At 60.5% G+C, this 115,343-nt stretch carries 89 protein-coding genes (1 of these 89 only partly in view); 44 read left to right on the plus strand and 45 right to left on the minus strand.

What is annotated here, in order from left to right:
- Positions 1-46: 46 nt before the first annotated feature.
- On the minus strand, positions 47-1,849 hold the full coding sequence (gene lepA, locus HB393_RS12455; protein ID WP_213805506.1) for a translation elongation factor 4: 1,803 nt from the start codon (positions 1,847-1,849) through the stop codon (positions 47-49).
- 125 nt (positions 1,850-1,974) lie between these two features.
- Between lepA and HB393_RS12460 the strand changes: the two genes are divergently transcribed.
- The 3 genes from HB393_RS12460 (at position 1,975) to HB393_RS12470 (ending at position 8,441) form a co-directional block, all read left to right on the plus strand.
- A complete protein-coding gene (locus tag HB393_RS12460; protein WP_213805507.1) occupies positions 1,975-5,268 on the plus strand; it encodes a TonB-dependent receptor in 3,294 nt (1,097 codons plus the stop codon).
- Between the two features lie 265 nt (positions 5,269-5,533).
- On the plus strand, positions 5,534-7,381 hold the full coding sequence (locus HB393_RS12465; protein WP_255551039.1) for a lytic transglycosylase domain-containing protein: 1,848 nt from the start codon (positions 5,534-5,536) through the stop codon (positions 7,379-7,381).
- A gap of 154 nt (positions 7,382-7,535) precedes the next feature.
- Positions 7,536-8,441 (plus strand): hypothetical protein, encoded by a 906-nt coding sequence (locus HB393_RS12470; protein WP_213805509.1) that lies wholly within the window; start codon positions 7,536-7,538, stop codon positions 8,439-8,441.
- A gap of 87 nt (positions 8,442-8,528) precedes the next feature.
- On the opposite strand, the gene HB393_RS12475 is transcribed toward HB393_RS12470, so the two are convergent.
- The 12 genes from HB393_RS12475 to HB393_RS12530 form a co-directional block, all read right to left on the minus strand.
- Entirely contained in the window at positions 8,529-9,068 is a 540-nt protein-coding gene (locus HB393_RS12475; protein WP_213805510.1) for a peroxiredoxin, read from the minus strand.
- 160 nt (positions 9,069-9,228) lie between these two features.
- Positions 9,229-10,077 carry a UDP-2,3-diacylglucosamine diphosphatase LpxI gene (gene lpxI, locus HB393_RS12480; RefSeq protein ID WP_213805511.1) on the minus strand — a complete coding sequence of 283 codons (849 nt, stop codon included), beginning with the start codon at positions 10,075-10,077 and terminating at the stop codon, positions 9,229-9,231.
- A gap of 27 nt (positions 10,078-10,104) precedes the next feature.
- Positions 10,105-11,700, minus strand: a complete 1,596-nt coding sequence (locus HB393_RS12485) for a carboxylesterase/lipase family protein (protein ID WP_213805512.1) — start codon at positions 11,698-11,700, stop codon at positions 10,105-10,107.
- The gene (locus tag HB393_RS12490; RefSeq protein WP_213805513.1) at positions 11,690-12,829 is read right to left on the minus strand and encodes a Gfo/Idh/MocA family oxidoreductase; all 1,140 of its coding nucleotides are present in this window, start codon (positions 12,827-12,829) and stop codon (positions 11,690-11,692) included. The genes HB393_RS12485 and HB393_RS12490 overlap by 11 nt, the downstream gene beginning before the upstream one ends.
- Before the next feature lie 53 nt (positions 12,830-12,882).
- A complete protein-coding gene (gene lpxA, locus HB393_RS12495) occupies positions 12,883-13,668 on the minus strand; it encodes an acyl-ACP--UDP-N-acetylglucosamine O-acyltransferase (protein ID WP_213805514.1) in 786 nt (261 codons plus the stop codon).
- Positions 13,665-14,189: a 3-hydroxyacyl-ACP dehydratase FabZ gene (fabZ, locus tag HB393_RS12500; RefSeq protein ID WP_213805515.1), complete on the minus strand. Its 525-nt coding sequence runs from the start codon at positions 14,187-14,189 to the stop codon at positions 13,665-13,667. Before fabZ ends, lpxA begins: the two co-directional genes overlap by 4 nt.
- 131 nt (positions 14,190-14,320) lie before the next feature.
- A complete protein-coding gene (locus HB393_RS12505; protein WP_213805516.1) occupies positions 14,321-15,370 on the minus strand; it encodes a PLP-dependent cysteine synthase family protein in 1,050 nt (349 codons plus the stop codon).
- A 150-nt stretch (positions 15,371-15,520) separates the two neighbouring features.
- Positions 15,521-16,765, minus strand: a complete 1,245-nt coding sequence (locus HB393_RS12510) for a glycosyltransferase (RefSeq protein WP_213805517.1) — start codon at positions 16,763-16,765, stop codon at positions 15,521-15,523.
- A 653-nt stretch (positions 16,766-17,418) separates the two neighbouring features.
- Entirely contained in the window at positions 17,419-18,360 is a 942-nt protein-coding gene (locus HB393_RS12515; RefSeq protein WP_213805518.1) for a glycosyltransferase, read from the minus strand.
- A gap of 398 nt (positions 18,361-18,758) precedes the next feature.
- Positions 18,759-20,060 carry a hypothetical protein gene (locus tag HB393_RS12520; protein WP_213805519.1) on the minus strand — a complete coding sequence of 434 codons (1,302 nt, stop codon included), beginning with the start codon at positions 20,058-20,060 and terminating at the stop codon, positions 18,759-18,761.
- Positions 20,057-20,590 carry a DapH/DapD/GlmU-related protein gene (locus HB393_RS12525; protein WP_213805520.1) on the minus strand — a complete coding sequence of 178 codons (534 nt, stop codon included), beginning with the start codon at positions 20,588-20,590 and terminating at the stop codon, positions 20,057-20,059. The genes HB393_RS12520 and HB393_RS12525 overlap by 4 nt, the downstream gene beginning before the upstream one ends.
- A 143-nt stretch (positions 20,591-20,733) precedes the next feature.
- Positions 20,734-21,270, minus strand: coding sequence for a DUF3455 domain-containing protein (locus tag HB393_RS12530; protein ID WP_255551042.1), 537 nt, complete (start codon positions 21,268-21,270; stop codon positions 20,734-20,736).
- 193 nt (positions 21,271-21,463) lie between these two features.
- Between HB393_RS12530 and HB393_RS12535 the strand changes: the two genes are divergently transcribed.
- Entirely contained in the window at positions 21,464-22,735 is a 1,272-nt protein-coding gene (locus HB393_RS12535; RefSeq protein WP_213805521.1) for an HDOD domain-containing protein, read from the plus strand.
- Between the two features lie 12 nt (positions 22,736-22,747).
- Here the strand turns inward: HB393_RS12535 and HB393_RS12540 are convergent, their stop codons facing one another.
- The 6 genes from HB393_RS12540 to HB393_RS12565 form a co-directional block, all read right to left on the minus strand.
- Entirely contained in the window at positions 22,748-24,403 is a 1,656-nt protein-coding gene (locus HB393_RS12540; protein WP_213805522.1) for an EAL domain-containing protein, read from the minus strand.
- A gap of 120 nt (positions 24,404-24,523) precedes the next feature.
- Positions 24,524-25,732: a hypothetical protein gene (locus HB393_RS12545; RefSeq protein ID WP_213805523.1), complete on the minus strand. Its 1,209-nt coding sequence runs from the start codon at positions 25,730-25,732 to the stop codon at positions 24,524-24,526.
- A gap of 321 nt (positions 25,733-26,053) precedes the next feature.
- Positions 26,054-27,097, minus strand: coding sequence for an ACP S-malonyltransferase (locus tag HB393_RS12550; RefSeq protein ID WP_213805524.1), 1,044 nt, complete (start codon positions 27,095-27,097; stop codon positions 26,054-26,056).
- A gap of 53 nt (positions 27,098-27,150) precedes the next feature.
- Positions 27,151-27,996 (minus strand): FkbM family methyltransferase, encoded by an 846-nt coding sequence (locus tag HB393_RS12555; RefSeq protein ID WP_213805525.1) that lies wholly within the window; start codon positions 27,994-27,996, stop codon positions 27,151-27,153.
- Positions 27,997-28,156: 160 nt separating this feature from the next.
- Positions 28,157-28,441 carry a hypothetical protein gene (locus tag HB393_RS12560; protein WP_255551043.1) on the minus strand — a complete coding sequence of 95 codons (285 nt, stop codon included), beginning with the start codon at positions 28,439-28,441 and terminating at the stop codon, positions 28,157-28,159.
- 183 nt (positions 28,442-28,624) lie between these two features.
- Positions 28,625-29,281: a DUF4230 domain-containing protein gene (locus HB393_RS12565; RefSeq protein WP_213805526.1), complete on the minus strand. Its 657-nt coding sequence runs from the start codon at positions 29,279-29,281 to the stop codon at positions 28,625-28,627.
- Between the two features lie 152 nt (positions 29,282-29,433).
- On the opposite strand from HB393_RS12565, the gene HB393_RS12570 reads away from it, so the two are divergent.
- Both HB393_RS12570 and HB393_RS12575 read left to right on the plus strand, forming a co-directional pair.
- Positions 29,434-31,263: a mechanosensitive ion channel family protein gene (locus HB393_RS12570; protein WP_213805527.1), complete on the plus strand. Its 1,830-nt coding sequence runs from the start codon at positions 29,434-29,436 to the stop codon at positions 31,261-31,263.
- Positions 31,264-31,291: 28 nt separating this feature from the next.
- Positions 31,292-32,425: a glycosyltransferase gene (locus HB393_RS12575; RefSeq protein ID WP_213805528.1), complete on the plus strand. Its 1,134-nt coding sequence runs from the start codon at positions 31,292-31,294 to the stop codon at positions 32,423-32,425.
- A 125-nt stretch (positions 32,426-32,550) separates the two neighbouring features.
- Here HB393_RS12575 and HB393_RS12580 read toward each other — a convergent pair whose 3' ends face one another.
- Both HB393_RS12580 and HB393_RS12585 read right to left on the minus strand, forming a co-directional pair.
- Entirely contained in the window at positions 32,551-33,462 is a 912-nt protein-coding gene (locus HB393_RS12580) for an NAD(P)-dependent oxidoreductase (protein WP_213805529.1), read from the minus strand.
- 154 nt (positions 33,463-33,616) lie between these two features.
- A complete protein-coding gene (locus HB393_RS12585; RefSeq protein WP_213805530.1) occupies positions 33,617-34,591 on the minus strand; it encodes a family 16 glycoside hydrolase in 975 nt (324 codons plus the stop codon).
- A gap of 311 nt (positions 34,592-34,902) precedes the next feature.
- Here HB393_RS12585 and HB393_RS12590 point away from each other — a divergent pair, with 311 nt between their 5' ends.
- Complete coding sequence (locus tag HB393_RS12590) at positions 34,903-36,375, plus strand: hypothetical protein (protein ID WP_213805531.1); 1,473 nt, start codon at positions 34,903-34,905, stop codon at positions 36,373-36,375.
- Between the two features lie 91 nt (positions 36,376-36,466).
- On the opposite strand, the gene HB393_RS12595 is transcribed toward HB393_RS12590, so the two are convergent.
- Positions 36,467-38,140, minus strand: a complete 1,674-nt coding sequence (locus HB393_RS12595; protein WP_213805532.1) for a CTP synthase — start codon at positions 38,138-38,140, stop codon at positions 36,467-36,469.
- 308 nt (positions 38,141-38,448) lie between these two features.
- On the opposite strand from HB393_RS12595, the gene HB393_RS12600 reads away from it, so the two are divergent.
- From HB393_RS12600 to HB393_RS12615, 4 genes are all read left to right on the plus strand, one after another.
- Positions 38,449-40,146 (plus strand): diguanylate cyclase, encoded by a 1,698-nt coding sequence (locus HB393_RS12600; protein WP_213805533.1) that lies wholly within the window; start codon positions 38,449-38,451, stop codon positions 40,144-40,146.
- Between the two features lie 163 nt (positions 40,147-40,309).
- A complete protein-coding gene (locus HB393_RS12605) occupies positions 40,310-40,777 on the plus strand; it encodes a YraN family protein (RefSeq protein ID WP_345945176.1) in 468 nt (155 codons plus the stop codon).
- Positions 40,768-41,259, plus strand: a complete 492-nt coding sequence (locus tag HB393_RS12610) for a DinB family protein (protein ID WP_213805535.1) — start codon at positions 40,768-40,770, stop codon at positions 41,257-41,259. Before HB393_RS12605 ends, HB393_RS12610 begins: the two co-directional genes overlap by 10 nt.
- A 63-nt stretch (positions 41,260-41,322) precedes the next feature.
- A complete protein-coding gene (locus tag HB393_RS12615) occupies positions 41,323-41,811 on the plus strand; it encodes a hypothetical protein (RefSeq protein WP_213805536.1) in 489 nt (162 codons plus the stop codon).
- 193 nt (positions 41,812-42,004) lie between these two features.
- On the opposite strand, the gene HB393_RS12620 is transcribed toward HB393_RS12615, so the two are convergent.
- Together HB393_RS12620 and HB393_RS12625 are read right to left on the minus strand one after the other, a co-directional pair.
- Positions 42,005-43,279, minus strand: coding sequence for an MFS transporter (locus HB393_RS12620; protein ID WP_213805537.1), 1,275 nt, complete (start codon positions 43,277-43,279; stop codon positions 42,005-42,007).
- Positions 43,276-44,091 carry a GntR family transcriptional regulator gene (locus HB393_RS12625; RefSeq protein ID WP_255551044.1) on the minus strand — a complete coding sequence of 272 codons (816 nt, stop codon included), beginning with the start codon at positions 44,089-44,091 and terminating at the stop codon, positions 43,276-43,278. The genes HB393_RS12620 and HB393_RS12625 overlap by 4 nt, the downstream gene beginning before the upstream one ends.
- A 158-nt stretch (positions 44,092-44,249) precedes the next feature.
- Between HB393_RS12625 and HB393_RS12630 the strand changes: the two genes are divergently transcribed.
- From HB393_RS12630 to HB393_RS12645, 4 genes are all read left to right on the plus strand, one after another.
- Positions 44,250-45,374, plus strand: coding sequence for a sialidase family protein (locus tag HB393_RS12630; protein WP_255551045.1), 1,125 nt, complete (start codon positions 44,250-44,252; stop codon positions 45,372-45,374).
- A 28-nt stretch (positions 45,375-45,402) separates the two neighbouring features.
- Entirely contained in the window at positions 45,403-46,323 is a 921-nt protein-coding gene (locus HB393_RS12635; RefSeq protein ID WP_213805538.1) for a dihydrodipicolinate synthase family protein, read from the plus strand.
- A gap of 23 nt (positions 46,324-46,346) precedes the next feature.
- Entirely contained in the window at positions 46,347-47,978 is a 1,632-nt protein-coding gene (locus tag HB393_RS12640) for a fucose isomerase (protein WP_213805539.1), read from the plus strand.
- Positions 47,979-48,075: 97 nt separating this feature from the next.
- Entirely contained in the window at positions 48,076-49,671 is a 1,596-nt protein-coding gene (locus HB393_RS12645; RefSeq protein WP_213805696.1) for a ribulokinase, read from the plus strand.
- A 3-nt stretch (positions 49,672-49,674) separates the two neighbouring features.
- Here HB393_RS12645 and HB393_RS12650 read toward each other — a convergent pair whose 3' ends face one another.
- Both HB393_RS12650 and HB393_RS12655 read right to left on the minus strand, forming a co-directional pair.
- Positions 49,675-50,445 carry an FkbM family methyltransferase gene (locus tag HB393_RS12650; RefSeq protein ID WP_213805540.1) on the minus strand — a complete coding sequence of 257 codons (771 nt, stop codon included), beginning with the start codon at positions 50,443-50,445 and terminating at the stop codon, positions 49,675-49,677.
- A 127-nt stretch (positions 50,446-50,572) separates the two neighbouring features.
- On the minus strand, positions 50,573-50,815 hold the full coding sequence (locus HB393_RS12655) for a hypothetical protein (protein ID WP_213805541.1): 243 nt from the start codon (positions 50,813-50,815) through the stop codon (positions 50,573-50,575).
- Positions 50,816-51,197: 382 nt separating this feature from the next.
- Here HB393_RS12655 and rfbB point away from each other — a divergent pair, with 382 nt between their 5' ends.
- Genes rfbB through rfbD form a run of 3 tightly spaced genes read left to right on the plus strand, consistent with a single transcriptional unit; the run spans position 51,198 to position 54,099 of the window.
- Positions 51,198-52,298, plus strand: a complete 1,101-nt coding sequence (gene rfbB, locus HB393_RS12660) for a dTDP-glucose 4,6-dehydratase (RefSeq protein WP_213805697.1) — start codon at positions 51,198-51,200, stop codon at positions 52,296-52,298.
- Positions 52,295-53,170, plus strand: a complete 876-nt coding sequence (gene rfbA / locus HB393_RS12665; protein WP_213805542.1) for a glucose-1-phosphate thymidylyltransferase RfbA — start codon at positions 52,295-52,297, stop codon at positions 53,168-53,170. The genes rfbB and rfbA overlap by 4 nt, the downstream gene beginning before the upstream one ends.
- A complete protein-coding gene (rfbD, locus tag HB393_RS12670; protein WP_213805543.1) occupies positions 53,170-54,099 on the plus strand; it encodes a dTDP-4-dehydrorhamnose reductase in 930 nt (309 codons plus the stop codon). Before rfbA ends, rfbD begins: the two co-directional genes overlap by 1 nt.
- Before the next feature lie 54 nt (positions 54,100-54,153).
- On the opposite strand, the gene rfbC is transcribed toward rfbD, so the two are convergent.
- Positions 54,154-54,717, minus strand: a complete 564-nt coding sequence (gene rfbC / locus HB393_RS12675) for a dTDP-4-dehydrorhamnose 3,5-epimerase (RefSeq protein ID WP_213805544.1) — start codon at positions 54,715-54,717, stop codon at positions 54,154-54,156.
- 585 nt (positions 54,718-55,302) lie between these two features.
- Here rfbC and HB393_RS12680 point away from each other — a divergent pair.
- Entirely contained in the window at positions 55,303-55,905 is a 603-nt protein-coding gene (locus HB393_RS12680; protein ID WP_345945177.1) for a sugar transferase, read from the plus strand.
- A 72-nt stretch (positions 55,906-55,977) separates the two neighbouring features.
- On the opposite strand, the gene gatA is transcribed toward HB393_RS12680, so the two are convergent.
- The 4 genes from gatA to HB393_RS12700 form a co-directional block, all read right to left on the minus strand.
- Positions 55,978-57,450 carry an Asp-tRNA(Asn)/Glu-tRNA(Gln) amidotransferase subunit GatA gene (gatA, locus tag HB393_RS12685; protein WP_213805546.1) on the minus strand — a complete coding sequence of 491 codons (1,473 nt, stop codon included), beginning with the start codon at positions 57,448-57,450 and terminating at the stop codon, positions 55,978-55,980.
- A gap of 33 nt (positions 57,451-57,483) precedes the next feature.
- Positions 57,484-57,807: an Asp-tRNA(Asn)/Glu-tRNA(Gln) amidotransferase subunit GatC gene (gatC, locus tag HB393_RS12690; protein WP_213805547.1), complete on the minus strand. Its 324-nt coding sequence runs from the start codon at positions 57,805-57,807 to the stop codon at positions 57,484-57,486.
- A 36-nt stretch (positions 57,808-57,843) separates the two neighbouring features.
- Positions 57,844-58,155 (minus strand): DciA family protein, encoded by a 312-nt coding sequence (locus HB393_RS12695; RefSeq protein ID WP_255551049.1) that lies wholly within the window; start codon positions 58,153-58,155, stop codon positions 57,844-57,846.
- Between the two features lie 1,313 nt (positions 58,156-59,468).
- On the minus strand, positions 59,469-60,476 hold the full coding sequence (locus tag HB393_RS12700; protein WP_255551050.1) for an outer membrane lipoprotein-sorting protein: 1,008 nt from the start codon (positions 60,474-60,476) through the stop codon (positions 59,469-59,471).
- A 127-nt stretch (positions 60,477-60,603) separates the two neighbouring features.
- Here HB393_RS12700 and HB393_RS12705 point away from each other — a divergent pair, with 127 nt between their 5' ends.
- The 6 genes from HB393_RS12705 (at position 60,604) to HB393_RS12730 (ending at position 68,568) form a co-directional block, all read left to right on the plus strand.
- Positions 60,604-62,079, plus strand: a complete 1,476-nt coding sequence (locus tag HB393_RS12705; RefSeq protein ID WP_213805549.1) for a HAMP domain-containing sensor histidine kinase — start codon at positions 60,604-60,606, stop codon at positions 62,077-62,079.
- An 83-nt stretch (positions 62,080-62,162) separates the two neighbouring features.
- Complete coding sequence (locus HB393_RS12710; protein WP_213805550.1) at positions 62,163-64,523, plus strand: S9 family peptidase; 2,361 nt, start codon at positions 62,163-62,165, stop codon at positions 64,521-64,523.
- Positions 64,524-64,525: 2 nt separating this feature from the next.
- Positions 64,526-65,110 carry a RecX family transcriptional regulator gene (locus HB393_RS12715; RefSeq protein ID WP_213805551.1) on the plus strand — a complete coding sequence of 195 codons (585 nt, stop codon included), beginning with the start codon at positions 64,526-64,528 and terminating at the stop codon, positions 65,108-65,110.
- Between the two features lie 360 nt (positions 65,111-65,470).
- A complete protein-coding gene (locus HB393_RS12720; protein WP_213805552.1) occupies positions 65,471-65,575 on the plus strand; it encodes a translocated intimin receptor Tir in 105 nt (34 codons plus the stop codon).
- Between the two features lie 75 nt (positions 65,576-65,650).
- Positions 65,651-66,964, plus strand: coding sequence for a GRP family sugar transporter (locus tag HB393_RS12725; protein ID WP_213805553.1), 1,314 nt, complete (start codon positions 65,651-65,653; stop codon positions 66,962-66,964).
- A gap of 380 nt (positions 66,965-67,344) precedes the next feature.
- Positions 67,345-68,568 (plus strand): acyltransferase, encoded by a 1,224-nt coding sequence (locus HB393_RS12730; RefSeq protein WP_255551053.1) that lies wholly within the window; start codon positions 67,345-67,347, stop codon positions 68,566-68,568.
- Positions 68,569-68,821: 253 nt separating this feature from the next.
- Here the strand turns inward: HB393_RS12730 and HB393_RS12735 are convergent, their stop codons facing one another.
- Complete coding sequence (locus HB393_RS12735; RefSeq protein WP_213805555.1) at positions 68,822-70,114, minus strand: mandelate racemase/muconate lactonizing enzyme family protein; 1,293 nt, start codon at positions 70,112-70,114, stop codon at positions 68,822-68,824.
- A 220-nt stretch (positions 70,115-70,334) separates the two neighbouring features.
- On the opposite strand from HB393_RS12735, the gene HB393_RS12740 reads away from it, so the two are divergent.
- From HB393_RS12740 to HB393_RS12775, 8 genes are all read left to right on the plus strand, one after another.
- Complete coding sequence (locus HB393_RS12740; protein ID WP_213805556.1) at positions 70,335-71,342, plus strand: LacI family DNA-binding transcriptional regulator; 1,008 nt, start codon at positions 70,335-70,337, stop codon at positions 71,340-71,342.
- A 138-nt stretch (positions 71,343-71,480) separates the two neighbouring features.
- Complete coding sequence (locus tag HB393_RS12745; protein ID WP_255551054.1) at positions 71,481-72,335, plus strand: inositol oxygenase; 855 nt, start codon at positions 71,481-71,483, stop codon at positions 72,333-72,335.
- A 394-nt stretch (positions 72,336-72,729) separates the two neighbouring features.
- Positions 72,730-76,269: a TonB-dependent receptor gene (locus HB393_RS12750; protein WP_213805557.1), complete on the plus strand. Its 3,540-nt coding sequence runs from the start codon at positions 72,730-72,732 to the stop codon at positions 76,267-76,269.
- A 103-nt stretch (positions 76,270-76,372) separates the two neighbouring features.
- The gene (locus tag HB393_RS12755; RefSeq protein WP_345945178.1) at positions 76,373-77,320 is read left to right on the plus strand and encodes a metallophosphoesterase; all 948 of its coding nucleotides are present in this window, start codon (positions 76,373-76,375) and stop codon (positions 77,318-77,320) included.
- Between the two features lie 92 nt (positions 77,321-77,412).
- A complete protein-coding gene (locus HB393_RS12760; RefSeq protein WP_213805558.1) occupies positions 77,413-79,743 on the plus strand; it encodes a GH92 family glycosyl hydrolase in 2,331 nt (776 codons plus the stop codon).
- Between the two features lie 22 nt (positions 79,744-79,765).
- Positions 79,766-81,262 carry a glycerol kinase GlpK gene (gene glpK / locus HB393_RS12765; RefSeq protein ID WP_213805559.1) on the plus strand — a complete coding sequence of 499 codons (1,497 nt, stop codon included), beginning with the start codon at positions 79,766-79,768 and terminating at the stop codon, positions 81,260-81,262.
- Complete coding sequence (locus HB393_RS12770) at positions 81,262-82,830, plus strand: glycerol-3-phosphate dehydrogenase/oxidase (RefSeq protein WP_213805700.1); 1,569 nt, start codon at positions 81,262-81,264, stop codon at positions 82,828-82,830. The genes glpK and HB393_RS12770 overlap by 1 nt, the downstream gene beginning before the upstream one ends.
- Before the next feature lie 6 nt (positions 82,831-82,836).
- Positions 82,837-83,586 carry an MIP/aquaporin family protein gene (locus HB393_RS12775; RefSeq protein WP_213805560.1) on the plus strand — a complete coding sequence of 250 codons (750 nt, stop codon included), beginning with the start codon at positions 82,837-82,839 and terminating at the stop codon, positions 83,584-83,586.
- Between the two features lie 575 nt (positions 83,587-84,161).
- On the opposite strand, the gene HB393_RS12780 is transcribed toward HB393_RS12775, so the two are convergent.
- Positions 84,162-84,722 (minus strand): TetR/AcrR family transcriptional regulator, encoded by a 561-nt coding sequence (locus HB393_RS12780; RefSeq protein WP_213805561.1) that lies wholly within the window; start codon positions 84,720-84,722, stop codon positions 84,162-84,164.
- Positions 84,723-84,877: 155 nt separating this feature from the next.
- Between HB393_RS12780 and HB393_RS12785 the strand changes: the two genes are divergently transcribed.
- A complete protein-coding gene (locus tag HB393_RS12785; protein ID WP_213805562.1) occupies positions 84,878-85,423 on the plus strand; it encodes a carboxymuconolactone decarboxylase family protein in 546 nt (181 codons plus the stop codon).
- A gap of 608 nt (positions 85,424-86,031) precedes the next feature.
- Here the strand turns inward: HB393_RS12785 and HB393_RS12790 are convergent.
- Genes HB393_RS12790 through HB393_RS12800 form a run of 3 tightly spaced genes read right to left on the minus strand, consistent with a single transcriptional unit; the run spans position 86,032 to position 91,939 of the window.
- Positions 86,032-87,510, minus strand: coding sequence for an efflux transporter outer membrane subunit (locus HB393_RS12790; RefSeq protein ID WP_213805563.1), 1,479 nt, complete (start codon positions 87,508-87,510; stop codon positions 86,032-86,034).
- On the minus strand, positions 87,510-88,733 hold the full coding sequence (locus tag HB393_RS12795; protein ID WP_255551055.1) for an efflux RND transporter periplasmic adaptor subunit: 1,224 nt from the start codon (positions 88,731-88,733) through the stop codon (positions 87,510-87,512). The genes HB393_RS12790 and HB393_RS12795 overlap by 1 nt, the downstream gene beginning before the upstream one ends.
- Before the next feature lie 17 nt (positions 88,734-88,750).
- The gene (locus tag HB393_RS12800) at positions 88,751-91,939 is read right to left on the minus strand and encodes an efflux RND transporter permease subunit (protein WP_213805565.1); all 3,189 of its coding nucleotides are present in this window, start codon (positions 91,937-91,939) and stop codon (positions 88,751-88,753) included.
- A 157-nt stretch (positions 91,940-92,096) separates the two neighbouring features.
- Between HB393_RS12800 and HB393_RS12805 the strand changes: the two genes are divergently transcribed.
- Positions 92,097-92,987, plus strand: coding sequence for a LysR substrate-binding domain-containing protein (locus HB393_RS12805; RefSeq protein WP_213805566.1), 891 nt, complete (start codon positions 92,097-92,099; stop codon positions 92,985-92,987).
- Between the two features lie 182 nt (positions 92,988-93,169).
- The gene (locus HB393_RS12810; protein ID WP_213805567.1) at positions 93,170-96,250 is read left to right on the plus strand and encodes a DPP IV N-terminal domain-containing protein; all 3,081 of its coding nucleotides are present in this window, start codon (positions 93,170-93,172) and stop codon (positions 96,248-96,250) included.
- Between the two features lie 10 nt (positions 96,251-96,260).
- On the opposite strand, the gene HB393_RS25205 is transcribed toward HB393_RS12810, so the two are convergent.
- The 3 genes from HB393_RS25205 to HB393_RS12820 form a co-directional block, all read right to left on the minus strand.
- Entirely contained in the window at positions 96,261-96,389 is a 129-nt protein-coding gene (locus HB393_RS25205; RefSeq protein WP_255551056.1) for a hypothetical protein, read from the minus strand.
- 65 nt (positions 96,390-96,454) lie between these two features.
- Entirely contained in the window at positions 96,455-96,853 is a 399-nt protein-coding gene (locus tag HB393_RS12815) for a hypothetical protein (RefSeq protein ID WP_213805568.1), read from the minus strand.
- Between the two features lie 3 nt (positions 96,854-96,856).
- A complete protein-coding gene (locus tag HB393_RS12820) occupies positions 96,857-98,575 on the minus strand; it encodes an NAD(P)/FAD-dependent oxidoreductase (protein ID WP_213805569.1) in 1,719 nt (572 codons plus the stop codon).
- A gap of 193 nt (positions 98,576-98,768) precedes the next feature.
- Between HB393_RS12820 and HB393_RS12825 the strand changes: the two genes are divergently transcribed.
- Positions 98,769-99,839 carry an NAD(P)-dependent oxidoreductase gene (locus HB393_RS12825; protein ID WP_213805570.1) on the plus strand — a complete coding sequence of 357 codons (1,071 nt, stop codon included), beginning with the start codon at positions 98,769-98,771 and terminating at the stop codon, positions 99,837-99,839.
- A gap of 66 nt (positions 99,840-99,905) precedes the next feature.
- On the opposite strand, the gene clpB is transcribed toward HB393_RS12825, so the two are convergent.
- The 3 genes from clpB to HB393_RS12840 all read right to left on the minus strand — a co-directional run bounded on the left by clpB (position 99,906) and on the right by HB393_RS12840 (position 104,211).
- Positions 99,906-102,563, minus strand: a complete 2,658-nt coding sequence (gene clpB / locus HB393_RS12830; RefSeq protein WP_213805571.1) for an ATP-dependent chaperone ClpB — start codon at positions 102,561-102,563, stop codon at positions 99,906-99,908.
- A 157-nt stretch (positions 102,564-102,720) separates the two neighbouring features.
- On the minus strand, positions 102,721-103,227 hold the full coding sequence (locus tag HB393_RS12835; RefSeq protein ID WP_213805572.1) for an Hsp20/alpha crystallin family protein: 507 nt from the start codon (positions 103,225-103,227) through the stop codon (positions 102,721-102,723).
- Between the two features lie 288 nt (positions 103,228-103,515).
- The gene (locus tag HB393_RS12840; protein WP_213805573.1) at positions 103,516-104,211 is read right to left on the minus strand and encodes a PEP-CTERM sorting domain-containing protein; all 696 of its coding nucleotides are present in this window, start codon (positions 104,209-104,211) and stop codon (positions 103,516-103,518) included.
- Positions 104,212-104,902: 691 nt separating this feature from the next.
- Between HB393_RS12840 and HB393_RS12845 the strand changes: the two genes are divergently transcribed.
- The 4 genes from HB393_RS12845 (at position 104,903) to HB393_RS12860 (ending at position 108,852) form a co-directional block, all read left to right on the plus strand.
- Positions 104,903-105,967, plus strand: a complete 1,065-nt coding sequence (locus tag HB393_RS12845; protein WP_213805574.1) for a 3-oxoacyl-[acyl-carrier-protein] synthase III C-terminal domain-containing protein — start codon at positions 104,903-104,905, stop codon at positions 105,965-105,967.
- 20 nt (positions 105,968-105,987) lie between these two features.
- The gene (locus tag HB393_RS12850) at positions 105,988-107,178 is read left to right on the plus strand and encodes an NAD(P)/FAD-dependent oxidoreductase (protein ID WP_213805575.1); all 1,191 of its coding nucleotides are present in this window, start codon (positions 105,988-105,990) and stop codon (positions 107,176-107,178) included.
- 92 nt (positions 107,179-107,270) lie between these two features.
- Positions 107,271-107,558: an acyl carrier protein gene (locus tag HB393_RS12855; protein ID WP_213805576.1), complete on the plus strand. Its 288-nt coding sequence runs from the start codon at positions 107,271-107,273 to the stop codon at positions 107,556-107,558.
- Between the two features lie 40 nt (positions 107,559-107,598).
- Positions 107,599-108,852, plus strand: coding sequence for a beta-ketoacyl-[acyl-carrier-protein] synthase family protein (locus HB393_RS12860; RefSeq protein WP_213805577.1), 1,254 nt, complete (start codon positions 107,599-107,601; stop codon positions 108,850-108,852).
- 27 nt (positions 108,853-108,879) lie between these two features.
- Here HB393_RS12860 and HB393_RS12865 read toward each other — a convergent pair whose 3' ends face one another.
- Complete coding sequence (locus tag HB393_RS12865; RefSeq protein WP_213805578.1) at positions 108,880-109,818, minus strand: NAD(P)H-binding protein; 939 nt, start codon at positions 109,816-109,818, stop codon at positions 108,880-108,882.
- Between the two features lie 26 nt (positions 109,819-109,844).
- Here HB393_RS12865 and HB393_RS12870 point away from each other — a divergent pair, with 26 nt between their 5' ends.
- A complete protein-coding gene (locus HB393_RS12870) occupies positions 109,845-110,465 on the plus strand; it encodes a TetR/AcrR family transcriptional regulator (protein WP_213805579.1) in 621 nt (206 codons plus the stop codon).
- A 148-nt stretch (positions 110,466-110,613) separates the two neighbouring features.
- Complete coding sequence (locus HB393_RS12875) at positions 110,614-111,762, plus strand: acyltransferase (RefSeq protein ID WP_213805580.1); 1,149 nt, start codon at positions 110,614-110,616, stop codon at positions 111,760-111,762.
- 9 nt (positions 111,763-111,771) lie between these two features.
- Here HB393_RS12875 and HB393_RS12880 read toward each other — a convergent pair whose 3' ends face one another.
- Positions 111,772-113,325 (minus strand): MFS transporter, encoded by a 1,554-nt coding sequence (locus tag HB393_RS12880; protein WP_213805581.1) that lies wholly within the window; start codon positions 113,323-113,325, stop codon positions 111,772-111,774.
- Between the two features lie 159 nt (positions 113,326-113,484).
- Here HB393_RS12880 and HB393_RS12885 point away from each other — a divergent pair, with 159 nt between their 5' ends.
- Entirely contained in the window at positions 113,485-113,991 is a 507-nt protein-coding gene (locus HB393_RS12885; protein ID WP_213805582.1) for a hypothetical protein, read from the plus strand.
- A 61-nt stretch (positions 113,992-114,052) separates the two neighbouring features.
- Here the strand turns inward: HB393_RS12885 and HB393_RS12890 are convergent, their stop codons facing one another.
- On the minus strand, positions 114,053-115,343 hold the 3' portion of the coding sequence (locus HB393_RS12890; protein WP_213805583.1) for a M20/M25/M40 family metallo-hydrolase. 251 nt of this gene lie beyond the right edge of the window; 1,291 of the gene's 1,542 nt are visible here — the last part of the coding sequence; its start codon lies off the right edge, out of view — the gene reads right to left on this strand; it ends in the stop codon at positions 114,053-114,055.

The raw sequence follows: 115,343 nt of genomic DNA on the forward strand, positions 1-115,343 counted from the left end.
CAGCGAATCGCCTGGGAGCTTTCTTTTTTAACGAAAGATTGTTGGGTTACTCTTCTCCGACTTTGAGGACGGCGAGGAAGGCTTCCTGTGGAATGTCTACTTTACCGATGCGCTTCATGCGCTTTTTGCCCTCTTTTTGCTTGTCGAGGAGCTTTTTCTTGCGGCTAATGTCTCCGCCGTAACATTTTGCGATTACGTTTTTGCGAATGGCGGTAACGGTCTCGCGGGCGATGACCTTGGAGCCGATGGCCGCCTGGATCGCGACCTCGAACATCTGGCGGGGGATGAGTTCGCGCATCTTGGAGACGAGGGCGCGGCCACGCTGCTGGGCGAAGTCCTTATGAATGATGATGGAGAGGGCATCGACGGGGTCGCCGCCGATGAGGATATCCATCTTGACCATTGGGGAGATCCAGGTGCCGGAGAGGACGTAGTCGAGCGAGGCGTATCCGCGGGAGACGGTCTTGAGGCGGTCGTAGAAGTCGAGGACGATCTCGTTGAGCGGCAGTTCGTAGGTGATCATGACGCGGGTGTCGGAGACGTACTCCATGTTTTGCTGGCGGCCGCGCTTTTCTTCGACGAGTTTCAGGATTCCGCCGACGTACTCCTCGTTGGTGAGGATCTTGGCGATGATGACGGGCTCTTCGATCTGCTCGATGTTGGAGGGATCGGGCCAGCGGGAGGGGTTGTCGACCTCGATGAGCGAGCCGTCGGTGAGGGTGATCTTGTAGCGGACGCCGGGTGCGGTGGTGATGAGGTCGAGGTCGTACTCGCGTTCGAGGCGCTCCTGAATGATCTCGAGGTGGAGGAGGCCGAGGAAGCCGCAGCGGAAGCCGAAGCCGAGGGCGACGGAGGACTCGGGCTCGAAGGAGAAGGAGGCGTCGTTGAGGCGGAGCTTTTCGAGAGCGTCGCGGAGCATGGCGTGCTCGTGGGAGTCGACGGTGTAGAGACCGGCGAAGACCATGGACTTGATGTCTTCGAAGCCGGGCAGGGCTTCGGCGCAGGGGCGGTCGACCTCGGTGATGGTGTCGCCGACCTTGGTGTCGGCTACGTTCTTGATGGTGGCGACGAAGAAGCCGACTTCGCCGGCGGAGAGCTCGAGGATCTCGACGGGCTTAGGGGTCATGACGCCCATGGACTCGACCTCGAAGCGGCGGTCGTTGGACATCACCTTGATCTTCATGCCCTTGCGGAGCTTGCCGTTGATGATGCGGGCGAGGACGATGACGCCTTTGTAGGGGTCGAACCAGCTATCGAATATGAGGGCCTGAAGCGGGGCGTCGGCCTCGCCTTTGGGGGGCGGAAGCAGGGTGACGACGGCTTCGAGGATGGAGGCTACGTTGAGGCCGGTCTTAGCGGAGACGGCGATGGCGTCGTCGGCGGGCAGGCCTACGGATTTCTCGATCATCTCCTTGGTGCGCTCGATGTCGGCGCTGGGGAGGTCGATCTTGTTGATGATAGGGATGATCTCGAGCCCGTTGGAGATGGCGAGATAGGCGTTGGCGAGAGTCTGGGCCTCTACGCCCTGGCTGGCGTCGACGACGAGGAGGGCGCCTTCGCAGGAGGCGAGGGAGCGGGAGACCTCGTAGGAGAAGTCGACGTGGCCGGGAGTGTCGATGAGGTTGAGCTGGTAGGTCTCGCCGTCGGCGGCCTGGTACATCATGCGGACGGTGTGGGCCTTGATGGTGATGCCGCGCTCGCGTTCAAGGTCCATGGCGTCAAGGACCTGCGCCTGCATCTCACGCGCGGTGAGGGAGCCGGTGAGCTCGAGGAGCCTGTCGGAGAGGGTGGACTTGCCGTGGTCGATGTGCGCGATGATCGCGAAGTTGCGGATGTGGCTTGGATCCATTGGAAGCGGGGTTCTCAGTAGCTATCTTAACACTGCGGCTGGATAGGCCCGAGCGTGCCCTATTGATTAGCTATTTATCGAAATGTCACAGTATTGAAACATCACCCGCCGAAACTCCGGGTTATATGAAAATCTTAAATGTGGTTTGCAGGGTTGCCCTGCTGTCGAGCGTCGGCGTGTGCTCGTTGTGGGCGCAGATAACTACGACTCGTTTGACTGGAACGGTGACGGACGCCTCGGGAGCTTCGCTGGCGAAGGCGCAGGTGACGATCACGAATGAGCGCACGGGCGCACAACGGGTCGTGATGACGAATGAGGATGGGTCTTTTATCGCGGTCTCGCTTCCACCTTCTGAGTATGACGTAAAGGTTGTTGCCGATGGATTTGCCGGGACCGAGGTTAAGGACCTGGTGCTTGGCGTCGGACAAGCGGCGACGCATGATTTCTCACTGGCGGTTGCGGGAAGCGAGTCCAAGGTAACGGTGGATGCGGGCGAGATGGTGGCTCTGGACACCTCCTCGGCGAAGATCGGCGGGAATGTGGCGAGCCGAGAGATCGCGAATCTGCCGATCAACGGACGGCAGATCTCGCAGCTTTATCTGCTGGTGCCGGGTGCGACGAACGCGGGGACGGGGACGTTCGACAATATTCGGTTCTCGGGGCGGGCGGTGGAGCAGAACATTATCCGGCTGGATGGGATCGAGGCGACTTCGATCATCGATACCTCTCCGGGTAACTTGAACGGCGAGCTGACCTCGTTGTTCCGGCTGCAGCAGTCGCTGGAGGCGGTGCAGGAGTTCCGGGTCGACTCTTCGAGCTATCCGGCGGAGATGGGGACCGGGACGGGCGGGCAGATCAGCTTCATTACGAAGTCGGGAAGCAACCGGGCGCATGGATCGGTGTTCGAGTATGGCCGGAATGACTTTTTCGATGCGCGGAACACTTTCAATCGACGGAATACCACCGGGAACTCGCCGAAGTTTCGGCTGAATCAGTTTGGTGGGTCGTTTGGCGGGCCGATTGTGAAGGACAAGCTGTTCGGGTTTGCGAACTATGAAGGGCTGCGGCAGATATGGGCTGCGCCTTACTCGCAGGCGACGCTGAGCAACTATGCGAAGTCGCAGATCTCGGCTTCGAGTCCGGTGTTTCCGGTGCTGGCGGCGTTTCCGACCGATCCTTTCAGCCTCGCGAGCGAGCAGGCCGCCGGTACGTTGCAGCAGACGGTGACGGTTGTGGGGAAGAACAAGATCAACGAGGACTTTGGCGCGATCCGGTTCGACTATCACATCAACGACCGCTTCAGCATGTATGCGCGGTACAACCGCGATCAGGGAACCTCGGTGCAGGTGCAGGATGCTTCGCTGAGCCAGTTCGGCCAGGTGGCGGTTCCGCAGAACGGCGTGTTGGCGCTGAACCAAGTATGGTCGCCGCGGATCTTCAACGAGACCAAGTTCGGCTACAACGGCATCAAGGAGCGGGTGCTGGGCATCGCGGGGCCGAGTCCGTCGGCGGATCTGAGCCGCGCGCGTATCGCTATCGCGGGCTTGACGAACGTTGGATCGCTGATCAGTCTTTCGAGCTCGTTCAATGGCGTGGGCGCGCCCTATACCGGCCAGACCTTCTCGTATATCGACAATCTGTCCGTCGTGCGGGGCAGGCATAGTTTGAAGTTCGGGGTGGAGGTTCGTCCGATCTCGCTCTATAACAACCAGATCGGCGGAACGACCTATACCTACAACTCCATTGGGACGTTTATCACCAATGCTCCGAGCCAGATTCAGTTCTTCGGCGACCTGAGTGACCTTAGCCCGTTCACCGGGTTGAGCGGCAATGCGCAGGTGAAGCAGAGCTACTACATCGGCTACGCGCAGGATGAGTGGAAGCTGCGGCCGAATCTTACCTTGAGCTTTGGGCTGCGGTATGAGTACTTCTCTCCGCTGCATGAGGTTCGGAACAAGAACGTGGTCTTCGACATGACGCAGGGGACGATCCTTCCGAAGTTCGCGGGCGATTGGTACAAGAGCTCGAAGGCGAACCTTGGGCCGCGTCTGGCGTTGACGTGGGCTCCGCGGGCGTTGAACAACGAGACGGTGATCCGGATTGGTGGCGGCGTGTTCTACGGACCGGGTCAGACGGAGGACCAGATTCAGCCGGAGGCGAATGACCGGGTGAGCCGGACGTTTACCTCGGGCAAGGTGTATCCGATCAATCCGGCGTCAGATGTGTATGCCGGGTATGACATCAACAGCCCAACGCTGGGCTTCCAGCCCCGTGCGTATGCACCGGGATACAGGGTGCCGGAGCGGGTGACGACGTATACGGCTTCGGTGCAGCAGCAGTTGCCGGGACAGATGCAGTTCATGGTGGCGTATGTCGGATCGACGGGGCGAAATTTATTCCTGCGGTCGATTACGAACCTGATCACGAGCGTGACGACGAATTCTGCGACCGGTGTCGGTACGGCGGTGCGGCAGTTCGGCGGGAGGTTCGCGGAGATCGACTACAAGACGTCGGGCGGCACGGACCAGTACCACTCTCTGCAGTCGACCTTGCAGCGGCGTTTTGCGCGTGGCCTTTCGATGGGCGCGCAGTACACCTGGGCGAAGGAGCTGGGGACGTCGAGCGGATCGAACGAGGCGACGACCTCGCAGAGTCCGTACAACTTCCTGCTGGACTATGGACGCGGAACGTTCGACATACGACATACGCTCAACGCGACGGTGCTGTACGACCTGCCGTTCGGACATGGCAGAGCGCACTCGTTCTCGGGGCCGATGGATGTGGTCGCGGGAGGCTGGCAGGTGGGCGGGATTGTGAACTTCCGCAGCGGCGTGCCGATCGATGTGCTGATCACGCGGCCGGACCTGTCGTATGTAGGCAAGCCGGGAACGTCGGTTGCAGGACAGACCTTCGCCTCGCCGGTGTTGATCGGCGGCGTGGTGCAGACGACGGCGGTGGCAAACGTTCCAGGTGGCGGCAACTCGCGGAATATTCGCCGGCCGGATGTGGTGCCGGGTGTGAATCCATACCTGAAGTCGGGCAAGCAGTTCCTGAATCCGGCGGCGTTTACGACTCCGGCTGCGGGATCTTTCGGCAATGCGCGGAGAAACGACTATACGGGGCCGGTGTTGTCGCAGTTGGATATGACGCTGAGCAAGTCGGTGCGGGTGTATGAGGGATATAGCCTCGACTTCCACGCGGACGCTTACAACGTGCTGAACAAGCCGAACTATGCGAATCCGGGAACGGTACGTCTGAACCAGACGCTGGCGACCGCGCCGGGGAATGGAGCGCAGCCGGGAACGCCGTTCACGCTGAGCAATGCAGGATCGTTCGGACAACTGACGTCTACTGTGGGCAATCAGGTAGGCATCGGAGCGAACCGGCAGATCCAGTTGTCGCTGCGGCTCTTGTTCTAAAGACACTGGTAAGAAGCAAGCAGAAGGGCATTCACGCGAGTTGCGTGGGTGCCCTTTGTTGCGTTGGGTAGGTGCGTTCGATTTACGCAGTGGAGTTTGTCTCGCATGAGATTGCGTCGCGATGATGGCGATGCGGACGTCGCGATGCAAGAGTTGGAGGTTGAGCTGATCGAGTTTGCGTGTTCCTTTATGGCTTAGGGACGCATTTGTCGGCTGCGCGTCTTACAATGAGCAAGGACGAATGGCGCGGACAAGTTTAGAAGAGATGATGCGACGGGTAATGTTGGTGGCGGCTTGTGTGCCTTTGGCGCTGCTGACGGGATGTCCGCAGAAGGATGCCGCCACTTCCGGGAAGATGCCCGCGCAGGCTACGGCGCCCACCGCAACGCAGAACAACGGAGCAGCCGCGGGTGGAGCGGCGGCAACGACGACGACGGGGCAGTCAGTCGACAACGCCGCGAAGGCCTACAAGGCACAGCAGATTATCAATCAGGCGGAGCAGGCGTATCGCAGCGGCGTGGAGAACTATCGCGCGGGACGGCTGGATGCGGCGCGGCTGGACTTCGACACCGCGGTAGATGGATTGCTGACCAGCGGGATGGATCTGAAGGGCGATGAACAGCTCTCGGACGAGTTTACGCATCTGCTGGACGCGGTGAACTCGCTGGAGATGTCGGCGCTGAAGCAGGGGAATGGATTTTCGCCGACGCTGGAGGAGGCGCCGCTCGATGCCGCGAACGAGGTGACGTTTGCGCCGAACGCGGAGCTGACGGCGAAGCTGGCGGCAGAGTTGAAGACGACGCAGTCGGACTTTCCGCTGGTGGTGAACAACTATGTGGCGGGCTTCATCAGCTACTTCACCAACTCACAGGGCGGTCATGCGCATCTGCTGCGGTCGCTGGAGCGGGCGGGGAAGTACAAGGAGATGATCTCGAAGAACCTGCTGGAGCAAGGCGTTCCGCAGGACCTCATCTACCTGGCGGTAGCGGAGTCGGGCTTCCAGCCGCAGGCGCTGAATGCGCGGTCGGGTGCGGGTGGGATGTGGCAGTTCATGCCAACGGGTGCGTACGGACTGGCGCGCAACGGGTGGTTCGATGAGCGCTTCGATCCGGAGAAGTCTTCGGTGGCGTACGCGAAGTATATGAAGATGCTGTACAACCAGTTCGGCGACTGGTACCTGGCGATGGCGGCGTACAACTGGGGGCCGGGCAATGTGCAGCGCGCGGTGATGAAGACCGGATACGCCGACTTCTGGGAGCTGTACCGGCGCAACGTGCTGCCAGCCGAGACGAAGAACTATGTGCCGGGTATCATCGCGGCGATCATCATGGCGAAGAATCCAGAGCAGTACCGGCTGGACAAGATGGTGCCAGAGGCGGCGGTGATCTCCGATACGGTGAGCGTGGACTATGCCATCGACCTGCGATTGGTTGCGGATGTGACGGATGCCTCGCTGCCGGAGATCGTGGCGCTGAATCCCAGCCTGCTGCGCATGACGACGCCGCGGGACATGATGTTTGACCTGCATCTGCCGATAGGGACGAAGGACACGTTCGCCGAGCGCATCAAAGATATTCCCGAAGACAAGCGGACGAGCTGGCGGTTCCATGTGATGAAGAACGGGGAGACGCTGGATGGAGTCGCGACGGCGCTGCACGGGAGGGCGAGCGAGATCGCAGCCGTCAATGGAGTCGACGCGGGACTGACCGTGGCTCCGGGAGACGAGCTGGTCGTGCCAGTGGCGACGGTCGCGAGCACCGCGCGGACGCAGCGCTACACGGTTCGGCGGAGCGATACGCTGGTGACGGTGGCGGATCGATTTAATATTTCGGTCGACGAGCTACGGAGTTGGAATCATCTGCGCTCGAGTACGTTAAGTGCAGGGCAGAGTTTAAATGTCGCGGCTCCGGTTCGGCTTGGTCCGGTGACGCGAGTACGCGCGAAACGCGCGCGTGGCGCGGCTGGATCGTCGAGGTCGAAAGGCGTTGAAGCGAAGGGATCTGCAGTGAAGAAAGGCGGTGGAGCGAAGAGTAGCTCGAAGTCTGCATCTAAGAATTCGAGTGGAAAGGCAGCGAGTGCGTCGACAAAAAAGAGGTCGAAAGCTGCACGATAAGACACCTCAATAAAAAGAGTGCTTGCCTTCGGTAGCGGACGGATGCACTCTATTGCTAGAATCGTGCGCGACGTGGAGCACAATTCCGTTGCATGCAGGACCGATGTGGCGGAGAGATGAAGCGAGCAATCAGAGAAGACCAGGGGATTAGAGAATGATGTTCGATGAACCGATCAAGCTGTATGCATCCGCTGCCGATGAGGATCACGACCTCGGCGACGACATGGATGACGATCGCCACCACTTCGATGATGACGACGAAGAAGAGGAGGTCACGATGACCTCCGACGACGACGATGACGACGAACTGGATGAGGACGACGACGAAGAGGATGACAAACTCTTCTCGGGCGAGCATGCGGAAGACGCAAAGGTCTTCGCTCCTCCCTCAAGCCCGGTCGGCAACTACACGCCCGCGGAGACGGAGTCTGTGCTGCCGGTGACGAGCGAGACGGAAGCTCCGGTGGCAGTGAAGTCCACGAAGAGCGTGAAGGCCGCGGCGAAGAAAGCTGCGGCAAAGAAGGCCGTTCCCGCCAAGACGGTTGCCGCGGTGACTAAGGCTGTCCCGGCGAAGTCTGCACCGTTGAAGAAAGCTGTCCCTGCCAAGAAGACTGTCGCTGCCAAAAAGACCGCACCTGCGAAGAAGGCCGTCGTGAAGGCTGTAGCGAAGAAGACCGTCGCGAAGAAGGCTGTAGCGAAAAAGGCGGTAGCCAAGAAGGTGGTAGCCAAGAAGGCTCCGGCCAAGAAGAGTGTGACGAAGAAAGCCGCCACCAAAACGATATTGAGATCTGCCGCGAAGAAGTCCAGTGCTCTACGCGGCGGTAAGGTCGCCTCTAAAAAGGCGGCCGGCACCAAGAGCACTGCCAGCAGTAAAAAATCAATGAAGAGAGGTATTACCTTGGCAACCAAGAAAGCAGCAGCAAAGAAGTCTCCCGCAAAGAAGGCCGTAGCAAAGAAGGCTCCTGCAAAGAAGGCCGTAGCGAAGAAGGCCCCGGCAAAGAAGGCAGCAGCAAAGAAGTCCCCCGCAAAGAAGGCAGCAAAGAAGTCCGCAAAGAAGTAACTCGTAGCTAAGGCAAGCAAAAAGGCCCGGTCTGCTCATTGAGCGCCCGGGCCTTTTTGCGTCTGGAGATAAGTTTGGAAGCGACGGTTACTTCTTGGCAGCTTCGATCTCGGCGATGACCTCTGTGCTGTGCGTGTTGGGGTCGACCTTGGGCCAGTACTTTACGACCTTGCCGTTGGGGGAGATGAGATAGGTTTGGCGCGAGGCCATCTTCATATCGCCGTGGACGTTGACGGGAACTCCGTACTGATCGACGACCTTGTGGTCGGGGTCGGCGAGGAGCTTGAAGGAGAAGGTGTCCTTGGAGCACCAGGTCTTGTGGCCTTCGACGGTATCGAGGCTGATGCCAAGCACAACGGCGTTGAGCGAGTTGTACTTAGGCTGGTCGCGCTGGAAGTTGTGGGCTTCGATGGTGCATCCGGTGGTCTGGTCCTTGGGGTAGAAGTAGACGACAACCCACTTGCCTTTGTAGTCGCTAAGGCTAACAGGCTTGTCTTCCTGCGAGGGAAGGGTGAAGTTGGGGGCGGTTGTGCCGATGGCGATAGCGTCGGCGGCGTAGGCGCGGAGGCCGAGGTTGCCGGCGGTGGCGATTGCCAGAATTGCTACGAGAGAGAGTGCCTTGCGCATGATCGATCCTCTTGAGACGGGGTGAGTGCAGGTAATAGTTGGACGGGGCCGTGGCAGCGCAGGTTTCAATCACCACGGTCGCTAGCGGCGATTCTACGCTGCGGAAGAGAGCGTTGGCTCCGAAGCGAAGGCCATTTTCTGTCTGAATTTTGTCTGATTTTCAGTCTGCTGAAACGGTAATTCCAGCCGCATTGGCTGCCGAGACGATGGCGGATTCGTCAAAGAGAAGAGTCCTGCCGGCCTCGATCGCCAGGCAGGTGGCTCCGGCTGCTTGCATGGCCTGGATGGTTGGAACCCCAATGACTGGGACGTCGAAGCGCATGTCCTGATTCGGTTTGGCGACTTTGACCACCGTAAGGGAGCGGCGGAGCGTTGTTTCGTCGCCGGACACTTCGGAGTTGAGGAGGGCTCCGGCACGGGCGATAGTGGCGTCGGTGCCTTCCATGGCCTCGACGGCGATGCAGGCCTGTGCGGCGATGACGACGGTCTGGCCGAGGTCGTATCCGGCGATGGCCCGGGCCACGGTGCGGCCGTAGGCGATGTCTTTCAGCTCGTCTTCGGTGGGGTGGCGAGCGGTGAGCACGCCGGCCTTGGCGAGGAGCGGCTCGAGGTACTGGGTGGAGGAGACGAGCTCGATGCCTTCATCGGCGAGGACCTTGGCGATCGCGCCCAGAAGCATATCGGTGTTGCGGGTGCGAAGGTTGAGCAGGAGTTTGGCGAGGCGCCAGTCGGGGCGGATGGAGGAGAAGATCTGCTTATGCTTGACCTGTCCCGCCATGGTGGCGCGTGTGACGCCCTCGCGCTGGAAGACTTCGATGAGGCGAGAGAGCTCGCCGAGCGAGAGCCAGTGGAGATGGATCAAGGGGTCGGCTGCGGCGCGGGCCTCGATCTCGGGATCGGTCTCTTCCTTCAGGGCGGCGACGACGACGGTGAGGCCGTGGGCGCGGGCGGCGTCGAGGAGAAGAAAGGGAAAGCGGCCGTTGCCGGCGATGAGGCCGAGTTTATTCATGCGCTGGTCTCAGTTTAGCGTGGGCGTTCAGCGGAATTCGTCCCACAGCTGGAGCTCGGCGTCGAAGGGCTTCTCTTCGACGTGGCTGTCCGGAGCGAGGATCATAGTGGAGCGAGTGGTCGGGTCGTATTGCGGCCATTGGGGAAGACCGCGAGCCGCTGGTGCATTGCCTCGAATGAAGGCGACCCAGGCCTGGTGGATCTGCTTCGACAGCGGTGCGGCGGTGGGATCGGCTACTTCGATCTGATCTAGTTGTTGCCAGACGAGGCTGAGGTCGATGGAGTGGAATGCCTCGCCCATCTGTCTGCCGGTGGGTTTGGTGTAGTCGAGGCGATACATCCAGGTAGACCCTCCGGTGCGAGAGTGCGCGTCGGCCAGGCGAATGCTGGGCACCCAATACTCCTCCGCTGTGACGGCGCGGACGCGGAGCTGGTCCTCGGGCATGTCGGGGTAGACGGTCTTGTATTTGGCGAAGACCTCGTTGAAGTGGGGGAGGTCCAGGTTGCCGAGATCGCGGCTGGTGGGATCGGACGTAGGATGCGGGCCGAGGAAGAGGGCGCTCTCGTCGCGGTTAGTCCCGATGAGGAGGCGCTTGCCCGTAGAGGAGGCGGCTGAGATGAGGTCGACGGGGCGTTGAGGAAGGAAGCTATCCCCGGTCTCGGAGCGAAAGCGAAAGTGGCGGTCAGAGGTCGATATCAGCCGAGCCTCGGTGGCGATGAGCGAGACCGGCGACGCGGTGCGGAGGTCTTCGAAGCCAGGATTGGGTGAGGGATGGGCGGTGCGCCAGAGATTGCCGTAGTCGCTGGCAACCTTGGCGGCCTGGTCCAGGCTCAGGACGCGTTCGCCTCCGCCGCTCTGGGAGATTGCGGACTGGAAGAGATTGCGAGATTGAGGCAGCGCCATCAGGGCGGCGGTGGCCTTGGCTCCGGCGGACTCTCCGCCCACGGTGACGCGGTCAGGATCGCCGCCAAAGGCTCCGATGTTGTCGTGAACCCACTGCAGCGAAGCGACGAGGTCGTGGAGCGCGTTGTTGCCGCTGCCGGCATAGGAAGGGCCGAGGAGCGGGCCGAGATCCATGAAGCCGAAGACGCCGAGACGATAGGCGACGCTGACGAGAACGATGTTTTCGAGGGCGAAGTTCGTGCCGTCGAAGAGTGAGGCGAACGAGTGGCCGCCGGTGAAGCCTCCACCATGGATCCAGACGAAGACCGGGAAGGGGCCGCGACCCGGGGGAGCCCAGATGTTCAGGTAGAGGCAGTCCTCGCTTTGAGGCAGAAAGGGCTCGTAGGGCTGCATCGCGGCAGGAGCGAAGGTCGTAGCATCCCTGATGTCCTTCCAGGGCTTGAGAGGGGCTGTGGGGCGGAAGCGGAGCGAGCCTACAGGAGGTTGAGCGAAGGGGACTCCGCGGAAGATGCGGATGCCCTTCGACGATTCGCCGCGAAGCTTTCCGCTGGGAGTTGAGACGACGACCGTGGAGAGGGTCGGATCGGCGAGGAGAGCGCTGGGGCTGAGGGCGAGCGCGGCGAGGGTCGCGCTGCTCTGCTGCAGAAAACGGCGGCGAGAGAGGGCTCCAGAACCGTTCTGGTTCGAGCCCTCGCTGCCGCCGTGTCTGCTATTTGCCATTGCGCACTTCTTCGGAGAGGTGGATGGTGCGGTTTGTCTTTGCGGAACGGCGCGCGGCGTCGAGGATGCGGACTACGGCGATGTTGGTATCGAGTGAGGTAAGGTCCTGCCGGGGTTGCAGTGTGTTGTTCAGGACCGCCACCAGATAGTTGAGCGAATTGTCCTGCGGGGCAGGCAGCGCGGGAGCGGTCTGCAGATGTTCCGCTGCCTCTCCGGGGAGCCGAACCCGCATCTGGTCGGTGCGCTTCGTGTCGAGGTACACGGTATCGACGTAGCCCTTGGCCCCGTAGACCTCCATGTCCTTACGGTCGAAGGGCCAGTTCCAGGAGCCTTGCACGATGACCTGCGCGTGGGGATAGGTCAGGACGATGGTGCTGTCGTCGTCGACGTTGGGATAGATCGAGGGCTTGATGTGAAGGGTGACGGCGGAGACGGTAAGCGGAAGCTCGCCGTGCATGAACCAGGTGGCGAGATCGACGCCGTAGCAGCCAAAGTCGAAGAGAGCTCCTGCGCCGTTCTGTACCGGGTCGGTCAGCCAGGAGAGGAACTCGGGTCCGACGCCGATCTCCTGCGGGCCGCGGTGGCCGTCGTGGACGACGAGCTTCCGCAGATCGCCTATCGCGCCGTCCTGGAGCATGGTGTGAGCGGCGGTGTTGTTGGCGTACCAGGTGGTCTCGTAGTTGGTCAGGACGGGGACGTTGTACTTCGTCGAGAACTGCTGGATGGCCAGGGCGTCTTCGACGGTGGTGGCGAGAGGTTTCTCGACCATGGCGGCGATGTGGAGCTGGGCAGCCTGTTCGATGGCAGCGCGGTGGCCGGCGATGGAGGTGTAGACCAGGATGGCCTGCGGATGGGTGCTCTGCAGCATGGCCGCTTCCGTGGGGAAGAAGAGGTTCGCCGGGAGATGGGTGCGGGCGATGTATCGTTCGCGCAGGGCGGCGTCAGGCTCGGCGATGCCGACTAGCTGGACTTCGGGGTGCGAGGGAAGGCTGCCCAGGAAGCCCTGGACGTGTCCGTGGACGAGGCCGACGATGGCCACGCGGATGGGTTGTTGCTGGGCAGAGGCGGTGTTGGGTCGCAGCGAGGTGAGGAGGAGAGCGGCAAGGAAGAATAAGCGCGGAGAGGTCATAGACAAATGGGCACCGGTTTACCTGTGTTGCTCAGAGTTGCGCTCTGATGCTGTTACTTGATGATGCCTCGTTCACTGCTGGCGATGAAGTCGGCTAGGTATTGGACGTGTTCGGCCTCGGGAGCTTCCGTGAGAGTAGCGCGAATCGCGGCGAGGGCGTCTGAGGTGTTGAGCTTGCTCGCCTGCAGCAGGCGATAGGCGACACGGAGCTGTTTGATCTGGATCGGGGTGAAGCCTCGGCGCTCCAGACCTACCTTGTTGAGTCCGTAGGCGTGGTTGTTGCGTTCGATGCTGGTGAGGGAGTACGGAAGAACATCCTGCGTGATGGTCGTTCCGCCACCGATGTAGGAGTACTTGCCGATGCGGCAGAACTGGTGAACGGGGCAGAGAGCTCCTACGACGGCATAGTCCTCTACGATGACGTGGCCGGCGAGCGTGGCGGAGTTGGCCAGGATGCAGCCGTTGCCGATGTGGGAGTCGTGGCCGATGTGAGTGTAGGCCATGATGAGGCATCCTGATCCTACGGAGGTTAGACCTCCTCCACCAGCGGTTCCGCGGGAGATCGTGACGTACTCGCGGATGGAGTTGTCGTCGCCGAAGGTGAGACGAGTGGGCTCGCCGTTGTACTTGAGGTCCTGCGGGGCGATGCCGAGACAGGCGAAGGAGTAGATCTTGTTGCGGGAGCCGAAGGTCACATGACCGTCGAGGACGACGTGGGAGACGAGTTCGCAGTCCTCGCCGAGGATGACGTTCTCGCCGAGGATGCAGTAAGGTCCGACGGTGCAGCTGGCGGGAACTTGCGCGCCTGGAGCTACGATCGCGGTGGGATGGATGCTCACTCGGTGGGAGCCTCGGGCGTTGGAGTCTCTGCTGGGGTCTTCTTGGGGCGTGCGACGAGCTGGCACATGATCGTCGCTTCGCAGGCGACCTTGCCCTCGACGGTGGCGATGCCGAGCATCCTGACCGCGCGGCTGCGCCATTGGAGGATGGTGATCTCGAAGCGGAGTTGATCGCCAGGAACGACAGGACGGCGGAAGCGGGCGTGTTCGATGCCGGTGAAGAGCATCAGGCGATCCTCGCGGTCCGGGAACTCGGTGAGGAGAAGCGCTCCGCCAGTTTGGGCGATGGCTTCGACCATGAGAACGCCTGGCATGATCGGAAAGCCGGGAAAGTGTCCTTGGAAGAAGGGTTCGTTGATGGTTACGTTCTTGATGGCGACGATTCGCTTTTTTCGTTCGATCTCAAGGACGCGATCGATGAGGAGAAAGGGATAGCGGTGGGGCAGGATGGCCATGATCTCGTTGATGTCCATCGTCTGCTGGGTCTGCGAGGTTGCTTCTATGTTCGACTCTTCACTCATGGCAGTGTTGAGTATAAATGTCTTGCTGCCTGGACATCGATGTTCTGCCAGCATTTGCTGCAGCAGATCTGCAGTGAAGGCGCTCAAGAGGAAGCTGTGAGCGCCTTTCACTGCGTGATTGTTGAAAGAGCCTAGGCGGCGGGTGCGACGTGGCCGCTGGGAGTAGAGAGGGAGATTTCCAGCTCTTCCGGGGTCATATCGATGGAGACGTCGGCGAAGAGGGGAGTGCTGAGGTAGCGCTCGCCGGTGTCGGGCAACATGCAGAGGATGGTCGAGCCTTTGGGGGCTTCGGCGGCTACCTGGAGGGCTCCGGCGAAGGTGGCTCCGGAGCTGATGCCGACGAAGATGCCTTCCTGAGTGGCTAGTTCGCGGCTCCAGCGCATGGCCGCAGCGTTGTCGATGCGGAGGACCTGATCGACGTTGTGGGCGTCGACGGCGTCCTGGGTGAGCTTCGAGATGAAGTCCGGGCTCCAGCCCTGCTGGGGGTGCGATGCCCAGGCGGGATGGCTGGCGGAGGGAGAGCCATCGGGGTTGTGGGGCTGCTCGATGCCGCTGGAGAGCATGGGAGCGGCGTCGGGCTCGCAGACGACGATCTTGGTCTCGGGGCGCTTCTCGGCGAGGACGCGTGCGACGCCTTTGAGCGTGCCTCCGGTGCCGAAGCCGGTGACCCAGTAGTCGAGCGGACCGCCTTCGAAGTCGCGGAGGATCTCCTGGGCTGTGGTCTTCGAGTGCATGTCGGCGTTGGCTTCGTTGCTGAACTGCTCGGTGCGGAACCAGCCGTTCTTCTCGGCGAGCTCATCGACCTTCTTGACCATGCCTGTGCCGCGCAGTCCGGCAGGAGTGAGGATGACCTTGGCTCCGAGGAAGCGCATGAGCTTGCGGCGCTCGATGGAGAAGGACTCGGCCATGGTGACGACGAGCGGATAGCCCTTCTGGGCGCAGACCATGGCGAGGCCGATGCCGGTGTTGCCGCTGGTGGCTTCGATGACGGTCTGGCCGGGCTTGAGTGCGCCGCTGCGTTCGGCGGCCTCGATGACTCCGAGGGCGAGGCGGTCCTTGACCGATCCGAGAGGGTTGAAGGCCTCTACTTTGACGTATAGCTCAATGCCTGCGGGGGCGAGTTTGTTGATACGGATAACCGGTGTATTGCCCACGGTGCCGAGGATGTTATCGAACTTCATGAAGTGAATCTCCTTTTCTGGGCAAAGCCAGCTACGCACTCAAACAGCATCGCATCGAGCTCGCATCGCTCAAGGACATCATCTGGGTTTGTCGCGGCGGACGCAAGGTTCGGTGGGCCGTGGATTGGTTGGTTTTCTGTAGCTTCGGGCCTAAGTGCCGTGGTCGAATGAGGTTCGCAGCGCGGTCTGGTAGGCGTCGTAGACGCGGTGGAAGACGGCGTCCCAACTGCAGGTGAGGGCGTAGGCGCGGGCGTTTTCTCGCATTCGGTGGAGGAGGGAAGGGTCTTTTGCGAGAGTGGCGATGGCGGAGGTGAAGCCCTCGTCGGGGGCGATGAAGCCGGTTTCGCCTTGCTGGACGATGTACTTTGGACCGCCTCCTGGGGTGACGATGGCGGGAACGCCGCTGGCGAGGGCTTCGAGGACGACGTTGCCGAAGGTGTCGGTGTGGGATGGGAAGACGAGGAGGTCCATGTTGGCGTAGGCGGTGGAGAGGGCTTCGCCGCGAAGGACGCCGGCGAACTCCGCTTTGGCGGCGGGAAGCGCGGCGCGGAGGGAGGCTTCTTCGCTGCCGTGGCCGATGATGAGGAACTGGACGTCGTGGATGCCGAGGTCGGCGAGTTGCCGCTCGAGGAGGGGCAGGAGAGCGACGTTTTTCTCGATGGAGAGGCGGCCTACGTAGCCCAGGACTAGCTTTCCCGAGGAGGTGGGACGGGTGCGGCGGGCGGGGGAGAAGAGGGCGGTGTCTACGCCGCGCTGCATGAGGTGGCAGGGACGATGCGTGGCGTGTTCGAGGAGGTCGCAGAGCTCGCGGTTGGGGGCGAAGAGGACCTTGGCGAGGCGGTAGAGATGGGCGGTGGTCCAGAGGGTTGCGGATTCGACGCGGGCTTCGGCGAGGGAGGCCTGGCGGGCGGGAAGGCGGGAGGTGAGCCAACTCAGGCGGCGCGCGGCGTACTCGTGGACGTTGGTGTGCCAGGAGGCGGCGAGGGGAACGCCAAGCTCGGAGGCGAACCAGGCTCCGAGGAGGCCGAGCTCGCTGGGTCCGGTGATGTGGATGATGTCGGGCTTGAAGCGGATGAGCTCGCGTTCGACGCGAGTGAGGTGGCGGCCGAAGAGGGGGTCGAAGGCGAGGTCTTTTTCGATGCCGACGGAGGCGAAGCCGCGGGGGAGCTCGAGGGTCTGGACGGTGCTGGCGGGGTCGGGTTGGGGGTTGGTCTTGCCGGCGCGGACGCAGAGGAAGGGGAGGCGGTGGCGCTGGGCGTAGGCGACGAAGTTGCGGCTGGTGTGGGCTACGCCGTTGACCTCGTGGAAGGAGTCGGGGAAGTAGGCTACGCGGGGCGGACGCGCGGGGGCGCGGCGGGTGAGTTCCGGCTCCGGGTTGGTGGTCCCCTCCTGCAATGCTCTTCCTTTCTGGGGGGTGCCCCCCCTTGCCTGTATCCAACCCGTTTGGTTTGAGCGAGATAGCGGCTTGGTGGGCCGCTAAGTTCGTCCAAACAAATGGGTTACGTCCAAATATGCGCAAGCAAATGGCTTGTCTTAGCAAACAACTTGCCTTAGCAAACGGCTTGTCTTAGAAAACAACTTAGGCCCGGCTGATTGGGCCGGGCCTGCTGCTTTGTTGCTGAGACGTGCTCGGTTTGGGCATGTCTTTTCGACTCTTCTATGTTTCTTATCCTGTAGTTCTATTGTATGGGATCGACCAAAACTAAAGTGCCACTTTCGCTGAAGTTTTATGTGGATCTAAGTGGTTCATAGGGAATGAGTTGTTGGATGGGGGCGAATTATTTTCGGCGAAGAGGGCTTGACAAGAAATTCATGAGAATTTGAGTGTTGGCCTTGCCGAGCGTTGGCTCTCTCCAGGAAGTTCGTCGTTGGGGTGGAGGCGGCGATAGGCCGAGCCTTTGGCCCTCTATTTCTTGGATCCCTCCTGATCGGGGTTTCGCACCCAGGCTGGTATGGAGCGGACCTTCGGCCCTTTCCGTCATGAGCACTCTCTGACACCGGGAATTTGCTTCTGTCGTAAATACTCTCTTGCGTCGGGGGAGTTTGTTCTAGCGGCGAACTTCGGCGACGACGGGTACGGGGGCCTGGCGCAAGGTGGTGAGCATGGCTTCGCATCCTGCGCAGCAGGGTTTAGCTCTTGCGATGTACCAACGACCCAGAGCTGGAAATTGACCGAAGAGTGCCAGACGCCAGTCGTTTGCTATGCCTAGTAGAAGTTGCGAGACCCCTCGGAAGCGATAGACGTTCCAGGACAGGATGCCGTTATAGAGGATCTCTCGTACACGCGTCTTGATGAAGTAGGAGAGTTTCAGGCTCCCCTTTACAGGATGTAACTGAGCGAAGAACATTTTCGAGAACAGATAGTGCCTTATCCGCTTCCATCCCGTACGAATCTCCCAGGCGTGAAAGACCTGAGCATCGGGGACGAATTTGATAAGGGTCTTTCGCTCCATGAGGCGTTCTCTGAAGTCGACGTCTTCCATGGCTGGGAAGCGGAATCTCTCCTCAAAGCCGCCGAGGCTCATGAAGGTACTGCGCAGAATGGCGAGGTTGCAGGACCAAAGGTATCCTCCGGTCTCGTTGACCGGGCATTCTTCCGCATGGGATGTCCTGGTGCCGATGGCTGTGATTCTGCCCTCGAATACGGAGACGTTGGGGTTCTCGTTCCACTCCCTAACGTAAGAACTGAGAAGAGTTGGAGAGGCGATGCAGTCGTCGTCGAGGAAGAGGAGCAGGTCTCCGGTTGTCGACCTGGCTCCGTTGTTCCTGTTGGAGGAGGGTCCTCTCTGCGGGCCACGGAGGTACCGTACCCAAGGATAGAGTTGCTGGATCTGCGCGGTGTCATCCCGCTTACCGTCATCCGAGGTGACTACGTCGATTTCGTAGAGGGGGGATTCTTTCTGTAGCGCCAAGCTATCCAGTAATGGAAAGAGGGTGTTCAGACGATTGCACGTTGGGATGATGATAGAGATGGTCGAACGCTGCGTCACGCGGAATCTCCCTTACGACAACTTCTACAATCTTTCAGATTTAAGGGTTTGTATAAGTGAGAGTTATTCGCAGTTATAAAAATGTTTCTAATAGGAAGTCTCTCGTTTCAGCGAGGCCTACTCCCCCTAAATGGGAGAGTAACTAGTCCTTAAGGCTAACTTATCCAACTTTATAAGTAAAGGTTTATCGCGAGGTGAATTTACTCCTATTTTTCAGGATGGTCGTAGTTATTTCATTGTTCTGAATGGCCTATGTATTTGGATCCAAATCGACTGCAAGAGAGCGTCTACGGTCCTTTCGACAGTTATAAGGGAATAGGAACTAGATAAGGGATCACACGTTTGTGTGATGCAACTTAAATTTCTCAATGATAATTTTGTAAGTTCGTGAGTTAGGGTCAGACCTTGAGGACGTTCTGTTCGACGGTTTGCTCTGCTTTGCGCTCTCTACGGAATCCCTCAAAGGTGATGACCGATTGCACGAGCAACGCAGCCGTATTGACCCAGATCCCCATGGCTAACACGCCTGCCGAAGTCGAGAGCGGCAAGAAGAAGATGCAGCTCAACTGAGTTCCGAAGACCACGACTACCTGTATTGTTCCTGTCCACCAGAAGACCCATTTGCGCGCTGAGTTCATGGACCACATTGCGCCTGAGACGTAGCCGATGGAGGAGGACAGGACGACGTATAGAACTTCGAGTCTCAGGCCGTGGTATTTAGGCCCCAGGACGAAGAGATACATCTCGGGGAAGAGTTTGGCAGAGATGCTCAGTACGAATGCGACCGATGTCACGAGGAACAGCGCGAAGAAGTATCGCTTGCGAAGGGTTCTAGATGGACTCTTGGCTATCTGAGGCGCTAGCAGGATGGAGTTGGCGATGTTCAATAAGAGGAAGAGTTGTCCTAGCCTTCCTAGTGCGGCTACTTCGGCTACTTCCTTCAGGTGTCCATAGGCCGCGATCAGGAAGAGCGATATCTGCGCTTGAAAGGCCATGTAGATGGTCGCGGGGAGGAGAGGCAGGAGATACTTTGCCATCTCAAGCACCGTGTCGGTGGGCTTGTCCACCGGCAAGGTAATCAGCTCGCGCGACTTATAGCGGTAGTTGATGCCAATGAGGATGATGCTGATGGTGCTGACCCAGACGGCGGTAACTGCGGAGAGTAAGTGGAAGTAGAAGAGCCCCAGGGAGATACAGAGTCGAAAGACCGCACCTAGAAGCTGCGGGAGGTAGTAGTCCTTGAGCTTGCCGTGCAGGAGTAAGGGGGCGTCGAAGTAAGCTGTCCAGCCCTGGAACTGCAAGGCTACAAGGATGGCTGCCGCTAAGAGAACCAGCTCGGGTACGGGGAGTCCGCGTAGTTTGTTGCTGTAGAAGATGAGGAGGAGGCCACCTAGAGTTACGACGATGAGGAGGCGCTTCCGGATGAGGCTGGCTGCGGCGATGTACCGGCCCAGGATCTCGCGGTCTCCGAAGCGGGTTCCGGTGAGGGCGATGACCGCCCCTCCGAAGCCGAGGTCGGTGAACATTCCCATGGTCGACTGAATGCCGAAGGCGAGGGAGTAGGCGGCGTAGTCCGAGGTGGGCATCAGCCGCAGGAGGAGCAGGCCTGTGGCGGCGTTGAGAACCTGGATCGCTGCCTGGCCGCCGAGAAACTGAGTGAGCAGCTTGAAGACTCTTCTAAGTCTTGAGTCGGAGCTCACTGCGGCTCCTTGGTTGGTGAAGGTATTTTCAGGGTCGGTAGTTCTGTCTCGTCCGCGGGTACTGTGCCGATGGGTCTGGCTGGGTTTCCGACGACGATGGTGCGTGGGGCTACATTTTTGGTCACTACGGCTCCGGCTCCTATGATTGCGCCCTCTCCTATTGAGATGCCGGGGAGGACGATCGCGCCGGTTCCCAACCAGACGTCCGCGCCGATATTAATGGGGATGTTGATCATGCGGCTGCGAGCGGAGACGGCCTGGGAGTGGGTGGTGGAGGTGAGGGAGCAGGAGGCGGAGATCATGGTTCGAGGACCGATGGTGATGTTTCCTCCGGCGAAGAGGTGGCAGAGGTTGTTGATCTCGACGTCGTCGCCGAGATGAAGCCCACTTTTGCCGAGGATCACGACGGTAGGTGCGATGGAGACGCGCTGCCCGCAGGAGCCGAGCTGGCTTTTCAGGTACTTATCCTGCCGGTTCCAGTACTCGCGTATAAGACGATTGGCGACCCGGGCGATAAGGTGGTGGCTCAATGCGGATTCCTCAACAAGCTGGCGATGGCCGTCTGCTGGATAGGAGCGGCGATCTGCGAGCGTTGTGATGGCATTTCATGCCAAAGGGTTAAGAAAGTGGACAGACCCTTAAGCTATCACGCTGACTCCCGCGTGGGGCTGGGTCAGGACTTTGGGGAGTAGAAGGTGTAGATGGCGGAGTAAGGAATGCGGGAGGTTGCGTTGGCGTGCTGGGCGTCGCAGCCGCTGGTGGGAGCCGCTCCGCCGTGCGTGTAGGAGCGGCGGATGAATTCGACGTTTGACATGAGTCCGTCTCCCTGGTGGGAGGCGGCTTTGAGGAGGAGCCAGGGGATGGCGTTGGGCTCGTCGGAGGGGAACTGTGTGACGAGCTGGCCGGTGACGGAGCTGGCGTCCTGGTATCGCCAGGTGGGGCCGTTGCCGTGGGTGCCTTCCTCTTTTTCCGCGGCGTCGGCGTCGTAGAGGCGGGCATCGGGAGCTACGAACTGCCATTGCCAGTGGCCTTCTACCTGGTGGCAGGCGTAGATCTGCGTTCCTTTGCCGAGCAGGGTGAGGACGGAGTGCTCGTTGGGTGGGGGAGAGGTGGCTTCCTCCGCGGTTACGGCGGATGCTGGATGGGGGGAGGCGAAGCTTAGGAGGGTTGCGATGATGATTGGAAGAACGGGGCGCCACATGATCCGCATGGTAGCGGACTTAACGGAATGCGAGATGAATTATTCCTTTCGGAGAGGATTTTTTGAGATTTATTTTGGCGGGAGGGTGCGGGTGGAGCGAAGTCGCTGAATCTACGTACCTCCCGTTATAGAAGGGGTACTCCCGGTGGTTTGTGTTGATCCAGTGGAGGTTTCGCGCCGATAAGCCTTACCAAGGATACCTATGCCGGTCGAAGCGATTGTCTCTCCTGTTGTGTCTGCCGATTCGTCTTTGTATTCCTCTACGCGATTTGTCGGGCGTCAGCCGATTCTGGACCTGCAACAGGCGGTGCATGGGTATGAGCTGCTGTTTCGGACGAGTCTGGAGAACAGCTTTTCGGGGGACTCGGATAACGCGACGCGGCAGATGATCGACAATGTGCTGTTGTTGGGGATGGATACGATCGCGCCGGGGAGCCGGGCGTTTGTGAACTGTACGCGTGAGGCGATTACGGAGGAGCTGATTACGTTTCTGCCGCCGGAGGTGACGGTGGTGGAGGTGCTGGAGACGGTGGAGGTGGACGAGGAGCTGGTGGGCGCCTGCGTCAAGCTGAAGAAGATGGGCTACCAGATCGCTCTGGACGACTATGTGCCGGGGGGTGGGAGCGACCGGCTGATCGAGCTGGCGAACTACGTCAAGCTGGATTACAGGGCTTGCGGGCCAGAGCAACTGCGGCAGATTCAACGCTATCTGGAGGGCGCGGAGGTGGCGCTGGTGGCGGAGAAGGTGGAGACGGCGGAGGAGTTCGAGCGGGCGCGGGATGCGGGGTATCTGTACTTCCAAGGGTATTTTTTTGCGCGGCCGACGATTTTGCATAGCCGCGAGATTCCGCCGAACCTGGTGATTTATATGCAGCTCCTGAGTGCGATCAGCCGGCCGCAGATGGATCTGCGGGAGATCGAACGGCTGGTGATGGCGGAGACTTCGCTCTGCTACAGGGTGCTGCGGGTGGTGAATTCGGTGGCGGTGGGGCTGCGCTATGAGGTGACTTCGGTGCGGCAGGCGCTGCTGCTGCTGGGGGAGGATCCGCTGCGGAGGCTGCTCTCGATTGCGACGGCTACGAGTCTGTGGAAGCGGTACAACGTGTCGTCGGAGCTGATTCTGCTGGCGCTGCAGCGGGCGCGGTTTTGCGAGCTGCTGGCTCCGCTGTGCGGGCAGCCGGGAGGGGAGCAGTATCTGATTGGGTTGATCTCGGTGGTGGATGCGATTTTGCAGGTTCCGATGGAGCAGGTGTTGAAGATGCTGCCGCTACGGGGAGAGGCGGCGGGGGTGTTGTTGGGGCAGGATGGTCCGGCGGGGGCGTCTTTGAAGCTCATCCAGGCGTATGAGCGGCAGGATTGGAGGAGCTGCGGGTTGATCTGCAGGAGGCTGCATCTGTCGGAGGCGGAGCTTATGAGGATGTACGTGGTCGCGCTGCAGTGGGCGACGAAGGAGATTCGCGACGCAGGGCTTTAGAGGCTGGCTTGGCTATTGGGTCGCCTGGCTTCGAGTGGCTTGGCGAGTTGTGCCGATGGAGGTGGATGGGGTTCGTTCGATCTCGGCGGGGTGTTTTCCGTTTCGCTCGCGCGGATCGAGCTCTTCGACGCTGCCGTACCAGCGGATGATCTCGCCGGAGGGACCGAAGCGCGGGGAGCCGCGGGAGCGCATCCAACGCCACTCGCCGTCGATGGTGAGGGCGCGGTACTCGATGTCGATGGGCTTGCCGGTGCGGAGGGCATCGCTGAGGGTAGCCATGACTTTGTCGTGGTCGTCGGCGTGGAGGGGCTCGAGCCAGCCGAGGTTGCGGACGGGGTTTTCGGTGAGGCTGGCGGAGGCGACCCAGCGCGTGCCTCCGTGGAGGCTGTTGCCGTCGGCGTCCATGATCCAGGGGACGAGGTCGCGGAACTCGACGGATTGGAGCTGGCGCTCGTCGCTCTCGCGGAGGGAGGCCTCGGTGCGCTTGATGTCGGTGACGTCGGCTACGGCGACGGAGATGCCGATGACCTCATTGGCCTCGTCGAGGACGGGCTGGTAGGAGAGCTGGGCGGTCCAGTCGAGCTTTCCGAGGGTTGAGGCTCTTCGCTGGACTTCGATTTTGAGGAATGCCTCTCCGGCTAGGGCGCGACGGAGGTAGGGCTCGACGGTGGGGAAGAGCTCGGGCATCATCTGCTGGGCGGTTCTGCCCATGTGGGCGGCGACGGAGGCTCCGTTCATCTCAGCGAGGCGCTTGTTGATGCTGACGTAGCGGAGGCCGCAGTCGAGGAAGCAGAGGCCGACGGGTGCGCCGTCGTAGATGGCCTGGAGCTGCGCGAGGCGCTGCACGGGGAGGGCTTCGAGGCTGGAGGGGGTCCAGCCGTCGACGGGCGCGGGCAAGGTTGCGGCGGTGGCGCGGTCGGGTGCGGCGACGATAACGGCGAGCTGGCTGGCGGGGGAGGGTCTGCCGTAGAGCCATCCCTGGCCGAGCTCGCATCCGAGCCAGAGGAGCATGTCGGCTTGCTCTTCGGTCTCGATGCCTTCGGCGATGGTGGTGAGGCCGAGGCTGTGTCCGAGGCCGACGGTAGAGGCGACGATCTTGCGGCTCTCGCGGGTATCGGTCATGGAGCTGATGAAGGTGCGATCGATCTTGAGCTCATCGAAGGGAAGGGCCTGGAGGTGGGAGAGGCTGGAGTAGCCGGTTCCGAAGTCGTCGAGGGAGAGGCGGCAGCCCATGGCTTTGAACTCCAAGGCGATGATCCGGGCGCAGTCGATGTTGTGGAGGAGGGCGGTCTCGGTGACCTCTATCTTGAGGCGTGCGAGGGGGAAGCCGGCTGCCTCTGCCGCGAGGCGCACCTGGGTGGGGAGTTCGAGGTTCTGGAGCTGCGAGGGGGAGACGTTGAAGGAGAGGGTGAGGGGCGCGGGCAGAAGCGATGCGGAGAGAAAGGCCTGCCTGAGGACCTGGTGCATCAGGAGCTCGATGAGTCCGTTGTTCTCGGCGAGGCTGATGAAGTTGGGAGGAAGGACGGGGCCGATCTGGGGATGATTCCAACGTGCGAGGATCTCGAAGCCGGATAGCCGACCGGTGCGGAGCTCGACGATGGGCTGGAAACAAGGGACTAGCTTTTCGGTTTCCAGTACACGACGTACATCGGCCAACTCGACGAGCATGTGGTCAATGTATGGCGAAACACAGAATGTGTCTATGTAATAACAGTTTTATGAGCGTCGTAGGAGCTAGAATCCGCAGCCTTTTCCGGAACGAGGACGGATGCCGGGTGTTGGTGTGAATCAGGCGTCTAGTTTAGCGAGGGTGGCGCGCATGTCGGCGGAGTCGTTCCAGGCGATGCGGAGGCCGCCGGAGACAGGGGCTTCGCCGAGGAGACGAACGACGGCGAGGATGGCGGAGATCATGACCGGGGCTTTGGAGACCTCGTTCTTATCTTTGGTCCAGAGGCCGGATAGCTGGCGAATGTTGCCGTCGGTGTCGGGGTGGAAGACGCGCTCGTCCCAGCGCCGGGAGCCTTCAGGGAAGGCGGGATAGTTGCGAATGGCGTCGAGGGTGGACTGGAGAATGCGGTGCTTCCAGGGCTGAGCGTACTGCGGCATGAAGAGGACGTGGCTGCGGCGCTCGCGGCGAATCTCATGGACGAAGCCGGTGAAGGTATCGGCGTGGGTGAGGTTGAGGTTGGCGTTGGGCTCGATGCCGTGGCGGTCGCCGCCGGAGATGATGAGCTGGTTCCACTTGCCGGCGAGGACGGCTACCTCGTGGTTCTCTTTCCAGTTGCGCAGGCCGTTGAGCTCGAGGGCGTGGATGTATTGTCCGTTGACGGCGAGGAAGTCGTTGACGAGGACGTCGTGGAGATCTTTGCCGATGCGATAGAGATCCCAGAGGGGGTGGTTGAAGATGAGGAGGACGCCGGGGATCTCGTCGAGCTCACAGAGCATCTCGGTGAGGAGCTTGGGGGCGCGATCCTTGTAGGGGATGGCGGTGAAGGCCTCGAGGCGATCCATCCACTCCTGCCCGGTGGCGCTGGGAAGGTTGTGGATGCCGAGGTGGAAGGCGGTGGAGCCGAAGGGGACGCTCCACTCGACCGAGACGGGAATGTGGCGTGCCGACGGGACGGAGCGGAGGAGCAGGGGCGCCTGGATGGAGTCGTGGTCGGTGATGGAGACCATGCCGGGGAGCTGGAGGCCGTTCTCGATCTGCTCGCGCTCGAGGTCGAAGGCGAGGCGGGGGGTGAGGGGCGGGGTCCAGAAGCTGCGAGCGTAGTCGGGCTTGATGCCGCTGAAGCGGACGGAGCGCCGCTCGCACCAGCGGATGATGGGCTGGAGGAGGGGGATGTCGGTGGAGAGCTCGGCGATGAAGTCGAGGGTCTCTTTGGATTGCGAGGTGTGGGAGTGGAGGGAGACGCCGGTGGTGAAGCCTTTGGGGGCGTTCGGTTCGCGCCAAAGGTAGGAGATGCTGGTCTGGTTGGTGGCGATGGTTTGGCGGGTCATGCTTTTTCCCTCCGGTTCCCTAATGTAAAGAGTCTGGGGTGGGAAGGTTACGGAGGGGTGACTGCACAGAGAATGGTGCTTGAATTTGAAGGATTTGATTACTGTTTTGGTGCTGGAATGGGAATGGATGGTGTCACGGTGATCCTTGATGGAAGGCGTAACGGTGATTCTTGGGATAAAGGCTGATAAGAGCTGACGGTTGTTTGTGGTGCTTGTTGGTGCTTGTTGGTGCTTGTTGATTGCTGGTTTGGCTCGGGGTTGTTGTTGGTGCTTGGGCGGTGTTTTGGGTTGGTCTTCTTTTTCTTTTTTCTTTTTTTCTGGTTAGGCTTGGGCCAGGGCGGCGAGGGTTTTTTCCATCGTGGTGGGGTTGTCTACGTGGAGGGTGTGGAGGGTGGAGTCGTGGTGGAGGATCTTGGGGTTGAGGCCGGAGAGGACTTTGCCGGGGCCTACTTCGATGAAGAAGGTGGGGGCTTGGGTGAGGAGGAGCTCGATGCACTCGACCCAGCGGACAGGGGCGGTGACCTGGCGGATGAGGGTGTCGCGGGCGTCTGAGTCGCGCGAGACGAAGCGGGCATCGGCGTTGGAGGCTACAGGGATCCGCGGATCGGCGAAGCGGACGCCTTCGAGCTCGACCATGAGGGACTTTTGGGCGGGGGCCATCAAGGCGCAGTGGAAGGGCGCGGAGACGGCGAGCAGGATCGCTTTCCGGGCGCCGGCGGCTTTGCAGAGATCGATGGCGCGGTGGACGGCGGGATCGGAGCCGGAGATGACGGTCTGCGAGGGGGAGTTGAGGTTGGCGGGGGAGACGGTGGATTGGTTGATGATGTCGCGGTGAAGGCGGGAGTCGATCTCGGCGAGGGAGATGGCGTCGGGCGGGGTGGACTCGACGAGCTCAAGCTCGAGGCGAAGCTCGTCGGAGGCGCGGGCGCAGAGCTCGGTGACTTGTTCGGGGGGAAGACCGAGGATGGCTGCCATGGCTCCCTGACCGGCGGGGACGGCTTCCTGCATGAAGCGGCCACGGGCGCGGACGGTGCGGACGGCGTCGGCGAAGGTGAGGGTTCCGGCTACGACGTGGGCGGAGTACTCGCCGAGGGAGTGGCCGGCGGCCATGGCGGGGGTGAGACCGTGTTCGGCGAGGACGCGAGCGGCGGCGATGGAGACGGTGAGGATCGCGGGCTGGGTGTGCTCGGTGAGCTTGAGGAGGTCGTCGGGGCCGTCGAAGATGATTTTGGAGAGTGCGAAGCCGAGGGCTTCGTCGGCTTCGTCAAAGATGGCCTTGGCGGTAGGGAAGGCGTCGTAGAAGGCGCGGCCCATGCCGACGGACTGTGAACCCTGGCCCGGAAAGAGGAAAGCTACTTTATTCATTGTCTCTATCGTAAATGACGGGGTTGCAGAAATAAGCCTCTGCGGTCCTAACGCTAGGTACGGATGGAGTTGAGGTGAGTAAGGAGGGCGATGGAGGCGACGTTTTCGTGGTTCATGCAGAACTCGCGGCGGGCTTCGGCGTGGAACTTGAAGAAGGGGAGAGAGGAGAGTTTGCCGGGAAACATCCAGTCGTGAGGCTCGAGGATGATGAGGGGGAACTGGCTGCAGGCGGTGAGATCGCCGGAGAAGAGGGACTCTTCCGCGCCCTCGATATCGACCTTGAGGAGGAAGGGGGTGTAGCGGGAGGAGGGCTTGCCGGCGAGGATGGTGGCGAGGGAGAGCATCTGGATGGCGATGCCTTCTTCGCGGTCGGTGGTGCGGTAGCCCATGTCGCTGCCGCAGGGTTTGAGGAAGGCGTGGCCGTCGTGGGGGCCGATTCCGGCTTCGCGGATGTCGACGTCGAGACCTACGGCGTTCTCGCGAAGGATGACGACGTTGTCCGGTGAGGGCTCGATGGCGACGATATGAGATTCAGGGTAGCGCGCGGAGAACCAGGCGACGCTGGTGCCAATGTTGGCTCCGCAGTCGACGATCAGGGGCTGACGTCCGGAGGCGACGATGTCCTGATAGAGGCGATCGATGTTGGCTCCGTGGACTCCGGTGGGCATGTCGTACTGGCGCTGGACGAAGCACTGCTGGATGGCCAGGGCGTCGGCCTCGCTCCAACGGCGGTATCGGATGGAGAGGCGACGGTCTCCGCAACGAACTTTGGCTACGCGGCGGGTGGTGGGGATTCCAGGATTGGCGGTGCGACGCAGGAGAGTGACGAAGGGCCGGGCCAAAAGATATGCGGTTCGACCAAATGGATTCGCGACGACGCGATTGACGTCTATGGGCATGCAGAGCCTCATCGAGTAGATTCAACTCGATCTTGAAACTTTCCTGCCAAACGCAAGAATATGACTGCTCTGTATGGCAGCCATTAAAGCACAAGAGAGCCTCGCGAGGCGTGAATCTCGTGAAGGAGCGTGATTTAGGCGGGTGGGATTTGAGGCTGGGCTAGATGCCGAGGCCGAAGTCTACGTCCTGCTCGTCGCCGGAGTGGGCGTAGAAGTCGTAGGGGGTGCGGCGATTGAATTTATAGCGGAGGCGAAGTTCGCGGCCCACGAAGAGTCCTAGAGCCACGGCTCCTAGGCCTGCCGAGATCCAGCCCACGGTCTTGAAGAGGGTGGACTCTTCGTCCGTAAGGGGGGCTTCGGCCTGGGGGGATTCTTCCTTTGCAGCGGAGCCGAAGATTCGGGATGTGGAGCGAAACTTCATGGTTGGATGATAGCTCAGGTTCATGTTGAAGGTCACATCCCCCGTTCGGGGTAGAGACCGGACTTCGTGGTGATACGAGGCCAGTTGCCTGCCTTCTTGGTGGGTTGGATGCAGTCTTTGGGGAAAAGGGAGCGTACTTAATTTCATTCCTAAAAAGGTGCCTAAAGCTGCAATGGATGGTCTGGTGAGGTGTTCGGTTAAAGGTGTTTAGGTGACGTCGACGTTTTGGAATCCGAGGCTGTAGAGGAGGGTGGTGACGGTGGCGCGGGCGTTTTTGCGGGCGACGTCGAGGATTCCGTCGGCGAGGGCGGCCTGCTGGAGCTGCTGCTGGGCGCGGAGGCGGGTGTCGGACTCGAGGTTCTGGTCGACGGGGACGAGGAGGCCGGTGGAGCGCGCGTAGACGCGGGTGTGCTGGTTGTCGAGGGTGGTGACGAAGAGCTGGGAGGTGGGCAGGGTGACGTGGATGGAGCGGGAGCCGTTGGAGTCGGAGATGCGGACGTCCTCGGGCTTGAGCTGGGAGAGGTCGATTCCAGCGATGGACTGGCCGTGGACGACGAGGAGGAGGCGGTCTCCGGCGAGCAGGTCGGGGAGGATGGGGCTGGATTTGCTGCCCTCGACGACGGTGTCGAGGGAGTAGACGACGGTCTCGAGGCGGTTGAGGCGCTGGATCTTTTGGACGACGGCGGGGACGGAGGTGTCGAAGGTGACGGGCCGGCCTGTGATGACGGCGGCGACGCGGGCGAGGATGCCGCTGGTCGCCTGGCGCACGAAGACGCCCATGGCGGCTGCTCCGAGGAGGAGGGCGAGCAGGAAGGCGACGAAGGTTCCGGAGGAGGAGCGGCCGGAGGAGTATTGGGTGGTCATGTGTGGCGTTCCCTCGCTGATGGCTCTTAGCTTGCTGCAAGTGTATGCCGTGATTGGGGTATTGAGACGGCGTGGCGTCTAATAGGATGCAGGTGGCTCCTCTGGAGTCCGGGTAGTGGGTGTGGAACGCGACGAAATGAGGAGTTGCCAGGATGAATCAGGTTCGCAAGGTATCGATTACGGTGACGTTGGTGGTGTTGGTTCTGTGCTTGATCGGGAGCTTTATGACCCGGGGCGTGATGGAGCATATGCCCTTCCTGCATGGGCGGAGCAGTGCGACGGTCTCGCATGGAATTGTGGACCAGAGACCGTGGCAGACGGCGCAGACGCTGGCGTCGCTGGCGGTGTCGGCGGAGGAACGGGAGTTTGCGCGGGAGGCCGAGCGGCTGGCGGATCATGAGGTGGACCAGACGTTCGCGCAGTCGCTGCGGCAGGCGAGCGCGGAGACACGGCAGTTGAAGGGCGAGGCGCTGGCGTTGCAGCAGAGGGTCAACGATCTTCAGGAGACGGTGAAGGAAGATCAGGCGCGGGTGACGGCGCTGACGGCGAAGGCGAGTGCGGTGGCGGGTCCGGCGGGCGCACAGGCGGCGGCGAGCGCGGTGGGGGACGATCTGGATGTAGCGAAGGCGCAGTTGGGGCTGGACCAGAATGAACTGTCGGACTCGATGGAGGATCTGGCCCGGAAGAGTGGAGACCAGCGTGGGAAGATTCAGGAGGAGCTGTCGGCGCGCGAGGCGGCGATGAAGAAGTACGACGCGCAGACGGCGGCGGGGGATGGGCAGACGGCGGTGGTCTCGGCGGGGAAGTATAGGACGTTGGCGGGGCAGATCGCGGCGTGGTGGGCTCAGCGTAGCCGGATGGATCTGATCGATCAGGCGGAGCAGTTGGCGCGGGCGGATGTCGCTGCGCTTACGGCGGATCATGCGAGGCTCGAGGACGCAGCGAAGGCGGCGGAGGATACTGCCAGTGCGGCGAATGCGGCGGGGGAGTCGAAGTCGTCGCGGGTGAAGGAGCTGCAGGGGCTGGCGTCGCAACGGAACATTCTGAGCATTCTGGATGACAGGCTTGGGGCGCAGCAGCAGTTGGCGGCGCTGTACCTGCGGTGGGGCGATCAGGTGGAGCTGCAGCACAAGATTGTGGTTCACCTGATGTTGCAGGCTTTGACGACCATTGCGGTGATTGTGCTGCTGACGATCCTGGCTGGGTGGGGTCTGCAGGTGGCTTTGGATCGCGTCTCGCGGGACCGGCGGCAGAAGGCGACGCTGCGGACGATTCTGAATCTGGGGACGCAGTTGATCGGGCTGCTGCTGGTGCTGCTGGTGGTCTTCGGAAGTCCGGAGCAGATGCCGACGATCTTGGGGTTGGCTACGGCGGGGTTGACGGTGGTATTTCAGGACTTCATTCTGGCGTTCTGCGGGTGGTTTGTGTTGATGGGAAAGAATGGGATTCGGGTAGGAGACTGGGTGGAGATCGATGGGGTCGGGGGTGAGGTGGTGGAGGTTGGGTTGTTCCGGACGTGGCTGCTGGAGACGGGGAACTGGACGGCGAATGGGCATCCGACGGGGCGGCGAGTCTCGTTTCTGAATGGGTTTGGAATCAAGGGCAAGTACTTCAACTTCTCTACGGCTGGGCAGTGGATGTGGGATGAGATCAAGATGAATATTCCTCCGGGGGAGCAGACGTATCCGTTGATCGAGAAGATCCGCGAGGCGACCATCAAGGCGACGGAGGAGGATGCGAAGATGGCGGAGCAGGAGTGGAAGCGGGTGACGCACGAGGAGGGATCGCCGCAGTTCAGCGCGACTCCTTCGGTGGATATGCGGCCGGCGGGCTCGGGCGTGGATATTGTGGTGCGGTATGTGACTCGGGCTGGAGTGCGGCTGGAGACCCGGAACAAGCTGTATGGGGCGGTGGTGAAGCTGATGCAGGACCCGTCTGGAGTGGTCGAGGCTGGGAATGCTCCTGCGCCTGCTGCCTCGTAGTATTTTTTGAGCGGCGATAATGTGAGGGATGATCTTCGCGTTCGCAGTGGTGAGTTTTGGGATTTGGTTGTGGCTTCTGGCCGGGCATGGTGGTTTCTGGAGGTCTGGCCCGGTGCTTGGGGTGGCGACGCCAGTGGTGCGGCGGTTGAAGGTGACGGCGGTGGTTCCGGCGCGGAATGAGGCCGAACATGTAGTGGAGATGCTGCGGTCTCTGCTGGCGCAGAGGTTCGATGGCGATCTGCGGGTGGTGTTGGTGGACGACAACAGCACCGATGGGACTGGGGAGCTGGCGCGTGAGTTGGCGGCAGGGGATGCGCGGCTGCGGGTTGTGTCCGGAGAGCCGCTGAAGGCTGGATGGTCGGGGAAGATGTGGACTGTGTCGCAGGGGTTGCGGCAGGCGGAGGCGCTGGAGGCGGATTACGTGCTGCTGGCAGATGCGGACATTGTGCATGGCCCCGGGCATGTGGAGCTGCTGCTGTCGAAGGCCGAGCGGGAGGGGCTGGGGCTGGTGTCGGAGATGGTGCGGCTGCGGTGCGAGGGCTTTGCGGAGCGGGCGACGATTCCGGCGTTCGTGTTCTTCTTCCAGATGCTTTATCCGTTTCGCTGGGTGAACGATAAGAGTCGAGCTACGGCTGCGGCGGCGGGAGGTACGATGCTGGTCTCGCGGGAGGCGCTGGATCGGGTGGGAGGTGTGGATAGGATTCGGGGGGCGTTGATCGACGATGTGGCGCTGGCGCGGGAGATCAAGCGGGAGGGCTATGGGATCTGGCTGGGACATGCGGAGGAGACGTGGAGCGGGCGGCGGTATGCGGACTTCGGAGAGGTGTGGGAGATGATTGCGCGGACGGCGTATGTGCAGCTTGGGTATTCGCCGTGGATGCTGCTGGGGACTTGCGTGGGGATGATGGTGATCTATGTGGAGCCGGTGTTGGCGAGCTTGTTTAGATCGGGGGCGGTGCGGGGGCTTGGAGTGATCTGCTGGATGATGATGGCGGCTGCGTTTCAACCTACACTGCGACGGTATCGGCGGTCTCCGCTTTGGGGTTTGGCGCTTCCGGCGATTGCGTTGTTTTATACGGCGGCGACTGTGGGGTCGGCGGTGCGGTCTTACCGGGGGCAGGGTGGGCGGTGGAAGGATCGGGTCTATCCGGCTGGGATTTGAACGCTATCGAGGCTCAGACTGCGATTGAGCTACGAACAGTTCTCTTGTTGCTACGCAGTGATGAAGGAAGCAGAGAGGGCAACTTCCCGAGCGCTGATCCTGTCGGCACTCGGGAGGTTGTTCGCTTACGTCGCCAGCCATTCCAAACGCCGGGGCTTCCACCCGAGGACTCGCTTCGCCTTCGTATTTGAGGCTCCACTTAGCTTCGTCGCGTAGTAGACCGCATCTTCCCCTGCGATTGCTGTCATCTCTGCTTCGCTAAGATGCGTGGGCTGTGGAGCACCCAGAAACTTTGCAAACGCAGGCAGCCATACGCTCTGCGGCAACGGGTCATCATCTACGAGGTTGTAGATGCCGGGCTCCGCTGTCAGCGCCGCGACTGTTACGACTGCTGCATCGTTGATATGCACAAACGACCACACGCCCTCGCCTTGACCCACCACCGGATTCTGTTGCCGCATGACCATGTTGGCTGCCGCTTCGCCGGGGTGGTACCAGGTCTTCGGTCCATAAAAAAATCCATACCGTAGAGCCACACCCTCAATTGCACTGGAGCTGAACAGCCGCGTCTCCAGCTCGGTATAGGTCCGAGCATTGGCCGCTACACTCGGACTCGCATTTATATCCAATGGAGACGATTCATCCGCTAGTGTTCCTTTTGCCGGCTTCAAAAAGAATCCGCTCGACTGCTGCAGATAGCGCCGCACACCACTGGCGATTGCCGCACGAAGCAAATTTACTCCGCCCTCAAGCCTTAGCCGTGTGTCGCGCTCCGCGTACTTTGGCATATCGCTCTGCTCCTTTGGGAGCGAGGTCAATTCATCTATCAAGACCTCCGCCTTTGCCTGCCGTAGAGCAGCCTCCACTGCTGCTGCATCGAGCGCGTCCGCGATGATTGCGGTGGCTCCCTGGCTCTCCAGGTTCTTCGCCCGCGTCTCGCTGGTTGTCATTCCCACTACGGAGTGTCCCTGCTTCAACAGTTCCGCGATGAGCGGTTCTCCGATCGCTCCACTTGCCCCTGCAACAAATACACGCATTGCCCTCTCCTCTTCAACGCATCGATTCCTAACCGAATGTTCCTAGGAACATGATACGAGCGTCAGCAGGCTGAGTAGGCTGCAATCCGAATTGCCAATCTTCGGATCTGACAAAGATTGGCTAGCGGACGTTGAGTCGTCGACTGCGCGTCGTTTACTTTTTCGGAACGGAGATGGTGATGTTGCGGTAGGCGATGACGCCGTGGTGATCTCCCTGCAGATAGAACGGTCCGGGCTCGGCCTCATTGCTGTCGAGAGCACCTCCGGTCGGGCCGGGAATCTCGACGTTGTCGTGGTAGACCTTGCCGTCGCGCAAGACTGTCACATGTCTGCCGACCAGGGTGACGTCGAAGGTGGTCCATCTTCCGAGACCGAGCTCTGAGCCCGCTGGCGGCGGATAGTGGCTATAGATCGCGCCCATCTCATGCGATGGGATCTTGCCGCCTTCGGTGCCCACCTGCAACTCGTAGCGGCCACGCAGATAGATGCCGCTGTTGCCACCCTCCGGACAGTTCACTTCGATATGTAGTTTGAAGTCCTGGAACTTTTCCGTGGTCATGATGTTGGCAGCGCCGTGGCCTCGTTGTCCGGGGACTTCGGGATTGTCATTCACCAGCTCGCCGTTGCGGGCGACCCATTTGTTGTTGTCGACGTTTCCTATCGGCTCCCAACCTTTGAGATCCTTGCCGTCGAAGAGGGGTGAGGGTTTGGTCCACTTGGTCGGCGTTGGCCGATCGAGCGAAGGCGCTTTCACGCCAGTGAGCATCGGGCCTCCGGCGTCACCGTGTATCTCGACGCCGGTTAGCTTGCCTGGGCTGGGGGAGGTGAGCTCCCAGTTCGTTGCTGAGTTGGTTCCTGAACCGGGGGCGGCCTCCGCCACAGTCACGATCAGTTTGCCCGACTCCATGTGGGCGCCTGTGATCGGATGCCATGCGCCGCCCCTGGGCTGAACGCGGCCTTCAATCTTGCCGCCGTTCTCCGTGAGCTCTATCCATTGCGGATACGGTTTGCCGGTGGCGGGAGTAACCGTTATGTCCCAACGACCGAGGAACTCCTTGGTGTCTTGCGCGGAGGCTGTAGAGGCGAGCGCGGCCGCCAGGATAGAGGCAAACAGAGTCTTAATTTTCACGGGTTTGAGTGTAACGTCTTTCGGCCTACCCATGTCACCTATTCTTCGCGGACTCGTCACGCTGACGGTCATTGCTCTTTGCTCTCTTATCAGAGAGACATGGCTATTCCACTTTATGTGTCAATCTGCAGTTCTTCCTGGGAAGAAACAACCGTAGGTTTGAAGCTTTCGTAGGAGAGTTGTTCTAGTCTCCTGGCGGCTTCGATGTCGGTGGGAATTTCGTTAACAAATTTTCGGAAAATATGAGTAAGGAGGAGCGCACCTTTGCGCCGGAGATATATCCATGTTTGGTGCTTAAGGAGCACTAAAACATGCGTGAATCAAGAAGTGTTTGGCGAGTTCTCCGGACTTTAACCTCATCCTGCATTCCAACGCTGTTCTTTCTGCTCTTTGTGTTGGCATCGTCATCGACGATGGCATCCGCACAGACGGGGTATACGGGAGTCTTTGTTGGCGGACCGCTTTATAAGCATCTGCAGAATAGCGTTACGGAGATACAAAACTCCGGGTTTACAGAGGTGATTGTCTGGAGCGTTGAGGTCGACTCCAAAGGAGATCTCAACTTCAACGGCGAGTTCCCATTAACTTCGAATGGAGTTTATGTGGGAGGCCAAACCTTTCCAAGTTTTGTATCCGATCTGGCGACCTTGAAACAAGGCACCGTGCAGAGAATCACTTTCAGCATTGGCTCCTCTAACGTAGGGGACTGGCAGGATGTGGAGGCTTTGGTTCGCGCACAAGGGACTGGCTCGAGCAGTATTTTGTACCGTGATTTTCAAGCTCTGAAAGCTGCGATTCCTTCGCTGGATGCTGTGGACTTCGACGATGAAAACAACCAGGACCCAGCTTCTACCGTTGCCTTTGCTGTCATGCTGGGTAAGCTTGGCTATCATGTGATGCCGGACCCTTTTGACAACAGTAGCTATTGGACGTCGGTGGTCTCGCAGATCAACAGTCAACTGCCCGGGACGGTGGATGGAGTTCATCTGCAGACCTATGCGGGTGGCTCGGGCAATAGTCCGTGCTCGAACTGGGACTTCGGAGGTGTTCCTGTATTTCCGGGGCTCTGGGATCAGAACGACAGTCCGAGCCAGGTGCAGAGCACGATGACCGCATGGAATCGTCAGTGTGGGATCACGGGTGGGTTTCTATGGCTTTATGACGACATCGTAGGCAAGAACGAGGCGTCGCAATATGCCAGCGCAATGAATACTGCGGTGGGTGGAGGCGGTGCAATTGGAATTGGCACTCCTGTCGATTTAGGGTCTGCGTTCAACAGGATTGGGATCTATACCGATGGAAGCGTGTTCGCGAGCAACGGAGGGTTGGATGGGGTTGGCTTTGCTTACTCCTTCGACCAACTGGGCTCGTCGCAGGTGTGGAACGAAACTACTTTTACATTGGGCCAGCCCAACTTGCCCAATGACGTGAGTGCCAACGGTCAAACCATTGCTTTGCCTGCGGGCAATTTTTCCGCTCTGCGGATGTTGGCTACAGGGGTAGAAGGCAACCAGTCTCAGCAGACTTTCACGGTGACCTACTCGGATGGAACGAGAAAGGCATTCCGTCAAAGCGTAAGCGATTGGGCTACTCCGCAGAATTTTTCGGGAGAATCAGTCGCTGTGAGCATGCCCGCACGCTTGGCAGCCTTTGGATCCGTGCAATCTGGCACGTTTGACTTGTATGGCTATTCTTTTTCTTTGGATAGCTCGAGGACTGTGTCCACCATTACGCTGCCCATTAATTCGAACGTAGAAGTTCTGGCGATTACAGTGGTGCCTTGATTCTTGCTGTGTTGTTAAAAATTTATGCCTGCAATCTCGAACTTCGCGAGAGATTGCAGGCATGAATTTTTTGTTTGTTGGCGGTGCTGCGTTAGGGATGGATGCGGATTTCTTCCTCGCTGGAGGAGGTGCTCTCCTGTGTCGTCAGGCGGTTCTGGTAGCTGGCGGCGATGAAGGCGTGGAAGAGTGGGTGGGGCTCGAGGGGCTTGGACTTGAACTCGGGGTGGAACTGGCAGCCGAGGAAGAAGGGGTGGCCGGGGATCTCGACGATCTCGACGTAGGTGGCGTCGGGGGTGGTTCCGGTGAGGCGCAGGCCGGCTCCGACGAGGACGGCTTCGTACTCGCGGTTGAACTCGTAGCGGTGGCGGTGACGCTCGGAGATCTCGGTGGTGCCGTAGGAGAGGGCGGCGAGGGAGTCGGGCTCCATGACGCAGGTCCAGGCTCCGAGGCGCATGGTTCCGCCCATTTCTTCGACGCCGGTGAGCTCGCGAAGCTTGTAGATGATGCGGTGGGGGGTGCCGGGGTCGAACTCGCCGGAGTTGGCGTCCTTGAGTCCGCAGACGTTGCGGGCGTACTCGATGCAGGCGGTCTGCATGCCGAGGCAGATGCCGAAGTAGGGGGTGCCGGTCTCGCGGGCGTAGCGGATGGCGTTGAGCATGCCTTCGATGCCGCGCTTGCCGAAGCCGCCGGGGACAAGGATACCGTCCATGCCTTCGAGCTGGCTGACGAAGTCGTTAGTGTTGCGGCCTTCTGCGTCCTTGGTCTCGAGGCCTTCGGCTTCGATCCAGGTGACCTTCAGCTTGAGGTTGTGGGCGAGGGCTCCGTGGACGAGAGCTTCCTTGAGGGACTTGTATGAGTCTTCGTACTCGACGTACTTGCCGACGATGCCGATGGAGACCTCGTCACGGGGGTTGTAGGCGCGATGGACGAGATCCTTCCACAGAGTGAGGTCGGGGGTATCGGTCTCCAAGCGGAGGTACTTGAGGGCGAGGGTGTCGACGCCTTCAGCGGAGAAGGTGAGGGGGACTTCGTAGATGCTGGCGACGTCGCGGGCGGCGATGACGGCCTGCTCCTCTACGTTGCAGAAGAGGGCGATCTTGGCGCGCATCTCGCGGGGGACGTGGCGGTCGGAGCGGCAGAGGAGGATGTCGGGCTGGATTCCGATGGAGAGCATCTCCTTGACGGAGTGCTGGGTGGGCTTGGTCTTGAGCTCCTGGGCGGCGGCGATCCAAGGGATGAGGGTGACGTGGACGAAGACGGTGTTGTCGCGGCCGAGGTCCTGGCGCATCTGGCGGATGGCTTCGAGGAAGGGCAGGGACTCGATGTCGCCAACAGTGCCGCCGATCTCGACGATGGCGACGTCGCAGTCCTGGGCGACCTTGCGCATGGCGTTCTTGATCTCGTTAGTGACGTGGGGGATGACCTGGACGGTCTTTCCCAGGTAGTCGCCGCGCCGCTCCTTAGTGATGATCTGCTCGTAGATACGCCCGGTGGTGAGGTTGTTGTCGCGGGTGAGGCGGGCGTGGGTGAAGCGCTCGTAGTGGCCGAGGTCGAGGTCGGTCTCGGCGCCGTCGTCGGTGACGAAGACCTCGCCGTGCTGAAAGGGCGACATGGTGCCGGGGTCGACGTTGAGGTATGGATCGAATTTCATAAGGTTGACGCGGAGTCCGCGTGCCTCGAGCAGGCAGCCGATGGAGGCTGCGGCGAGCCCTTTGCCGAGTGAAGACACGACTCCGCCAGTTACAAAGATGTACTTTGCAGACATGTCCGCGACCTCTTTAGTTGGGTTTTAAATTTGTGCAGGATGGGCACGGTTAAGTATCGCAGGGTCTGGCGCGGGAGGCAATGATGGATTTTTAGATCGTGATTTTTATAGGGAAAAGCGTAAGGTGAAGTCAGATTTTGATGGGATTGGGGATTGTCCGCGACGTTTTTTTAGTGTGGACGGCGGGTAGTTGGGGTATGTAGGGTGTAGCACAGAAGTGGCAGGGCGAAGCGAACCCCAGGCTAGATAATAAAGGTTACGGGATCACTGAGCAGCGACGGTTGCAGATGTTTCCGAGTTGGTGATCCTTGAAGCAGCCTGCCCAAGTTAGCGTCGAACGTATCGACCGCTCGATCCCGGTATTGATCTCGGGCGCGGTTGGTGGCGTGCTGCTGATGCTGATTACGTATGGCGTGATCTTCGCCCATGAGCAACATGCGATTTCCTTGCGGCAGTGGGTGGAGCATACGCACGATGTCATCGGGCTGATGGACCGGGCCTCGCGCAGCGTCGATCAGATTGAGTCGGACCGCAGTTTTGGGGGAGTGCAGCAGAGCCGTCCGATCCTGGAGCGGGACCGCAGGCAGGCGAAGAGACTGGAGACCACTGCGTTCAGCCTGCAGACGCTGGTCTCCGATAATCCCAAACAGACGCCCCGGATTGAGGCGCTCTTGCTGTGCGCTTCGAATCTGCGGGAGGGCACTGCGAGTGCCGATAAGTTTTTGAGGCTGGAGCCGGATACGTTCGAGGAGTGTCATCTGACCCTGGACGGATTGAGAACCGAAGAGCAAGGCTTGCTGAAGAGTCGAAGCGAGCAGGCGCAGGCCAGCGGCGTGGCTGCCATCCGGATGGGGATCGCATATGGGGCTGTTTCGTTTGCCGGGATGCTGGGTCTTTTCTGGTTTTTGATTCGAAGCGCCTTTCAGCGCAGGCGCCTGGCTACAGAGCTGCAAGAGGCGAATCGAGGGCTCTCCGATACGGTACGGCAGTTGGAAGAGCATGCCGTCGATCTGAACCTGCTGACCCTGGTGCGGGACGAGTTGCATCTTTGCGTGAGCTTGAAGGAGGCGCATGATTCGGCGGCGCTCTTTCTGTTTCAATTGCTGCCGAAGACGAGCGGTGCGATCTGCCTGATCAACGAGTCGCGCAACATGGTGGAGCGGGTGTCGCAGTGGGGTGAGACGCCGCGCATGGAGATGGTTCCGGAGGTCTTTTCGCCCGATCAGTGCTGTGGGTTGCGTTCGGGGCGTTCGCGGTGGCAGTTCTCCGGCGAGTCGGAGGTTCATTGCGCTCATTTTTCGGGGATGGTGCCGATGCATTATGTCTGCATTCCACTGTCGGCGCAGGGCGAGGCGCTGGGGTTTGTCACGATCCGATGTTCGAGCGAAGGGGAGTTGCGCGAGTTGGAGAAGAGCAGCGATAGTCTGCACCAGATCGTGGAGCTGACGGCGATGACGATTGCGTCGCTGAAGCTGCGGGTGAAGTTGCAGAACCAGTCGATCCGGGACCCACTTACGGATTTGTATAACCGGAGCTTCATGGAGATTGCCTTCGAGCGCGAGCTGCGCCGGGCGGTTCGGAAGCAGAGCACGCTGGCGGTGTTCATGCTGGATGTAGACCACTTCAAACAGTTCAACGACACGCTGGGACATGCGGCGGGCGATACGACGTTGAAGGAGGTTGCCGAGGTGTTCCGCAAGTGTGTGCGGTCGGAGGACATCATCTGCCGCTATGGGGGTGAGGAGTTCGCGATTATTCTGCCGGATATCACTCCAGAGGTGGCGATGGAGCGGGCGGAGTCGATCCGGTTATCCGTGAGCGCGATGACTCTGTGGGTGCATGAGCAACGTATGCCGGAGGTGACGATCTCCATCGGAGTTGCAATGTATCCGGAGGGTGGTTCGAGCACGGACCAGCTTCTGCGTACCGCGGATGAGGCTTTGTATCGGGCTAAGCGGGGTGGACGGAACAAGGTGGAATCGTCTATGGGATTTATTCCCGCTTAATTTTGTACGGGGCGTTCGGATTTGGGCCGGGCGTTGTTGTGGGACGCTGGCGCGATCTTGAGACTCGATGGATCGGAAAGTTGATCCGACGAAAGCTGGTTCTTAGGGAACCTCTGCTGAGTCGAGTGATGCTGGTTTATGCTGATGCCACATGAATCGATGTGTGAGTCGGGTTGGCTGGCTGAAGTTGCAGGCGCAGGCGTTGCGTACTGTGGAGACGTTGTCGTTGCGGTGTGGCTGCCGATCGCGTGTGGCAGGGCATCTGTTGACCGGTCTTCGAGGAGAGCGGGAGGCGCTGTTTCATCTGCGGGGGCTGGGGTATGTGGTGGTGGCCCGGCGGTGGAAGAGCGTGAGGCTGCGCGGGGATGTCGACCTGATTGCGTGGGAGGGCGATTGTCTGTGCTTTATCGAGGTGAAGACGCGGACGGGACATGATCCGATGGAACCGGCGGAGGCTGCGGTGGACTCGCAGAAGCAGGAGATGCTGCGGCGGATGGCGCGGGCGTACCTGCGCGGATTTCCAAGGAGGATGCGGAGCGAGGTACGGGTGCGGTTCGATGTGGTGTCGGTATACTTGCAGCCGGGCGGGATGGAGTTTGAGGTGCGGAGAGGGGTCTTTGGATGGGAATGACGTATGCGCAGGGAAGCGATGTCGCGGCGCTAGAGCCGGCGGAGTTAAGTGAGCGGCTTGCCGGGGTGATCGAGGCGGCGCTGGTGTGGTTGCGGCCTTTGGGCGATGCGGTGGCCGGACGACCGGAGCGGGAGGGGAAGTGGAGCGCGAAGCAGGTGATTGGGCACCTGACGGACTCGGCGGTGAACAATCTGGGCCGGGTGGTGCGGATGCAGATCGCTCCGGGGCAGAGGATGGGAGGCTATGAGCAGGAGGAGTGGGTTCAGCTACAGCACTACCAGGAGCGAGGGTGGACTGAGGTATTGGACATGTGGGTAGCGCTGAATCGGCAGATGGCTTGGACGGTGGCGCATATACAGAAGAGCAAGCTGGGGCAGGTGGGGTCAATAGAAGGGGACGAGCTGACGCTGGGATTCCTGATTGAGGACTATATCGCGCATATGGAGCATCATTTGCGGGCGATTCAGGTTTGGGTGGGCTGACCATTTTCGGTGCGGCGGTGTCTAATAAGGTGTTTGAGATGATGACTTGCGAGGATTAAAGCGATGACGCTGCTGAATGCACCGGAGTATGACGAGAGCGGAGAGACGCGTAAACGCAATCTGCTGGTTGGGTCGGGGATTTTACTGGCGGTGCTGGTGTTGACCTGCCTGGGAGGCTATCTGCTGGGGCATGGGTGGTTCTTTTCGAACCTGCCGGCGGAGCACAAGGTGAGTAAGTTCTTTTCGGCACTGGAGGCGAAGGACTTTCCGAAGGCGTATGCGATCTATATGAACGATGCCGAGTGGCAGCAGCATCCGCAGAAGTACGACTACACGCTGAAGCGGTTCACCGAGGACTGGACGACGGAGAGCCCGGTGAAAGAGCCGATTACTTCGCACCAGATCGATATCTCGAAGACGGATGGGACGGGTGCGTTTGGGACCGGGATTATCGTGGCGGCGCGGGTGAACGGCGATCACAAGCTGTTCATGTTTTACATCCGCAAGGATGGGACGCTGACCTGGCCTGCTCCGCATGAGCTGGGGTATTAGGTCGCGGTGAGTTGGTTCGTTGCGCTGGATTTGTGCCGATCCGAGCGAACCGCGGGTCCTTCGACTCCGTTGCTCGCAAAGTGCGCGAGCAACTTAGCTCAGGATGACAAATTTGTGGTGTGCGCTCAATGTGGTGCGAGCCGCTGTGGTGCGCGCTAAATTTAGTGCGAACCAAGTTGGTGCGAACTACAAGTTAGTGCGAACTAATAGCCAGTTCGACTGCGCTTGCTGCGGGAGGGGAGAGGCGGCGGGCTCCCCAGAGCAGTAACAGGCCAATGAATAAGTAGATGGCGGCGGTAGCGGAGATGCAGGCGCTCATGCCGTAGCGCTGAGCCGCGACGGCGATGGCGATGGGGGCGAAGCCGCCTCCGAGCCAGCCCATGGAGTTGAGGAGTCCGGCGGCGGTTCCGCGACGGGCTGTGGGGACGACGTCGTAGAGGCCCGCGAAGAGATTCGCGTCGTAGAGGCCCTTGAAGTAGCCGAAGCCGACCATCGCGAGGATGAGCCAGGGGATCGAGGTGGTCCAACCGGTGAGGAAGAGGAAGGGCACTCCGCAGAGCAGGCCGAAGGATTGGGTGAGAAGGCGGCCGCCGTAGATCTTTTTGACGAGGGTATCGGCTAGCAGGCCGCCGGAGAGGACGCCGAGGACAGAGGCGATCTGGAGGTAGGCGGTGCCGTTGAGTCCGGCCATGGAGAGGCTCATGTGGAACTTCTGGAAGAGGAAGGTGGGCATCCAGGTGAGGAAGACGACCGCTACGAAGTTGGCTCCGATGAAGACCGCGATTAGGAGCAGGACCATGGGATTGCGCAGGACCTCGCGGAGGCCTACGAGGAGGTTTCCGCTGGTGGGCCGAAGGGCCTGGGAGGCTGGAGCATCGGACATGCCGCGGGTGGGTTCCTGGAGGAGAGTCCAGAGGATGAGGCCGAGGAGGATTCCGAGGCCGCCGAAGAGTAGGAAGCTGGAGCGCCAGCCGTAGAACTGTCCGACGAAGCCGGAGACGGCTCCTCCGGCGATGCTGCCGGCGTAGACGGCGGACTGGTGGAGCGACATCGCCCGGGAGCGGGTGGCGGAGGAGTGGTAGTCGCCGATGAGGGACATGGCGGCGGGGAAGTAGAAGGCTTCACCCAGACCGCCGAGGGCTCGGCAGAGGACGAGCTGGGCGTAGCTGTGGGTGAGGGCCGTGGCAGCGGTAATGAAGGACCAGAAGATGAGGGCGCTGAGGACGAGGGTCTTGCGGGGGAGGCGGTCGCAGAGCCATCCGGCGAAGGGGCCGAAGAGGGCGTACATCCACATGAAGGAGGCTCCGACGATGCCGAGCTGGATGTCGGAGAGCTGGAGTTGCTGCTTGATGAGGGGGAAGACGGAGAAGATGGCCTGACGGTCGGCGTAGTTGAAGAAGCAGACGAACCAGAGCATGGCGACGACGAGCCATTTGTAGGAGCTTCGCCGCGTGATGGCTTCGGTCATGATTGGGGCGTCATCTTATGGATGTCGAAGAAGGTGGGGACGGCGTGGCGGAGGGAGGTCTCGCGCTTCCACTGGTCGTAGGCGTTGAGGCGCTCGCGCTGGCTGGCCTGGATGTGTTCGACGATGGCGGTCATGGCGGCTTCGCTGTGCTGCTGGACGACGGCGTCGAGGATGCGCTGATGGTACTCGTAGATGCTCTGGAGGGCGGCGCGGTCGTGGCCGCCGCGATGGATGGCGAAGATGCTGATGAGGAGGCGGGTGTCGTTGATGATCTTCTGGACGCGGGAGTTCTGAGCCATGCTCATAAGGAGAGCGTGGAAGCCGAGGTCGCAGGCGATGAAGCGCTCCATGCCGGACTGGTCGAGGTGGGTGTTGCCGGAGGTGTCGAGCTCTCGCTGGAGGGTGAGGATCTCGTCGACGAGGTGCTGGAGGCGGTCCTGATCGGCGGGGCGCATGGTGAGGCGGGAGACCTTGGCGACGGCGTAGACCTCCAGGGCCTCGCGGAGCTCGTAGAGCTCGATGATGTCTTCGCGGGTGAGCTGGGCGACGACCATACCACCACCCGGACTCTGGTGGAGGAGGCCCTCGGCGGCGAGCTGGTTCATGGCCTCACGGATGGGGGTGCGGCTGCTGCCGAGCTCTTTGGCGAGGAGAAGCTCGGAGATGCCGCCGCCGGCGGGGAGGGTTCCCTGGGCGATGAGCTGCTGGATGTGGAGGTAGGCCTTTTCGCGGATGGAGAGGTCGCGTGCGCCGTGGTGCTGCCTGGGTCTGCGGCTCATTCGCCCAGCATACTCGGATTGGAGTTTTGGCATGGCTGTCGACCTCTTTCCGGGTTGGCCTTCCGTGTCGATTCTCAGGATTGACGAGGATGAATGGCTGACTCTGCGAACCTTTATATCTTCGATTGCGAGATATGTCGACATCAAGACGACATGGAGGGTATAGTCGCTGTGCAGTCATACGGAGGCTTATGCGGTCGGTTCGATCCGGGTGGACGTTCGGGATTTGTCTTGCGATTTGTTTGGGGGTGATGGCGGCCTCGGGGTTGGCGGTGCGAGCGGCGGAGGCGAAGCCGGTTCGGGAGCAGATCTTCGCGCCGGGTACGGCTCCCTTCCCTTCAAGCCATGCTTCGACGGTGGTGGAGTTGAAGGGTGGTGGGCTGATGTCGGCGTGGTTTGGAGGCACGGCGGAGGGCAAGCCGGATGTGGCGATCTGGAGTTCACGGAGGACGGCTGGAGGGTGGTCGGCTCCGGCGGAGCTGGCGCGGGAGGCGGAGGTGCCATGCTGGAATCCGGTGCTGTTCCATACGAAGGATGGGCGACTCTGGCTGTACTACAAGTTCGGGCCTAGCCCAAGCAACTGGACGGCGGCGAGGAAGGTCAGCGCGGATGAAGGGGTGACCTGGAGTGCGGCGGAGTATCTGCCGGCAGGGCTGGTGGGGCCGGTGCGGGCGAAGCCGCTGGTGCTGGAGGATGGGACGATCGTGAGTGGGTCGTCGGTGGAGGCGTACCGGTCGTGGGCGGTGTGGATCGAGCGGAGCACGGATGGAGGGAAGACGTGGGTGAAGATCGGGCCGATCGTTCCGCCGATCGATGCCGCGAAGGAGGACCTGAGCCGAGGTCCGGCCCCGGTGCTGCCGGGTACGACGAAGCCGAAGGAATCGGCTGTAACGCGGGGGATCATTCAGCCTTCGGTGGTGTCGTTGGGAGGAAAGCATCTGCGGCTGTATGCGCGGTCGACTGCGCTGACGCAGCGGGTGACGGTGGCGGACTCGTACGACAACGGAGTGACATGGACGCAGGGGCGGGTGCTGGAGGTGCAGAATCCGAACTCGGGGATCGATGCGGTGGCGCTGCGGGATGGGCGGGTGGTGCTGATCTACAACAACACGACGAGCGGGCGGACTCCACTGAATCTGGCGGTGTCGACGGACGGGGAGCACTTCAAGATGTTCGCCACGCTGGAGGAGGAGCCGGGGGAGTACTCGTACCCGGCGCTGATCCAGACGGCGAACGGCGATCTGGAGATGACGTATACGTGGAACCGGAAGATTATCGAGCACGTTCATCTTCCGCTGGCGGATGTACCGAAGTAGGAGCTTCATTCCGAAAGAGGGAGATCGCATGGCAGAGAAGCTGGTGACAGGGGTGTATGTGGCGGTGCTGACGCCACGGAGCGCGGATGGCAGCATCGACGCGGCGGGTCTGGGGGCTGTGATCCGGTTCCTGATGGGGAAGGGGATCTCGTCGTTTGCGGTGAACGGGGCGACGGGGGAGCTGTGCCTGACTACTCCGGATGAGTTGCGGATGATGCTGACGGTGGTGCAGGAGGCGAGTGCGGGGCGGGCGGAGATTCTGTGTGGGGTGGGAGCGCCGGGGACTGCAAGGGCGAAGGAGTTGGCGGTGACTGCACGGAGCGCCAGCTACCACGGTGCGGTGAAGGGGCTGCTGCTGCCGATGCCGTACTTCTTTCCGTATCAGCAGGAGGATCTGGAGTTGTTTTGCAGGGAGGTTGCGGCGAGTACGGAGCTGCCGATTCTGCTGTACAACCTGCCGCAGTTCACCTCGGGGCTGGCGAAGGAGACGGTGCGGAGGCTGATTACAGAGGTGGCGAATATTGTCGGGATCAAGGATTCGAGCGGGTCGCTGGAGATTCTGCGCGACCTGACGGAGCATGGGGTGGATGCCTGCCGGCTTGTGGGGAATGACACTGTTTACGCTCAGGCGTTGCAGGAGGGGGTCTGCGACGGGATCGTGTCGGGGGTGGCTTGCCCGTTGCCGGAGTTGATCCAGGCGTTGTGGCGGGAGGCCGCACGTACGGAGTCAGAGGAGTTTGCGAGTGCTTCGCGGTTGCTGGATGAGTTTATTGCGCAGTTGAATGCGTTTCCTACGCCCTGGGGCCTAAAGTGGACGGCGGAGGCTCGAGGCATTGTGCCGGCTACGTTCTCGCAGCCGGTGACGCAGCATCGACGCGAGCAGGGACGTGCGGTTGTGGCATGGATGCAGGAGTGGCTGCCCGGCGCGATCGAGGCGACGACCCGGTAGGACAAGCGATAGGAGAGGATTCGATGGAAGAGAAGTTGGTGGCGGGAGAGAAGGATGTGTTTCTGGTGACGAGCGGAGACCTGCGGGTGGCGGCGAACCAGGTGTGCTGGCCGGCGCAGCGGGAGTTGGAGGAGCGGCTGACGGCGGCGTTTGCCGAGCAAGGTTTCAGGCTGGTGCGGGCTCATGCTTATGACGAGGTGGAGGGGCATGGGTTCATCTCGTCGCAAAGGATGGGGATGGATGTGTTCATGCGGATTCCCAAGGGCGTGAGGCTGGTGTTCGCGACGGCGGCGTGGCAGTACAGCCACCATGTGCTGCCGGGACTGCGCAGCCATGAAGGGCCGATGCTTACGGTGGCGAACTGGTCGGGGCAGTGGCCGGGGCTGGTGGGACTGCTGAATCTGAATGGCTCCTTGACGAAGGCGGGGGTGGAGTTTTCTTCGATCTGGAGCAGGGACTTTACGGATGCGTTCTTTCGCGATGGGGTGGTGGAGTGGCTGAAGGATGGGACGATCTCGCATGATGTGTCGCAGGTGCATGTGCTGGAGGCGGGGAGGATCCCGGCGGAGTCGGCGGCGCTGGGCCAGAGGCTGGCAGAGGAGTTGAAGCATCGCAAGGCGATTCTGGGGATCTTCGATGAAGGGTGCATGGGGATGTATAACGCCATCGTTGACGATGAGTTGCTGAACCCGGCGGGCATCTATAAGGAGCGGCTGAGCCAGTCGGCGTTGGTGGCGAAGATGCGGACGGTGGCGGAGGATGAGGCTGCCGCGGTCTATCAGTGGCTGGTGGAGAAGGGGGTTACGTTAAAGCTGGGCAAGGACCCTGCCACGGAGTTGACGCTGGCGCAGGTGCTGGAGCAGTGCAGGATGTATATCGCGGCGGTGCGGATTGCGAATGAGTTTGGCTGCGATGCGATTGGGATTCAGTATCAGCAGGGGCTGAAGGATATGGCCGCGGCGTCGGATCTGGTGGAGGGGCTGCTGAATAATGCGGAGCGGCCTCCGGTGTTTGCAGAGGGGACGCAGACGGAGTTGTATGCGGGTGGGCCGCTGGTTCACTTCAACGAGGTGGATGAGTGTGCGGGGGTGGATGGGCTGGTGACGAATCGCTGCTGGAGCGCGCTGGGGATCGATCCTTCGACGACGCTGCATGATGTCAGGTGGGGCGAGCACTACAAGGGCGAGGGGTTGGATGAGTTTGTGTGGCTGCTACAGATCTCGGGTGCGGCTCCGGCGAACCACTTCGTCGGCGGGTATGCGGGGGCTACGAGCGAGCGGCAGCCTGCGATGTACTTTCCGCTGGGAGGCGGTTCGTTGAAGGGTGTGAGCCGGCCGGGAGAGATCGTCTGGAGCAGGGTGTTTGTGGAGGGTGGGGCGCTGCATGTCGATCTGGGGCGAGGGACGGTGGTTTCGCTGCCTACGGCGGAGACGGAGCGACGCTGGAGGGAGACGACGTACCAGTGGCCGATTATGAATGCTGTCTTTCATGGCGTGAGCCGGGACCAGTTCATGGCGCGGCATCGGGCGAACCATGTGAACGTCGCGTATGCGCCTACGGCTGAGATGGCGGATAAGGCGCTGGCGACCAAGGCGGCGATGATGTCGGCGCTGGGGCTGACGGTGCATCTTTGTGGGGAGACTGCTATTCGCTAAGTGCTCCAGAGCTGGCGGCGTGGCGTGCGGGTCTTTTTAAGATTTTAAGAGAGACTGGATGGCAGTGTCGCGGGAGCTGTGCGACTGGGAGAAGACATTGAGCGTAGTGGCGGGAGTTGACTTCGGGACGCTGAGCGTCCGTATCTCGATCTTCGATAAAGAGCGTGGGAAGCTGGGTTCGGCTACGGCGGAGTATGCGCTGAAGCGGTCGGCGACCGATCCGGACTTCGCAACACAGAGCCATGATGAGCAGATGGCGGCGCTGGCGCGGGCGATGCGCGAGGCGGTGCAGGTGAGCGGGATCTCGGGCGACTCGGTTGCTGCGATTGCCTTGGATACGACGGGGTCGAGCGTGATTCCGGTGGGCGAGGGGATGGTCCCGCTGGGGGACTACTACCTGTGGTGCGACCATCGGGCGGCGGGTGAGGCGGCAGAGATTACGCGTGCGGCGAAGAGCTATGACGGAGGCGCGGGGTTCGAGGGGATCGAGTGGTGCGGCGGGGTGTACTCGTCGGAGTGGGGGTGGTCCAAGCTGCTGCATTGGTTGCGGCATAATCCGGCAGAGCGTGGGAGGTTTGTAACGGCGCTGGAGCACTGCGACATGGTGGCGGCGACGTTGTGTGGGATTACCGATCCTGCGGAGCTGCCGCGGAGCATCTGCGCGATGGGGCATAAGTGGATGTGGAACGAGCGCTGGGGTGGGCTGCCTCCGGAGGACTTTCTGGTAAGCGTCGATCCGCTGCTGGCGGGGGTTCGGGAGAAGATTGCGGGGCGGTACCAGACGTCGGATAAGCTGGCGGGACATCTGAGCGCGGAGTGGGCAGAGAGGCTTGGGTTGAAGGCGGGGATTCCGATTCCTACGGGGGCGTTCGATGCGCACTGGGATGCGGTGGGAGCGAATATACGGCTGGGCGATGTGGTGAATGTGATCGGGACTTCGACCTGCATCATCGGGCTGAGCGCGGAGCAGAGCCTGGTGCCGGGGGTGTGTGGGGTGGTGCCGGGATCGGTGTATCCGGATAAGGTGGGGATCGAGGCAGGGCTGTCGGCGGTGGGGGATATCTTCAGCGCGATTGCGACGCGGGCGGGGAGCACGGTGCAGGCTCTGTCGGAGGCGACGAAGGACTATCGCGCGGGGCAGACGGGGCTGCTGCGGCTGACCTGGGATAACGGCGACAGGACGGTGCTGGTGAATCCGGAGCTGGGTGGGGTGACGCTGGGTTGGAACCTGATGCATACCGCCGCAGACGAGCTGTTCGCAGCGGTGGAAGGGACGGCGCTGCATACGAGGATCATTCTGGAGCGGATGCAGGAGCATGGCACGGTGATCAACCGCGTGATCAATGGCGGGGGGATTCCGAAGCGGAATGCGGGGCTGAACCAGATCTATGCGAATGCGTTGAACAAACCGGTGCTGGTGCCGGATGGCGATGTGACGAGCCTGGGGTCGGTGATCCTTGCGTTTCTGGCGGCAGGGGATTTTGCCACGGTGGAAGAGGCGCAGGATGCGCTTTGTCCGGCGTATCGGGTGTTCGAGCCGCAGGCTGATGCGGTGGGGCAGTATGACCGGCTGTATTCGCTCTACCGGGATGTTTACTTTGGACTTGGGAGCCCGGATGCGGCGCCGGTGGCGCTTGGTCGCGTTCTGCCTGAGTTGCGGGCTATTCGCAGGGTTGCTTCAGGGGCTGTTTAGGATCTACCAGGCGTGGATCATCTGAACGCGGAGAACTCCTCCGGAGTAGAGAAGGCCTTTTCCCTCGACGCTATAGCCTAGTGACTTCAGCAGTGTGTACATGGTGTCGAAGTCTGTGTCGCTGTGGTAGGTGGTGACTGCCAGCTTGGGGTGGAACTCTTTCAGGAATTTTTTCCCGCCGGCGAAGATTGCGGGTTCGGCTCCTTCGGCGTCGCACTTGATAAAGGTTGGCTTGAACTCCAGTTTTTCGACTGCTTCGTCCAGAGTTACTACGGGGAGTTCGTAGGCACCTGGAACAGGCTCGGAGCAGATGCGGCTGCCGGCGGGGTTCTTCAGGTCTTCCGCAAAGTATGCCGTGGATGGCTCGCCTCCGAAGAGACAGTTCAGGATTTGCGGGCTTGGCTCATTGCGAATCTGGAAGAGCTGAGTCATGAGAGCGCACATGGAACGGGACGGCTCGACGGCGATGACGTGTTTGCACTTCGCGGTTACGAAGGCTGAGAAAGCTCCTTCGCAAGCGCCGATATCCAGGACGACGTCGTCTGGGCCGATCTGGGTGGAACCGTACAGGTATTGATGGGGGTGCTCTGGCGTCAGGATCTCTGAGAGTATCTGCAGAAACCCCGACCTTGGAGCATTGCCAGGCCAGAGGAACTTCTGATTCCCGATCGTGGCCTGCAAGAAGCTGCCGACGTCGCTAAAGGAGTAAGGGGCTGACTCGCGAAACTTTCGGTCGAACTTGCTTCCAGTGTGGAACAGCCACTGCTTGGACACGTTGCTGGCAGGTCCTTGAGAGCTTAGTAGATTCGTTATAGATCTCAGCTTCTCTATCATGGGTTGAGGATAGCGCAGTCGCGTATCGTCTGGACCTGAAAAGAGTTCTTTTGAGGATTTACTTCATTTACTTCTTGGCGGCGCTTCCTGGGGTTATGTTTGCATCTTCAGGGGCAGAGGGGTTTAGATGTCCCTCGGCGTTTTCAGGGGTGGGTGAGTCGACGCCCGTATGTCCGGGGCCGGCAGTACCGGGATTATCTCCGCGAGGGCCGGAGGGCTCCGCTGCCTGAGTGTGTGTGGCAGGGTTGCTTGGCTTTGAGGCTGCCTGGGATGATTCGGGATCGAGCTCGGCAAGATCAGTTTTCGCCATTAGGAAACACACCTCTCAATGCCTGAGTAACAGGCTATCTGGGGTATAAGAGTGGGGCGAGTCTCGTGCGGTTGTCCGATCTCGTCGCCACAGAGCGTTTCCTGGGCCGTATCCTAAATGTTGGAGGGACTGGCCTTCGAGGTAGAAGGGGCAGTTAGAAGGTAGAATCGGCTTTTTAGGGCTCTTTGCAGCCATTTGAGCATCTGCTTGCGAGGACTCGTTGGTGTCGTGCCCAGAGATGAACTTTCCCGTTTCAATTTGGACTGTTCAGCTTCGTCATGAACTGATTGAAGGGATCGGCGTTGGGCAGTGTGCGCCTGCTATGGTGTAAAAGCTATTTCTGGTTGCGAGAGATAGGGAGATCGATGTGACGAAGGCGGTTATGACGGAAAACATACTTGTAACGGGCGGGGCGGGATTCATTGGGTCCAATTTTGTGTTGGACTGGATCGCGGCTGGGCTCGGCCCGGTGGTGAATCTAGATGCTCTGACCTATGCGGGAAATCCGGAGAATTTGGCGACTTTGGAGGGCGATCCGGCCTATACGTTCGTGCATGGCAACATCTGCGACGCCGCGCTGGTGGAGCGTCTGCTCGCGGAGTACCGGCCCAGGGCAGTGGTGCACTTCGCGGCGGAGAGTCATGTGGACCGGTCGATTGTCGGACCGGAGGCCTTCCTTAAGACGAATATCGATGGGACGTTTACGCTGCTTCGTGCAGCGCGCAGCTACTATGACGGGTTGGTTGGGGAAGAGCGCGAGCGGTTCCGGTTTCTGCATGTGTCGACCGATGAGGTCTATGGGACGTTGACGCCAGAGGCTCCTGCCTTCCATGAGGAGACGCCCTATGCGCCGAACTCGCCCTATGCGGCTTCGAAGGCTGCGAGCGATCACCTGGTGCGGGCCTGGGTGCATACCTATGGGCTGCCGGCCGTTGTGACGAACTGCTCCAACAACTACGGGCCATACCAGTTTCCAGAGAAGCTGATCCCGCTGATGATCTCGAATGCCCTGGAGGGCAAGGGACTGCCGGTGTACGGAGATGGAAAGCAGGTTCGGGACTGGCTCTACGTCGGCGACCATGCCAGTGCGTTGCGTGTGGTGCTGGAGCGCGGCCGGATCGGCGAGACCTACAACGTGGGCGGCGGAAACCAGCGGACCAATCTTGAGGTTGTGACGACGCTATGTGAGCTGCTGGATGAGTTAGTACCGCAGTCGAAGTTTCGTCCGCACCAGCAGTTGGTGAAGTACGTCACCGACCGTCCAGGCCATGACCGGCGGTATGCCATCGATGCTCGCAAGCTGGAGGGCGAGCTTGGGTGGCGCGCGCAGGAGAGCTTCGAGACAGGCTTGAGGAAGACGGTGGAGTGGTATCTCGCCAATGCAGCCTGGGTGGCGGACGTGACGAGCGGCGCATATCAGCAGTGGTTGACCAAGAACTATGCCGCGCGAACGACCTTGGCGGCGGGAGAGGGAGCACGATGAAGGGAATTATTCTGGCCGGAGGCTCGGGAACACGGCTGCATCCGGTGACACAGGCGGTGAGCAAGCAGTTGCTGCCGGTGTACGACAAGCCGATGATCTACTACCCACTGTCGGTGCTGATGCTGGCGGGGATACAGGAGATCCTGATCATCTCGACGCCTGAAGATACGCCCCGATTCGAGCAGTTGCTAGGTACGGGGAAGCAGTGGGGTCTGTCGCTTCAGTACGCCGTGCAGCCCTCTCCGGACGGCCTGGCGCAGGCGTTTCTGATTGGCAAGGATTTTCTTGCGGGCGAGGGATGCTGTCTGGTGCTGGGAGACAACATCTTCTATGGTCATGACTTTGCCAAGGCGCTTCGCGCAGCTTCGGAGAGCGGCGAGGGCGCGACCGTCTTTGCGTATCCGGTGCTGGATCCAGAGCGGTATGGAGTGGTGGAGTTCGATGCGGAGCGTCGTGCGATCTCGATCGAGGAGAAGCCCACTAAGCCGAAGTCGCGCTATGCAGTGACCGGAGTCTATTTCTACGATGCGCAGGTGGTTAGCGTGGCGGAGAGTCTTAAGCCCTCTCCACGAGGGGAATTGGAGATCACGGACGTCAATAAGTGGTATCTGGAGCGCGGACAGTTGAGGACAGAGCTGCTGGGACGCGGGATCGCCTGGCTGGATACGGGGACGCATGACTCGCTGCTGGAGGCTTCCATGTTCATCCAGACGATCGAAAAGAGACAGGGGCTGAAGGTGGCTTGTCCGGAGGAGATCGCGTTTCGCCTCGGCTATATCAGCGCGGACGAGTTGCGGGCGCTGGCGGGCAAGATAGCCAAGAGCACCTACGGACAGTATCTGCAGCGCCTGCTGGAAGAGACGGTCTATTGATGGCAGCAGCGATGACGGAACGTATCTTGTTGACCGGAGCCTCCGGGCAGGTGGGCGGCGAACTCGTCGGAACGCTCGCTCCCTTGGGAGAGGTCGTCGCGCCGGGACGAGGAGTGGTGGACCTTGCGGACTCTGAGGGAGACTTCCGGTCGCTGCGGGAGATGATCCAGACGATAAGGCCTCGCTGGATCGTCAATCCGGCCGCCTATACTGCGGTGGATAAAGCAGAGAGCGAACCGGAGGTCGCGTATGCGATCAATCGCGATGCCGTAAGGGCGATCGGAGAAGAGGCGCAGAAGATCGGCGCCAGCGTCCTCCACTTCTCGACGGACTATGTGTTCGATGGCCTGGGCAGCGAGCCCTACCTGGAGACGGATACTCCCGGGCCTATGAGCGTCTACGGGAAGAGCAAGCTCGCCGGGGAGGTAGCGCTTGCCGAGAGCGGTGCGGCTCACATCGTCTTTCGGACCAGTTGGGTCTACGGGGGACGAAGCAAGAACTTTCTGCTGACGATTCTGAAGCTGGCACGGGAACGGGAGACGGTGCGGGTGGTTGGAGATCAATATGGCGCTCCAACGTGGAGCAGGGATCTGGCGGCGGTGACCGCAGCTGTGATGCAGCGTTGTGAGGCGGATGCGGGGAAGGGATCTCTGAGCGACACGGTGGCTCGTGCAGGTGGGATTTATCACGCAAGTGGAGCTGGGGTCACGACTTGGCATGGATTTGCTGCGGAGGCCGTCCGGCAGCAGAGAGAACGTGAGCCTGGAGTAAAACTGGCCGAGATTGAGGCCATCACCACGGCAGAATACCCTACGCCCGCGAGACGGCCCGAGAATTCGCGGTTAAATTGCAATAAGCTGGCCGATCGCTTCGGGTGGAAGATGATGGCCTGGCAGGATTCTTTACATAAAGTGCTAGCGGAGATCTGAGGGAGAATGACTCCGATTTCTTACTCCGAGGCTCCCTCCCTTTGGAGGGAGAGATTATGCGTCGAGTGGCGGGAGGTCGGCGGCGGTGAAGAGGGTGCCGACGGCATCCTTGGGGCTGACGGATGGAGTGAGTCCGTCCAGGGCCTCCAGAGGCCAGGAGATGTTGAGGGTGGGGTCGTTCCAAAGGATGCAGCGCTCCCCGGGTGGGTGGTAGAGGTCGGTCGTCTTGTAGAGGACTTCGGCGGTGTCGGAGAGGACGAGGAAGCCGTGGGCGAAGCCTTCGGGGATCCAGAGGAGTTGGAGAGGATCTGACTTGAGGTGAAAACCTTCCCATTTGCCGAAGTCGGGGGAGCTGGGCCGGAGGTCGACGGCGACGTCCCAGATGTGACCGGAGAGGACGCGGACGAGCTTTCCCTGGGGTTTACCGAGCTGGTAGTGAAGGCCGCGGAGGACGCCTTTGGTCGAGAAGGACTGGTTATCCTGGACGAAATGGGTCGGGAGGTGTTGATCTGCGAATTTCACTTGGTTGTAAACTTCCGCAAACCAACCGCGACTATCTCCGAATCGTTGGGGTTCCACTAATTGGAGATCTCGGATGGTGGTGTTCTTTACCTTCATAGAGATAGTGTAGCGAATCCGTCCGGAATTCCTGTATTCTCCTCCCTGGTAAGAAGTCCCATTAGTCACTTTGGTACTGAAAGCTCGAAGAAATGGTTGTCTGTGAAAGGTTAAGGTTACCTAAGGAATACAAACGGGTAAACTAATCGGGTTGAGCAACTGTGGTTGAACTTCTCTCGTCCCAATCTGATACAGGAAGATGAGAGATACGAGGACACGCATATCGGGCCATCAAGAGTCCGTCCATCGGTTGGAGAGGGGCAACGAAAGCCTAAAACTCGCCGGATGGCGTTTAAGGAGAACACCGGAGGCGCGGACGTTTCGCAGTTGCGAGTTGCGAGACGGAGTGAAGGAAGCAATCCGCCAGACAGTTCAAGCAGGAGAAACCGCACGGCGGACTCGTCCCACAGCCGGGACAGAGATGCGACGGGCAGAGACTGGACAGAGATTTTGGTTGAATATCAATCTCCCGAGTCACGGGTAGTGGCCATAGAAGGTTCATATTCGTACACGGAGCCCTTGGGACGACCTTATTCGCGGTCTTACCGTTCAAACCGTTTGCCGTCGAGATTTTTCCGCTACCGAGTGGTAAAGCGAACCCTCGATATCGTTCTGGTGCTGGCGCTGACTCCCATACTGTTGCCGCTGATGCTTCTTCTCTCGGGCGTGGTGTGGATGAGCTCTCCAGGACCGATCTTCTACTCGCATCGGCGTATTCGGCGTAACGGTGAGTTCTTCTCGATGTGGAAGTTCCGCACGATGTGCCAGAACTCGGCTGAGGTTCTGGAGCACTATCTTGCGAGTCATCCCGAGGCGCGGGCAGAGTGGAACAAATCGCATAAGTTGAAGCATGATCCTCGCGTTACGCGAGTGGGATCGTTTATGCGGCGATACAGTCTCGATGAGATTCCGCAGATGTGGAACGTCATTACCGGACAGATGAGCCTGGTTGGACCTCGGCCGATTGTGGCTGCCGAGGTGGAAAAGTATGGCGATTGCTTCGGTTGCTACTGCCGTGTAAAGCCCGGACTCACGGGACTTTGGCAGGTCTCCGGACGGAGCAAGCTGACTTACGATGAGCGCGTGGCTTTGGACTGCGAGTATGTCGAGCGATGGTCGCTAACGCGCGACTTTGTGATCTTGTCGAAGACTTTTATGTCGGTTGTGAACCAGGATGGGGCTTACTAGCCTCGCTAGTCCTTGCGGTCTGAATAGGAATGATCGGCATCTGGACTCCAGATGCCGATTTCGTTTATGGCGTTAGAGCTTGAGAGCCTCGATCGCTGCTCCTACGCGTAGCATTGTTGCCTCGTCGAAGTGCTTTCCCATGACCTGAACGCCGATCGGCAGTCCTTTGGTGGTTTCGCCGCAGGGGATGCTTGCTCCGCAGATTCCGGCCAGACTTGCGGCGACGGAGTAGATGTCTTCCAGGTACATCTTCACTGGATCGTCTGTCTTTTCGCCTAATTTGAAGGCTGGGGTCGGGGTCACGGGCGATACGATTACGTCTACCTCCTCGAAGGCCGCGAGGAAGTCGCGTGTCAGCAGGGTTCGAACCTGCTGGGCTTTGCGGTAGTAGGCGTCGTAGTATCCGGCGCTGAGCGCGTAGGTTCCCAGGAGGATTCGCCGCTTTACTTCGGCGCCGAAGCCTTCGTCGCGGGTCTTGCGGTACATCGCGGAGAGAGTGTTTGCTTCCTGCGCTCTGAGACCAAAGCGGACGCCGTCGAACCGCGACAGATTTGATGAGGCCTCTGCGGTGGCGATGACGTAGTAGGTCGGGACTGCATACTTGGTGTGGGGCAGGCTTACTGGTTTGACTACGCATCCGGCGGCGCGGAGTCCGTCTAGAACCCGCTCGATGGCGGCGCGTATCTCCTCGTCCAGACCTTCCCCGAAGTATTCGGCTGGTACGCCTACTTTCAGGCCCGCGACTGGTTTTTCCAATGCGGCGACGTATCCGTCGACGGGACGGTCTGAGGCGGTGGCGTCTCGTCCGTCGGGTCCGGCGAGGACCTCCAGCATGGTTGCGGCGTCTTTTACGGTCCGTGTGAAGGGTCCTACGCGGTCCAGCGAGGATGCAAATGCGATCAGACCGAAGCGGCTTATCCGTCCGTAGGTGGGGAGTACGCCGACCACCCCGCAGAATGCCGCAGGTTGGCGGATCGATCCGCCGGTATCTGTTCCCAATGTCGCTACTGCAAATCCTGCGGCGACTGCCGCGGCGCTTCCGCCGCTGGATCCGCCGGGGACGCGGTCCAGGGCGCGGGGGTTTTTTACCGGTCCGTAGGCTGAGTTCTCGTTCGAGCTTCCCATGGCGAACTCGTCGCAGTTCAGCTTGCCTAGCAGGACGGCTCCTGCTGCTTCCAGTTTCGCGACCGATGTTGCGTCGTAGGGCGGCATGTAGCCCTTGAGGATCGCCGACCCTGCGGTTGCCGGGGAGCCGGTCATGGTCAGGACGTCCTTGATTCCGATGGGGACTCCTGCGAGAGGTCCTAGTGGGTCGCCCTTGGCTACGGCTGCATCCACTCGTTCTGCCTGTGCGAGGGCTCGCTCGCGGCTCAGGGCCAGAAAGCTGTTGATTCCCTTGGCAGCCGGATTCTGGGGGCCTTCTGGCCCGTCCTCGGCGGCGATGCGGGCGTAGTGCTGTTCTGCGAGTGCTGTCGCGGTTGTCTTTCCACCCACCAGTTCCGCACGAACCGCGTCCATATCCAACGTCAACAAGTCCAAACCCATCTCCTTCAAAACTCCTATTTGCTCACGCTGGCTTTATCGTTCAATGACCTTCGGCACCTTGAAGAAGCGGCCGTCCGTCTCAGGGGCCGCTGCCATTACCAGGCTGCGGTCCAGGGAGGGCCGAATCTGGTCGATGCGAAGCGATTCGCCGTGCTCCTGCGCCTGTAGTCCGAGCACTTCGCCTACCTGGGCCATCGCGGGGACGCCGGTGGTGTCGAGCTCGTTCAGCTCGGCGATGTAGCCGAGGACGGCGTTCAGGTCGCGCTGCATGCGCGGCTCTTCGTCTGGGGTCAGCTCGAGGTTTGCCAGCTCTGCGACTCGCCGGACGTCTTCCAGCGTTACTGCACTTTCACTCATATCCGCTCCTGTTGCGTTACCGCGATGCCGAATTTTTTAGGCTGGGCCGGACCTGCCGGCCTCCGCATTCTGCCTTGCAAAACTCTTTACCTCGAAGTGTATCCCGGTGACTGCTACCGCTGCGATCTTGGCTAGCTCCCGCCGGAGGACTTCGCTCATGGAGCGCATCTGCTGGAGCCATGCGGCGTCTGTCACCATGATTCGCACGAGTCCGTCTTCGTATCCCACTACCTCGCCGTGCCCTGCCATTGCGGAGCCGCAGGCGACCGGCCAGGCGGCTGCGAGGCGGTCGATTGCCTCCAGGGCTTCCAGGCTTCTCCCCAGGGATCCTCGTAGTAGTCCTCGCATTCCCTCCATCGGTCCCCCCTCCCCCCTTGGCTGGGCGCAACCCGTTTGTTTTGTTTCGCTTACGTGGGTTGATCGGCTGCAAGCTGTTCATTCTGGATGGGTTATGTCCAAATTCGTGACTCAGCTTGAGTTAGGTGGTTTTCTTTTCTTTCGTTCGGTTCTTTCTCTCTATGGTTCTATTTTATGGGATGGACCGTAACTAAAGTGCCACTTGGGTGGAGGATATTTTTCTGGCGTAAGTGGTTCTTGCTGGGAGCTTTAGATTAAGGGTGGACCTTTGCAAAGTGCTGTTTAGGGGTTGACAGCCTTGCGGAGGGGGCGAGGGTTGAGGCAGCGTCATTGACGCTGGTGAGGCATGCAAGGAAGACACCGTTAGGAAACTGGCTCGTCGATTTCTCGTCTACTCGTCGACTGGAAATTTCCATCTAGACAAAGCAAACGACACGCACACCAACGCAAAGACGAGCCAGGGAATAAAGCTAATTCCGGAAGCTCGAGGACTGCCGAATATCACGTCGTATTTGGACGTTACGCCCGCGAGCATTCCTATCAGGACATAACAAACAAATGAGATAAACCCTTGGATTCGTGAGACACATACAAACACCACGAGCGGAAGAATGAGGAGTGGGTAAAAGACCAGGTAGGCTTCATCAACGCTTGTTATGCTGGCGCCAAAGCTCATCGCCATGAGCCATATAGCTTCATAAGCCGCCGCTACAAGCACCGCAAGGCCCAAGACGGAGTATTCGGGAACTCGATAAGCGTTTAGCGGCATGCGTATGCACTCCCCGGAGTGGAGTTCAAATCAGTTGGCGATTGATTGAAATCCTACAGGCCAACGGCTGCATCGATAGAACGTTCGTTGTCCTTGGGTGGGTTGGGTTGAGCAAACGACTAGAACAAGCAACAGCAAGTGCAACCGCGGGTCCTTCGACTGCGTAACTCGCGGTGAAGCTGCGAGTTACTTCGCTCAGGATGACAAATTTGTGGGGGTATTGTCGTGAAGGCGTTTGTGGCTTGGGAAGGTTATGGTTCCCACCATTGATTGAGGCGGGAGCCTGGATTTGTGACGGGGGGAGAGTGGAGATCCCACCCTTCGCGAGAGACAAAGACGCGAAGGATGGGGCACCCGGGCTTTGTTGGGTCACGAGAACAAACGGCGGCGTTGGGTTGAATGACGTTTGTTCAATTTGGAGAGATGAGGTTGGGGAAGGAGTGCGGTCGTGCTTCGCACGATACCCCACCCTATTTGCGATGAGACTGCAAAAAGGATGAGGCACCCGCGTTGTGCTGCTCCGTTTAGGCAGTTGCTATTTGGGTTGGGGGGTTCTTGGGGGTGGGGGTTTCTGGGGGTCGGCGGTTGGGGTTGGATCTGAGCTGTTGGTTGGAGTGGCTGGGATGTTGTTGTCTGGGGTGGCTTTGTTGTTGGTGATGTCTTCGCCGTTATAGATGATCTTGCTGGTGGCGCGGAAGCGTTTGTAGTCGGAGTATTTGACGATGGTCCGGATGTGGACGTCCTGGGCCATGGCGCCTTGCTGGGCGGCGAAGTGGAGGTTGCCCTCGGCCTTGGTGTAGGTGGGGAACCAGAACTGTCCGTCAATCTGCTCGTAGTAGGTGGTGAAGGGCGGAGAGAGGTCTTCGTGGCCCTTACGCATGTCCTGGGGGACGGTCTTGCCGTTGACGAGGACGATCTGGAAGTCCTGCTGGTCGACCCAGACCTTGCCCTGGAAGTAGCGTTTGCCTTTGACGAGGGTCTTGGGGCCGGCGGAGAAGACGTAGGTATCGAGCTCATCGACCTTCTGGCGGCCGAGGTAGGCGACGTCGTACTGGGGCAGGTCTTCGGTGGTGAGGACGAAGGGGAGGCGGTGCTCGATCTCGTCGAAGTCGCCGGGGGACATCATGACGCGTTCGAGGCTGTTCTGGGGGGCGAAGACGACGCGCTCTTCGCGTTTGCCGTCGCGGTTGAAGGTGATGTCGGTGACCTGCTGGTACTCGCCGTCGGGACGGTTGGTGTCTTCGGCGAGGGTCTGAACTTTGACGGACTGGCGGAAGACGTAGTTCTGGCGGGCCTGGTTGAAGACGGATTCCCGGGCGGCGAACTTCTGGATGATCTGATCGGGGGTCAGGTTGGCGGGCGGGGTGGGGTCGAGGGGGCCGAAGCCGGCGGGGTCGTCGGAGGAAGAATCTACCGCTTCTGTGGGGGAATTTGCGGTCGCGGCGAATGTCGGAGCGGAGGCAGCCGATAGAACCAGCAGGATCACCAGAGTGGCACTCAAGAGGCTAGTGGGAATGACGGTCGCAGTGTTGGGGTTTTTCATAATGCGAGAGCTCCTGAGTGGCGGGGACGCTTTGCAGCGCGGTTGGTGGCTGATGACGTTGCGGAACCCGTCTCCTCTTAAAGAATAGACGCGTTAAACAGTAGACGCGGTTGAAGGAGATTTGGGGATGTATGCAGGGTTGGGAGGGGGCGAAGGTTGGACCGTGCCACGCGAGCTGGCGGCGGTAGCAGCTCTATGTGGGCTGGCGACGACCGGATGGGCGGTGCGGCGGGGGCGGTCGCTGATGGCGGCGGTGCGGCTGGACCGGCGGGTGAAGGCGGAGTTGGAGGCCTATGCGCGGCTGGATGCGCGGATCTCCTCGTCTGGCGAGGTGCGGGATTTATGCAAGCGGGTGTGCCGGACGGTGGCGGCGGTGAGCGTGTTTCGCCGGGTGGCGATGCTGGTGAGCGATGAAGAGGGACGGCTGGTGGTGACGGGGAGTCTGGGGCTGGACGACCTGATGGTGGAGGCGCTGGACGGCTGGGGTGAGCGGACCATGCGGGTTGGGCCACGGCTGCGGCAGGAGTCGACTGGGGAGGGAGAGGGTCGGAAGGGAAGGAACGCCGGGGCTCGTTTTCGGTCGGAGACGCAGGGGGCGGCGAAGGCATGGACGCGGAGCCTTGTGGTGAGGCTGGAGCTGGGACAAGGCGAGACGGAGTTGTCCATGGGCCAGCCGTGGTTCTCGGAGATGCGAATAATTCCGCTGTGGACGACGGCGGGGAGCATGGTGGGAGCGATTGCGGTCTGTGGTCTGGCCCAAGGGGGACCGGTGGGGGCGGAGGAGACGGGACCGTTGGAGGATCTGGCGGTCAAGCTGGCGCGGGCGCTCGAGAGTGTGGAGCTGATGGAGCGGTTGTCGCGGGCGGAGAGGCTGGCGGGGCTGGGGCAGCTTGCGGGTGGGATAGCCCGTGCGATGAATCATCCGCTTACGGAGGTGCTGGGATACGCGGAGCTGATCGCAGAGATGAGCCGAGACAGGCGAGTGCAGGAGAACGCGAACACGATTGCGCGGGAGGCGACACGGATGCGGCAGGCGGTGCAGGGTCTGTTGGATCTTTGGGAGCCGGTTCCGCTGGCCGATGAGGCGGTGAGCATGGCGGTGTTGGCGCGGCAGGTGGCGGCAGCATGCGAGGACAATCTGGCGGCGCGTGGGGTTCGGATGGTGGTGGAGGCGAGCGAGGAGGCCAGTGCGGTCGTACGGGGCAGGCGGGACCGGCTGAGGTTGATGCTGGAGCATCTGCTGCACAATGCGGCGCAGGCGATCGTGAAGACTTCGGCTGGTCTGGGGTATGGGCGGGAAGATGCGATACGGGTGACGGTGCGGCAGGGTGAGCGGGGCGTCCAGGTGATTGTGAGCGATACGGGGCCGGGATTCGCGGAGCCGGCGAGGGTCTTCGACCCGTTTTATACGACGCAGCATCCGGGTCAGGGAGCTGGTTTGGGGTTGAGCGTCTGCTACGGGATTGTGAGAGAGCATCACGGGGAGATTAGTGCGTTCAATATGCATCCGCACGGCGCGGCGGTGGTGGTGGAGCTGCCGGTGGAGGTGGCGGGGAGGGCATCAGAGGAGGTCGAGGAGGAGACGCGGCTGGGGCGGCGGTAATTTCTTTGCGCAGCGGGAGGCGTTTTTGCGATGCTTTCCGCCAGGGCCTTTTTGCCAAATGCAGATGGGATTAGACTTTCGGCATGAAGATCCGTGTCTTTTTCTTGTGTGTTGCGGTGGCGGGGTTGGGTTATAGGGCTGGTTGGGGGCAGGGCGCGGCTGGGGCGCGGGACGCCGGCAAGAGGCCGATGACGTTTGAGGATCTGCAGAAGATGCGGCGGGTGAGCGATCCGCAGGTGTCGCCGAGTGGCAAGTGGGTGATGTTCTCGGTGACGGAGGTGTCGCTAGAGAAGAATACGAAGGTCAATCACCTTTGGGTAGTGCCGGTTCGAGGGGGCGCGGAGGTGCAGGTGACCTCCGGAGAGGGGGAGTCGAACGGGCGGTTCTCGCCGGATGGCAGGTCGGTCTCGTGGACGGCGGGGGATCAGATTGTGGTGGCGCACTGGGATGAGGCCGCGGGCAAGCCAGGGGCAGGTCTGACGCTGACGCAGGTGAGCACGGGCGCGGATGGGGCGATCTGGTCGCCTGACTCGAAGCGGCTGCTGTTTGTCTCGAGCGTGTATCCAGAGTGCTCGGACAAATGGAGCTGGGCGGAGGAGAATGCGTGCAACAAGGCCAAGGATGATGCGGCGGCGAAGAGTCCGGTGAAGGCGCAGGTATGGGACCATCTGCTGTTCCGGCATTGGGATCACTTTACGGGGCAGAAGCGGAGCCATGTGATGGTGGTGGATGCGACCTATGGGGCTTCGGTGCGGGATCTGACTCCGGCGAAGGTGGTGGGGGATGCGGAGACGCCTACCTTCACGGTGGGTGGACCGCTGGGGTATGCGTGGGCTCCGGACTCGAAGGAGATTGCTTATGTGACGAATCTGGACCCGGTTCCGGCGGCTTCTACGAATAACGATGTGTTTATGCTGCGGCTGGATGAGCAAGGGGCGAAGGCGGTGAAGGTCTCGACCTCGCCGGGAAGCGACGATGCACCGGCCTATTCGCCGGATGGGAAGTGGCTGGCGTTTCGGACGCAGGCGAAGGCGGGGTATGAGAGCGATCGGTTTCGGCTGGCGATCTATGACCGCAAGGAGGGGACGGTTCGAGAGCTTGACTTGAGCCAGGAGGACTCTTCCAGGTCGGGGAAGCCGGTGGAGGTCGATCTCGATCGTTGGGTGGATGAGTTCTTTTGGTCGCACGATGCGCAGAGGATCTTCTTTGTGGCGGGAGACCGGGGCGAGGAGGTTATCTACGGACTGAACTTCAGCAGTGAGGAACTGCATCGATTTGGAAGGACTCCGGGAGTGTGGGGCAGCCTGGTGCAGGCCGGTCTTGAGTACAAGCTGGTGGGAACGCTGACTCGGGTGGATCAGCCGACGGAGATTGCGCTGGCCGATCTGCAGAAGATGGATGATGGCCCGGCTGCGGCGGTTTTGAGTCCGAGCAAAGCTGGTGTGGGCAAGGCTAGTGCGAGGAGAGCTGGTGCGAACAGGGCGGGTGCGGCCAAGGTTGTCAGCCCGCGGAGTGGCGCGGATCTGCGCGTCGAGAGTGAACCGGAGCCTCCGATTTTTCTGACTCATCTTAATGACGCGGTCCTGGCGTCTTTGGAGCTGACGCGGCTTGAGTCGTATTGGTTCACCGCGGCGGATGGAGTGAAGGTGGAGGGGTTTGTGTTGAGGCCTCCGAAGTTCGATGAGACGAAGACGTATCCGGTGAAGTTCCTGATTCATGGAGGGCCGGAGAGTGCGTGGGAGAATGCCTGGAGCTACCGGTGGAATCTAGAGCTGATGGCGGCGAGCGGATATGTGGTGGTGATGGTGAATCCGCGAGGGTCGACGGGGTATGGGCAGGCGTTTATCGATGGGATCAATGGCGATTGGGGTGGCAAGCCTTATCTCGATCTGATGAAGGGCCTGGATGCGGCGGAGGCGAAGTATCCGTTTCTCGACAAGACGCGGGAGTGTGCACTGGGGGCCAGCTATGGCGGGTTTATGGCGAACTGGGTGCTGACGCATACGAACCGCTTCCAATGCATCGTGACGCACGATGGGATGTTCGATCCGGCTTCGGCGTATGGGACGACGGAAGAGCTGTGGTTCAACGAGTGGGAGTTCCGGAGGCCGAAGGATACGAAGCCGGCGCAGCCGTGGAGGTACGATGCTTTGCCTGTTGCCGAGGATCCGTTCCGGAGGTGGTCGCCGATGCTTTCGATCCAGAAGGCGAAGACTCCTACGCTGGTGATTCATTCGCAGAAGGACTACAGGTTGGATGTTTCGGAGGGTCTGCAGTTATTTACGGCGCTGCAGCGGCTGGGGGTTCCTAGCAGGATGCTTTACTTTCCGGATGAGGGGCATTGGATCTTGAAGCCGCAGAACTCGCAGCTCTGGTATGAGACGGTGGGGGATTGGTGCGATCGCTGGACGAAGAGTGGCAAGTACGCGGAAGGAATGAAGTAGCGATGGCGTTTGCGAGGCCTAAGAAGCGGGAGCCGGTGGGGGAGGCTGGGTTGTTCGACTATGCCGTGGGGGTGCTGGCGCGGCGGATGCGGACGGTTCGGGATCTGCGGCGGTTGATGCGGAATCGTGCGGAGGAGGGTGAAGCGGGCGAGCGGGCGATGGATGCGGTGTGTGTCCGGCTGAAGGATCTGGGATACCTGAGCGATACGCGGTTCGCGGCGGACTATACGCGGCTGCGCAAGGAGAACGAGAAGTTCGGACGGAGGCGGGTGCAGCAGGACCTGATGCAGAAGGGTGTGCAGAAGGAGCTGATCGCCACGACGCTGGCGAAGGCCTACGACGAGGTGGATGAGGTGGGGCTGGCGCGGGAATATGTGGCTCGGAAGCGGATGAAGAAGCCGAGTGGTGTGAACGCTCAGAAGGAGACGGCCCGGGTGATGGGGCGGCTGATGCGGGCGGGGTTCTCTTCGAGCACGATTTATAAGGTGCTGCGGGAGTGGGATCTGCCGGAGGAGGCGATGCCTGTGGAGGGTGGGGCGGATTCGGATAGTTATGCGGAGCGGGATGAGGATCTGCCGGAGTTTTAGGTGTTGGGTGATGGGGGGGCGGGAGTTGTGTTCTCCATCCATTGGCTCTCTCGGGATGGGACACCTTGAGCGTTTGGGGTTTGGATAGGAGTGCGGTCGTGCTTTCGCACGATACCCCACCCTATTTGCGATGAAGCTGCAAAAAGGGTGGGGCACCCGTTTTTGTGGTCTTCCCTTGGGATTTTGTGGGTGTGGTGGGGTTTGTGGCTTGACAGTGTGGATTGGGGCTGTATAGGTTTCTATCTCAACGTCAGCGGTAACTCTGTCTGGGGCCTGATTTACGGGTCTAGGTCTGATGGTCTATTTTAAGGGCCCGCTTCTCGATAGAGTTTAAGGATGTCTGTTAAGAAAGAGTTGCCGATGAGCTTGGGTCGAAGGTTGAAGCTGGTTGTTACGGATAGTCACTTCCTCGTGCCGTTTGCGGTGCTGCTTGCAGGAATTGCTTTGTTGATCGTGTTGCACTAAAGCCAGGTTCTTGGAGCCAGAGTTTGGGCCAGCGGTTTGGTGCGTCGTGAGACGGATTTTCGAGGAGAGAACGAGATGGGAACTGCGGTACGGGCGGCGGGGAGACAAGCGGGCAAGCAGGGTGGGCGGCAGGCGATCTCGCTGCATGCGCTGGGTGTGATCTGTGGGTTGACGGCGGGGGTGTGGCTGGGTGCGGCGGAGGCTCCGACGAAGCTGGTGAATATTGGGATGTCGCCGTTTGCGGTCTCGCTGTGCATGGTGGCGGGGGTGTTTACGGCGCGGTGGACGTTTCCGACGCTGTTGAAGGGGACCAGCTACGTCTTCGCGGACCTGATGGAGAAGAAGCATCTGGTGGTGTGGGCTCTGCTGGCTGGGGCGTTGTGGGCGGTGGCGAATACGCTGACGGTGTTTGCGATTCGGGATGTGGGGCTGGCGGTAGCGTTTCCGATGTGGAATGCGAATTCGCTGATCGGGCTGTTGTGGGGGCGGGTGCTGTTTCGTGAGTTGCAGGGTGCGGGGCGGAAGACAGTCATCAAGGTGGTGTTTGGGGGCGTTGCGATCGTTGCGGCGGCGGTGATGCTAGGATTCAGCACGCTGCACGATGGCGGCGTGACGACGAAGCATGCGGTGAGCGGGATTCTGGCGGCGCTGGGAGCGAGCCTGATGTGGGGGACGATGTATGTTCCGTACCGGAAGGCTTATATCAGCGGGATGAATCCGCTGTCGTTTGTGACGGCGTTTACGGTGGGCGAGCTGGCGATGGTGTTTGCGCTGGCGGCGGCTTTGGGCGGGGGCACTCATGCTGTGCTGGCGGAGGTGGCGCAGGCGAAGGGTGTGCTGTTCTGGCTGTTCCTGGGCGGGTTTGTGTGGGTGATTGGGGATCTGTTTCAGCAGTTTGCGGCGAAGTATCTGGGGATTGGGCGGGGGATTCCGCTGTCGAATACGAACCAGTTGTGGGGGCTGGCCTGGGGGGCGTTGGTGTTCGGTGAGTTGGCTACGGCGGACAGGGCGCATCGGGTGCTGGTGATTGCGGGGTCGGCGATTATGATCCTGGGGGCGTATGCGATCAGCACGGCGGTGGCGGGGGCACGGGAGAACAGCTCGACCAACGATGCGCTGGCGCGGGAGTGCGACCGCTATGGGTTGGACTATCACCGGACGTTGATGGCGATGGCGGGTGAGGAGTTCGGTGGGCGGAATGAGCGGCGCAGGTGGTGGGACTATGCGATTGTGTTGGCCGCCACGGCAGTGTTTGTGTGGCTGGGGTTGAAGGCTACGGTGCCTCCGTTGACGATGGATATGCGCTGGGTTGCGGCGCTGGGGGTGATGTTGGTGGTTAGTCTGGGCTTGGGTGGGTGGAGTCTGTGGCGGCGGACTCGGTTTTCTTAGGGTGGAGGCTTTCGGCTGTGGTTCCTGGGGAAGGAAGGCGGTCGGGCTTTCCCACCCCAACGAGCAAAAGCGCTCGTCGGGGACCCCGGTTCGCCCGATACCCCACCCTATTTGCGATGAGACTGCAAAAAGGATGGGGCACCCGTTTTTGTGGCTGTGAGAGAGCGGAGATCCCACCCTTCGCTAGAGACAGAGGCGCGAAGGATGGGGCACCCGGGCTGTGGTTCCTGGGTTATGTTCCAGGGGTTATGGTTCCCAGGTTGTGGAGGCCCGTGAGTGGGGGCTTACGGTACCATCTTAAGTAGCGGACGCTGAGGAGTTTTCCGATCTCGTGGCCGTCCTCGTGTGAGGATGCGCTGTTTTTGGTTCCAGGTCGCTGTATGAGTCGGGCCCTTCGCTCGAGGTGGGGTTGGGAAGGTTCTGCTGAGGATATTTTGTTTCTGAACCGTCTGCGAAGGGTTACAAGAGATCATCGGTGGATTCCGGAGATCGATGGATTGCGCTTTGTGGCCATCTGCTCCGTTTTTCTTTATCACGTCTTTGGCGAGCTCTCGATTCGCTCCGGACGGGTAATTCTGGTCGAGCCGGGCTATGGGTGGCTGGCGCAGATTCTGAACAACGGGCGGCGCGGGGTGGAGCTGTTCTTCGTGATCAGCGGGCTGATTCTGGCGTTGCCGTTTGCCCGGCACTTTTTGTTGGGAGCAGGGCCGGTCTCGCTGCGGAAGTACTTTATGCGGCGAGTCACACGTCTGGAGCCGCCGTATATCGCCTCGATGATTGTGGCGGTTCTGCTGTTCGGGGTGTATCGGCATGGGCTGCCTCCGGGATATCTTCCGCATGCGCTGGCGAGCCTCTTCTATCAGCACAACCTGGTGTATGGGGAGCTGAGCTGGGTCAATCCGGTGACGTGGAGTCTCGAGGTGGAGATCCAGTTTTATATCGTCGCGCCGATTGTGATGCAGTTCTATCGCATCCGGCGGACGTGGTTGCGCCGGATAGTGCTGCTGGCGTGCATCCTGGGGGTGGAGCTGGCCCAGCCGGCTCATGCTTCGCTGCGAGTTCAAGGGAGCATTTTGTTTTATCTGCAGTACTTCCTGGCGGGGCTCCTGGTGGCGGATGTCTTTGTGCTCGAGCTCAAGGAGATGAGTTCTTCGTGGATTTGGGATTTGGCGGGGGTGTCCGCTCTAGGGGCGATCTTCTGGTTCCAGACGGAGGCGCTGTGGATGAAGATCCTGCTGCCGGTGGCGATTGGGGTCTTATGTCTTGCGGTCATGAAGAGCCATGGTTTGCGGCGGGTGCTTGGGAATCCCTGGGTCGCGGTCGTGGGGGGTATGTGCTATTCGATCTACCTGTTGCACTTCCTGTTGATCGCGGTGCTCTTCAAGGTGACGAGGCACGCTATTTTGCCGGGCCAGATCTTTGTGGTCAACTATGCGATTCAGCTTTTGTTGCTGGCGGTGCCGGTGTTGTTGATGTGTGCTGTCTTCTTTGTGTTGGTGGAGCGGCCCTGCATGGATCCGAACTGGCCCTCGAAGCTTTGGCGTAAGGTTGCGGGGCGGTCTGATGCTGTTGATGTTTTGGATAGCGGTTTGAATGCGGAGTGATTCGGGGAGTGTTTGAAGGGATTTGGTTGGGGCACCCGTAGAGTGTGCTTGGGTTGGAGAGAACAAGAGCTAGAACAGGCAACAGCAAGTGCAACCACAGGTCCTTCGACTGCGCCTCTCGCGGTGAGACTGCGAGAGGCTTCGCTCAGGATGACAAATTTGTGGGGGTTGTTTGTGTTGAGGCGATTGGTCGAACATCAGCTGGTGACTCAGCATTAGCGGGTAGCTGAGCACATTAGCTGGTGACTGAACATTAGCCGGTGACTACGGCGGCTTTCTTGAGGTAGTAGGGGTCGATGTCTACTCCGAATCCGGGGCCGGTGGGGATCTGGATGACTCCTTCGCTGTTGCTGCGGAGGCTGGAGGTGGGGCAGTGGTAGGGGAGGTCTTCGTTGAACTCTTTGAACTCGTGGTATGGGCCTGAGTTGGGGATGGCCGAGATGAAGTGCATCATGTAGACGTAGCCGAGGCCGCTGGCGGAGATGTGCGGGATGCACTGTTTGCCGAGGGCGTGGGCCATGCGGGCGACCTGCATGCAGCGGATCATGCCGCCGAAGTAGAACATGTCCTGCTGGACGATGGAGAGGCCGCCGTTGGCGATGAGCCAGCGGAAGTTGTGGGTGCTGGGCTCCTGCTCGCCGCCGGCGATGGGGATCTCGAGGGCATCGGCGACCTGGCGGGTCTCTTCGTACCAGTCGAAGGGGCAGGGCTCTTCGTAAAAGGCGTATTTGTACTGCTGCATGAGCTTGCCGATGGGGATGGCTTCGGCGGCGGTGTAGGAGCCGTTGGCGTCGGCGGAGATGACCATCTGGTCGCCGAAGGTCTTGCGGACGAGGGGGATGAGTTTTTCGCTGCGGCCCTTGGGGAACTCGGGGTGGGACATGCGGCCGCCGAGTTTGAACTTGATGGCCTTGGCGTTGGAGATGGCGACGTCGCGCTTGAGGTGGTCGATGGTCTCTTCGGCGGAGATGTCGCGCTCGCCGTTGGCCTGGTAGACGGCGATCTTCTGGTTGTAGAGCTTGTCGCTGATGAGGTGGCCGATGGGGCGCTTGGACATCTTGCCGAACATGTCGAGGATGGCGAACTCGAGGGTGGCGATGGGGACCCAGATGGCGAGGCTCTGGGCTTTGTAGTTGTTCTCGTAGACGGTGACGGCGGGGATGAGGTCTTCGATGTCGCGGGCGTCCTTGCCGATGAAGAAGGGTGCGATGTGTTTTACGAACATGGGGTAGAGGACGGCCATGAGCGCGGAGTTGGAGACGGAGATGCCCTCGTGGCCGTCGGTGGAGCGGACGCGGCAGAGGTACTCCTTCTTGTTGCGGAGGAGTTCGATGGTCTGGATGATGACGGGATCGGGGAAGAGGCCGCGCTGGAAGACGGGCTGTTTGAGGACGGCGTCGAGTTTGGCGTAGCGCTCGTTGAGGGTGCCGGGGAGGCCGTGGCGAGGGGCGTTGAGGAACTGGGCTTCGGCGTTGCGGGGGAGGGTGGCGGCGACGGCAGCGGTGGAGAGGACGTTCTGGATGAGGCTGCGGCGGGTGAGGCTCATGCTTGCTCCTGGGTGTGAGGGACGTTGGAGTGGAGAGAGGTTGAGAGCGTGCGTGGGGCAGGAAAAATTTCACTGCAAGTGTAAGGGAGGCGTGGAAGATAAGGCGAGTCCGGGTGTTGACGCGGGGAGAGCGTTCCAACTTGGGCATGCGCTGTAGCTATTGATGGGGAGGAGGTTACTATGGACTGCGACCTTGTGGGATGATGGCACAGGAGTGTGTATGGCGGTTCGGTTGAAGGATATCGCGCGGGATCTTGGAGTATCTGTGGTTACGGTGTCCAAGGTGCTGCGGGGAAACACCGACATCAGCGATGAGACCCGGAAGCGGGTGTTGAAGCGGATGAAGGAGTTGAACTACCAGCCAAACATGATGGCGCGAGGGCTGGCGAGCGGGCGGACGTATACGGTGGGGCTGGTGGTTCCGGACCTGGTGCATCCGTTCTTCGCGGAGTTTGCGAAGGCACTGAGTGGAGCTTTGAGGCCTTCGGACCGGGCGCTGATCCTTGCGTCGTCCGAGGAAGACCCGGAGATCGAGCAGAAGGAGATCCAGACGCTGCTGCGGCGCGGGGTGGATGTTCTGCTGATTGCTTCGTGCCAGGCGCAGCTCAAGAATTTTTACGATATTGGGGACCAGCGGACTCCGTACCTTCTGTTCGACCGGAACTTTCCGCATCTGGCGGCGCACTTTATAGGCTCGGATGACGTGAAGGTGGGCGAGATGGCGACGCGGCATCTGGTGGAGATGGGGCGGAAGAGGATCGCGCATATCGGGGGCAAGAACACCAGCCCGTCACTGGACCGGTTGCGGGGCTTCCGGAAGGTGATGGAGGAGGAACGGCTGCAGGTGCCGGAGGGTTACGTCGCCGTCCGCGAACGGGTGGAAGAGGCGGGCGATGCCGTGGGGTTTGCTGCGATGCAGGAGCTGCTGCGGCTGGAGCCCAGGCCGGATGCGGTCTTCTGCTACAACGACCTGACGGCGGTGGGAGCGATTGAGGCGTTGCTGGCGGCGGGTTTGAAGGTTCCGGAGGATGTGGCGGTGATCGGATGCGGGAACTTCCGGTACGCAAACTATCTGAAGGTGCCGCTGAGCTCGATCGACCATGGGACGGCGGAGCTTGGGCGGATCGCGGGAGAGCTGGCGCTGGACCTCTCGGCGAATCCTGAGCAGCCGCCGCGAAGCGTTCTGCTGGAGCCGAAGTTGGTGGTGCGGCGTTCTACTTTGGGATGATTGCGGGAACTTAGGTAAGAAAAAGAGTTTGAATAAAAAACATTTGCAAGGAATCGTCTTCGCCGAGTATAGTTACCGCTAACGTAAACCGTGGGGGATTTGTCTCTCGCGATAAGGCAGGAAAGAGGAGTCTCCCCGATGGCTACAATCGCAACGCACACACCGCTCAAGGACATGGATGAGTGGGATGAGTTTCTTACCGGACGCTACCAGGAGGGTAAGACGGAGGATCAGTTTCGCCAGTACGACGCGACCGCGAACCCGGGAGTGGCGGAGTTTTACCGGCTGAACCACCAGTACCAGACCTTCGACTATGTGATGGCGAAGGAGAAAGAGTACTTCGGCCTCGACAAGGGGATGAAGTCGATCTGGGAGGCAGCAGAGTTTCTGAACACGCTGGTGGATGACAGCGATCCGGATACGGACCTGACGCAGATCGAACATCTGCTGCAGACGTCGGAGGCGATCCGCAGGGATGGGCATCCGCGGTGGTTCGTATTGACGGGATTCATCCACGATTTAGGCAAGGTGCTTTGCCTGTGGGGCGAGCCGCAGTGGGGTGTAGTCGGGGACACGTTCCCGGTGGGATGCGCTTACTCGAAGGATATCGTTTTTCCTGAGTATTTCGCGGCAAATCCTGATATTCACAATCCGCTGTACCAGACGAAGTATGGCATCTATGAGCCCAACTGCGGGCTGGATAAGGTGCATCTATCGTTCGGGCACGACGGCTATATCGGCGAGGTGATGAAGAACTACATGCCAGAGGAGTCGTTGTATATGCTTCGGTATCACTCGTTCTATGCGGCGCACCGGCATGGGGCGTATCGGCACCTGATGAGCGATCACGACGTCGAGATGCTGGAGTGGGTGAACAAGTTCAATGTGTATGACCTGTACTCGAAGGGTCACACGAAGCCGGATGTGAAGGCGCTGAAGCCTTACTATGACGATCTGTTTGCGGAGTTCTTTCCGGAAAAGATTGCATGGTAAGAGTCGTTTAGCTCCAGGCTCTTTTGCCCCGAACCGCGATGCGGTTCGGGGCTTTTTCTTTGGGTTGAGTCAAGGGATTGGAAGAATTGTTCTTCTAGTTTGCGCTATCCGAAGTGGCGAAATTGAGTAACTCTGTCTTTTACCGTTACTTATCTAACATATTCAGGATTGTCTAGTTAGCGCTACCGTTGCGTATTTTTCTTGACGGTCGTAGGTGGGCGTGCGTAATGTTCTCCCCGAACCTAAGGACGGCCTGAAAGAGCCGTTGAACTGAGCTGGTGACTTCCGGATATGAGCTGTTGCTGCCCGCGATATGGGCGTGAATGGCTCTTGGAGTCGAACAGCGGCTGGCCGGAGTGCTGTGCCGAAGGACTGATATCGACGGAGAGAGATTATGCAAAGTAGAAGAGAGTTGAAGTCTGCAAATGGATCGCGGGTAGTTCGGGATGTGAGGAGTTTTCTGGCAGGGGTGCGTGGATGGATCGTCCTGGGGGTCGCCGTATTGTTGTTGTTCCCTGGTGGACGTCTGAACGCACAGTTTGAGAGCGCGTCGGTGCTGGGATATGTGAGGGACAGCTCGGGAGCGGCGATTCCGAATACGACTGTAACGCTGACGAACACCGCGACCTCGATTGCGCAGAAGGTGACGACGGATGGCGAGGGGAAGTTCGAGTTTTCGAGCATCCAGATCGGGCAGTACGTTGTGGAGACACAGGCCGCGGGGTTTGAGCGGTCGCAGACGCAGCCGTTTACGGTGACGACGAATGCCCGTCAGAGAGTAGACGTGGCGATGAAGACCGGATCAGTAACTGAGACGGTGACGGTCACCGGTTCTGCTACTGCCTTGGAGACGGAGACGAGCTCGCGCGGTCAGGTAATCGCTACACACGAGATCGAGAACCTGCCTTTGAATGGGCGGTCTTATGCGGACCTGGTGCTGCTGGCGCCGGGCGTGCGTAAGTCGACGCTTCAGAATCAGACTGCATCGAGCCGCGAGGCGTCGTTCAACGTGAACGGCCAGCGGTCGGCGTTCAATAACTTTTTGTTGGATGGTTTGGATAACAACAACTACGGCACTTCGAACCAGGGGTTTGCGAACGAGAATATTCCGCCATCGCCGGATGCGGTGAGCGAGTTCCGGGTTGAGACCAATAACTACTCTGCGGAGTATGGGCGGGCTTCGGGTGCGGTGATCAACGTGTCCACTCGTCGTGGCACGAATCAGTTTCATGGCAAGGCTTACGACTATCTGCGGAATACCAGCCTGAATGCGATCGGGCCTTTTGTGCCGGTAGGCAACGTGAAGCAGGTTTTTATTCGTAATCAGTTCGGTGGCACGTTTGGCGGACCGATCTACAAGGACCACACCTTCTTCTTCGCGGACTACGAAGGGTTGCGGCAGATCTTTCGCAACCAGGTCTCAACTGTAACTTTGCCGAATGCGGAGCAACGGAATGGAGTGTTTCTGCTGCATCGCGTGGACGGCACGACAGCTCCTATTCCGCTCTACAACCCGCTGACGGGAACGGCCTATACGACGGGCACTATTCCGGGTACGCCGTTTGGACGGGCGGTGCTGGCGGCGCTGCCGACGAACACGCTTCAGGGTGGTGCGGTGAACAGCGCCACGATCTCGAATAACTACAGCGCTTCGCCGCGTGGAACGATCCAGGACGACAAGGGCGATGGGCGTATCGACCACACGTTCAATGCCAGGTGGAGCTTGTTTGGCCGCTACAGCGAACATCGTGGAACGATCTTCGATCCGCCGACGGTGCTGGGCCGGGCTGGTGGAAACGCGAATGCAAACGTTAAGCTTTTGAACCGGCAGATTGCAGGCGGTACTACCTGGGTGATCTCGCCCAATAAGTTGTTGGATATTCGTTTTGCTTATACGACGAACCAGGGAGCGAAGACGCCGTTTGGGCAGGGCGATCCATCTTTGCTGACGGAGAACGGCATCACGAATGGCATTCCGACCGATCCCAGCATTGTGCGCGATTTGAACGCTCAATCGATCTCGGGCTTTACGCAACTAGGCGCTCAGCCTTCGAGCCCGCAGTTCCAGAACCCCGTCATCTACGACCCCAAGGCGAACTATACGTGGGTGCGTGGGAAGCACTCCATGAAGTTCGGTTATGAGTATGAAGCGGTGAATACGCAGGTGAACGACTTCAATCCCAGCTACGGGCAGGATAACTACAACAGCCTGTATGCGGCAGGACCTTCGGCGACGTTCTTCCCCACATGCTCGACCACGGTTACGACGGGTTGCATTCCAACCGATACGGCGAGCGGAAACTCTGCAGCGACGCAGATTGCCCAGGCGCGGGCGTTGGCTGACTTCCTGTTCGGCAACCGGTCTTCTTACTCGCTGACCAACTTCACGGTCGTCAATCTGCGGCAGCGGTTCAACTACATGTATGTGCAGGACGACATGAAGCTGACGCCTTCGCTGACGTTGAATGTGGGCCTACGCTATGAGCTTGCGACTCCGCAGTGGGAGCGCGATAACAAGCTGGCGAATTTCAATCCTGCGACCAACTCACTGATTCAGGCCAAGGCTGGCAGCGTCTATGACAGGGCTTTGGTGAATATTCCTAAGAAGAACTGGGGACCGCGTTTTGGCTTCTCTTATAGCGCGACGCCTAAGACGGTTCTTCGTGGTGGTTATGGCATCAGCTATACCCAGTACAACCGCGCTGGTGGTGAGAATAACCTGACCTACAACGGGCCGAACGTAGTAAATGCTTCGATCAATAACAACAATTCGACTTATCCCACGGCAACCAGCCGTTGCACTAGTGACACGCAGGATCAGACGCTGTGCTTCCGGCAGACGCAGCAAGGCTATGCTATTGGCTTGACTGCTCCTGCCAACTTCAACCCATCCAAGGTTACTTCACGTTATATTCCTAAGAACTTTGCGACGGGATATGTGCAGAGCTATCACGTTGGCTTCCAGCAGCAGCTTCCGGCCGGCGTGGTATTGGATCTTGCTTACGTCGGAAACAAGGGCACGCACTTACAGGTGCTGGCCGACTATAACCAAGCTACTCCATGCTTAAATGCTGGAGGAGCGGGCTGCGCGGCGTATCAGTCGCGGCGTCCGGTCACGACCTTCGGCGATATTGAGATCGCCTATGGTGGTAACTCCTCGAACTATAACTCGCTGCAGGCGAAGGTAGAGAAGCGGGCAGGTGCTCTGTATGTGCTGGACTCGTTTACTTATAGCCGCGCGTTCGATCTTGCCTCAGGACATCTTGAGACATCGAACAACGATAACTCGCGTGTGAACTTTGCGAATCCGCGCAACGACTATGGCCCGTCGGGATACGATCAACCGCTGAACAACACGACGTCGATCGTGTACGACTTACCTTACGGTCATGGGCGTAAATACGGAGCGCAGTCGAATGCCATCGTCAACCAGGTATTGGGTGGATGGCAGCTTACTGTGATCAACACGATGACAAGCGGTCTGCCGTTCAACCTTACCTATAACTCGTCTTCTACCAATCCGTTGTATACGACGGACCTGGTGACGTTCCGTCCGCAGTTGATTGTGCCGTCCGCCAACATCAAGGCTCCGGCGGCGAATCGCGTCAAGACGGCGACCGCGTTGGGAGGGTATCTGGATATCACCAATCTGAAGGTGCCTTCCGTGGCGTTGGGCAATACCACTCCGTACGGCAATGTGTCGCGTAACAAGCTGCGGTCCTATGCTTATTTCAATACGGATCTGGGAGTGCATAAGCAGTTCGACCTCTGGCGAGAGTCTTCCAAGCTGGAGTTTCGTGCCGAGGCTTTCAACGTGCTGAACCAGGTCAACTACCAGGCTCCGGACGGCAATATCTCCAATGGCAGCTTCGGCTCGATCACTGCGGCTTACCCGGCGCGGCAGATCCAGTTGGCGGCGAAGCTGATCTTCTAGGAGTCGTATTTGCGATGGACGGCGCGACCCTGGATGTTCACAGGGACGCGCCGTTCGCGTTTCCTGTCATGATTGAGTGATGTAGTTCTAGGAGAATTGAGAGATGCGTATGGATCGGCGGCAGTTTGGGGTATTGGGCGCGCAGGCGCTAGTGGCGGCTTCTACACAGCGGGCGTGGAGTGCGATGGCGGCTCCTACTACTGCGGAGCGGTTTCACTTTGCGGTGGTGGCAGATCCGCATGTGATCGATGAGTTCTATGTGAAGGGCACGGAGAACGGCGTTGAGGACAACGAGAGCATTCTGCTGACGGGGGAGCGGCTGGCTTCGGCGCGGGCTCTGATCAACTCGCTACAGCCGAGGATGGAGCAGGTATTTGTGGTGGGAGATTGCTTCCATAACTATCCATCTGCGGACTACGATTTTTACTTCAAGAACAAGACGCGGATCGATATCGCGAAGGAGATGTTCGACGGGTTCAGCGCGCCGGTGCATCTGGGGTTTGGGAACCATGACTACGATGTGCCGCGGGTATCGCGGGAGATGAGCCACCAGTTGTTTGCAGAGAAGCTGAAGGCCAAGCCTTACTCGTCGGTGGACTACAAGGGATTTCGTTTTGTGCACCTGAACAACTTTATGGGTGCGACGTGGGATAAGGGATCGAGCCAGTTCAACAAGGGGATGGGATCGCTGGGCGAGGAGCAGTTGAACTGGTTTGAAGCGCTGATGGCGGAGCGCAAGCCGACGGTGGTCTTCATTCACTATCCGCTGTGGATTGTGAGCCCGACGGAGGTGAAGGACTATGGGCTGCATCCTCTGCTCAAGAAGCATCAGGAGACGATCCAGATGGTGATCGCAGGGCACTGGCACAAGTGGGTGGACTTCGCCCACACGTATGGGCCGCAGCACTATGTCTCGGGGGCGACGCGGTATGACGCGAACGCCTACATGCTCTTCGAGGCGGATGCGAAGGCGCAGAAGCTGCGTTGGATGAACGCGGACCTGGTGGAGTGGTCGACGCACTACAGCAAGCCCTATACAAAGCGGGGATGACCGATCGGGCGGCCGGCGCGCGACTGTCTGGACGTGGAGAGACTGGCGGCTTAGAGTGATTGGTGAATTCAGTACGGCCTTGCGAGGGATCCATGGTATCGAGACGAAGTTTTGTGGGAGCGATGTCGGCTGCTTCGGTGGCGGGGTACGTACGGAGTGCGCTGGGAGTTCCACTGGGGCTAAATCTTGCTGAAGCGGGCGCGGGTGCGAACGATCCGCTGAAGTTCGTGAAGATCGCAATTGGTACGGGCGGGCATGGACACACGTATCCGGGGGCGACGGTGCCGTTCGGCGCGGTGCAGCTGGGGCCGGATACGGGTGCGAGCGACTGGGATCATAGCTCGGGGTATCACTACTCGGATAGCGCGATTCTGGGATTCAGCCATACGCATCTCAGCGGGACGGGCTGCGTCGATCTGCTGGATGTGTTGCTGATGCCCGCTACAGACGACTTCAAGTTCGACCCGCAGGCAAAGGCGGATTCGGCGACGAGCTATCGGTCGAAGTTTTCGCACAGCGATGAGGAGATGGCGCCGGGGTACTACAAGGTCTATCTGCAAGACTCGAAGGTGACGGCGGAGCTTACAACGACGGAGCGGACGGGACTGCATCGATATACATTTCCAAAGTCGGACAAGGCTTGTTTCCTGCTGGATATGGCGCATACCGGACAGCCTGGAGTGGATGCGAGTCGTCCTAACGATCCGATCACACCTGCCGTGCGGTGGGCTTCGGTGAAGGTGATAGGAAACGATACGATCGTCGGCGGACGATGCATGGACGTGTGGGCTAAAGGCAGAGAGATCTACTTTGCGATGAAGTTCTCGAAGCCGTTCAGTTTGGTGGAGATCTATTCGGATGGAAAGCTCGACGCAACGGCGAAGGAGGCGAAGAGCGGATCGGTGCGGTGCGTGGTGCACTTTAAGACGCATGAGAAGGAAGTGGTGCAGGTGAAGACGGGGATCTCAGGCGTGAGCATCGAGGGTGCGACCGCGAACCTGAAGGCGGAGGCTCCGGCGTGGGACTTTGATGGGACTAAGGATGCTGCCGCGGGGCGATGGCGGAAGGAGCTGAGTCGGATCAAGGTTAGCTCTGAGGATACGAGGTCCTTGGAGATATTTTATACGGGGCTGTATCACATGATGGTGGCTCCGACGCTCTTCGATGATGTGGATGGGCAGTATCGCGGAATGGATGGGAAGGTTCATATGCTGGCGAAGGGGACGCATAACTACAGCACCTTCTCGCTGTGGGATACGTACCGGGCGCTGCATCCGATGTTCACGTTGATGGTTCCGGAGCGTGTGCCGGACTTTGTGAACTGCATGATCCGGATGGCGGAGCAGAGTCCGGAGGGTGTGCCAGTGTGGCCGTTGCAGGGACGGGAGACAGGATGCATGGTCGGGTATCACTCGGCTCCGGTGGTGGCGGAGGCGCTGGTGAAGGGCTTCAAGGGCATCGATGCGAAGGCTGCCTATGCGCCGTTTCGCAAGCGCGATATGGAGGATGACTATCGCGGGCTCGCGGCTTACCGGAAGCTGGGATATGTGCCTTGCGATGTGCAGGACGAATCGGCGAGCAAGACGATGGACTATGCGTATGACGACCGTGCTGTCGCGGCGCTGGCGCTGGCTGCGGGTGACGTCGATGCGCATAAGCAGTTGCTGGAGCGGTCGCGCTGCTTTGTGAATCTGTACGACAAGGAGTCGGGGTTCATTCGTCCGAAGTACGCGGATGGAAGCTGGGCGGGGAAGCCGTTCAATCCGAAGGGCATCAATATCTCGGGTAAGTGGCGCGACTATACGGAGGCCAATGCGTGGCAGACGACCTTTCTAGTGCAGCACGATCCGGCTCTGCTGATCGAGACGATGGGTGGCGATGCGGCGTTCGTGAAGAAGCTGGATGAGCTGTTTACGCAGAGCTCGGATCTGCCGCCGGATATGCCGCCCGATGTATCGGGGTTGGTAGGGCAGTATGCGCATGGGAACGAGCCGAATCATCACATTGCGTATCTGTACAACTATGCGGGCGCTCCAGAGAAGACGCAGGCGCGGGTGCGGAGTCTGCTGGAGACGATGTACGACAACAAGCCGGATGGAATGGCGGGGAACGAGGACTGCGGACAGATGTCGGCGTGGTTCGTGATCAGCGCGCTGGGCTTGTATGCGGTCGATCCGGTGAGCGGTGAGTATGACTTTGGGACTCCGCTTTTCGACCGGGTGGAGATGACGGTGGGTGGTGGGAAGAAGCTGCTGGTGGAGGCGAAGCGGCAGTCGGCGAAGTCGGTCTATATCCAGTCGGTGACTTGGAATGGGACGGCTCATGCGGGGCTGCGGATTCCTCATGCAGAGCTGGCGAAGGGTGGGACGCTGGTCTTCCATCTAAGCGACATGCCAACGAAACAGTCTTTGACGCTGAGTTAACGTTGCAGGACGGGAGATTGTGATGGCAGAGAGTCAGTACATCCTGGCGCTGGACCAGGGCACTACGAGTTCGCGGGCGATGGTGATCGATGTGCGCGGCAATATGCTTTCATTGGCGCAGAGGCCGTTTCCGCAAGTGTTTCCGAAGCCCGGCTGGGTGGAGCACTGTCCGGTGGAGATTTGGTCGACGCAGAGCGGCGTCGCCATGGAGGCGCTGACTGCGGCGGATCTCACGGAGCGGGATATCGTCGCGATAGGGATTACGAACCAGCGTGAGACGGCAGTAGTGTGGAACCGGGAGACCGGGGAGCCGGTCTACAACGCGATCGTATGGCAGGATCGGCGGACCGCTGAGTTCTGTGATGCGCTGCGGAGCGATGGTCATGCGGCGACGATTCAGGCGAAGACCGGGTTGCTGCCGGATGCGTACTTTTCAGCGAGCAAGGTGCATTGGATTCTGAAGAACGTCGAAGGTGCGCGGACGCTGGCCGACGCGGGCAAGCTGGCCTTCGGGACGGTGGATAGCTGGCTGATCTGGAAGCTAACGCAAGGCGCGACGCATGTGACCGATGCGACGAACGCCTCACGGACGATGCTCTACAACATCCATACGGGTGAGTGGGATGAAGAACTACTGGAGATCTTTGGCGTGCCGCGCTCGATGTTGCCGGAGGTGGTGGCTTCGAGTGGGCGGTGTGCGGTGACGAGCGGGATCTTGAGTGGGATTCCAATCGCTGGTATCGCCGGAGATCAGCAAGCGGCGCTGTTTGGGCAGATGTGCGTGCAGCCAGGGATGGCGAAGTGCACCTTCGGGACAGGCGCCTTCATGCTGTTGCATACAGGTGAGACGCCGATGAAGTCGAAGAATCAACTGCTGACGACGATTGCGTGGAAGATCGGCGACACGGTGGAGTATGCGCTGGAAGGCAGCATGCTGATGGCTGGTGCTGTGGTGCAGTGGCTGCGGGATGAACTGCAGATCATCCGGACGTCAGCGGAGGTGGAGGAGCTGGCTGCTTCGGTGGATAGCAGCAACGGAGTCGTGCTGGTGCCTGCGTTTGCGGGGCTGGGGGCTCCGCACTGGGATCAGTATGCGCGAGGGGCGATTGTAGGGCTGACGCGAGGGACGACGCGGGCGCATATTGCTCGAGCGGCGCTGGAGGGAGTCGCGTTGCAGGTGAAGGATGTGCTGGAGGCGATGCAGGCGGACTCGGGTCTGCCGCTGGCTCAGTTGCGGGTGGATGGAGGAGCGTCGGCGAATAATCTGTTGATGCAGATTCAGGCGGATGTGCTGGGGATCGATGTGGTGCGGCCGAAGAACGCAGAGTCCACAGTGCTGGGAGCGGCGTATCTCGCAGGTCTGGCTGTGGGATACTGGCCGAATAAGGAAGCGATTGCCAGCCAGTGGCAGGTCGATCGGGTATTCAGGCCGGCGATTGATGCACAGGCGCGGGCTGGCGTGTTGAAGACGTGGCGGCGGGCGCTGGAGCGGGCGAAGGATTGGGAGCAGGGAGCTTGATGGAGCGAGTGGAGGTTCTGCGGCGATTGGGTGAAGGAGGCGCTCCGTGGGATGTGCTGATCCTGGGCGGTGGAGCGACCGGGCTGGGGACCGCGGTGGAGGCGGCTTCGCGCGGGCTGCGGACGGTGTTGGTTGAGCGGTACGACTTCGCGAAGGGGACTTCGAGCCGCAGCACCAAGCTGGTGCATGGCGGCGTGCGCTATCTGGAGCAGATGAATGTGACGCTGGTGCTGGATGCGCTGCGCGAGCGTGGATATATGCTGCGGAACGCTCCGCATCTGGTGCGCAATCTGGGGTTCGTGATTCCTGCTTACGATCTGCTGTCGTTGCCTTACTATGCCTTTGGGTTGAAGGTGTATGAGATGTTGTCGGGCAAGCTGTCGTTGGGGCCTTCGAAGGCGTTGTCGCGGGAGCGGACGATGGAGCTGTTGCCTGGGGTGAAGGCAGATGGGCTGCGCGGCGGAGTGCTGTATCAGGATGGGCAGTTCGACGATGCGCGGTATGCGATTGCGCTGCTGCGGACGTTTCAGGATCTGGGTGGAACGGCGATCAACTACGTCGAAGCGGTTGGGCTGATCGAGAGGGACGGAAAGGTCATTGGAGCGCGTGTGCGCGATGGCGAGAGCGGCGAGGAGTTCGAGCTGGCGGCGAAGGCGGTGATCAATGCGACTGGCGTGTTTACGGAGCAGGTGCTCGGGATGGAAGGCGGCGAGCACGAGCCGCTGCTGACGGTGAGCCAAGGAAGTCACATCGTGCTGCCGCGTGAGTTTCTGCCAGGTAGTTCGGCGTTGATGATTCCGAAGACTTCGGATGGGCGAGTTTTGTTTGCGATTCCGTGGCATGAGGCGGTGATCGTAGGGACGACGGATGAAGGCGTGCCGCGGAGTTCGGTGGAGCCGCGGGCGATGGCGAAGGAGCGGAGTTTCCTGACCGAGTATGTCGGGCGATATATGGGGCGGAGGCCGGAGCCGTCGGAGGTGCGGAGCGTTTGGTCGGGGCTGAGGCCGCTGGTGCGGAAGGGTGGAGGGAAGACCTCCAAGCTGTCGCGGGATCATACGATCCTGGTGTCGAAGGCGGGGATGATTACCGTTACGGGCGGCAAGTGGACGACGTATCGGAAGATGGGTGAGGATGCGATCGATCGTGCTGTTGAGGTGCATGGTCTGCCGAAGAAGAGATCTACTACAGCGGAGATGAGGCTGCATGGGTGGGTTGCGGCTCCGCTGGACGATGCGGGGGAGTGGGAGGCCGTTTATGGAGCGGATCTTCCGGCGTTGCGGGCGCTGATCGCTTCGGATGCGAGGTGGGGTGAGCGGCTTCATCCGCGGTTGCCTTATCGGGTGGGTGAGATAGTATGGGCCGCACGGTTTGAGATGGCTCGGACGGTGGAGGATGTTTTGGCTCGGCGGATGCGGGCGTTGTTTCTGGATGCTCGGGCGGCGATGGAGGCTGCTCCAGTTGTGGCGCGGGTTTTGGCGGAGGAGTTGGGGCGGAGCGATGCGGAGCGGGAGTGGGATCTGGAGCGTTTCTACGGTGTGGCGCGAGGGTATGTGTATGAGGAGAGTTAGAAGTCTATGACCGATCTGTCTTCTGTGTTGTCTCCTGTGGTGGGCGAGTTTATTGGGACGTTTGTGTTGATCGTGCTGGGCAACGGCGTCGTCGCGGGAGCGCTGCTGAATCGCTCGAAGGGGCAGAACGCGGGTTGGGTCGCGATTACGGCGGGTTGGGGTCTGGCTGTGTTCGCGGGCGTGGCGGTGAGTGCGGCGCTGGGGGATTCGGATGGGCATCTGAATCCGGCGTTCACGCTGGCTTCGGTGATGATGACCGGCAATGCGATGCGGCTGTTGACTTATATTCCGGCGCAGTTGCTGGGGGCCTTTTGCGGGGCGGCGGTGGTGTGGCTGTTCTATAAGCCGCATTGGGAGGTGACGGAGGATGTGGGGGCGAAGTTTGGGTGCTTTGCTACTTCGCCTGCGATCCGGAGCCCGATGTGGAACTTCTTCAGTGAGGTTGTGGGGACCTTCATTCTGGTGTTGGTGGCTACGGCGCTGTTCTCGAAGCGGGTCTCCCCGGCGGGGTTGGCTCCGGGGCTGGGGCCGGTGCTGGTGGGGTCGCTGGTGTGGGGGATTGGTTTGTCGCTGGGTGGGGCTACGGGGTATGCGATCAATCCGGCGCGGGATCTGGGGCCTCGGCTGGCGCACTTTGTGCTGCCGGTTGCCGGGAAGGGTGGCAGCGACTGGGGGTATGCCTGGGTGCCGATTCTGGGGCCTATGGCGGGGGCGGCTTTGGCGGCTGGGCTGGTCCTAGGGTTGGGGATGCTCTAGGGTGCCCCCCTTGCCTGCTTGTAAGCGTAATGGTTGCAACTAGATGCGGGGGAGGGCTGTCCCTAAATTCTTCCAGGTAAACGGCTTGTGTCCAAATATGTGCAGGGCAAGGAGTTATGGGTTTTCGATTGTTAAAGAACTTAAGCCCCGGTTTCCGGGGCTTTCTTTTTTGCTGCTGGTTCTATTTTATCGAGTGGGGCATAACTAACATGCCACTTTTCTTTATTTTTTATCTTGTTTGGTTTTAGTGGGTTGCGGGATTCTTTGGGGTTTGTGGGGGTTGACAGTTTTTGGGTGTGTGTCGCGGATGGTCAGCTGGAGATTTTGTTTTGGTGCTGTTTTAGAGGGTTTATGAGCAGCCGGGAAGTTCTACTTCCCAGCCTTCGCTAGAGGCAGAGGCGCGAAGGATCGGGCACCCGGGCTGTTGGTGCTTATGGAAGGAAAGGCGGTCGGGCTTTGCCCGATACCCCACCCTATTTGCGATGAGACTGCAAAAATGGTGGGGTGCCCGCATGGTGCTGCTTCGTTTGGGGCTGGGTGTGGGGAGAGTGGGGTTTGGCGTTATCGATTCGGGCTCATGGTGTGGTTAAGAGATCGGGGAGGAGCTTGAGAGTACGTTCGAAGGTTGCGGTGTCCCCTACGACCCTGGCTACGACAAGGGAGCCTTCGATGCGAACGATGGCCTCTTCCGCTTTGGAGCGTGCTGCTGCCGGGCTCAGGCCACTTTCTTTGGCAATCTGCGTAAAGGCGTTGATCCAGGCCTGCATGGCGCCTCTAAGAGCGAGAAGAAGCTCTTCGGGGGCTCCGGGAATGGAGAGAATCTCCGTAAGGCATGCCTTGGAACCACCCGCATAGAACTCCCTTAGCCGCTCTGCGACGAACGAGATACGTTTGCGCGTGGTGCCGGTTCCGGTAAGCGGCTCGAAGACATTGGCTTGGAACCATGCCACCACATCCGTGGCAACGGCCATTGCGATCTCATCCTTCCCACCGGGGTAACGATAGTAGAGGCTGGCTTTCTCCAGGCCTGTCGCGTCTGCGAGCCGTTTGAGGCTCACGCCCTCGAACCCATAGGAACGAAACAGGTCCAGCGCAGTTGCCATAAAGACTTCGTCGCTAATAAGCCGGTGTGCCATCGATACCTCACCTCTTTAATATATGCCGATCATTCGGTAGGGATTCATTTTTTGAGAATAGAACTCTCTGCATCTTTACCGAACGGTCGGTAATCATATGGTTGCAATCTACGAATTGGTCCACTTGGGCCACTCGAATTAAAAGGAGAAAGAAAATGTCACGTTTACAACCTATTGATCCCTCAACCGCCACCGGAAAAGCTAAAGAACTGCTCGATGCCGTGAAGGGCAAACTCGGCCTTGTGCCGAATATGACCAGAGTGATGGCCGTGTCGCCCGCTGTGCTGGAGTCCTATCTTGGTTTCAGCGGAGCTCTTGCGGGTGGCCTTCTGGATGCCAAGACTCGTGAGCAACTCGCCTTGCTGACGGCGCAGGAAAACCACTGCGACTATTGCCTGTCCGCGCATACGGCCATTGGCAAGATGGTTGGACTGAACCACGAACAGATCGTCGCCAGTCGCGAGGGTGATGGCGGCGACCCAAAGACCACGGCAGGGCTGACGTTTGCAAAGCGGGTTCTGGAGACGAAGGGCCAGATTCTCGTAGCAGATCTCGTCGCAGTGCGTGGCGCTGGCTTCTCTGAAGGAGAGATCGCGGAGGTTATCGCGCACGTCGCGCTCAACGTGTTTACTAACTACTTCAACGTAGCGACGAATGTGGATATCGACTTTCCGAGGGTGTCGTACACGGAGGCCGCATAACGCGGAGTAAGGGCGCCGGGGTAGCAGTTCGCTGTTGCCTCGGCGAGATGTTGATATGTATGTGTGAGCTTCTATGCTTCTTCGTTTGGTGCTGGGTGAGGGTTGTGGTGGAGAAAAGGGTTTCTCCGCTTGAGATGATGGCTCTTTTGTTGGGCAAGAGCGTTACGCTCAGTCAGAACTGCAACTGCGAAATACAGGGGTCCTTCACTACGTTCAGGATGACGGCATAAAACAAGCAACTACAAAGGCAAAGACAACTGCAACGGCAAGTGCAACCGCGGGTCCTTCGACTGCGTAACTCGCGGTGAAGCTGCGAGTTACTTCGCTCAGGATGACAAATTTGTGGGGGTGTTTGTTTTTGAGGCGATGTGGCTGAGGAGGGGTTGTGGTTCCCCAACTATCGGGCGGAGGTGTGAGGACAATTGACAACGGTTTTGGCTTTGGGGTTGGGGGAGGGAAGGCGGTCGGGCTTTCCCACCCCAACGAGCAAAAGCGCTCGTCGGGGACCCCGGTTCGCCCGATACCTCACCCTATTTGCGATGCGACTGCAAAAAGGATGGGGCACCCGGATTTGTGGCTGAGAGAGAGCGGGAGGAGGATTGTGTGGGTTAGGGGTTGGTGGGGAGTTGGGTGGTGTTCCAGCCTCCGCCGAGGGCTTTGATGAGGAGGACGCTGGCGTCCAGGCGGCGGCGCATGATTTCGATGTCGTTGCGTTCGTTTTGGAGGGCGGCGGTTTGGGAGGTTACGACTTGGAGGTAGGTGTCGACTCCGCCTTCGTAGCGGGTGTTGAAGAGGTCGAGGGACTGTTCGGCGGAGGAGGTGGCGCCGTGTTGCTGGATGGCTTCGGTCTCTAATTGGCGGAGGGAGGTGAGGTTGTCTTCGACCTGCTGGAAGGCGGTGAGGGTGGTCTGGCGGTAGCTGGCGACGTTGGAGTCGTATTGGGAGGTGGCGATGTCGGAGTTGGCGCGGCGGCGGCCGTGGTCGAAGAGGGTTTGGGAGAGGGTGGGGCCTACGGCCCAGACGCGGCTGGGCCAGCTAAACCAGTTGAGGGCGGAGGTTCCTTCGAAGCCGGCGGCGGCGGCAAGCGAGAGGGTGGGGTAGAAGGCGGCCTGGGCGATGCCGATTTGCTCGTTGGCGGCGGCCATGCGGCGCTCTTCGGAGGCGATGTCGGGGCGGCGCTCGAGGAGCTGCGAGGGGAGTGCGCCGGGGATGTTAGGGAGCGCGGGCGGCTGGATGGTGACGGGGATGGGTGGGATGGTAAGCGCGGCGGGTGGCTTGCCTACTAGGACGGCGATGGCGTGCTCAAACTGGGCGCGCTGGATGGTGACGTCGGTGGATTGGACGAGGGCAGCCTGGAGCTGGGTCTGGGCCTGGGTGAGGTCGGAGAGGGGAGAGGCTCCGCCGGTGTAGCGGTCGCTGGTGAGCTGGACGGCGCGCTGGTAGGCGACGACGGTGTCGTCGAGGAGCTTCTTCTGGGCGTCGGCGGCGCGGAGGCCGAAGTAGTCGATGGCGAGCTCGGCGTGGAGGCTGAGGCGGGCGTTCTCGAGGTCGGCGGAGGAGGCCTGGGCTTCTTCGCGGGCGGCGGTGATGGAGCGGCGGATGCGTCCCCAGAGGTCGATCTCGTAGTTGAGGTCGAGGGGGAGCTGGAAGTCTCCGGTGCCGTTGTTGGCGAGGTTGGTGTTGAAGTAGGGGCGGTTGGCGGAGAAGCGCTCCGAGGCGATGGAGGGAGCGGTGCCGATGGTGGGGGCCTGATTGGCGCGGTAGAAGCGGATCTGGGCGCGGGCGGCCTGGAAGTTGGCGTCGGCCTGCTTGAGGGTCTGGTTGGCGGAGTCGATCTCGGCTTCGAGGGAGTTGAGCTGCGGATCGCTGAAGACCTCCCACCAGGTGCCTTTGAGCTGCTGGTCGCTGGGTTGGGCGGCCTTCCAGCCGTCGGTGGCCTTGAAGGCATCGGGACCTAGCTCTTTGAATTCAGGCGCGAGGGGGGCGGCGGGACGAACGTATTGGGGGCCGACCTTGCAGCCTGCCGCGAGCACGCAGGCGCTGGCGAGGGAGGCGAGGAGGAGACGCCGGGGGGAGGAGGCGAACATCAATGTGCCCCCTTCTCGGCGAGGAGGTTGGGGTGGACGGCGGTGCCGGTGGTGAGCGAGTCGGCGGGGTCGAGGATGATCTGATCGTGCGCGTCGATGCCGGAGGTGATCTCGACGGTGCTGCCGTAGTCGTGGCCGATGGTGACGGGGCGGAGCTCGACCTTGTTGTTGGAGTGGACGACGCCTACGCGAAGACCCTCGGAGCGGAAGAGGAGGGTGTTGGAGGGGATGGTGACGACGTGCGAGCCGGCGGGGAGCTTGAAGTGGACGAAGACGTAGGAGCCGGGGAGGAGGTTGGCGCCCATGTTGTCGACGTCAACCTCGACGTTGAGAGTGCGGGTGGTGGTGTTAATGGCGTTGGAGTTGCGAACGATCTTGCCGGTGATGACCTGGCTGGGGTTGGAGTCCTGGGAGAGGGTGGCGGTGTCGCCGTCGTGGATCTGGCTGGAGTAGATCTCGGGTACGGCGGCGAAGACGCGCAGCTTGCCGGAGGTGGAGAGGTGGAAGAGCTCTCGGGGATTGGAGGTGCCGGCGTCGATGAGGTCGCCGATGTCGGTGTTGCGGGCGGTGATGATGCCGTCGAAGGGCGCGACGATGCGCTCGTAGCTTTGGAGCTGCTCGAGGCGGCGGACGTTGGCGCGGCTGGCGTCGACGGCGGCCTGGGAGGCGATGAAGTTGCTCTTGTTCTGATCGGCCTCCTGCTGGGAGACGGCGTGCTTGGCGAGGAGCGCGTCCCAGCGTTCGCTGGTGACGCCGGCGAGGTTGGAGTTGGCCTGGATGCGCTCGAGCTCGGCACGGGACTGCTGGAGCTGCTGATCGACCTCGGGGGTCTCGATGGTGGCGAGGAGCTGGCCCTGGCGGACGTGCGCTCCGATGTCGAAGTACCACTTCTTGAGGTAGCCGTTGGTGCGGGCATAGATGGGGGTCTCGATGAAGGCCTGGACGTTGCCGGGGAGGATGATGTCCTGCGCGACGGAGCCACCGGAGGGGTAGGTGGTGTTTACGGTGGGGATGGCAGCGGCCTCGGTGGAGGCTTTGACGCTGTCTTCGTGCTGGGCGCGGCTGTGGATGCCGTAGGCGACGGCGAGCGCGAAGAGCAGGACGAGGACGATTCCGGGGACGAGGAAGGAGCTGCGGTTCGACGGCACTGGCGTGGGGGCGGCGGGGGTGGTCTCCCGTTGCTGCTGATCTGGCGGCAGTGTTTGGTGTTCGACGTTTTCCATAAGATTGGCTCCGAGCATCAGGCGTGTTGCGCTTCGAGAAGTTTGCGGTCGCGGGCGGCGGCGCGCGAGCGGGTTCCGTGGATGAGAGCGAAGACGCTGGGCACGAAGACGAGGGTTGCGATGGTGGCGCAGAGGAGGCCACCGATCACTGCACGTCCAAGTGGGGCGTTCTGCTCGCCTCCGTCGCCGGCTCCGAGGGCCATGGGCACCATGCCGATGATCATCGCGAGGGCGGTCATGATGACGGGACGGAAGCGGGTGGAACCTGCTTCGAGGGCGGCGCGGATTGCGTCGCTGTGTTCTTCAAGCTGCGTCTTGGCGAAGGATACTACGAGAATACTGTTCGCAGTGGCGACGCCCATGCACATGATGGCTCCCATGAGCGCTGGAACGCTGAGGGTGGTGTGGGTGAGGAAGAGGAAGACGACGATGCCGGCGAGCGCGGCGGGCAGCGCGGTGATGATGATGAAGGGGTCGACCCAGCTCTGGAAGTTGACGACGATGAGCAGGTAGACGAGGACGATGGAGAAGACGAGTCCGCCGAGCAGGCCGATGTAAGAGGAGCGCATGGTGACGACCTGTCCCTTGAGGCTTACGAAGGTGCCACGGGGTAGGTTCTTTGCGTCGTTGTTGAGGATGCGCTGGATCTCGCGGCTGACGGCGCCGAGGTCGCGATCCTGCACGTTGCCGTAGATGTCGACGACGCGGCGGATGTTGTAGTGATTGACGACACCGAACTCCTTGCCGCGGGTGACGGTGGCGAGGTCGCCGAGGATCTCCGGGGTGGTGGGTGCGATGGCACCGGGTGCGGTGGAGGTGTTCTTGTTGATGGGGATGTTCTGGAGGTCCTGCATGGAGCCCATCTTGTACTGCGGGGTCTGGGCGACCATGTTGTAGTTGACGTTGTTCTTCATGTTGAGGAAGAACATGGGCGTGACCTGGAAGGAGCCGCTGAGGGTGTTGAGGACGCTGGTGGCGATGTCGCGGGTGGTGTAGCCGCCCTGGAGCGCCTTGGTGCGGTCGAGCTCAAGCTGGAGGGTGGGGTTGTCGAAGGGCTGCTGGATGCGGAGATCGACGAGGCCGGGGACGTGGCGGAGCTGGGCGAGCATTCTGTCTGCCTGCGCCTTGCTGAGGACGACGTCGTTGCCTTCGACCTGGATGTCGATGGGAGCGGGGACGCCGAAGTTCAGGATCTGGGTGGTGATGTCGGCGGGCAAGAGGTAGAAGGTGGCGGTGGGGAAGAGGCGGGGAAGATTTTTGCGCAGGGTGCGGACGTAGTTGGCGGTGGGATGATGGTCTTCCTTGAGGCTGACCATGATGTCGGTATCGTTGGCTCCGAGGGTGCCGTTGGTGAGGTGCTGGGTGTTCAGGGTGCTGTAGGGGATGCCGGTGTTGTCGAGGATGTTGTCGATCTCTTTGGCGGGGATGACTTCGCGGATCTGCTCTTCGACGAGATCGGCGAGGCGGGCCTGCTCTTCGATGCGGAGGCCGGAGACTCCGCGGACGTGGAGGATGAACTGGCCGCTGTCGGTGTCGGGGAAGAAGTCCTGTCCGAGGAAGGGGATCAGGATGAACATGAAGAGGCAGATGCCGACGAAGACGGGCACGAAGATCTTGCGGGAGGCGACGAGGCGCACCAGCAGGCTGGAGTAGCCGCTGCGGAGTTTTTCGAAGAGGCGCTCGAAGCCGCGCTGGAAGCGGGAGAAGAAGCCGGTGGAGGTGTGGTCCTTGTGGCGGAGGAGGTACATCGCCAAGGTGGGGACGAGGGTTCTGGAGAGGATGTAGGAGGCCAGCATGGCGAAGACGACGGCTTCGGCCAAGGGGACGAAGAGGTATCGGGCGACGCCGCCGAGGAAGAACATCGGCAGGAAGACGATGCAGATGCAGAGCGTGGAGACGAGGGCGGGAACGGAGATCTGGGCCGCGCCTTCGAGGATGGCTTCGCGGAGAGGGTGGCCTTCTTCGAGGAAGCGCTCGATGTTCTCGATGGTGACGGTGGCGTCGTCGACGAGGATGCCGACGGCGAGGGCGAGGCCGCCGAGGGTCATGGTGTTGATGGTCTCGCCGAGCATGCCGAGGACCATGACGGAGGTCAGGATCGAGAGCGGGATGGAGATGGCGATGATGATGGTCGAACGCCAACTGCCCAGGAAGAGCAGGATCATGATGGCCGTAAGGGTCGCGGCGATGGCACCCTCACGGATGACGCCGGAGACGGCGGAGCGGACGAAGACGGACTGGTCGCCGAGCGGAGTCACCTTGAGCTCGGCGGGGAGAGTACTGGCGACGCGGGGAAGCAGGGCGCGAATGCCGCTGACGACATCCAGCGTGGAGGAGTTTCCGTTCTTCAGGACACTGACCAGAACGCCGCGGCGTCCGTCCTGGCGGACTACGTTGGTCTGGACCTGGAAGCCGTCGCTGACGCTGGCGACGTCGCGGAGGTAGATGGTGGTGCCGTTGACCTGGCGGATGGGAATGTTGGCGAGTCCTTCGACGGTGCTGGGGGTGCTGTTGGTGCGGACGTCGTACTCGGACTGGCCGATCTTGATGGTGCCGGAGGGCATGACGACGTTTTGCTGGGCGACGGCGTTGAGGAGGTCTCCGGGAGCTACGCCCTTGGACTGCATGGCGGCCTGATCCATGGCGATGGTGATCTGGCGCTGCTTGCCGCCGTAGGGGAGGGGGACGACGGAGCCGTTGACGGTGACGAGCTGGGGGCGGATGAAGTTCTGCGCGTAGTCGTTGAGCTGCTGCTCGGAGAAGCCTTTGCCGGAGATGCCGAGCTGGAGGATGGGTACGCTGGAGGCGGAGAAGTTGATGATCTGCGGAGGCAGGATGCCGGGAGGAAGTTGGCGGAGCTCGTACTGCGAGGCGGCGGTGACCTGGGCGTTGGCGGTCTCGAGGCTGGCGCCGGGCTGCAGGAAGACCTTGATGACGACGGTGCCGTTGTAGGTGGTGGACTCGATGTGCTGGATGTTATCGACGAGGGTGGTGAGGGCCTTTTCGTAGGGCGTGGTAAGGCGGCCTTCGAGCTCTTCAGGGTTCAAGCCGGTGTAGGTGAAGCCGACCGAGACGACGGGGATGTTGATGTTGGGGAAGATGTCGGTAGGCGTGCGAACGATCATGACCGGAGCCGCGATGAGAATGAGCAGCGCGAGGACGATGAAGGTATAGGGCCTGTTGAGCGCGACTTTTACGATCCACATACGAGCTCGATCCCCCTTTGGAGTCCGAAAAAGCCTTGAAAGTCTGAAAATGGCGAAACGACGCCCATACTTGATTTTGATTCATATTGTGAACATTGTCTCGTCGTGTTGCGTAGTTATTTCCGTCGTTTGGCATCGGAAAAACCGATAGGATCAGATGATGGAGCTCCGGCACTTTCGATATTTCAGCGCTGTCGCCGAGCAGGGAAGCTTCAGCAAAGCGGCGAAGCTGCTGTATATCTCGCAGTCCGCGATCAGTGAACAGGTGGGGGATCTTGAGCGGGAGATAGGGGTTACCCTGTTCAACCGCGATGGCCGAAGCATCGCCCTGACGCCTGCCGGAGAGGTCTTTCTGGAAGAGGCGCGGGAGGTGCTGGGTGCAGCGAAGCGCGCGGTGGAGATGGCGCAAGGAGCGCAGCGGGGCGAGATCGGCACGCTGCGGATCGGATTTTTTGCCGGCAGTATCGGCCTTAACTTTACGAAGATCGTGCGGCGATTCCGGCGGCAGCATCCTGGGGTGCGGCTTTCACTGGTGGAGATGAGTCCTTCGCAACAGTGGCAGGCGCTGGTGGAAGGACGGATCGATGTGGGGTTTACGCGGCGGTTGGAGCCGCAGTACCGGGATGAGTTGGCGTGGGAGACGATCCGGCAGGATGAGATCGTTGCGGTGCTGCCGAAGGACCATCCGCTGGTTCCGGGGCCGGTGAATGTGCGCGACCTTGCGAAGGAGCGGTTTGTGCTGTCGTCGCGGGAGACCTCGCCGGCGGTCTTCGATAAGGTGATCGAGCTGTGTTCGGAGGCGGGATTTTCGCCGAAGATCGCGAGCATCTCGACGGTGTGGTCGAGTGTGGTGCTGATGGTGCAGGCGGGGGAGGGCATCTCGATGCTGCCGCTGAATTATCAGCAGTCGAGGGCCAGCGATCTGGCGTTTTGTCCGCTGACGGCGAAGAACGCCGCGGTCGATCTGATCATCGCTTGGTCTCCGAAGCGGGATAGCGCGATCCTGAAGAGCTTTCGGCTGCTGGTGGAGACGACGGGGCGGTCGTGAGCTTGATGCGGCGAGGCGGTGAATGTTATTCGACGTTGCACTCGCTTCCAGGTAGTGGGGAGTAGGCTCTCGCTCTCTTTGCTGTTTCGCGTTCTAAGGATGTCGTAAGCTAAACGCTCAAATTGAAACATGGAAGGCGCAGTGCTGCTGCAATGTACTGTGCTTCGCGATGAGGACACTTCATGCACTCTGCATCATTTCGGTTGAACTTTTGCGCTGCCACTTTTATTGCGCTTATTGCATTCCTGCCCGCTGTGGCGCAGACCAAGGCTGCTCCTGCTCCGGCAAAGACGAAGATCATTACGGTTTCAGAGGGAACGGATATGGCGATTACTCTGTCGCCGGATGGCAAGACGCTGGTGATGGATCTGCAAGGGCTGCTGTATTCGTTGCCGGTGAGCGGAGGGAAGGCCAAGCAGTTGACGGGGCCGCTGGTGGAGGCGTCGCATCCGGAGTACTCGCCGGATGGAAGCCAGGTGGTGTTGCAGTCGTACCAAGGGGGCACGTTTCATATCTGGTTGATGAAGCCGGATGGGACCGGGCTGCGGCAGTTGACCAAGGGACATGGGGATGACCGGGAGCCGCGGTTTTCGCCGGATGGAAGGACGATTGCATTTGCGTCGGACCGCGCTTTCAAGGGCTCGTATGACGTTTGGATGGTGGACGCCGCGAGCGGCGAGTTGAAGCAGATTACTTCGGGTGAGGCGGATGAGTTCGAGCCAGCGTGGTCGCCGGATGGGAGGTCGCTGGCCTTTGTGAATGGGATCTTTACGGGGGCGACGGGTGCGAGCGCTGTGCAGGGCAAGACGATCGAGTCGATCGATCTGGCGAGCGGTGCGAGGAAGGTGTTGGCCTCGACGGGCAAACTTGCAGCGCGGTTTGAGTCGCCGTCGTGGTCGAAGGATGGCAAGCTGGCCTATGTGCAGTTGTTTGGGGTGGGGAACTATGTGGATTCGGCGAAGCTGATGGTGGATGGGAAGGTGGTGTCGGGGGAGAACGACGATACGTTTCCGTTTCCGGCGGTGTGGAGTTCGCCGACGACGCTGTTCTATACGGCGAATGGGAAGATCCTGAAGGCGGATCTGGAGGCGAAGACGGAGGTGGCGATTCCGTTCTCGGCGGAGATCAAGTCGATTCGGCCGGTGTATCCGATGAAGAACTTCGGGTTCGATGCTACGGCGGCGAAGCAGGTGAAGGGCATCTTCGTACCGGCGCTCTCGCCGGATGGGAAGAAGATTGCGTTTGTGGCGTTGAACCAGCTTTATCTGCTGGAGGTGGGGAAGAGCCTGCCGAAGGCTTTGACGCATGACAGCTTCTACAAGCAGGGAACGTCCTGGTCTCCGGATGGCAGGTGGCTGGCGTATGTGTCGGACAAGGGTGGGATCGAGAATATCTATCTGCTGGATCCGAAGACGGGAGAGGAGAGGCAGCCTGCTCCGTCGAAGAGCGCGCAGATCTTTCCGGCCTGGTCTCCGGATGGAAAGACGATGGCGTTCCAGGATCAGACAGGTGCCACGTTGTTGTTGGATGTGGCGACGGGAGAGAGTTCGCCTCTGGCTCCTGCGACGTTCTTTCCCGGGCGGCCTGCGTTTTCGAGCAACGGCAGGACGGTGGCGATCGCTACGGTCAAGCCGTATTCGCACCGGTTTCGCGAGGGGACGAGCTCGATCCTGGCGTTCGATGTGGAGAGCAAGAGGGCGGAGTGGTACGAGCCTGCGCCGTTCGAGTCCATCTCGACGCGGACTGAGGATGGGCCGGTCTACTCGCCGGATGGAAAGGAGATGGTCTTCGTGATGGACGACCTGCTGTATGCCATGCCGGTGGATACGGATGGGCGACCGGCGGGTAAGGCGGAGGCGTTGAATAACGAGATTACGGATGCTCCGACGTATAGCGGGACGAAGATTTTGTATCTGTCGAGTGGGCGGCTGCGGCTGTTGGATCGGGAGACGAAGGTGATCACTCCGGTTGCGCTGACTCTGACTTACAAGCCGGAGCAGCCTACGGACAAGATCCTGATTCATGCGGCGCGGTACTGGAAGGGCTCGGGGCCGGACGAGTTGAAGGATGTCGATGTGCTGGTGGATGGGCACCGGATCGCTTCGGTAGGGCCGCATGCGAGCGCGGTTCCGGCGGGGTACAAGGTGGTGGAGGCTCCGCATTCGACGGTGCTGCCGGGGCTTTGGGAGAATCATGCTCATCCCAATTCAGATCTATCGATCTACTTTGGGGATCGGCTGGGACGTCTGTGGATGGCGTATGGCATCACGACGCTGCGGGATATGGCGGACCAGGCTTATCGTGCGGCGGAGGAGCGGGAGGCGTTTGTCTCCGGTGCCGCGGTGGGGCCGAGGCTGTTCGCTACGGGTGAGGCGATCGATGGCGAGCGCACGTACTATCCGATGATGATTCCGACGACCAGCGAGGCGCAGTTGCAGCGGGAGTTTGCAAGGCTGCATGGGTTGGACTTCGACTTCATGAAGCTGTATGTTCGGCTGCCCTATAGCTGGATTGTGAAGGGCGTCGACTATGCGCATAACCAGATGGGCGTGCAGACGGCGGGGCACTATCTGCTGCCTGCGGTGGCGTTGGGGAACGATGGCATGAGCCACGTCTCGGCGACGGCGCGGACGGGGTATGCGTACTCGCGCACGCTGACGGGTGCGAGCTACGGGGATGTGCGGACGCTGATGGCGGAGTCGGGGATGTGGACGACTAGCACGCTGTTGAATCCGGCGTTGAACGTGGATGCGCCGACGATGGCGGACGATCCGCGCTATGGTGTGGCGCCGCCCTGGGAGCAGGCTCGGCTGATTGCGGCGCGCGATACGGCGGTGAAGTCGGGCGATGTCGCCAAGGCTTCGACGGTGGAGCGGACCATGCGCGAGGAGGCTACGGTGAAGGGTGTGCTGGAGCGCAAGGGGATGTTTATTGGTGGAACGGACTCTCCGCTGGATCTGCCTTCGACTTCGCTGCACCTGAATCTGCGGTCGCAGGTGCGGTATGGGTTGGCTCCGTGGCAGGCGCTGGAGACGGTCACGAGCACGGCGGCGTTGGCGGCGGGTGTATCTAAAGATTTGGGGACGCTAGAGGCGGGGAAGCTGGCCGACCTGATCCTGGTGGATGGAGATCCGCTGGCCAACATCGACGATGTCACCAAGGTGCAGTGCGTGATGAAGAACGGGAAGCTGATGTCGGTCGCGGAGATCATGAAGCCGTTTGTGGCGAGCTCGATTGGTGCGGAGATCTGTCCGGCGAAGTAGCTGCTTGGCGCTATGAATCGTCGCGCTCCGGCTCCCAGTCGGGGCCGGCGTCACTCTCGAGGCGGTCGTCGCGGTCCTTTTGGCGCTCCCATTCGCGCCGCTTCTCTTGTTCTTCGCGCTCTTCTCTTCCGTCGCTCATACGTCCTCCGCAGCTCGTGGATGGCTGCTCAATGTCTCTACCGCAATGTCTCTACCGCAATGTCTCTATCGCAATGAGACGCGCATCGCCGCACCGTCTCCGTCGTGGAAGGCGACGAACGAGTTGGTCATCTCTACTTCGGCTGGCATGTATTCCTTGCTGAGAGGTACTGTCTGCGCGAAGTTTGTCTCGGTCAGGCAGGCCATCGCTTGCAAGCACTGAAGATGCAGCGGGGTGCCCGGAGCGATCGGCACACCGTCCTTGGCCTGTACGAGGAAGCGCCGGTTGTGCTCCAGATCTTCCACCAGAATGTCGTTGAAGTAATTCAGGTAGACGCGGTACTGCGTCTGCAGCGTTCCGTTGCGCTCGACCTTGGCGATGGGGTCGCGCAGGAACAGCCGCTGACGGAAGATCACGAGTATGACTACGATCAGGATCAAGCCCACAACGATTATCTTTCTCACGTTCTACTTCTTCTCCTCGTGATACTCCTGCTCTGTATTGATATCCCAGAGGAGGGACTTCTCCACATGACCAGCCACGATACCATCTACGACGGTCATCGCGGTAAGCATACTGTGATCCTGGTTGTTGTATTTGTGCATCCCGTTTCGTCCCACCAGAAAGAGGTTTTCGAAGCTATCGGTAAATTGCCGCAGCTCCTCGAAGCGGTCGTAGGTTCCGAAGTAGGCCGGGTAGGTCTTCGGCACGCGCACGACGTGTCCGTCGGAGACGTCCTCGGCGTTCAGGATGCCGATCTTTGCCACCTCGGCGATTGCGAAGCGCTTCAGGTCGTCGTCCTGCATCTTCCAAAGGTCGTCGGTCTCATAGCAGAAGTACTCGAGTCCGATCCAGACCTTCGACGGGTCTTCCACGAGGTAGGGGCTCCAGTTATTGAATATTTGTAACCGTCCGAGGAGCACATCCGGCTCCTGCACGTAGATCCATGTATCTTTTAGGAGACCACCGTCGGCCTCCTGCACCTTCAGGCGGTCTGCAAGCAGGCCTACTGTGATGAAGTCGCGATACTGCAGTCCTTCGCTTACCTCGCGAACGTTCGGCGGGACAGGCGCGTCGATCGCCCGTATTAGCTCGCGCATTGGCATGGTGGAGAAGAAGTAGTCCCCCTCGAAGGTCTGCCGCTCGCCCGCTGCATTCGAGGCTTCAATCGATACAACCCGCAGGCCGTCGCAGTGAATGGCGTCCACCTTCCAACCCATGTGGATCTCACCGCCACCCTCGCAGACCAGTCCGGCCACATGCTCCCAGAGCTGCCCGGGTCCGAACTTCGGATACATGAAACGCTCAATGAGGCTGGTGTCTGTGCCCTTCTGCGATACATCCTTGGTGGCGCCGAGCTTCGGCTTGCGGGCGAAGGTCTTCTTGACGAAGTGCTTCACGGCGGTCGTAAGGCTTAGGCCCTTGATGCGCTGTGCGCCCCACTCCGCGGAGATCTCGTCGCATGGGGTTCCCCATACCTTTTCTGTGTAGCTCTTGAAGAAGGTCAGGTAGAGCTGGCGTCCGAAGCGGTTAATCAGGAAGTCTTCCAGACTCTTTTCGGGCGTGATCTGGCTCACGCGCGACTTCAGATAGCTGGTTCCTACCTGGATGGTCCGCACCACGCCGAGGTTCCCAAGCGTGGTTGCCGTCAGAGTGATTGGGTAGTCGAAGAACTTGCGAAGGTAGTAGATGCGGCTCTTGCGAGGGCGGATCAGCATGACCAGATCGGGGTCCACGGGCTCGGCGACGACGATCGTCTCGGTGTGGCCGTGCTCTTCGGGATGGACCTCTCCTTCGACGTCGATTTCATCGGTATCGGTCTGGATGACGATGGGTCCGATGCCACGCAACACTGGTTCCTGCTCGAGACGTGCCGGGACCGCGACCACGCGCTTCTTCCCTTGATAGCTGATCTCGGCGACGTGAGTCTCTTCGTCCGGCGCAACGTCGGGGGGTATCAGGTCCATCCACCACTGCATGACCCGGTCGCTCTTGGAGAAGAAGCGGTGTCCGCCGATGTCCATGCGATTGCCCTTGTAGCGGATGGTCCGCGAGATGCCACCGATCTCGTCGCTCGCCTCCAGCACAATCGGCTTTACGTCCGTTCGTCGAAGCAGCTCCAACGCCGCGGTTAAGCCCGCTGGTCCGGCACCAATAATGACCGCAATTTGCTTCCCTTTATGCATTCACTGCTTTCCTGACCTGCACTTGAGGTTTGTCTGAACCTTCATATTGATAGACGCGTCTTTGATGTGGGCCGAGTACGCTCTGGCGAAGATTGCACTTCTCTTGGCGCTCCGCGCATCCTTCTCTGACGCGCTTCGTCTTCTAAAGTACTGTTCTTCGTTCGACGAAGGCAGCTTGTATCATACTGGTTAGATGGCGCATTATCTTGTGACAGGCGGGTCAGGGTTCTTTGGAGGGGTGCTGAAGCGCAGGCTCCTCCGCGAGGGCCATACCGTCGTCAATATCGATCTCGAGTACGACGAGGACAGCGTTCCGGGCCTTACCAGCGTTCGGGGTGACATCCGTGACGCGACTCTCCTTCAAGAGATCTTCTCGTCGAATCGGTTTGATGCCGTCTTCCACGCCGCCGCGCAACTGGCCCACGGTATGAAGATGGACGAGCGCCTGCTCTGGACCTCGAACGTCGATGGGACACGTCTTCTGGCCGAAGCTGCCCGCAGCGCCGGTGTCCGACCCTTTGTCTTTCTCTCTTCGAACTGCCTCTGGGCCTCGAACCTCGGCCATCCGGTCACCGAAGAGCACGATCTTCCTGCGCCGATTGAGATCTACGGAAGGTCCAAGCTTGCAGGCGAGCAACTGCTTCAGGAATTTACCTCGGACCTGGACGTCGTCACGATCCGCTGCCCGACCATCATGGACTCCGGCCGCCTTGGATTGCTTGCTATCCTCTACGAGTTCATCGACGATGGCAAGACCGTGTGGGTGGTGGGCGACGGCTCCAATCAGTACCAGTTCATCTACGCTGAAGACCTTGCTACGGCGTGTATTCTCGCTGCGGGCTATGGCCGCTCGGACCTGTTTCATATCGGCTCGGATAACGTCCAGAGCATGAGGTCTGTGTACGAGTCGGTGATTCGTGCCAGCCAGGAGGCGGCCGGTTCCCGGAAGAGTAGAAGGCCTGCACGCGTTCGGTCTCTCCCCAAGGCTCCTACGCTTGCGGCCATGCAGCTTGCCTACAAGCTTCGTGTCTCTCCGCTTGGGCCGTATCACTACAAGATGATCGCCGAGAGCTTTCTCTTCGACACCACGCACATCAAGGAGAGACTGGGCTGGCGGCCCACCCTTACCAACGAAGAGATGCTGCTGTTGGCCTATCAGTACTACTCCAAGAACCGCGCGGAGATCGCCAGCCGCACGGATGTCTCGGCGCATCGTAAGTCCGCTTCCATGGGTGTGATTCGGCTGTTGAAATGGTTGTCGTGAGACGGGGTTAGGCAAAGAAAATGCGGAGCCGAACGGGTGTCCGGCTCCGCGTTGCTTGTTGGCAGCTTATTCCACTCGCTCGGCGACGGCGAAGGTAAGCTCCCCATTTTTCCCGGCATCGACTACGACGTGATCGCCATGCAGGACGCTGCCGTCGAGGATCTTCACCGCCAGCTTGTCCTGCACCATGCGCTGGATCGCCCGCTTCAGCGGTCGCGCTCCATAGGCACGGTCGTAGCCAGCCTTGAAGATCGCGGTTCGTGCCTTGTCCGCCAGCTCCAGCGTGATCTTGCGATCTGCCAGAAGTGCTTGCAGGTCCTTCAAGCGCAGATCCACGATGTGCGTCAGTTGTGCCTCATCCAGCGGATGGAAGACGACGATGTCATCGACGCGGTTCAGGAACTCGGGCCGGAACTGCTGCCGCAACGAGTCCATCACACGGCTCTTCGCGTCCTCAAAGCCCTCTTCGCCAGAGGCCCACGCTGTGGTCAACGCGGCTGCTCCTACGTTCGAGGTCATGATCAGCACGGTGTTCTTGAAGTCGACCGTTCTGCCCTTCGAGTCCGTCAGGCGGCCATCGTCAAGCACCTGCAGCAGTACGTTGAAGACATCCGGATGGGCCTTCTCGATCTCGTCGAACAAGACCACTGAGTAAGGCCGCCGCCGAACAGCTTCGGTCAACTGTCCACCTTCGTCGTAGCCAACGTATCCCGGAGGCGCGCCGATCAATCTGGACACGGCGTGCTTCTCCATGTACTCGCTCATGTCGATCCGGACCATGGCCTGCTCATCATCGAAGAGGAACTCGGCCAATGCCCGCGCCGTCTCGGTCTTGCCCACGCCCGTCGGACCAAGGAAGATGAAGCTGCCGATGGGCCGCTTGGGGTCGGACAGTCCTGCCCGCGAGCGGCGAATCGCATTCGCGACCGCGGAGAGTGCCTCGTCCTGGCCGACGACCCGCTCGCGCAGACGCTCCTCCATTTGCACCAGCTTCTGCATCTCGCCTTCCAGCATCTTCGAGACGGGAATTCCGGTCCACTTCGAGACGATCGCCGCGATGTCCTCCTCGTCGACCTCCTCCTTCAGCATGCGCGAAGGCTTCGCACCTGTTCCCAGTCCGGAGGCCTCGTTCGCATCCGCTGCCACGGCGGCGTCCTGGACTGCGGTCAGTTCGCGGAGCTCCGCCTCCAGTTTCGGAATCTCGCCGTACTGCAGCTCGGCTGCGCGTTGCAGGTTTCCCTTGCGGGTCTCTTCCAGTGCCTGGAACCGCAGCCCTTCCAGTGTCTCCTTCAGCTCCGCAATGCGGCCGATTGCGCCGCGCTCCGTCTGCCAGCGAGCGCGTAGTCCGGCGGCCTTCTCCTGCACCTCGGCAAGCTCGCGCTCCACGATCTCCAACCGTTCCTTCGAGCCGGGATCGGTCTCACGCTTCAACGCTGCCCGCTCGATCTCGAGCGAGGTTGCGCGGCGCTCCAAGTCGTCGATCTCAACGGGTACAGATCCGATCTGGATTGCCAGGGCTGCAGCGGCCTCGTCTACGAGGTCGATCGCCTTATCCGGCAGGAAGCGGTCCGAGATGTAGCGGTGCGAGAGCGTGGCCGCGGCTACGATGGCCGAGTCCTTGATCCGTACCTTGTGGTGGCCCTCGTACTTTTCTTTTAGCCCGCGCAGAATCGCAACGGTATCCTCCACGTTGGGCTCGCCGACGTAGACGATCTGGAAGCGGCGCTCCAGCGCCGTATCCTTCTCGATGTACTTGCGGTACTCGTTCAGCGTGGTTGCGCCGATGGCCCGCAAACCACCTCGCGCCAGCGCCGGCTTCAGCATGTTGCTGGCGTCCATCGAACCTTCGGCGGCGCCTGCGCCCACCAAGGTATGTAACTCATCGATGAACAAGATGATCTCGCCGTTCGAGTCCTCGATCTCCTTGAGGACGGCCTTCAGGCGTTCTTCGAACTCGCCGCGAAACTTCGCCCCGGCCACCATCGCCGCGAGGTCCAGCGCACATACTCGCTTGTTTCGCAGGATCTCGGGCACATCGCCCATGAAGATGCGCCGTGCCAGGCCTTCCACGATGGCGGTCTTTCCGACGCCGGGCTCACCGATCAACACTGGGTTGTTCTTCGTCCTCCGAGCCAGCACCTGCACCACGCGGCGAATCTCCTCGTCGCGTCCGATGACCGGATCCAGCTTGCCGCGCCGTGCGAGCTCCGTTAGGTCCTTCGCGTACTTCTCCAACGCCTGGAACTTGCCCTCAGGATTTTGATCCGTGACGCGCTGCGATCCACGGACGGCGCTCAGTGCCTTCAGGATCGCGTCATGCGTCGCCCCGAAGGACTGCAAGGCCATCTGTACCGGCTCGTTCTTTGCTTCGGACAAGGCGAGCAGCAGATGCTCGGTCGAGACGTACTCATCCTTGAAGTTCTCCGCCTCTTTGAAGCCGCGCTCCAACACCTTCTGCAACGCCTGCGACAGTCCCGGTTGCGCCGCCGCGCCCTGCACCTTGGGCAGCTTCGAGATCGCGGTATTCACCCCGCTCAACAACTGCTCCACCGGCACACCTACCTTCTCCAGCACCGGCAGGACGACCCCCTCGCGGTCCTCCAGCAGGGCTGCCATCAGATGCTGCGGCAACACCTCCGGATTTCCGTTCTCCGCGGCATGTCCTTGTGCCGCTTGTACTGCCTCCTGCGACTTCACCGTCAAGCGTTCCCACTTGATTGCCATAGATAAATCCCCTCTTCTTTAAAACTTTACTGCTCCGCCCGGCCTCAGAACGTCAAAATAAAAGTGGGGGACCAGCGCCTATGCGTTGACCCCCCACGTAGTTAGCAACTTGTGTCAGCCGTCAGGTCACAGAAAATCGGCTGCTGTAAATCTTCCGTTACGCGGCTGAACCTTCCACCTGTTTCGGAGCGGCCGAGCTTCCAACCTCGATCTTGACCTGCTTCGGCTGAGCTTCGGCCTTCTTCTTCAACGAGATAGTCAACACGCCCGCATCGTAGGAGGCGGTGATGCTCTCGGGGTCGACCGTCTGAGGCAGGCCAAAGCTGCGAACAAAGCTTCCGAAGCGGCGTTCGATACGGTGGAAGTTCTCTGCCTTCTCCTCCGTCTCGAAGCGGCGCTCACCCTTGATGGTGAACCGCTGGTTCTCCAAGCGAATATCCAGGTCTTCCAGCTTCACACCCGGAACCTCCAGCTTCAGCGAGAGGTGCTGAGCGTCCTCATAGACGTCCACCGGAGGAACAAATCCGGCCTCCGCAGCGGCACTTTGGCTTTCGTTGATTCCTGGATGGGCGATCTCATTGAAGATCGAGTTCAGCCGGTTCTGCAGCGCCGCCACATCTTCAAAGGGGGTACGCAACGGGATAAATCGAGTCATCGTCGTCATAACACTCTCCTTTATAAACATTTTTGAGTTCCGGGAGGCTTCCTGCTTCCCGGTACATGTATAGGACGCAGCCATAAATAAAAAGTTGCATAAAATATGATTGTAAGTCACTCACATTACTTTTACGAGGACCGGGTCTTCGGCATGACGTTTGATGTCTGAATTAAATGTCTTTAAAAGAAAAAGAAAGGCCGCCAGGGTCTCTGGCGGCCTTTCTCTAGTGCTCTTTAGCTTCTGGTTCTTTGCGTCAGGCAGCTCCCGGCAACCTGACGCGAAGAGCGAGAGTGCTTACGAGCGCATCCGGCGGAACAATGCACCGGCAGAGCCCATGAGGCCCGTGCCGAGCATCAGCAAGGTGCTGGGTTCCGGAACGCTGGTCAAGGTGGCGCTGAAGTCTACGCCGGAAGGATCGCCAACGCCGCCGGCCGGTCCGAGACCAGCCTGCTGAACAACAAACGTCAGGGTGTTGGTGCCGCTCAACAAGGTCGTTGCGAGGGCTACCGTTTCGGTATAGAGGCAGGTAGGAGCGTTATCGGCGCAGGTGCTGTTGCCGCCGAGAGCGCCGAAGGGGATGATGACCACGCCGTTGAGCAGGACTTCGGTGGTGTCATCGGCCAAGAGCGTGAAGATGCCGTTGTAGTAACCATCTGCCGTGAACGTGGTGTTGAAGGTGTAGAAACCAAAGTCCGGGTTTACCGTTCCAGTCGGGCCTGCGGTAGGAGCGATACCGACCCAGGTCGAGTTCGTGATCGCCGGAGACCAGACGGTTCCAGGATTGAGAGCGTAGCTGGTACCGGTTCCCGAAGAGGGGGCGGTGGATACTGGCTGATAACCGGCATAGTTCATTGCCGTGTTTGCGTTGCCCTGGTTGGAAGCTCCAGTTGCGTAGCTTCCAAGTTGGATCTGGATGGGATCAGCAGATGCGAATGTAGCCGAGGCCACGAGTACCGCTGCCAAGGCAGAGAGTTTTAAAAGATTCTTCATTTGTTCCTCCGTAAAATTCCGCTTGCAGCGGGGTGTTGCGGTGCCCGGTGGGTCTATTTCTTTTCTTTGTCTTAATTTCAAAACTTGTGAGATACCCAGGTCAGTGTGCCAATCTGTACTAACTTAGAGGTCCCATGTCTTCGATTCCTTATGTAGCAACTCTATGGCCAATGCAGAAATCATCGATTATCAACAACTTGAACCCAGTGGCCTGGCCTAAGTGGAAAATATTTGCGCAGCCAATGGCAAATCCTTAGGGCCCCGGGGACTCAGAGTGGAATAGAAAAGGAACTCCACCAATAAACCTCCAGTAGCCCGCTGGCAAGACTCTTACCTGCCGTTCGGGAGGGTGAAGAGTTTTTACTCATGTAGGCTCGAGACTGCTTAGTGCATCTCTCGTTCCAAATTATTTTTCTTTTAAATGAGTTACTTGCCGGAACGTAGTGGTCAATAAAGGCAAGAAAATGCATAGGAAGAAGGCAAGTGAGATTCCCTCAGCGATGGCTTTTCCATCCCCGGAAATACGTCCGGGCGTTTAGATATTGTTAGGTATCCCCAATTTCTTGAAGATTGCGTACTCTGAAAGACAGACCGCTAACCCTTAGGCAGGTCTGAAGTCCCATCTTCAGACTTTGTCGAAACGTCAACGTGCGACTGCAATCCTGTAACTGTAACTAAAGGCTATCCAAGAATGCGCATCTCCTCCGTCGGAACGGCCTACCCCCCGCACCGCTACTCTCAGCTCGAGATCACCCAGGCGCTACTTAAGCGCTGGGAGGGAAAGCTCGACGAACCCCGGCTTCTCTCTCGACTTCACGCCAACTGCGGGGTCGAGTTCCGCAACCTCGCATTTTCCCTGGATGTCTATCCGAAGCTGGTCGGCTTCGGCCAGACCAACTCCGCCTGGATCAAGGCCGCCGTCGAACTCGGCGAGCTCTCCGCCAACCGTGCCCTGGAAAAGGCCGGCATTACCGCAGCGGATATTTCGGCGATCTTCTTTACTTCCATCAGCGGCATCGCCAGCCCTACCATCGACGCGCGGCTCATCAACCGCATGCCCTTTCCGGTCAACGTTAAGCGCACGCCCATCTTCGGGTTAGGCTGCGTCGCCGGAGCCGCTGGAGTGGCCCGCGCCGCCGATTACGTCCGTGCCTTCCCCAAGGAGATCGTGCTGCTCCTCTCCGTCGAGCTCTGCTCCCTGAACTGGCAGGATAACGATCAATCCATCGCGAACCTGATCTCCATTGGCCTCTTCGCCGACGGAGCCGCGGCGGTCGTCATCGCCGGCGCCGAGAGCAAGCTCGCCGATCCCACTAAGCCCAGTCCCAAGATCCTTGCCACCCGTTCCACTTTCTATCGCGACACCGAGCACATCATGGGCTGGGATATCTGCGACACGGGATTCAAGATCGTGCTCTCCCCCGACGTCCCCAAGATCGTCCTCGACCACTTCCCCGGCGACGTGCAAGGCTTCCTCTCCGACCAGAACCTCACCCAGGACGACATCAGCAGCTATATCTTCCACTCGGGCGGGCCCAAGGTCCTGGAGGCGATGGAGACCTCCCTCAACCTTCCCGCCGATGCCCTCGCTCCCTCCTGGAAGTCTCTCCGCGAGGTGGGCAATCTCTCCGCCGCCTCGGTTCTGGCTGTTCTTGAGGACTTCCTTACCATCCACCCCGGAACGCCCGGGACCTACAGCATTCTTGCCGCCATGGGGCCTGCTTTCTGCTCCGAACTCGTTCTCTTGCAGTGGTAGTAGATCTGGCAGTCCGTTGAATGTACTCGCAAGCCTCACAATCCGTTCGAAGTAGCACCGGCACTGACGATCCGGACGTCTTTATCGCAGGCGGCGGCCCCGCGGGTCTCGCCTGCGCTATCGCCGCCGCCCAGCGCGGGCTTACTGTCGAAGTCGCCGACGGCATGGTTCCGCCAATCGACAAGGCCTGCGGCGAGGGCCTGATGCCCGACACTCTGGTCGCCCTCACCCGGCTAGGCCTCGATCTTCGCCCGACCGAAAGCGCCATCTTTCGTGGGATACGCTTCCTCACCACCGACCGCTCCGGCAGACATCTCAGTACCGAGGCCACCTTCCCCCAGGGCGAGGGCCGGGGCATCCGCCGCATCCTTCTTCATCAGCTCCTTCTCGACCGCGCCACTGCCCTCGGAGTCCGCTTAAGCTGGCAGACGGTCGTTCAAGGCATTGAGAGCGGGCAGGGAAGCGCCCGCTCCGTCGTTCGCACCAACCGACATACCGTCCGGCCCCGGTTCATCATCGGCGCAGACGGACACCAGTCGCTGGTCCGTGCCTGGGCCGGACTGGAGCGCTCCACCATCCGCGCCCGCCGCATCGGCCTCCGGCAGCACTTCTCCATCGATCCCACCAGCGTGCAGCGCGATTTCGTCGAGGTCCACTGGAGCGACTACGGTCAGGCCTACGTTACGCCCGTCTCCCCCACGGAGATCTGCATCGCCTTCGTCGCCGACCACAAGTTCCCCAGTATCGAAGAGGCCCTCAGCCACTTCCCCGTCCTTCAACAGAGTCTCCAGGCGGCTGTTCCCAGCGGCTCGCCGCGAGGTTCTATTACGCTCAGCCGCAAGCTCCACCGCGTCACCGATGGCAATATCGCTCTCATCGGAGATGCTTCGGGCTCCGTCGACGCGGTCACGGGCGAGGGGCTGGGCCTCTGCTTCCGCCAGGCGCTCGCGCTCGGGGATGCGCTCGAGGCCGGCGACCTCGCGCTCTATCAGCGGGATCACCGGGCTCTCCAACGCCTGCCTCACTTCATGGCTCGTACGCTGCTGCTTCTGGACCACTCGCCCCGGCTGCGCAATCGAACTCTCAGAGCCTTCCAGCGCCGTCCTCCGCTCTTTCAGCAACACCTTGGTGTTCATGTAGGGGACGCACCCGTCCGTATCTTCGGATCAAAAGGACTGCTTGCCACCCTAACCTTCGTCCTCGCCGGCTGAACTCCCGCCGACGGGCCACGCTTTACAGAGCGTCGTCCTCCCTGTAAGTTGACCTCACACGACAAAGCCCTCAACATAAAGGGTAGGGAACCATGGATATCATCGACGACGACGTAGCCCGGCGCTGCATCGACATCATCGCCAAATCGAAAAACATTCCGCTCGAGTCCATCTCCTTGGAGAGCACCTTCGACTCTCTCAATATCGACTCCCTCGATAAGATCAACATCTCTTTTGAGGTGGAGGAAGCCTTCGACATCGAGATTCCGGACGACGCTCTCGGCTCTCTCAAGACCGTTGGCGATGTCGTCTCCGGAGTTCGCGCCATCCTCGCGAAGACCCGGCCGGCGGCCTCCAGCACCGCTGCCGCCATCGAATAGAGATGGCAACGGCCAAACTCACAGCGGGAGAGACCTCTAAGTGCATCGCGTCGTAGTCACCGGCCTCGGCTGCGTCACCCCCATCGGCTCCACCATAGAGGACGTCTACTCCTCGCTCTTGTCCGGCACGACCGGCATCGGACCCTTCGATTCCTTACCCTTCCTCCCGGACGGCGTCGCCCCCTTCGGCCTTCGCTTCACCCAGATGGCGCAGGTACGAGACTTCAACCCCCAGGCTCATCTCCCCTCCGGCACTATCGCGGGCTCTGACCGTACCTCGCAGTTCGCCCTGGTCGCCGCACGCCAGGCCGCGCAGCACAGCCAATTCAACCAGCACTACGCCCCCCACCGCATGGCCGCCGTCTTCGGATGCTCCACCGGCGGCCGCATCTCGGAGGAGGCGGAGACGGCCAAGCTCTACACCCGCAACGCCCGCCCCCATCCCCTCACCGTCATCCGCACGATGGCCAACGCCGGCGCCAGTCACGTCTCTATCGACCTCGGAATCACCGGGCCAGTCCTTACCCTCTCCACTGCCTGCTCCTCCGGCACGCACGCCATCGGACTCGCCTTCCAGATGGTTCGTTCCGGCATGGCCGACGCCGCCATCGCCGGAGGCCACGAGGCTCCGTTGTCGTACGGCTTCCTCCGCGCCTGGGACAGCATGCGCGTCGTCTCCGCCACGCAGTGCCGCCCCTTCTCCGCGGATCGAGATGGCATGACCCTCGGAGAAGGCGCAGCCATGTTTACCCTGGAGACGCTGGCCTCCGCGCAGGCCCGCAACGCCCCCATCTACGCGGAGATCGTCGGCTTCGGCATGTCCGCCGACGCGACCCACATCACTAATCCCGCCTCCTCGGGAGCCGCCTCCGCCATGCGCGCTGCTCTCATGGACGCCGCCAGTGCACCGGGCGCACCCTCCTTCGAGTCACTTCTCGAACAGGTGGGCTACATCAACGCCCACGGCACCGGAACCCAGGCCAACGACTCCACCGAAGCCGCTGCGATCCACGATCTCTTCGGCCCCCGCGCCTCTACCATCCCTATCAGCTCCACCAAGAGCCTCCACGGCCACTCCATCGGAGCCACCGGAGCGATCGAAGCCCTCATCACCCTCCTCGCTCTCTACCACGGCAAACTCCCCGCCACCGCCGGTACCCTCGTCGTCGACCCCACGCTGAACCTCGACGTCATCACCAGAGCCCCACGCGAAGCGACCCCGCAACTCGCCCTCTCCAACTCCCTCGCCTTTGGCGGCTTGAACGCCGTCCTGGCGCTCCGCCCTTATGCCTAGGGCGCATCGAAACTGAATCCCTCTCGATTAGCTACGAATTGCAGGCTTTAATACTTCCTCGGACCATTGGCGGAAGCTGGTCGGGGTAGTGGACTGCGGAGTGCGCGGCTCAGTGTTGTCGAGGCCTTCGTTCTTGGCCACCATCATGTCGAGCATGCCCTGCGCCATCGCCTCGGACATCCCGAACCCGGTCATTCTGGCCTTGAACGCTTCGCCGGGGATCTGCTGGAAGCGCACCGTCTTCCCTAGCACCTCGGAGAGGATCTGCGCCATGTCGTTGTAGGAGAGGTCCTCGGGGCCGAGTACCGCGATGCTCTCCTGTCCGCTCCAGGAGGGATCCAGCAGCAGCTTGGCGGCGACGGCGGCGATATCGCGGCTCGCGCAGGTCGGAGCCTTGAGGTCCCCGGCGATCGGCGAGAAGAACATGCCCTGGCTCTTGATCGCCTCGACCTGGCCGAGGAGGTTGTCCATGAAGGAGGGCATCGTCAGCGCACGGTAGCTCACGCCTGTGCTCGCGATCAAGTCGTCCATCGCCAGCGATCCTGACACCAGCCCGGTGTTCCTGGGCCATCCGCGGCCCAGGGCCGAGACTCCGACGACACGCTTGACTCCCTGGCTCTGGAACGCATCGCACGCAGGCCGGGTGAAGTCCACGTAGGCGGCCTCGACGCTGGCAGATTGGAAGTCCGGGGGCAGCACCCAGAAGACAGCATCGGCGCCCTGGAACGCCCGGTTGACGACGTCGATGTCGCCCTGCGATCCCTGCACGACCTCAACACGCTCGCGTGTCTGCGAGGGAAGACGGGAGGGATCGCGCACGATCACGCGGATGGATTCTCCGCTGTTGAGGAGGTTCTCAAGGACCTGGTGGCCGATAGTGCCTGTGGGGGTGGTGACGACGATCATGATGTCTCCTAGTTGCTGGACTACTAAGTAAACTCTACCGTACCGTTTACATATCGTCAACCCAATCCGGTAAGCGACAATAGGCTATGGCAAGAAGAGGTGACAAGCTTCGAGAACATATCCTCTGGATCGCCAAGGACGTGTTTCTGGAGATAGGTTTCGAGCGGACGTCGATGGATGTCGTCGCGAGCCGCGCAGAGACCTCGAAGCGATCCTTGTACGCTCACTTCGAGAGCAAAGAGAAGCTGTTCCTCGCGGTCATCGAGCTAGTGCGCGGTCTCTTCCTCAACAGGCTGAGGCTGCCGGGCGACTACTCCGAGAAGCCTGCGGACGCTCTGGTGATCTTCTGCGGCCGGTACCTTGAGGTTCTGCTCTACGAGGCGTCGATCCAGATGTGCCGCATCAGTATGGCCGAGAGCGCAAGATTTCCCGAGCAGGCCGCGCAGTACTTCGATGTGTTATTCACGCAGGTCCACGCGCGGTTGAGCGCCTACCTGAAGACGACGTTTGGGCTCTCGGCCCGCGGCAGTGCCGAGGCGGCACATAAGCTTCTCGGCCAGGTATTTTATCCGCGCTTCACGCGAGCCCTCTTCGGCATGGACCCGTTAGTGGAGAGATTCGACCCTGAGACCCTGTCGCCCGACTTCGATCTAAGGCCGATTCGCAAAGCGGTCGCCGACCTGATCGAGTCCCTGCAAGAAGATTGAGGATGCGAAACGGATCCGGGAAGATCGCCTAACTCGCCACCAGACTACTCCCGCCGGAAATCCACAATTAAATAAATGCGATCGATCATCCTGTGTGTGCCGCGATGAAGTAGTCTGAGCTTGCTCTGCACTCCGCGAAACCCCACACATGAAACTCATCGCCGCACCTGCCCGGCTCTTCGGCCTCGATACCCTTCGTGTGCTCGCCGTCCTCGTCGTCATGCTCTATCACCTGACGATCTTCGGGGAGCTGCCGATGCGCCTCCTCCCCGTCACTTACTTCGGCTGGATGGGCGTCGATCTCTTCTTCGTCCTCAGCGGATTCCTCATCGGGCAGCAGGCGCTCAAGCCCTACCTGACTGGGCAGCGGCTCTCCATCGCGGAGTTCTACCGCCGGCGTGCCTACCGCATCCTGCCCGCATATCTTGCAGTGCTTGCGCTCTACTTTCTAGCGCCCGGTTGGCGAGAGGCTCCACGGCTCGCGCCACTCTGGAAGTTTCTGACCTTCACCATGAACTTCGGCATCAACTTCGACAGGCGCGCCTTCTCCCACGCCTGGTCGCTCTGCGTGGAAGAACACTTCTACCTCCTGCTGCCGCTGCTCGTCATACTGTTGATGCGTCGTCCCTCGGCACGCAAGACCGTAGCGGTGATCGCCTCAGTCGTCCTCTCCGGCATCGCTCTCCGCGCCTTTCTCATCACGCGCTATCCTGACGATGTCTGGCGCGACATCTACTTCCCCAGCTATACGCGTCTCGACGGCCTCGTTACCGGGATCTCCCTCGCCATCGTTCGCACCTTCCGGCCGGGGTGGTGGCATACGCTCATGCAGCGGGGCCACACACTGTTTCTTAGCGGCACTGTCTGCGTCGGCTGCGTCCTCTGGATGTTTCGCAAGCAAGACCTGGGCGGCAGCACTGGCTCCGCGATGTGGGGCGTCATCCTCGGTCTCCCACTGCTTGCAATCGGCCTCGGACTCCTCACTGCTTCCAGCGTCAGTAAGAACGGCCTGCTCGCCCGCGTAAGGGTTCCCGGCGCAGAGACACTGGCTACCCTCGCCTTCAGCCTCTACCTCACCCATAAGGCCGTCGGGCACATCGTGCTGCAGCGCTTTCCGCAGATCACAGGACCGCACGGTCCTGCATCGTGGCTGCTCTACGCCGTCGCATGTCTCTCAGCGGCGTTGTTGTTGCACGTTGTCGTGGAGCGTCCCTTCCTTCGTCTGCGTGACCGCGTTGCGAGACACAAATCGATCTCTGCTCTCGAAGACGAGATGCGTAAGGAGCCCGCTCTGTAACTGCTCGCATCACTTGCTGCCGATCGGCTCCGCCTTTGCATCGATCAACACCACAGCACTCAAAGCACTCGCCACTGCAAGCGCCGCCGCGACCCAGAGCACCACGTCGTAGGCGGCGATAAACGATCCATCCAGCAACTGCCTCACCCGAGCATCACTGGTAGTCGCCGCAGCACGTTTTTCCCTCTGAGACTCCACTTGCTGACGCTCCGCCGCTGGCAGCTCCAACCCATCCAGTCCCAGGTCCAGATGCCGGTCGAACGCCGCAGAGAAGACCAGCCCCAACACCGCGATCGCCAACAACCCTCCCAGCCTGGAGACAGCGTTATTCACCCCTGACGCCACTCCCGCCCGGCTCTGGTCGATCGAGCTCATCACCGCCGTCGTCAGCGGCGCGACGCTGATCGCCATCCCAACCCCCAGCACCACGACGGCAGGGAAGACCCCAGTCCAATACGATTCACCCGCGCTCGCCCGCGTAAACAGCCCAAACGCCAGTGCTGCGATCATCGGGCCGATAATCAGCGGCAGCTTCGCTCCATACCGCACAATCAATCCGCCCGACCAGCGCGAGAGCAGGAAGATCAGCAGAATGCACGGCAGCAGCGCTGCTCCAGCCTCGGTCGGGGAGTAGTGCTCCACCTGGATCAGGTCCAGCGGAAGAAAGAACAGCAGCCCGCTCAACGCCGCATACAGCAGCAACGTCAGCAGATTCGCTCCACTGAACGTCCTCGAACGAAACAGACCCAGCGGCAGCATCGGCGCAGAGGAAGAGCGCTCCACCAGGAAAAAGCCAATCAGCGCCGCGACCCCGGCGACGCCTGCGATCGAGGCCCGCGTCCCGCCGTGGCCGGCCTCGATCAGTCCAAACGTGACGCCTCCCCATCCCACCGTCGCCAGCACAGTCCCCCACCAGTCGAGACGTTGTACGCCCTCCGCCCGGCTCTCCGGAACCCGCGTCAGCGTGATCGCGAGCACCGCCAACGCCAGCGGCAGATTGATGAAGAACACCCAGCGCCACGAGACATGCTGAATCAGCCATCCGCCCAGCACCGGCCCCAGCGCCGTCGTCATCGCCGTAAATCCGGACCACGTCCCGATCGCCCTTCCTCGTTCCTCCGCGCAGAACGAGGAGCTGATCAGGGAAAGACTCCCCGGCACCAGCAAAGCTCCGCCGACGCCCTGCAGACCCCGCGCCACAATCAACATCTTCACGCTGCCGGCGAAGCCACACCACATCGACGCCCCGGCAAACAGCACCACCCCCGCCGCAAAGATCCTGCGCCGTCCATAGATATCGCCCAGCGACCCGCCCACCAGCAACAGCGCCGCCAGAAACAACGCATACGACTCAACCACCCACTGCACATCCGTCACGGTCGCATTCAACGCGCCTTGCAGCGCCGGCAGCGCCACATTCACCACCGTGCCATCGATAAACACCATGCTCGACCCGAGGATCGTAGCGGCAAGCACCCATCTCCCCGTCGCACCGGTCACAGCCGGGGGAGTGGCTGCGCCTCGAATCGCTCCATCACCGCAAGGCAGGGCTACGTTCGACATTTGTCTTCACCTCACTCCAAGCTCGAATCATAGCTCTTCAGCATCTTCCTCCTATGAGGCAAGCGGCCAACGAGCGTCTCTGTTGTCCAGGGCAGTCAAATTCAGACGAACCAAGCTCGCAACTTGTATCCCACCAAGACTTACACCTAGACTTTCAATATGAGCCGAAGATTCCTCCCCCTCCTGCTCCTCGCCTTCCTCGCGACTGGCCTTGCGTCCTCCAACCTGCACGCTCAGTCTCGTCTGGCCATCTACGGCACTGGAGGCTTTCAAGAGAGCGGTCTGTCCAATCAAGGCTGGATTCCCGCCGGCATCCTCGGCCTCTACGCCGGAGCCTCGGATCTCGGCCCCCTCGCCATCTCCGTGGACGTCCGCGGCATCTTCTCCTCCGATGCGAAGAGCGTCCTCGTCGGCCCGCGCCTGGCCCTTCACTTTCCCGCCTTCCCACTCAAGCCCTACTCCGAGATCCTGATCGGCGGAACCTCCTACAGCAGAAACGGAGCCTCCGGAAACTTCAACGCCAGCTACGTCGGCGGCATCGATACCGCGATCCTCCCCCACGTCGACTGGCGCCTCTTCGACTTCACTTACCGCCTCAACGAGTCCGGTAACGGCAGCAGCGACCATCAGAAGGCCCTCACCACAGGCTTTGTCATCCGCTTCTAAATCGCAACGAAAAGAGGCGGCCACGGCATCAAGCCATGGCCGCCTCTTTCTCGCGATACAGCTACTCCCGGAACGTAGACTTCCGCCCAACCAGACGTCCATCCATATCCGCCAGCACATACGCGACGACGGACAACATCGCCGTATTCCGTTTGAAGTCATCCGGATCGACCTTATCCAGCGTATCCGCTTCGGTATGGTGCCAGTCGAAGTAGTGCAGCCCGACCGTCCGCGGGCTCAGTGCCGGAACGCCATCCGCAGTGATCGGTCCAATATCCGACCCGCCGCCGCCCGGCGAGACCGTGTCCGTCCCAATCGGCTTCAATAACGCCGCGATGTCCTGCATGTACACGAACGACTGCTTCTCCTCCGCCGAGAGCGTGGTCATATCCAAAGCACCGCGTGCCGGAGGAGCAACCGCAGGAGCGCCGGGCGCAGGAGGAGCTGGCCGACGCGGCCCGCCAAATCCGCCATATCCGATGCCCAACGGCTTCTCCGCGCCGCCGTCCATTTCAAACGCCGCTACCTGGTCGCCAATCTTATCGCCGATCATCTCGCGATAAGCCCGTCCACCCGCACCGCCGTTCTCTTCATTCACCCAGAAGACGATCCGGATCGTCCGCTTCGGCTTCAGGCCCAGCTTGTGGATCAGCGAGACCGCCTCGAAGGTAGCCATAATGCCCGATCCATCGTCCTGCGCTCCCTGGCCTACATCCCACGAGTCGATATGTCCGCCAAGCACGACTACCTGCTCCGGATGCTCGCTGCCGACGATCTCGCCCATTACATTGCCGGCCTTCACGTCGGCCTCCATATGTGCGTCCATCTGCAGATGCACCTGCACCGGACCCTCCGCTGCCAGCCGCTCGATCATCAGCGCATCCTCCACGCTGACCGCCGCCGCCGGAACCTTCGGCTGCTTCTCGTCATACCGCAGCGTTCCTGTATGCGGAGTCTGCATCGCCAACCCCGTCGCCGATCGCACCAACACCGCAACAGCACCCTTCGAAGCCGCTCTGCTCGGCCCAGCAGTCCGGTACTGCGAGTTCACTCCATACCCATGCCAGCCAGGATTGAACAGAACAATCTTCCCCTTCACCTGCTCCGGAGTCAGCTCATCCAACGCCTGGAACGAAGGCACAAAGACCACCTGCGCCGTAATCCCTTCCTTCGGAGTCCCCACACTCATGCCCAGCCCCAGCATATGCAGCGGCTTCTTCACCGCACCCTTGCCAGAGGTCAGAATCTCCCCCGACTCGCTCCCCCTCACCCAGTGCGGCACCATCACCGGCTGCACCTTAACATTCTGCAGCCCGGCCTTCTTCATCAACTCCGCTCCCCACTCAATCGCC

Source organism: Granulicella sp. dw_53, from assembly GCF_018449545.1.
Lineage (GTDB): Bacteria > Acidobacteriota > Terriglobia > Terriglobales > Acidobacteriaceae > Edaphobacter.

Excerpts from the sequence above, each read along its gene's own strand:
- HB393_RS12535 (WP_213805521.1), top strand. The coding sequence starts at position 21,464 with ATGCCGGTCGAAGCGATTGTCTCTCCTGTTGTGTCTGCCGATTCGTCT.
- HB393_RS12615 (WP_213805536.1), top strand. The coding sequence starts at position 41,323 with ATGACGCTGCTGAATGCACCGGAGTATGACGAGAGCGGAGAGACGCGT.
- HB393_RS12760 (WP_213805558.1), top strand. The coding sequence starts at position 77,413 with ATGGTATCGAGACGAAGTTTTGTGGGAGCGATGTCGGCTGCTTCGGTG.
- rfbB (WP_213805697.1), top strand. The coding sequence starts at position 51,198 with ATGACGGAAAACATACTTGTAACGGGCGGGGCGGGATTCATTGGGTCC.
- gatA (WP_213805546.1), bottom strand. The coding sequence starts at position 57,450 with ATGGGTTTGGACTTGTTGACGTTGGATATGGACGCGGTTCGTGCGGAA.
- HB393_RS12485 (WP_213805512.1), bottom strand. The coding sequence starts at position 11,700 with ATGGCAAATAGCAGACACGGCGGCAGCGAGGGCTCGAACCAGAACGGT.
- HB393_RS12810 (WP_213805567.1), top strand. The coding sequence starts at position 93,170 with ATGCACTCTGCATCATTTCGGTTGAACTTTTGCGCTGCCACTTTTATT.
- HB393_RS12770 (WP_213805700.1), top strand. The coding sequence starts at position 81,262 with ATGGAGCGAGTGGAGGTTCTGCGGCGATTGGGTGAAGGAGGCGCTCCG.
- rfbD (WP_213805543.1), top strand. The coding sequence starts at position 53,170 with ATGGCAGCAGCGATGACGGAACGTATCTTGTTGACCGGAGCCTCCGGG.
- HB393_RS12465 (WP_255551039.1), top strand. The coding sequence starts at position 5,534 with ATGATGCGACGGGTAATGTTGGTGGCGGCTTGTGTGCCTTTGGCGCTG.
- HB393_RS12845 (WP_213805574.1), top strand. The coding sequence starts at position 104,903 with ATGCGCATCTCCTCCGTCGGAACGGCCTACCCCCCGCACCGCTACTCT.
- HB393_RS12750 (WP_213805557.1), top strand. The coding sequence starts at position 72,730 with ATGCAAAGTAGAAGAGAGTTGAAGTCTGCAAATGGATCGCGGGTAGTT.
- HB393_RS12870 (WP_213805579.1), top strand. The coding sequence starts at position 109,845 with ATGGCAAGAAGAGGTGACAAGCTTCGAGAACATATCCTCTGGATCGCC.
- HB393_RS12715 (WP_213805551.1), top strand. The coding sequence starts at position 64,526 with ATGGCGTTTGCGAGGCCTAAGAAGCGGGAGCCGGTGGGGGAGGCTGGG.
- rfbA (WP_213805542.1), top strand. The coding sequence starts at position 52,295 with ATGAAGGGAATTATTCTGGCCGGAGGCTCGGGAACACGGCTGCATCCG.
- HB393_RS12635 (WP_213805538.1), top strand. The coding sequence starts at position 45,403 with ATGGCAGAGAAGCTGGTGACAGGGGTGTATGTGGCGGTGCTGACGCCA.
- HB393_RS12620 (WP_213805537.1), bottom strand. The coding sequence starts at position 43,279 with ATGACCGAAGCCATCACGCGGCGAAGCTCCTACAAATGGCTCGTCGTC.
- HB393_RS12800 (WP_213805565.1), bottom strand. The coding sequence starts at position 91,939 with ATGTGGATCGTAAAAGTCGCGCTCAACAGGCCCTATACCTTCATCGTC.
- HB393_RS12885 (WP_213805582.1), top strand. The coding sequence starts at position 113,485 with ATGAGCCGAAGATTCCTCCCCCTCCTGCTCCTCGCCTTCCTCGCGACT.
- HB393_RS12505 (WP_213805516.1), bottom strand. The coding sequence starts at position 15,370 with ATGAAGTTCGATAACATCCTCGGCACCGTGGGCAATACACCGGTTATC.
- HB393_RS12850 (WP_213805575.1), top strand. The coding sequence starts at position 105,988 with ATGTACTCGCAAGCCTCACAATCCGTTCGAAGTAGCACCGGCACTGAC.
- HB393_RS12720 (WP_213805552.1), top strand. The coding sequence starts at position 65,471 with ATGAGCTTGGGTCGAAGGTTGAAGCTGGTTGTTACGGATAGTCACTTC.
- HB393_RS12725 (WP_213805553.1), top strand. The coding sequence starts at position 65,651 with ATGGGAACTGCGGTACGGGCGGCGGGGAGACAAGCGGGCAAGCAGGGT.
- HB393_RS12700 (WP_255551050.1), bottom strand. The coding sequence starts at position 60,476 with ATGAAAAACCCCAACACTGCGACCGTCATTCCCACTAGCCTCTTGAGT.
- HB393_RS12460 (WP_213805507.1), top strand. The coding sequence starts at position 1,975 with ATGAAAATCTTAAATGTGGTTTGCAGGGTTGCCCTGCTGTCGAGCGTC.
- HB393_RS12545 (WP_213805523.1), bottom strand. The coding sequence starts at position 25,732 with ATGACCCGCCAAACCATCGCCACCAACCAGACCAGCATCTCCTACCTT.
- HB393_RS12705 (WP_213805549.1), top strand. The coding sequence starts at position 60,604 with ATGTATGCAGGGTTGGGAGGGGGCGAAGGTTGGACCGTGCCACGCGAG.
- HB393_RS12785 (WP_213805562.1), top strand. The coding sequence starts at position 84,878 with ATGTCACGTTTACAACCTATTGATCCCTCAACCGCCACCGGAAAAGCT.
- HB393_RS12880 (WP_213805581.1), bottom strand. The coding sequence starts at position 113,325 with ATGTCGAACGTAGCCCTGCCTTGCGGTGATGGAGCGATTCGAGGCGCA.
- HB393_RS12730 (WP_255551053.1), top strand. The coding sequence starts at position 67,345 with ATGAGTCGGGCCCTTCGCTCGAGGTGGGGTTGGGAAGGTTCTGCTGAG.
- clpB (WP_213805571.1), bottom strand. The coding sequence starts at position 102,563 with ATGGCAATCAAGTGGGAACGCTTGACGGTGAAGTCGCAGGAGGCAGTA.
- lepA (WP_213805506.1), bottom strand. The coding sequence starts at position 1,849 with ATGGATCCAAGCCACATCCGCAACTTCGCGATCATCGCGCACATCGAC.
- HB393_RS12565 (WP_213805526.1), bottom strand. The coding sequence starts at position 29,281 with ATGACCACCCAATACTCCTCCGGCCGCTCCTCCTCCGGAACCTTCGTC.
- HB393_RS12580 (WP_213805529.1), bottom strand. The coding sequence starts at position 33,462 with ATGCGTGTATTTGTTGCAGGGGCAAGTGGAGCGATCGGAGAACCGCTC.
- HB393_RS12540 (WP_213805522.1), bottom strand. The coding sequence starts at position 24,403 with ATGCTCGTCGAGTTGGCCGATGTACGTCGTGTACTGGAAACCGAAAAG.
- HB393_RS12795 (WP_255551055.1), bottom strand. The coding sequence starts at position 88,733 with ATGGAAAACGTCGAACACCAAACACTGCCGCCAGATCAGCAGCAACGG.
- HB393_RS12655 (WP_213805541.1), bottom strand. The coding sequence starts at position 50,815 with ATGGCGAAAACTGATCTTGCCGAGCTCGATCCCGAATCATCCCAGGCA.
- glpK (WP_213805559.1), top strand. The coding sequence starts at position 79,766 with ATGGCAGAGAGTCAGTACATCCTGGCGCTGGACCAGGGCACTACGAGT.
- HB393_RS12610 (WP_213805535.1), top strand. The coding sequence starts at position 40,768 with ATGGGAATGACGTATGCGCAGGGAAGCGATGTCGCGGCGCTAGAGCCG.
- lpxI (WP_213805511.1), bottom strand. The coding sequence starts at position 10,077 with ATGAATAAACTCGGCCTCATCGCCGGCAACGGCCGCTTTCCCTTTCTT.
- HB393_RS12735 (WP_213805555.1), bottom strand. The coding sequence starts at position 70,114 with ATGAGCCTCACCCGCCGCAGCCTCATCCAGAACGTCCTCTCCACCGCT.
- HB393_RS12835 (WP_213805572.1), bottom strand. The coding sequence starts at position 103,227 with ATGACGACGATGACTCGATTTATCCCGTTGCGTACCCCCTTTGAAGAT.
- HB393_RS12530 (WP_255551042.1), bottom strand. The coding sequence starts at position 21,270 with ATGCGGATCATGTGGCGCCCCGTTCTTCCAATCATCATCGCAACCCTC.
- HB393_RS12555 (WP_213805525.1), bottom strand. The coding sequence starts at position 27,996 with ATGCCCATAGACGTCAATCGCGTCGTCGCGAATCCATTTGGTCGAACC.
- HB393_RS12755 (WP_345945178.1), top strand. The coding sequence starts at position 76,373 with ATGCGTATGGATCGGCGGCAGTTTGGGGTATTGGGCGCGCAGGCGCTA.
- HB393_RS12575 (WP_213805528.1), top strand. The coding sequence starts at position 31,292 with ATGATCTTCGCGTTCGCAGTGGTGAGTTTTGGGATTTGGTTGTGGCTT.
- HB393_RS12780 (WP_213805561.1), bottom strand. The coding sequence starts at position 84,722 with ATGGCACACCGGCTTATTAGCGACGAAGTCTTTATGGCAACTGCGCTG.
- HB393_RS12740 (WP_213805556.1), top strand. The coding sequence starts at position 70,335 with ATGGCGGTTCGGTTGAAGGATATCGCGCGGGATCTTGGAGTATCTGTG.
- HB393_RS12560 (WP_255551043.1), bottom strand. The coding sequence starts at position 28,441 with ATGAACCTGAGCTATCATCCAACCATGAAGTTTCGCTCCACATCCCGA.
- HB393_RS12775 (WP_213805560.1), top strand. The coding sequence starts at position 82,837 with ATGACCGATCTGTCTTCTGTGTTGTCTCCTGTGGTGGGCGAGTTTATT.
- HB393_RS12805 (WP_213805566.1), top strand. The coding sequence starts at position 92,097 with ATGATGGAGCTCCGGCACTTTCGATATTTCAGCGCTGTCGCCGAGCAG.
- gatC (WP_213805547.1), bottom strand. The coding sequence starts at position 57,807 with ATGAGTGAAAGTGCAGTAACGCTGGAAGACGTCCGGCGAGTCGCAGAG.
- HB393_RS12695 (WP_255551049.1), bottom strand. The coding sequence starts at position 58,155 with ATGCGAGGACTACTACGAGGATCCCTGGGGAGAAGCCTGGAAGCCCTG.
- HB393_RS12640 (WP_213805539.1), top strand. The coding sequence starts at position 46,347 with ATGGAAGAGAAGTTGGTGGCGGGAGAGAAGGATGTGTTTCTGGTGACG.
- HB393_RS12790 (WP_213805563.1), bottom strand. The coding sequence starts at position 87,510 with ATGTTCGCCTCCTCCCCCCGGCGTCTCCTCCTCGCCTCCCTCGCCAGC.
- HB393_RS12595 (WP_213805532.1), bottom strand. The coding sequence starts at position 38,140 with ATGTCTGCAAAGTACATCTTTGTAACTGGCGGAGTCGTGTCTTCACTC.
- HB393_RS12710 (WP_213805550.1), top strand. The coding sequence starts at position 62,163 with ATGAAGATCCGTGTCTTTTTCTTGTGTGTTGCGGTGGCGGGGTTGGGT.
- HB393_RS12490 (WP_213805513.1), bottom strand. The coding sequence starts at position 12,829 with ATGACCTCTCCGCGCTTATTCTTCCTTGCCGCTCTCCTCCTCACCTCG.
- HB393_RS12550 (WP_213805524.1), bottom strand. The coding sequence starts at position 27,097 with ATGAATAAAGTAGCTTTCCTCTTTCCGGGCCAGGGTTCACAGTCCGTC.
- HB393_RS12625 (WP_255551044.1), bottom strand. The coding sequence starts at position 44,091 with ATGCCAAAACTCCAATCCGAGTATGCTGGGCGAATGAGCCGCAGACCC.
- HB393_RS12825 (WP_213805570.1), top strand. The coding sequence starts at position 98,769 with ATGGCGCATTATCTTGTGACAGGCGGGTCAGGGTTCTTTGGAGGGGTG.
- HB393_RS12570 (WP_213805527.1), top strand. The coding sequence starts at position 29,434 with ATGAATCAGGTTCGCAAGGTATCGATTACGGTGACGTTGGTGGTGTTG.
- HB393_RS12630 (WP_255551045.1), top strand. The coding sequence starts at position 44,250 with ATGCGGTCGGTTCGATCCGGGTGGACGTTCGGGATTTGTCTTGCGATT.
- HB393_RS12820 (WP_213805569.1), bottom strand. The coding sequence starts at position 98,575 with ATGCATAAAGGGAAGCAAATTGCGGTCATTATTGGTGCCGGACCAGCG.
- fabZ (WP_213805515.1), bottom strand. The coding sequence starts at position 14,189 with ATGAGTGAAGAGTCGAACATAGAAGCAACCTCGCAGACCCAGCAGACG.
- HB393_RS12875 (WP_213805580.1), top strand. The coding sequence starts at position 110,614 with ATGAAACTCATCGCCGCACCTGCCCGGCTCTTCGGCCTCGATACCCTT.
- rfbC (WP_213805544.1), bottom strand. The coding sequence starts at position 54,717 with ATGAAGGTAAAGAACACCACCATCCGAGATCTCCAATTAGTGGAACCC.
- HB393_RS12590 (WP_213805531.1), top strand. The coding sequence starts at position 34,903 with ATGCGTGAATCAAGAAGTGTTTGGCGAGTTCTCCGGACTTTAACCTCA.
- HB393_RS12855 (WP_213805576.1), top strand. The coding sequence starts at position 107,271 with ATGGATATCATCGACGACGACGTAGCCCGGCGCTGCATCGACATCATC.
- HB393_RS25205 (WP_255551056.1), bottom strand. The coding sequence starts at position 96,389 with ATGAGCGACGGAAGAGAAGAGCGCGAAGAACAAGAGAAGCGGCGCGAA.
- HB393_RS12475 (WP_213805510.1), bottom strand. The coding sequence starts at position 9,068 with ATGCGCAAGGCACTCTCTCTCGTAGCAATTCTGGCAATCGCCACCGCC.
- HB393_RS12840 (WP_213805573.1), bottom strand. The coding sequence starts at position 104,211 with ATGAAGAATCTTTTAAAACTCTCTGCCTTGGCAGCGGTACTCGTGGCC.
- HB393_RS12470 (WP_213805509.1), top strand. The coding sequence starts at position 7,536 with ATGATGTTCGATGAACCGATCAAGCTGTATGCATCCGCTGCCGATGAG.
- HB393_RS12745 (WP_255551054.1), top strand. The coding sequence starts at position 71,481 with ATGGCTACAATCGCAACGCACACACCGCTCAAGGACATGGATGAGTGG.